The following is a 115,343-nucleotide window of genomic DNA, read 5'->3' as shown; positions in this document are numbered from 1 at the left end:
GAGAGGCTGAGGTGGAAGAATAAACCAGCTGAACAGAAATTTGTAGCGGTAAATATTGTAGATTTTAGTTTGGATGTAATGGATAAGGACAAATCAATATTACATATGAAGGTTTGTGTGGGAGAACCTGGAGATAAGCAAACGCCTCAAATTGGTAGTATGATTCACAGTGTCCAGATCAATCCTGTCTGGAATATTCCACAGAGCATTGCGCGGAATGAGATTTCAAGGTATGCCTCAGATGATAGATACTATCTTTCTAATAATAATATCAAAGTTTTTAAAAAAGGTAAACTGATCAGAGATCCGGAAGCCATTGACTGGTCGGCTATTGATGTTCGGGATTACTCTTTTCAACAACAACCGGGAGCGAAAAATTCGTTAGGTAAAATCAAGTTTCTTTTTAAAAATGGAAGTAGTATTTATCTGCATGATACTCCGGTAAGAAGTGTTTTTAAGCAGGGGATGCGGGCAATCAGCCATGGCTGTGTGCGGGTAGAGAAACCGCTTGATCTGGCTTTCGCCTTATTTGGGAAAGGTGAAAAGTATGATCAGCTTAAAAGAGGGATGGAGAGTGGCTATCCACGTGCAAAGTTTATGGGTTTACCTCAGCCGGTTCCAGTCCGGTTATTTTATTATACAGCCTGGCTCAATGATAAAGGGGGAGTCCGGTTTGGTAAGGATATTTATGATCTTGACAGGTTGGTTTACGAAGAAATGCAGCAAAAACAATTTTGAAAGGGATGAAGAATTATACCGTACAGTGTGGTCATAATTTTGATCCTGAAATAATTGGCCATCCTTTTATTTCTTAGCAGGATGACCAATTTATTTTATGCTTATTTATCCAGAATAAATTGCCATTTGTATAGAAATTCTAATTCGTCTATTTTGACGAAATTATTTTTTTGCAGCAGTATAAAGGATGCCTGGTTAATTTTCGTGGTATGTGCAACTATTGATTTTACCTGGTGCTGTTCAGATGCCCACTGGATCATCCCATTTATTGCTTCTTTCATGTAGCCTTTTTTTCGGAAGGATTCATAGATTCCATAGCCGATTTCAATTTCTCCTTCTTCGTTCGGTTCTCCGATAAAACAAAGATCACCGATCAGATAGTTTGAGTCTGCTGCTATAATTACCCATAAGGTGGAGTAGAGGTATTCGCTTTTACTCTCATCTATTTTAGGAATGATAGTTTGTTCTACTGCTTCCTGAAGTTCAAATGTGATTGTTCTTGTCGTATAATTCATTTGAAGCTCTTCTTCTAAAGATCCGTCAGTTAAGATGTATTTCTGAAGTTGTTGAAGGTTTAGGGGCTTAATAATTAATCTTTCTGTGGTTACCATTTTCTGGTTTGGCTAATTTCGGCAGAGAATCGTTATCAGGATATCTGCCGAACTTGTGATGTTTTGTTTCTTGTCTGTTTTGATTAAATAATGTTGCCTCATTATTGTAAACATATCGTTTAGCTATGCTGCGGGCATGGTTTAATGAATTCAGGAAAGCTTAAGTGACTTTTTTGGCTATGATCTCGCTATTGTATTTCAACAGTAGATAAATTCATTTTTTAAGCTATACAGGAAATCATCTCCCTCTGAATTCAGGGATAGATATATTTGCCGTCGGATAGAGGCTAAGCGATGTACTTGTTACAAAATCATAATTTCAAATATATAAAAACAAAATTAACTTTCTAATTTTTTGAAAGATTTCATCATATATAAGCTGTAACCTAAATTAATTTCATGATAGACTTTGAAGTTGAATTTTTCGTACCAGGGAAGGTTTTTCAGGGTAGAGGTTTCGAGATATATCTGCCTGTTTTGCTGTTGGCTGGCTTGAATAATTTCCGCTAATAACTTACTTCCAATCCCTCTTTGCTGCGCTGAGGGTAATACGCCTAAAAACCATAAGTAATAAAAGGGCTTGTTTGGGTAATGACTTTTAATCTGGCTTTCGCGGCTCATAGCTTTGCCTGCTCTATTGATTCCTATTGCTTTAAAAACTAATGTCAGATCGGCCCAAATAGCTTTTATGCTGAATTTTTTACGGTCAGGATAAAGAATCAACGCGCAGGCAGTTTTATCATTTGATAAATAGACTTCACCAAACATAAAACAAGTATCAAATGAATATTCCATCAAGGCTTTAATTCTTCTTTCGCGCTTGTTATCTTGTTTGATAATGTAATTCACACTTTTATTGTCATCAAAAGAATCCGAAAGAATTTTTATCACTAATGGTTTGTCTTTGATGGTTGCTTTAATCATGGTGTAAATATGTTGTAAATTCTTATTATTGTTAAACTAAAAGTAGAAATATAATATATGCGCATCATAAAAGGTTTATGGATTTTTTATAAAAAGCTTGTTATCCCCTCATTGGCATTATCAGTTCTGCTTGGTTTTTTTGGAACATCTCTGGTCAGGATTACTACCGGAATAGGAATTTCATACATTATTCTTACCCCTATCGTTCACTATTTCATTTATGAGATAAACAATGCCAATGAATATTATTTCTACCATAACCTTGGTTTTAGTAAAGTGTCTTTGTGGATTAACACTATGGTTACGAGTCTGATGGTGGGTTTAGCATTTTTATGTTTATGAGTGGTTTGCATGTTGATAGTGTAAGAAAGCATTTTAGATTCAGACAAGTGCTGAGTGATGTTTTTATTTCTTGTAAGAAAGGGGAGGTTATCGGACTATTAGGAAGAAATGGATCTGGTAAATCAACTTTGTTAAAGATTATTTTTGGGTCATTAAGTGCGGAGAACAGATTTGTAGCTATTGATGATATCCGGACAAATAGTTTGTTCCAAAATAAAGGTTTAATAGGGTATTTGCCCCAGGAGAGTTTCTTGCCAGGACATATTAAGATAAAAAGTATAGTTGCATTATATTGTAACCAGCACCAGGCAGCTACATTGTTTGAACATGATCTGGTTAAGCCATTTCTTGGGAAAAAGAGCCGTGATTTGTCTGGCGGGGAGAGAAGAATGATAGAAGTCTTAATCATGATTCATTCAACAGCCAGTTATTTATTATTTGATGAACCTTTTAATGGAATTGCACCAATTTATATAGAGAAAATTAAGGTTTTGATTCAGGACCATACTGCAAAGAAGGGTTTTATCATTACTGACCATGATTATGTTAATATTCTGTCCATTTCATCCCGCGTTATACTTTTAAATGATGGTGTAGTGAAAAAGATCAAATCCTTAAATGATTTAGTCGATTTAGGTTATTTGCCTGAGAAGTACGATATTGAACTCGAAAAAATTACATTTACATAAGCTATATCATTAACCTTATTTATTGTCAATCTCATTGTATGAAAAGACGTTCGTTCGTAAAAGCCTCCCTGATGACTGGTACTGCTACAATTATATCTCCTGTGCTAAGTAAAGCTGTAATTAAAGACAATCAGCATGAAGCTGCTGAATTTTATGAATTAAGAGTTTATACTTTGAAAAATGATATTCAACAGAAATTGGTGGAAGATTTCTATAGTCAGGCAGCTATACCTGCGTTTAATAGGTTAGGGGTTAAAAACGTTGGTGTTTTTACTGAGTTAAAACCAGAAGGCCAGAGCAGGTTATTCGTGTTAATTCCTTATCATAGCCTTGTCCATTTCAATGAAGTTATTGTAAAACTGGAACAGGATAAAGTATTTCAGCAAAAGGGTTCTCCATATTTGACCGCTCCGGCTACAGCTCCTGCTTATATACGTATTGAAAGTTCCATAATGAAGGCGTTTGCACATGCTCCGAAAATGGTGGTTCCTCCAAATCAGTCCCGTATTTTTGAACTGCGTCAATATCAAAGTGCGAGTGAAGCTGCAGGGAAAAAGAAGATTGAAATGTTTAATGATCAGGGGGAGATTGATATTTTTAAGCGCTTAGGCTTTAAGCCAGTGTTCTGGGGCGAAACAGTCATCGGGCCGTTAAGACCTAATTTGACCTATATGGTAACTTTTGATGATCAGGAAGCTAAAGCGGCACATTGGAAGTCTTTTGTAGATGACCCGCAATGGAAAAAGATAAGTACAGTTGAGGGTTATTCAGATGCTTTGCTGGTGAATAAAATCACTTCGACTTTGTTATTGCCTTCAGTTTATTCACAGATATAAGTATCATTAATTTCTATTTCTTTTTGCCCACTGTTAAAGTCCTGTTTTTTACAAAAGAGATGAATTTTTCACCATAAGATTCTCCTATTTTGATAAATAAATCGCCTTCCATCTTTAAATTAGGACCATTAATTGTTTTAATGTGCCGCATTGAAATGATGAAGCTACGGTGTACCTGGATGAAATTATTATTATCTTCTAGTAAAGTTTTCATATCACTCAGCTTCAAATAAGCTACAATTTCGGCTTTTTCGGTATAGATTTTAATGTAATTATGGAGACTTTCAATAGCGATAACTTCATTGAAGTTTATTTTTGTTGTGTTCAGGTCTTCACTTTTATTTTTCACAAAGAAAAAATCGTGGTCATCTTTTGATTTTTCCTCATTGACGGGTTCTTCATCGGGGAAAAGCTTTTTAATTAATGAGGTGAATTTTAGTATTGTAAAAGGTTTTAACAAAAAGCCATCAGCATGTACTTGAAAAGCTTCATATGCATATTGCATGTGTCCGGTAATGAAAATCAGCTTTTTAGTTTTACCAATTAATTCCCTGGATAATTCCAACCCGGAAATAACTGGCATTTCGATATCCATGATGATCAAATCAATAGGGACTTTAGTCGTAATGTTATTTAAAGCAACTACAGGGTTGGAATAAGACTCTACCAGATTTAAATTGGGAATAGAATCAATATATGTTTTTAATAATTCAATGGTATGAATCTCATCCTCAATTATTATACAATTATACATGGTAGTTGATCTTTTGGGTGGTAGTTAATACGAAAGTAACATTTTATTGAGGAATAAAATGGGGTTAAGCAGTAAAAAGTATAGTTTGAGCAAGCTTAATTGGGGTTACAGATAATATGCTTTAGGTTAATAATACTTAATATTATTTTTGGTTTAATTAATATGTCTGAAGGTTAAGTGACCGGGCTTAAAATTCATTTTATTGATTATTAGTTAAAGTATAATAGAAAAGCAATTTGTTAATCAATGTTAACTTCATTAGATTTTAGCGACATTTGCCTTAAAATATGCTCTCTTTATTTATACTCAGAGGTGTGTTTAATTCTTTTGGGAGCATGTTTTAAGGTTAATGTAATTTACTTAGGAGGTCATCGGAATTGATAGAGATAACAAATACCCACACTTTTGATCAGCGCTTAATTCTTCGGACCCCAATATATTCTTTGCCTGACTTTGATAAAAGCTTTGTAATAGAAAAATTGATCTGTGACCCGGTCTTTTTAGAGGCCATATATATCGCTTCTCCAAGCTTATATAATGCTTGTCTTAAATATAGGAGCGGATTGATTTTAGTAGAGAAAGAAATCTTAAAATTTAAGTATTCGCTTTACAAATACTACTCCAGAATGCACAATCGGTGTACCCCATTTGGTTTATTTTCTTCTTGCAGACTTACCAAGTGGAAGGAGGGGGAATCTGAAGTTATAATTGATAACAATAATTTAAGCCGCCATACCCGTCTGGATATGCATTATCTGTGTGCATTAGCTGCTTATTTATCGTCACTCGCTGGTGTTAGAGATCAATTACTTTATTTCCCAAACAGTAGTTGGTATGTAATAGGTGAGGATATCCGGTATGTAGAATATAAATATGTAGATGGCAAAAGAGAGCATCAAATTAGTGCTGTAAAGAGTTCAATTTATTTAACAGAGCTTATTGAGGCGGCAAGGCCTGGGCTGACCAGGATTAATCTCATCGCTATTTTAGAAAAAGCTGGTATTCAAACTGACGATGCAGTTAAGTTTATTGATAGTTGTTTAGCTTCCCAGCTTTTAATTCATGAACTTGATCCCGCAGTGACGGGTGATGGGCTACTTACGCAGCTTCTTAAAACGCTTGAAAAATATAATACAGAGGATTTGCAAATCAATAGTATCGTTCTGAAACTTAAAAAAATAGAACAACTGTTAAATAAGTTAGATCTGCAATTAGTTAATCAAATAGCTGATTATCAGGAAATACTAAAAGTGATTGAAACGCTGGATGTTCCATACGAGGCGGGAAAGATATTTCAAACAGATGTAACAGGTATAGCGGCCTCAGAAAGTGGTTTGTCAATTGATTTACAAAAAGAAATTTTGACAGCTCTTGGAATTCTCCATCAAATGAGGAGTAAAAAACAGACGCATTTAGTGTCATTCACAAAACGTTTTTATGAACGTTACGGTGAGCAGGAGATGCCTCTTTTGGAAGTTCTGGACACTGAAACAGGGATTGGTTACGTGCCTGGTAAGCATTTAGTCCCTTCACCTATTTTAGAAGGACTTTATTTAGCTGAAACGGATGAAATACAAATGCTTGAATGGGGTAAATGGGAGCAAAACTTGCAAAAAAAATGGTTAAAGGCTTATAAATCAGATCAACGCTGCATTGAGATTTCTGAGGATGATATTGAGGATATTATTCCTGCAAATTCATTGTTCCCTTCTGCTGTTCAATTGATGTTTGAAGTCACATTGTCCGGACAAATCTATGTGAAACATGCTGGTGGAACAAGCCCTGTCAATATGATTGCTCGTTTTGCGCAATCTGATCCGGAACTTACTAAACTGGCCTCTGATCTGATTAAAGCTGAGCAAAACAATACACCAGGAGTGCTTTTTGCAGAAATTGTGCATCTTCCTGAAGGAAGGGTAGGAAATGTTCTACAGCGCCCTGCTTTCAGAAATTACGAAATACCTTATCTGGCTAAATCTTTATTACCAGAAAATCAACAGATACGTGTTCAGGACCTGTTGATATCTTATAAGAACGGAAAAATTGTCTTGTATTCGAAAAATCTGAATAAAATAATTATTCCACGATTAAGTAATGCTCATAATTTTGGCGTAAACGCTTTGCCGGTATATCATTTCCTTTGTGATCTTCAGGATCAGGATCAGCTTACTGATTTAAGATTTAATTGGGGGAGCCTCCGGCAACAATATCGTTTTTTACCACAGGTAATTTTTAAGAACATTATATTACAGCGCGCTAGCTGGATCTTTCAGGAGCAGGACATTCAAAATCTGCTTCAAAAAAGCATAACTCTCTTTCGGGAATTGCTTCTTAATTTTATACAAGAATATAATTTACCTCAAAAAGTTTTTCTTGCAGATGGTGATAATGAGTTGCTTATCAATTTTGAGGCCTGTGAAGAAACCCATCATATTTTTGAACTGCATTTAAAGGGCAGAAGACAATTCATTTTCAAAGAATACTTGCAACCAGCTCACTTAGTGAAAAATTTAGATAAGGAACATTACATGCATGAGTTTCAGGCTTTTATTACAGTGAAACCTGACCTTAATGTGAAATTGCCGACACAGAAAGGGGATTTGTCTACAGATAAGGATGATTTACCTATACATAAAGGTGATTTATCTATAAATAAAGATGATTTATTTATACATGAGGATGATTTACCTATACATGAAAAAATGACTGCAACAGCCTGCGATACTGATACTGAATGGATATATTATAAGCTTTATTGCGGGGTGCGTAATGCTGATGTATTACTTGCAAATCCTATCAAAGCATTGACTGCGCATTGTGAAAAAAAGGGCTGGATTAAAGAGTGGTTTTTTATCCGGTATACTGATAGCGATTTTCATATCAGGCTTCGCTTAAAATTAAGTGACATAAAGTGGCTGCCATATCTTACCAGGGTATTTCATAACACATTTAAGCCTTATAGAAAAACTGGTTTTCTCTGGAAAATAATGACTGATAGTTATCATCCGGAATATGGCCGGTATGGTATCAATACATTAGCGCTCGCTGAAAAGTTCTTTTATTATGATAGTATTGCTTTCCTGGGTTTTCTTGAGCAAAGTTCGGGTGATGAAAGAGAAAATCTTCGCTGGCAATATGCAATTCTTTCTATTGATACCTTGCTTGAAGCTTTTGAATTTACAACAGAACCTAAACTTGAATTTATGAGGAACCTCAAAGAGGCATTTGCTTTAGAATTTAAGTTTGGAACAGAACAAAGGAAACAACTTGCCAAATCTTTCAGGGAAAAGAAAAGTCAAATTTACGCTTCATTAAGTGTACAGCAGCCAGATGATCAATTTTACCAGTTTTATCTGATTTTGAGACGACGAACTGAGCAGATTGATCCAATAATCAGGCAGCTCAGGGAAATGGAAATGAACGGAACATTAAAGGTTTCAATCGTGGATTTGTTAAGTAGTTATATACATATGCTGGTCAACCGTATTATTCCCGAATTTTCAAGACTTCATGAAGCTGTGATCTATGATTTTTTATATCAATATTATAGGAGTGTACGGGGAATGAAAAACAGAGTTCAGGGAGAACTTAGTAAGGGACAAATAATTGTGTAGTTCTGCATTGTAATTGTTGCGTATTAAAAAAAGTAAATTATATATTTAGAAAATCTAACAATCTTATGAAGAAAAAGGAAAAAAATACCGGCAAATCGTTGTCATTTGAAAAAACGGTTATCGTATCACTTGGCAAAAAAGAAATGATGAAGATTAAAGGGGGGATTAAGGGTGCAGATCGTAATGTGAATACTAATGATGGTGACTCAGGCCGTACAACTTGTGAAACAGTTCAGAGTACTGGTTAGGCAGAAAATTTAATTTGCTGATGAACCGATTATATAATATCAACTACACCAAAGTGAAGAGAATACTTATACTGATTTTAGTTTTATTGCCCTTTTTATCTAATGCCCAAACCTGTAATTGTAATGCTCATTTTAAATCTTTGGTTGAGAAAATAAAGAATAATTATGTTGGTTATAAGGATAAAGTAAATGCTTCAAATCAAAAGCAGTTTGGCGTTTTTACGGATAGTTTACAGAAAATTGCTAAATCATCCGATAAAATGAATTGTTTTGATATTTGTGCGGAATGGTTGTCTTTTTTCAAAGATGAGCATATAGGGCTATCTTTTACGCCTGGAAAAGCTACAAAAGAAGAAGTTAATGATTTTTTTTCTACGACAGAAAAGACATCCTGGAATGAAAGTACTTTAGATGCCTATTTTGTTCGTCACAAGGGAAGTTTAGATAGTATAGAAGGATACTGGACTTATGCTCCTGATACTTATAAGATAGGCATCGTAAAAGATAGTATCCAGGGTGGGTTTGTTGGCTTTATTGTTCGAACCAATGTTCCTACCTGGGAGAATCAGCAAGTAAAGCTCAGGATAAAAAAGGTAAAAGATAATTATGAGCTTATTTATTTCAGAGGAATAGACCATGGAAAAAAATTCCCATGGTTAGTTGTGGATAAAGACAGTCTGGAGCTTGGTTATTTTGGCGTATGGTATAAGAGCAAGTTTTTCACGAACAAAGACGAACCCAGAACTTTAGTTAAAAAGTCTTTATTGCCATCGTTTAAAGTACTGGATAAGGAAACTAATCTCTTGGTAATCCCTAGTTTTTCTTTTAAATATAAAAAAGAAGTAGACAGTATTTTGAAGAAAAATAAAGGTTTGCTGGAAACGAGTAAGCATCTGATCATTGATATCCGTAATAATGCGGGGGGACTAACTGGTACCTTTGAGCAATTACTACCTTATGTGTATACCAATCCAATTTATACTGATGGTGGAGTGGTATGGGCAACTCCGGATAATATTAAGAATGGATACGATACTGATATTTCGGGTTTTCCTGAGCAGACTCAAAAGAAATTCAGGGAAGAGACCGAACAATTAAAGGCACATGTTGGTGAATATTATCCGCTTTACCGTGGAGATACTATTGAATTTTCTCAGGTATTAAAGAATCCACAACGTATCTCTGTATTGATGAATAGAGGAAGCGCCAGTGCTGCGGAGCATTTTATTCTAAGAGCTGAGCAAAGTAAAAAAGTTACGTTGTTTGGGCAGAATAGTGCGGGAGCTATTGATTATACTGAAATTGTGAGTGGAAAAATTCCATGTAGTTATTTTACTGTTCAATATCCGGCATTCAGGTCAGATAGGATAGAAAAACGTCCGTTAAATAATATTGGGATAGCTCCTGATATTGTGATCCCGCATCATACTCCGGATTGGGTTGAATTTGTACGAACTTATAAACCTGCCAATTGAAACATTCAATAGATTATAAACTAATATCTTATCATATAATATTCTGGATATTCCAAATTATTTTCAATAGGTATGATTCTATTTTTCATCCTGGTGATAATTATTTGATGGTGTGGGTTGATATTTTATGTGCGCAGGGAACAAATATAGTTTTGGTTTATCTCATTATATTCTTGTGTTCGAGATATACTGTACCTATAAAGATTGTCCCGTTGACTATTGGTATTATAATACTCTATTGTTGGTATTTCCTGATGTGGTATGAAATAAGTTTTGCGCTCAGACCATTCCTGAATAACACGCCGGTACCCAAATTTAATTTCCTGTATCAGGTTGTAATTGTTTTTTGGGTATTTGTTAAGTTCGCTTTTTTTGGCTTTGGGTATGCAATTTGCATGAAGGTAATTAAACGGGAAAAGAATATGGCAATGATAGAAAAGGGGAAAATTGAAGCTGAGTATGCGTTTCTCCGGGCGCAGATCAATCCACATTTTTTGTTTAATACATTGAGTTTATTTTACGCAAAATCATTACCCTTATCTGAAGAACTGTCGGATGGAATTGTAACTTTATCTCAAATTATGCGCTATTCTCTGGAAAAGAATGAACACAGTAAAATGGTCTTGCTTTCTGATGAATTGGAACACGTAAACAATGTGATTAAAATTAATCAGATGAGGTTTAGTAACCAGTTACAAATTGACCTTAAAATTGAAGATACTTTTCCTTCAATTCAGATTGTTCCACTGATCATTATAACTATTGTAGAAAATGTATTAAAGCATGGGGATTGTACACTGGCTAAAGACCCTGCTGTAATTCACCTGTTCAATTCTGAAGATGGATATTTTATTCATTTATATACCTACAACAGAAAGAAAAAAACATTGATAAAAAGCGTGAATGGAATAGGAATGGAAAACATTAAAAAGCGTCTTGATTATCATTATGGTGATAATTATGAACTCATCGTCGATAATAATGACGATTTTTACATGTTGAAACTCAAATTACCGGTTTTCCACCAGGCTGATTTTTACTCTTAATTGCAAGCGGCTTATGCAGATACCTATAAGACACCGTTTAATATTTTATCATTTCATTTTTTGGGTGATTTATTTTTCTTTGTATTCAGCTAATGAATTTGTAAATATTCCTAAAACGTATTTCTTCAGTTTAATAGATATCTTAGTTACACAAGTCCCTAACTTAATTGTTGTTTATCTAAGTATTTACCTGTTTTTAAAGTATACTATTCCAAATAAACCTATTGCATTAACTATTGGTATTTTATTAATTCACACCATTAATTCTATTGATTGGTATATAGTGGAGAATCATATCACGCCATTCATTGAAGTCAATCCGGGACCTGGAATACCACCTCAGGGATTTTATGCTGTACAGTCGTCTGTAGCGTACCTTACAATGAAGTATGTGATGTTTGGTTTTGCCTACGCTTTTGCTGTGAAGATGATCAGACATGAAAGAAAGCGCAACCGGCTGGAAAAGGAAAGACTTGAAGCAGAATATGCATTTCTGCGTGCACAAATTAATCCGCATTTTTTAAACAATACATTGAATTTCTTTTACGCAAAGGCTTTGCCTTTATCAGATGGGCTGTCAGACGCCATTATGACCTTATCCCAAATTATGCGGTATTCGCTGGATAGGAATGAGGGGAACCGAATGGTCATGCTTTCTGACGAACTCGTACACGTACGAAACGTGATTAAGCTAAATCAAATGAGGTTTAGCAACCGTTTACAAATCGACCTTGATTTTGGAATTACATCTTCATCAATTCAAATTGTTCCATTGGTTATTATCACCATTGTAGAAAATATTCTAAAACATGGTAATTGTACATTGCCAGATGATCCGGCAAAAATTCAGCTGTCAATTTCTGAAGATGGATGTTTTATTTTGCTGAATACTTACAATAAAAAGAGTGAGTGGGCACCTGAGCATTCCAGTGGTATAGGTGTCGAAAATATCAGGAAACGTATTGCTCATCATTACAGGAATGATTATCAATTAATTATTGATAACAATGCTGTTTTTTATTCCTTGTCACTTAAGTTACCTGTTTTTCATAAAGTTGAGTTTTATACTTCACAAGATGACCAGCTTAGTACTGAAAAGGTTGAATGGGCCAAATTATTTGCAAAAAAGAAACTTAACCTTTCTTAATCAGCAGGCTTAAAAAAAACAGGGGGCTGTTCGGAAAATTCAGAAACTTATTATTTTCATGATCTTCCGGACAGCCCCCAGGGTATTAATAACTGAACCAGGTGAAATTTGGCGTTGGACCCAATTCAATCTTGTCATTTAAACCTTTTGTAAATATAAATAAATACCGTCAGGAATGCTAATTCCCACAATTTCAAATTAATTCTACTAATATTATAGATTTAATTGTATTTGTGATTTCCATATTATATATTTGTATTAACAGTCTACAAAACAGCATATAACCAATGTTAAATTTAAAATTACATATCGGTTTTAAACGGAATTTTGCTAATGAGAACCTCGTGTTTTTTTATCATGCAGGATCCTATTGTTGTTGCTGCTAAAGAAGTCTAATCTCTATGGACAGCAGGCTAATCTCTTAAACCGGGACTAGTTTATTTAATAAAAGAACAGGAGTTCAATTGGCGTTGGTACTGTTCGATCTTGTCATTTAAAGAAAAATCATCATGCAATCTCTTTTGGGATCCGTTCAGGAATTCTATTGCCTTTTTATATTCCCTTTAACCAGCATATTCATGCTGCAGCCAGGAAGGGAGATGAGCTATTTCACACCTAAAATCACATCATATGACCATTTCAGACTTACAATTAATTGGAAAGAAGGTCGCAGTAGGCATTGTCGTCGCTACAGTCCCGCTCGTCATTCTATTAGGAGGGCTATGGCTCATCCAGAAAGTTTTATCGGACAATCCTTCGTCTCCATCTACCATTACTCAGCTTAAATAATTTAGTATGAAAATTGAAGAATCTGTAAAGCGAAGAATCATTAAGAATGTATTCGTTAGCTTGTTTATCTATGCTCTGCCCATTTTATTGATGTTTTTTACATTTTATTTTACGGGTCAGCGGCCCTGGTTAAAGAAGGCTCATCAAACCAGTCAAATTTCAAAACAACAATAATCAACCAACCTAAACCAATCACAATGATAAAAATTATAGAGCAAGTCCTGGATAACCTGAATGGTTACGGACTAAGTGTACTGGTACTCTTTTTAGGGATACTGGAATTTTCTTTCGGATTATATAAAAAACGTTGGAATAAAAATGAAAAGTTCGTCGATATTGCCTGTTTCGTCCTGCCCAAAATAGTGATCAGGCCAGCTATCGCTTATTTCGGCCTTAAATTTCTGCCTGCTGTAATTCCAGCATTCAGCAATCAATTTGACTGGGTGTCTTTTGGCTGGGGAGTGTTGATTATCGCTATAGCAGATGACCTGACTCAATATTGGTATCACCGTTTACACCATGAGATTCCATGGTTATGGCGTTTTCACCGTACCCATCATTCTGCTCCATATATGGGTATGGCTATGGCAAGCAGACAAAATGCAATTTATACATTGTTCTTTTCTCAGACCTATGTCACTACAATTCTGGTTTACCTGGGTTTAGGCACACCAAGAATTGTAGTTGGCGCTATCAAAAGTACAATTACCACGCTCGCACATTCCAGTATTCCATGGGATAAGCCTTTCTATAAATACAAAGTATTGCATCCGTTGGCCTGGGTTTTAGAACGCTTAATTTCTACACCAGCCACACATCATGCGCATCATGCGGCTACCACAGATGATGGAGTAGGGTACTATAAAGGGAATTTTGGAAATATGTTCTTTTTATGGGATATCATATTTGGAACCGCACATATTTCCAGACAATATCCAGAAGTTTATGGCATCTCACATTATGAAGAAGATCCCTGGTATGCGCAGTTGTTATGGCCAATTTTCAAATCGAATGTTGTGGGAAGTGAATTGGCAGCTGACGGGCCGATGGTAAAACAGGATATCCCTATCCAAAAACACGTGGAGCAGCACCATGAACTTACCCCTTTACCGGAACCAAATGCTGTAGCTGCGCATAGAGAAGAAGAGCAGCAGGTTTTAAAAGAAATAACCTTACAAGCAGGGGCAAATTTTTAATTCACCCGTAAACTCTTAAAGATGAATTGTTTATACTAAAAATCAGCCTTAACCCCAGGGATTAATTTAATAAGTACAGGAAGTCAATTGGCGTTGGACCTGCTTATCTCTAGTCATTTTTAAACCATACTAATATGCAAAATCTTGCTAAAGCCGGGGAGAGTTATGTCCCGGCTTTAATCTATACGGCAATCAATAATATTGCCGGTTTTATTCTTAAAAAACGAGTTCAAACCTATCAATTTATACTATTTATACTTTTTTTACAACTGATCACTCCTTTAATAACTTTGGCACAGGACAATCAGCCATTGATCAATTCAACACTTGTTGGCCGGGTGCTGGACGATAAAACTAAAGAAGCTTTACCCGGTGTTCTGGTACAAATCAAAGGGACTACCCATAAAGTAGCGACCGATGATAAAGGCAGATTCAATTTTAAAACAGGTCAGAAATTCCCATATACGCTGATCATCAGCTTTATCGGCTACGAAAAGTTAGAGTTGAATGTAGATGGCAGTCCTGTTGAAATCTTGCTGAAAGAAGCAACTAACAATTTGAATGATGTAGTGGTAGTTGGTTACGGAACACAGCGGCGAAAAGACATTACCGGATCTGTAGCTTCCATTAAGCTGGAAGAAGTTAAGGGACAACCTGTAAGTTCTCCGGAACGTTTGCTTCAGGGATCGATTCCAGGAGTTCAGGTTACACAATCCACAGGACAACCGGGTGGGGGAGTAAGCGTGCAGGTGAGAGGCACAGCTTCACTAACAGCTGGTTCACAACCCTTATATGTGATAGATGGTTTTCCTTTTTATAACGATGAGAAGCTGGCAGATGCAGGCGTGACCAGCGGACCTAAAATTAACTTGCTTTCTTCCATAAATCCCGGAGACATAGAATCCATTGATGTCTTAAAAGACGCTTCCTCGACAGCGATTTACGGCTCAAGAGGAGCAAACGGAGTGATCATCATCAATACTAAAAAAGGAACCGCTGGAAAGTCATCTATCAACTTTGATAGCTATTATGGTACTCAGGAAGTGGTGAAAACGATTCCGCTGCTCAATGCTTCAGAGTGGGGGCAGCTTAGGAACGATGCCTTGGTTAATGCTGGGAAAGCACCTTTTTATACACAAGCACAGATCGATGCGTTAGGAGTTGGAACAGATTGGCAGGCTGCTGCTTTTCGCAAGGCTGCTATTCAGAGTCACAACCTGTCGATTTTAACAGGTACGGAGAAAACCAAATTTGCAATTTCAGGGAACTATTTTAAACAGGATGGTGTATTGCAGAATACTGGCTTTACGCGTTATTCTGGTCGTTTGAATGTGGAACATCAATACAATGAACGGCTAAAAATTGTGTCTTACATTGCAGGGAGCAGTTCAAAAGCCCAGGTTGCACCACAATCTGTTGTACCAAATCTGCTGTTGATGACTCCCGCAGTTCCGGTTTATAATCCAGATGGCTCCTTCTATTTGAAAAGTCCGTTTGAAGGGACTTATGGAAATCCGATCAATACATTATACAATCAGCTGAATGAAACCCGGACTAATTTGGTGTTGGGAAATGCCTCCGCTGATTATCGGATTATTGATGGGTTGCAAGCCAAAGTTGCTGCTGGTGTATTGATTGTAGACAATAAGCAGAACCGTTACCTTCCTTCAACAGTTTATGAGGGAAGCGGGACCTCTGGTCTTGCCCAGATCGGTACACTATTTACTACCCGCTGGCTTAATGAAAATACCCTGAACTATACCAAACAGTTCAATAATGATCATAATATCAATGTGTTGGTTGGTTATACACAAGAATCTGCAGTGACCAAAGGCTCTATTGCGGGAGCTGCTGGCTTTGCAACCGATGAAACCAGTTACAATGATCTTTCTTCTGGAATTATCTCTCAAACACCTTTTTCTTCTTCTTATGCTACCGCATTAAGATCTTTTCTGGCCAGAGCAAATTATGGGTACAGGAACAAATACCTGCTGACTTTAACTTTGAGGGCCGATGGTTCGTCGCGTTTTGCAGATGGGCATCAATGGGGGACTTTTCCTTCTGCGGCATTAGCCTGGAATGCGACTGAAGAAGATTTTTTGAAAGGTAACCGGGTAATCACTAATTTGAAAGTCCGTTTTAGTGCAGGTGTAACTGGTAACCAGGAAATTCCGCCATACCAGTCTTATTCCAGAGAAACCTTTTATCGTTATAATTTTAACGGGAGTAACGCCTCTGGTTATGCACCGGGTACAAATGCAAATCCTAACCTGACCTGGGAGAAGACTGCGCAGTATAATCTTGGAATTGATCTGGCATTATTTAACAGCAGGATTAACGTGGTTGCAGATGTTTATTATAAGAAAACTACCGACCTGTTATATAATATTACAGTACCTGCAACGAGCGGACTACTTGACTTCACCACACTTCAAAGCCAGATTTATCAGAATATTGGTGCTGTACAGAATAAAGGTTTTGAGCTGGGTATCAATACCAAAAACCTGGTTGGAGACTTTAAATGGTCTACGAACCTGATATTTGCAATTAACAGGAACAAAGTACTGAGCCTGGATAATGTAAACCAGTTGATTCCTGATAGCGCTCTGCCATCTGTTGCGGCAGTAGGTTATCCGATCGGGTCGTTTATTGTTTACAAAACTGATGGACTGATTCCTGCAGGAACCCCTCCCGCACAAGCTTTAACTCCCTCAGGTAATAAAACAGCTGGTGGTCAGCAATATGTCGACAAAAATGGGGATGGTAAAATTACGCAGGCAGGAGATCGCTATATTATTGCTAATCAACCCTTATTTACAGGTGGAATCACGAATAATGTGAGCTACAAAGGTTTCGATCTGTCCGTGTTTTTTCAGACCTCTTACGGAAATAAACTATACAATCAGAACAATGGGACTTTAGAGCTGGGCACAGGTTATACGAATGCTCCGCGCACTTTGCTGAACCGTTATACAGCGACCAATACCAACACTGATGTCCATAATGCCTATACTGATCCGGCGGTTACAATTTCTGACCGCTTTATTGAAGATGCTTCTTACCTGCGCTTGAAAAATGTAACGTTTGGCTATACTATACCCCATAAAATATTGAATAAGGCGGGGATAAAATCGGTGAGGTTTTATGTTTCTGCACAGAATTTATGGACCTGGACCAAGTATACAGGATATGACCCTGAGGCAAATTACAATGGACAATCTGCGATCAATTCGGGCGTAGACAATGGTGTTTATCCAAATAGTAAAACCATCATGGGTGGGGCTACACTTTCCTTTTAAGCTGATATGATGAAGAAAACTATAACCTATTTTATGCTGACTTTAACCCTTGGGGTGATAAGTTCATGCGCTAAACTGAAAGAGAATCCGGATTCTTTTATTCCTGCAAATGACTACTATAAAACCAAGGCAGATGCAATTAATGCAGTGAATGCTGCTTACTTTCTTTTAAACTCTGGCGGCTCTGCTGTGCAAACGCCGTATAATACGCTATTTGCAACAGGTATGGACTTTATGTCTGATGATATTGATCCGGGCCCTGGTGCCACTAATGCAGATGTACGCTCACAAGCTGTGCTCAATCATTCCTCAACAGGGCTCAGGGTGTTGCAATTGTGGCAGCAGCATTACGCTGGAATAAAAAAAGCGAATATTGCGATTGATAAAGTTCCTGGAATATTGGACGCAGCTTTAACAGATGACCTTAAGAAAAGGTTGGTTGGAGAAGCTAAATTACTCCGGGCTTTATATTATTTTAACCTGGTCCGTTTGTTTGGGCCTGTTCCTTTGATTTTACATGATCAGGATGGAGTGACCATCGTAGACTTTGCGATAGAACAAACACCGGTTGCCGGAGTTTACGCACAGATTGAAAAAGATTTGGTAGATGCTGCATCGGCCTTGCCAGCTTCTTATACTGGTGCAGACTTGGGAAGAGCAACCGCGGGGGCTGCAAAATCGATCCTGACAAAGGTTTATTTGACGCAAGGAAAATGGACTGAGACGGTTTTAAAAGCTGAAGAGGTAACTGGTGGATATCCTTATAGTCCGGGTTCAAGTCCTTATAAATACGATCTTTTTGCTGATTATTCGCAGGTATTTCTTCCTGCTTTTAAAAATGGGAAAGAGCATATTTTATCCGCGCAATTTAAATCTAATTCTCTGGGACAAGGGAATAATCAGGCCCCAAGGGGAGCACGTTCGGGAGTTCCGGGTATGGTAGGCTCTTATGCCGATCAAGTGAGGTTTTATACGCAGGGAACGGATAAGAATTTTAGTATTTATAAACTGTATAATGCCAATGACCGCAGAAAGAGAAACGGGACTTTTGTTACCCGGTTTTTAGGTTCCGATGGGAAATGGTACGGAGATTTGGTGGATAAATCTATTCCTGGTGACTCCATTCCTTATCTGAACAAATACTGGGACCCAACGCAAGTGGCTAATCTAAGTGAATCTGCTGCTAATGTGCCTATTATCAGGTTTTCTGAAGTGTTGTTGATTTTAGCAGAAGCCGAAAATGAAGCTAACGGGCCTTCAGCGAAGGCTTATGCAGCCTATAACCGTGTTCGGGAGCGTGCTGGTTTAGCTCCTTTAAGCAATTTGTCTAAAGATCAATTCAGGGATTCACTCTATCTGGACCGCAGGCTTGAACTGGTTTGGGAGAATCAACGCTGGTTTGACCTGATCAGGGAAAAAGATGCAACAGGGAAGATTATTCTGGAAGATGCACTTAAAAAGGTGGGTAAGACTAATGTATCTGTACCCAAACACTTGCTGTTTCCGATCCCTCAACAGGAAATTGATCTGAACGCAAAACTGAGACAAAATGCCGGCTGGTAAATTATAAATAGGAAAGACATGAAAAATCGTACCGTCATCTTGATTTTATTCTGGGGGATAACTGCCTTGCAAGCCGCGGCGCAGCAATCCAGACCAAATATTGTTGTCATTCTGGCCGATGATTTAGGCTTCTCGGATATTGGTGCATTTGGTGCTGAAATTCATACCCCGGTTTTAGATAAACTGGCAAAACAAGGGTTGGTGATGAGTCAATTTTATAATGCGGCAAGATGCTGTCCGTCAAGGGCGGCCTTGCTTACAGGACTTTATCCGCATCAGGCTGGGGTAGGTGATATGGTGCAAAATAAGGGCTCCGAAGCCTATCAGGGGTTCTTGAATTCCAATTGCGTTACTATGGGAGAGTTATTAAAAGCAGGAGGATATCATACTATTGTTTCAGGTAAATGGCATGTCGGATTATTGCCTTCTGCCTGGGCTGTAAACAGGGGCTTTGACAAATCATTCACCTTGCAGAACAATGGAAGCAGTTATTTTAATTCAAAGCCCTTATACAACGATGGCCGGACAGTCACTTTTTTACTGAATGGTCAAGAAGTTCAGCGTCAGGATACGTCTTTATATCTAACTCAGGCAATTACCAATTTTGCTTTGAAATCTCTGGATGAAATCAAAGATCAGCCTGATCCATTTTTATTATACGTGGCTTATAATGCACCGCACTGGCCTATCCAGGCATTGCCGGAAGATATCGCAAAATATAAGGGCAAATACCTGGAAGGTTGGGATGAATTAAGACAGCGCAGGTATAAAAGGCTGTTGGCTCTTGGGATGATCAAAAAGGAGTGGGCTTTATCCCCGCGTTTTGAAAGTGTAAAGGAATGGAATTCATTGTCTGAACAGGAAAAAGAACACTGGGATACCCGCATGGCAATTTATGCAGCTATGATTGACCGGATGGATGCCGGAATTGGTCAGATACTGGATAAGATCAAACAGCTGAAGAGGGATAAAAATACGCTGATCGTTTTTCTTTCAGATAATGGCGGGAGTGCAGATGAAGTTAAAAATTGGGACTATGTAACACAGAAAAATGGAGTTCCCGGTAGTGTAAACTCAATTGACAGCTATGAGGCACCCTGGGGAAATGCAAGCAATACACCATTCCGGTTATTTAAAAAGAATACGCACGAAGGAGGTATATCCAGCCCTTTTATCGCTTACTTCCCGGGTGTGATTGAAGCGGGCTCCAGTAGTGATAAACCGGCACATTTTATCGATCTGTTGCCCACATTACTGGAGATTTCCGGAATTAAATATCCAGATTCTTTTAAAGGTCATGTGCTGAAGAAGCTTGAAGGACAAAGCTTGGTGGATGTATTTAAAGGAAAGAAAGTACGACGAAATGGTGCCCTTTATTGGGAACATGAAGGGAGCAGGGCAATCAGAGACAAAGACTGGAAACTCGTTGCAGAATTAAATGCACCATGGGAATTATATAACCTTAAAACGGATAGAACTGAGGTACATAACCTGGCCTCCAAATATCCTGACCAGGTGAAACAATTGGAGAAAAAATATCAAATATGGGCAGCAAAAGTTGGTGTCAAAGACTGGAACAAAATCAAATAAATATGAAACAGATAAAACATCTTATTTTAATCGTACTCATTTCGGTATCGGGAATGGTTAAGGCGCAGCAAGTTAAAGCTCAGCAGGTTGAAGTACAGCAGGTTGAAGTACAGCAAGTTGAAGTACAGCAGGTTGAAAATCAGCAAGTTAAAGGTCAACAATTTAAAGTACAACAAGTTAAAGCTCAGCAAGTTGAAGTACAGAAAGTTGAAAATCAGCAAGTTAATGCAGTAGCTGCATCCGGTACAAAGGAATCTTTTTTAACACTGGCCGGATTTGCAGTCAAATCTAAAGTGACCAATGCACAAATCGTAGACGCCAGAACTGCTGAAGAGTTCACTCAGAATCATTTAAAGGGAGCAGTTAACATTGATCCCGCATCAACGGCGTATGCAAAAGCAGTGGATGCACTCATTAAGGACAGGCCCGTTTTTGTTTATTCTATAGGGAATGGACGAAGTGTATCGGTAGCAAAAGAACTAAGATCCAAAGGTTTTAAAGAAGTGCATGTGCTACCTGGTGGGATTGCCAACTGGATTGGTTCAGGGTATCCTATCGTCAGTACAACTGAAAAAGGGCTTTCGCTATCATCAGCGCAGTTTAAAACGCTGACTGGATCTTCTGGATTAGTTTTAGTTGACTTTGGTTCTAAATATTGCGGTGCTTGTAAAAAACTGATTCCAGTATTGGATTCTTTAGAAAAGAAACAAGATTTTAAAACTAAAGTAGTTCGCATTGAAGCTTATGATAATGTTTTGTTGCTTAGGGAATTAAAGGTTAGTCAATTGCCGACCCTGGTCTTGTATCAAGGCGGAAAACAAGTTTGGAAAAAAGCAGGATTATCATCGACAGCAGAAATAGAAAAAATCATAAATACCAAAAGACATGAGTAAGAAACGAATTATTGCTTTGGTTACCATCATGACCGGGCTGGGTTATACGGTTGGGTATGCGCAGAATATTACCCAGCAACAAGAGGTTTTTAAAGGGGTAACCGGCAGGACCCTGGCCGAATCGAAAGAGTCGTGGACCAAGCCACAAACTGCCCCAAAGGGTGCGCCAAACGTGTTATGGGTACTCCTGGATGATGTCGGTTTCGGCGCTACCAGTACCTTGGGAGGAATTATCAATACACCTACTTTTGATACTTTGGCTAATGAAGGATTAAGGTATACTAATTTCCACACCACAGCAATTTGTGCCCCCACACGTTCCGCACTGTTAACTGGCCGGAATAGTCATTCAGTTCATGAAGGTGGTTTTTCTCATATCGCAATGTCGGCTGGTTTTCCAGGTTACGATGGCAGGATTCCATCGGATAAAGGAACTGTAGCCGAGATTCTTCGGGAAAGCGGATATAATACATTTGCAGTTGGAAAATATGGGTTGACCCCGGATGAAGATGCATCAGATGCCGGGCCGTTTGACAGATGGCCACTGGGAAAAGGTTTTGATCATTTCTTCGGCTTTCTAGGTTCAGCTACTGATCAGTATAAGCCTGATTTAGTAGAAGATAACGCGCACGTTAAGCCAGATGGAAGACATTTGAATGAACAAATCACAGACAAAGCGATCAGCTTTATTGACAGGCAGCAACGGGCCAGATCTGGTAAACCTTTCTTCTTGTATTACGCACCCGGTGCAACACATTCCCCTCATCAGGTAGCCACACAATGGAGCGATCTGTATAAAGGTAAGTTTGACAAAGGCTGGGATGTATTCAGAGAAGAAGTATTCAACAGACAAAAGAAATTAGGTATTATTCCTGCAAATGCAGTATTGCCGGAGCGTAATCAGAATATCAAAGCATGGAACAAGCTAACTGACCAGGAACGGAAACTATACACCCGTTTTATGGAAGTTTACGCGGGTTATTTAACTTATACAGATCATGAAGTTGGCAGGCTGATCAACCATTTGAAAGAAATAAAACAGCTTGAAAATACAGTGGTCTTTGTAATTATTGGTGACAATGGCGCTAGTAAAGAGGGGACTTTGAACGGAACGATTGACTTGCCGCGCAATGCTTCCGCAAAACTGACTTTACAAGAATCCCTGAAACACAATACAGAGGTCATCAATGAAATCGGAACGCCAGACGCGATCCAGGGAAATTATCCTTTGGGCTGGGCACAGGCCTTAAATACCCCTTTTAAACAATGGAAACAGGATGCTGATTCTGAAGGAGGTACACGTAATCCATTGATCGTTTATTATCCAAAAGGGATTAAAGATAAAGGGAGTATCCGTACGCAATACAGCCATGTGATTGATCTTTTACCAACTACTTTAGAGTATACAGGAATTAAAGCTCCTGAATATATCAGAGGAATTAAGCAAGATTCTATCCAGGGCACTTCTCTGGTTTATTCTTTCAATGATGCAAAAGCGCCGGCAAGACATCTTGTTCAGCATTATTATATTTTTGGCGCAAGGTCAATTTACAATGATGGGTGGAAGGCTGCTTTACCTTATCACCCTGATTTGATTGATGTAGCGAATAATAAAGAGGGAATTCCGAAAAACTATAAAGAGGAGGTTTGGGAATTGTATAACCTCAAAGAGGATTTTAACGAACGGATCAACCTGGCTAAAAAATACCCGGAGAAACTGGAAGAGCTGAAGGCTTTATTTGAGGTCCAAGCTAAGAAATATAACCTCTATCCGTATATTACCTGGGATGATGTTTATAATGGCAGGATCCATAAAAACTATTAATTTGATAAAAACCACAGAAGGGCGTCTTGCTCCTTCTGTGGTAATTTATGTTAATTATAATTGAACTGTTCCCAGATTCCTGCCGAATCCCGATTGCAGTTCATGGCTTGTGTTCCGTTCTCTGTAGAAATAAATTTGCCGTTATTTCCGCGTAATGATACCGTTCCATTACCATTCTTAATCCAGTCAAACTGCTCCCATATGCCTATAGAGTTACGGCTGCAACTAATTGGCGCTGTCCCATTCTCTGAAGACACATATTTATCGCCGTTCTTTAACGCAACCTTGCCATTGCCTGCATTAACGACTGTAAAATGCTCCGTAACGCCAGCTGTACTGTGGTTGCAAAGCATATTCTGGATACTGCCACCGGTAGTTATAAACAGGTTATTAGATCCCTTAAGGCTAATTGTCTGATCAAATGGAATTCCGCCCACCGTACCACCGCCAATAACAGGTTCAGTGGGCCTGACAGCAGTTAGGGGAAGCTGACCTTTCAGCATTCTGCCACCATCATTGGTTAATCTCAGGTAATAATCAGCAGAACAATTTACGCCATCTTCATTGAGCGCGAGGAAATTACCACCTGAAGGAACCATAGCGGCATTCTCTGCAGTTTTAGCAATTTGATTCCCTTCATTATATTCATCAAACATAGAAATATATATCCCCTGGCAACCCGCTTTAATCATGTTATAAAACTGACGCCACATAAAATCACCGTGCGCACGTTGTCTTTCCTGTAGATCTCCCGGTAGTACGCATGGCTGATAATCGATACCATTTGCGTTACAATAAGCCTGGTCAGGTACATTATTATTGTTATAAAAGTTATCAGAATCATTCACATTGCCAATTCTTCCTACCATCCATGGAGAAATCATATTCAGAGCTTTATAAGCCTGAAGGAAGTCAGGACGGGAATCGCTGTTTTCTTCCCTCCAGTGCGCTGGTACTCCGCCAATCACATAACAACCTTTTGCTTTGAACCAATTGATAACCTCTAAACATACAGCTGCAGACCAGGGATGGTTGTTGTCGTCAAATCCAAATCCCCAGATACAAACTACTGGTTTGCCGTTTTGTTTAGCATAGGCCGGTGAAGCTGTATAAGCCGACATTTTTGAAGTCCAGTCTGCTTTGATTTCAGCCTGCATTTCTGTCCAGCCGCTTACATCGTACATGATGTAAAATTTGCGGTTATGCGCTTCGGCTGCGATTTTGACTTTATTCGTAATAGCGTCCCTGATCGGGCCTTCCCAACCATTGGGATTGAATCTTTGTAAAGCTGCGGCATCGATGCCATTTTGTTCCATCCATTTGAAATGGAGATCGATAGTCTGATCGCTGTAAGAAGAGAATAGCCTGGCCTGCTGTCCATTTCCCAGGTTAGAAAAACCCGTTTGATAAGAAGCTGTATACTCCCGCATATCTGGCCAGGATTTGATACCATTGTTGCTATTTGATGGCTGCTGTGAAGCATTTGGCGCCCAATGCCACCAGGCATTAATTGGTGACCCATCCCCGATACAAGCAAACCAACCCTGGTAGCCGACGGTAATTTTACCAACTACGTCACCAATCGGTGAGGACTGTGTCAGTTTTGCATTTTGTGCAGATGAGGAACCCTCAGGTTGAACATTAATTTTTTGTTTGGTACAGCTAAATAGCAGGCATAACGCTGCCATCCAATAAAGGTTATTGATTTTTTTCATAAAGGTATTTATGTAAGATGTTTTAGGTATTCGAATTTGATAAATAGTCTTTTGGACTGATTGATGGCCGAATATATCAAATAATAAGTTTAAGAATAAACCCGCAGCTCACATTCGCTGGCTTTTTTTTAATCCCTTGAAGGCAATTGCCCGCCGATTGAAAAAAAGAATAAATATTTTTTTGTGGTGTAAGCGTATCAGCATTAGGAGAAGAAAGCAACCAAAGTGGTTACAGTGGGATAAAGGCAATAATTATGTTAAGGAATCTATGATTTATAGCGTATCAATTATTTTTTAATTATTTGATATACAGATTATTGTAAAATAATTTTCTTGCTTATGTCAATAAAACTCCTTTAAATTTATAGCAACCAAATTATAAACCAAATATTTATCCAATGAAAAAACAGACTAACAAAAAACAGTTAATGGCCAGTATCGTTTTGCTGGCAGTTTTATTCGGGGCGGCTTGTAAAAAAGACGTCAATACAAACGAATCGGGAAACAAAGATCAGGAGATTCCAACAACAGCAGTGAATGCCGTAAATAGTGATATCAATCTGAACTGGGAAAACAGAACTAACGGTTCAACTTATACCAATTCACAAGCAGCTGCAGATTTTGGAAATATCTCTGGATGGCAAGAATCAAGAGCGTTTGTTACCAATGGAAAAGATGGGTCTAATGGTTTAAGGGTTACTTTATTGCCAAATGCCTTATCAGGAGCTGGAGGGTTGATTGGAAATGTGAATTTAAACCAGGGAACTGCTTACGAAGTAGACTATGATGTGAAATTTCACAGCAATTTCAATTTTAGCAGGGGTGGAAAGATTGGTTTTGGCTTTGCTATCGGTGAAGGAAATACTGGTGGAGATCCAGGATGGGACGGAAATGGCGGAACCCTCCGGTTAATGTGGTATTCACCAAGTGCAGACCGGGTATTCTTTCAGCCTTATGTTTATCATAAAGATCAGCCTACTAAGTTTGGAGATACTTATACTAAACGTTTCCCAGCAAGCGGATCGCTTCAAAAAGGGGTTTGGTACCATGTCCATATGTATGTGAAAAGCAATACTGGCTCAAGCACAAACGGACATGCACAAATTATTATCAATGGACAAACCATTCTGGATAATGATATCCGCTGGACTACAAATGATAGTCAAAGATTAATCAATAAGCTTACATTCCATACTTTCAGAGGTGGAAGTCAGGAAGAATGGAAAGCTAATACTACAGATTATATCTATTACGATAATTTAGTGGTGAATAAAATCAATTAGTGCACTCAACTGGCCCGGCTTTCATTTACCGGGCCAGTTATTTGATTGTTAAATTGTTCATTGCAATTGATTATATTTAGTCATCCTGTGATTAACATCTTTACAATTTTTAATGACTAAACCTGTTTTTATCTTTTTTACAGGCCATTTGGTTAGAATCCTTATGGTCATGTGTTTATTTTTGATGCTGACGATTCAACTGTCTTATGCACAAAAGGTCATCGCTATTCAAGATAAAGTCCCTCATTATATTTTTTCTTACGGAGAAATTGAGTGTTTGGAAGATAGCACTAACGCTTTAACATTGCAGGATGTTTTAAAGCCGGCTATTCAGTCAAAATTCATTACCAATACTAAGTATACACCGAAGAACTATCATCTAACCTCTGCTTATTGGTACAGATTTAAGATTAAGCATTCCAGCGCATCTGCTAAAAATTGGGTACTTGAATTTTTTGATCAGTCAATTAATCATTTTAGCCTGTTCGTGCCCAATAACAATGGTCATTATCAAGCTTATTATTCTGGGACTGCTTATCCATTTCGTCAAAGAGAATATCAGCACAAAAACTTCATTTATGAACTCAATAACAACACAGACGCAACATTAACTTATTACGTAAGGATCAAATCTTCACAATCCGTAAGCGCTATTATAGTCTTAAGGGATATCCGCTGGTTCGTAAAATATGCATTGAATGAATACCTGATCTTCGGACTGTTCTATGGGATGGTTATTGTCTTCAGTTTGTATAATCTGCTCATGTTTTTTGCGGTCAGGCAAATGCAATACCTCTATTATGTATTGTATAACCTGAGTATCGGTTTATACGAAATGAGCATTGATGGTATTGCATTTCAATATCTCTGGCCAAACTGGCCTTTATGGAATGAATATGGTATTGGCCTGGCTTTGTTTTTAAGTAGTGTTTTTGCGTTGATGTTTACACTTAATTTTCTCGGTGTCAAGGCTAAAGCCCCCAGGCTTTATCGGTTAATTATTTGGGTTATCAGCTTGCGCAGCTTGTTTTTTATAATCTGCTTGTTTAATAAGCAGTTATTTAGTTATAAACTGGTAGAACTGATCCCGTTGCTGGTCGCTTACGGAACTGGTATCTATATTTTGAAGAACCATTACCGTCCAGCTATGTTTTTTGTGATTGGTTATTCATTTCTGGTGATTGGCTTTTTTATTAAGATTTTATTGTTACTCAATGTGTCATGGATGCCATATGGACCCTTTACTTATTATAGTCTGAGCTTCTGCTTTATATTTGAGATGATCCTGGTTTCTTTTGCTATCGGGGAAAGTGTGCGCACCTTACGTAAAAATGAAAATGAGGTGCAAAAAAGAATGATCCATCAATTACAAGTAAATGAAAGCCTCAAAGATACCTTGAATAAAGAACTGTCCACGCTGGTTGATGAACGCACACAAGAAGTTAGTTTAAAAGCTTCCATTATTGAGAAACAAAATGAAGAAATCTCCTTAATGAATTCGATGCTGGAAAAGGATAATCAGGAGCTGCATTTGAATATTGAGAAGGTAACCAAAGCAAGAGTCATGTCAGACCATGTTGATTTTGCGGAGTTCAGTAAGATTTATCCAGATAGAGAAACCTGTTTTAAATATCTTTCTGAGCTGAAATGGGCAAATGGATACGCGTGCCGTAAGTGTACAAATACGTTTTTTCTTGCCGGTTTCTTACCCTATAGCAGAAGGTGTACAAAATGTGGCTATGATGAATCCGTAATTGCCTATACCATTTTCCAAAATAGCAAGATTCCGATTAATAAAGCTTTTTATATGCTTTTTCTCGTGTATTCTACCAAAGGGAAGATTTCTTCTCATAAACTTTCTGGATTATTGCTCATCAGACAAAGTACATGCTGGGCCTATAATAGTAAAATGCAGAAGATCCTGGAAGAACGCAAAAAAGAATTAAAGGCCAGTGGGGAAGGGGGATGGAGCAAGTTGGTACTGGATTCAAACCATTCTTAAGTTAGGAAAGCATTTCTTTTAATAACTCAAACCAGGCAGCATTCGAGGATGATAAATAATCCAGATCGATTACCAGATAAATAACCATTGTCTCCTCATCCTGAGTGTAAATTATTCTCAGTGGCTGCCAGAAAGTGCCGAGGCTTTTTACATACATGGCCTTGTAAACCTCATCAAAACCCATATAAATCTGGGTAATATCTTTTAGTGGAATGATCAGTTCACTATCAGCTGATATTAATTTTAGCTGGTCAGGGGTAAGACTGATCGTACCCGCACCAGTGTGTAATGGGTTTACTCCTGAAAATAATATACCCACTTTAGCGAGCATTGAAAAATTAGGGAAATCGTGGTCAAAAACCCACAAAACAGTGCCTGATTGTAATATCATATGTAAATATGATTAATTTACATGTAATTTTAACCGTTTGCCGGTTAAAATATATTGCTTATAATTTCACCTGCCTGATGATATTCTTGATATTCAATTCTACGATATCAGTCATGGTATTACAGCTTAAATAATTCAGGTCTGCAAAATGCTCTGACATTCCTTTTTTCAAAGATGCTATGTTTTCTGGTGTGGTTAATATCTCCGTATTGGATACATCCCGTAAATCTGTTAAACGATGCCGCTCACTGCGAACGCGATGTAGTATCGAAGACTTCTCTTCCTGCTGATATTGCAGAAAGGTCTTATCAGATAATTGCTCCATACACATCTTTACATAAGGTAGGTTCTCTTTAAAGAACTGCGCAAGATATACTTTGATATTTCCCTCATAAAATTGCTGATCAAAGTCAATAGCCCTGATTCTGAACTGTATGTCGTCAAAATCTGGCGTGATCTGTACTACAAAATTATAAGCCCGCATATCACCTAATAACATGACTAAACAGCGTTCGTTGAATTTTACGAATTCCTTTGCGATCCGTGTAGGGTTGTACTCTGGATTATGTAAATACATCTTTGCGAAAACATCTCCTGGTATTCCAGCCACATGTTCTTCAATCAAAGTTTCTCCATCCACAAGATAATTGACCTGATTTGGAGACAGGATTTCTTCCAGTTCCAGCCCATAAATCCGTGATGCATCAGCTTTTTTAACATAAAAGTAGTCATACACATCGTTCAAACGGTTTACAATTTTAATCCGGAAAGGATGTGTATTCCCAAAGGTGCAGTATTCAATTTTCTCAATGTACTTGTGCTGTACGATACGGAGATTACCGGATGCTTTTAGATTGGCGTAAATAACCTTCAAACCATTATGTAGCTGCTCAATCCGGTCTGCGGGATAAATAGGCCCTTCCCAAAGTGAATCCTTTCCATATTTATCCATAATCGGATAAGCTTCGTCAAAGATTAACAAATCATTATAAGTAATCGGAAGTTTTGAATCACGCTGATAAGTTCTCAGGTATTTCTGCAAAGCAGGTGTAACTGGGAAAATAGGTTTCTTACGGGATATTTTTACATCATTAGATTCCATATACAGTTTATTTTCGCTTAATCACTGGTAATATATGCTTTCTTTTCTGCTGCGGCCGCTATATCTTCAGCATCGGGCTCCATCGCTTCTTGCTGAAGGGAAGCTTTTTGCTCATATTGTAGCTCAATATAAATCGGAAAATGATCAGAATCAAAATTTGCCAGGCGTTTGATTTGCTTTAACTTAAAGTCTGTGGAGATAAAAGCATGGTCGAGTGGAAAACGCATGATTGGATAATGTGCATGAAAGGAATTGAAAAACCCTCTTCCTCTTCTTGGATCTAACAAGCCACTCATCTTTAAAAATAGTTCCGTTGTATAACTCCAGGCCACATCGTTCATATCTCCAATAACAATCACGGGATCTTTACTTTTCTGCGCAAGATCTGCAGTGAGCAGCAATTCCTGATCCCTTTCTGTTGACCTTGGGTTTTCGTTAGGTACAGGTGGAGTTGGGTGTAAAGCATACAATTGAATCCGCATTCCATTTTTAAGCATAACACCGGTATGAATAGACGGAATATCTTTTTCTACGAGATAAAGAACTTCTGAATCTGTCAATTCCAATTTGGAATACAGGAGCATGCCATAGGTGTTTTCCAGTGGTACACGAATATGAAACTTATATTTTTTTTCCAGCTCCCTTGTTTCGGTATCCCAGCGGTGGTTAGTTTCCAGCAGGAGTACAAGATCTGGATCATTTTTCTGTATTTCCCGCAGGCATCCATTTGAATTGGTATTGTCCTGATAAACATTAGCAATCATAATACTCAGGCTCTGCGCTGGAATAGGGCTTGTTACACGGATCACCTGCTTTTTCCCCAGAGGAGTGAAGGGGACAATTTGTTTAAAAAGATAGCCAATATTCAGCGTGATTAAGCCAATCAGCAACCAGTAGTATAGCAGTTGTCCATGGTAAAAAAAGATAATCAGGAATAAACAAATGATAGAAAGTACCAGCTTTTGTAACCTTGGATAGTCGAAAATCCGGAAAGTCCAGTAATCGTGTTTAACAATTGATAGTAGAGTAAAAGAAAGCAGAAGAATTGATAATGTGATAATAAACGCGTGCATTCGCCGATTTTAAAAAGAACTATTTAACCATTTTTTTAAACTTACTGATTTATCCCGGCTCACCAAAACAGGTGCCTCATTTGCGGGGATCAGTTCAATTTTCAGTTTACCATTAAAAGACTGATAGATTTTATGAATGGATTTGACGGACACAATATATTGTCTGCTGATCCTGAAGAAGTCCTGTGGATTTAACGCTTGTTCCAGCTCTTCCAATGTTTCTTCAATCATATAATGCTGACCCTGGTGCGTAGTCAGGTAATTCTTTTTATTTTCTGAAGTGAAATAAGCGATCTCTGTTGTGATAACAGGCACAAACATATCGCGGTAGGCGACTAAAAAGCGGGAACGGTAAACATGCGCTTTAATTTCAATTTTCTGCAGGATTTCCTGCATTCCTGAATGGTCTGCTTTGCCGATCATATTTTTAACTTTACGGATACTGTTTTCGAGTTTATATGCTTCCATTGGTTTTAAAAGGTAATCGATTCCATTGACTTCAAAAGCCCGGAGCGCATATTCATCATAAGCAGTTATAAAGATAACTTGTGACTGGATTTGGACCTGGTTGAAAATCTCAAAACTTAGCCCATCCGTTAAACGGATATCCATGCAAATTAAATCAGGATGGTCATTATCATTCAGCCATTGTATACTAGCCCGGATTGTTTGCAGCTGGCCAGCAATTTGGATAGTATCATCTATTTTGATCAGCATTTCTTTTAATCTGACCGCATTGGGAATCTCATCTTCTATAATTAAAACGCTCAGCATGTTTGGTTTGTAATTCTATAATTTAGCTTAAATTCAATAAAAAGACACCATTGCGGCAAAATATTACTGTTTATTAGTTAATAACAAAGGTATTTTGACCTCAAAATAATGTTCTTCCGTATTAATTACTGGTATTCCGTCACCTAATAGCAAGTATCGTTCCCGAATATTCTTCAAACCCAGTTGTGAGCCTGGTTCTTTGGAGACTTTAAGGGATTTGTTGTTTCTCACCACTATCCATTTATTTTCCATAGCATAGATGTCAATTTTTAATGGAGATTCCAGGGAGAAGGAATTATGCTTAATCGCATTTTCAATAAGTAGTTGAAGCGTTAAAGGAGCGATGCCTCTATTACTTAACTCTTCCAGATTAGAAAGATTGACCTGTATCGCTTCACCATATCTGGTCTGGTATAAAAATAAATAAGCGTGGATAAATTCAAGCTCGGCTTTGATAGAAATGATATTTTGTGGCCGGTTAGCCAGCATATATCTGTAAATCGATGATAATTTGATCACATAATCAACTGATAAGGCAGGATTATCTGGAATTAGTGAAGCCAGTGTACTTAAGTTATTGAATAGAAAATGCGGATCTAATTGAAGTTTTAACGCATCCAACTGTGCCTGCGTTGCATTTTGCCGCATGATAGAAGTTTCCAGCTGGGTATCTTTCCACTTATGGAAAAAATGTTCAGCAGCAAATACAGCTGTGGCTAATAAAGAAAAGATAAAGCTGAAAATAATGATCTGGCGGAACAACAACTGATCGGCCGTAAACTTACTGGGAAGCTCAATTTGGAAAATGGGAATAAGGGTAATAGAAACCAGTGAGATATGCAAAAGAAATTGCACTACAAATCTGGTCATGATTTTTCTTTCCCAGGGTAATTTCTTGTTTAATCTTAACGTTAATTGTATACCCGTCTCAAATAGCAAGGCCGCATAAGACATCGTTAACAGCACGTCTACGAAAATAAAATCTAAAAAGGAGAACTGTCTCCAACTATGAATTGAACGCTCGTAGGGATTAATCAAGAAAAATAACAGGATCAGGATTAAACCAAAACTCGGATATCCATATAGCCTGAAAGATTTGTAACTCGTAGTTGACATTTATACAAAAATAGGGTAAGCACCGCTATAAATGTCATTTATAACGGATTAATCTTTATAAAAATATCAATCCACAACTTAGTAATACAACTAAGCCCAATAAGATAACTGGTGCCAGTTTAATCAAATCATATATTTTTCTTATCGATGATGTTGTGCTTGCTTTAAGATTCATGTGCAGGTCTCCTTATATAAATAGTTCAGCTCTCTTTTAATGCTGTAAAGATCAATTTATAGCTGCTTGAATTCTGTCTCAGCCTACCCAGTTCACAAAATCTTCCACTGAAATTACAAGAATCGGGACTCAATTTTTCTTGACTACAAAGAGAGAGATTATCTAAAGTGTATTTAGACTGATTACAGATAATGTATATCTTTGCTGGTGTTATTATTACACTTACATACCCTAATATTTGATGAAATTCTTACTTACTGCACTTTTAATATTTGGTTTTTATACCGCTTTCTCCCAAAAAAGTCAAACAACGCAAAAAACAGGAAATATATCTGGACAGGTTTTGCTCGTAGATGGTCAACCTGCCGGCTCAATTTCAGTTTCTTTAATTGACATTGCTAAACACACACTGACTGATGAGCACGGTGGTTACTCTTTTAATAAGGTAAGTGCTGGAAAACATACGATTAGAATTCAGATGCTGGGCGCCGCTCAAAAAGACCTGATTGTAACAGTTCTCGCCGGACAAACCATAAAAGCCGATTATCAATTAAGTAAAGAAAATGTTCAGGCCCTGCAAGAAGTGATCATCGGTGGCACATCGAATAAGTTTTCCAAGAAAGAAAGCGTTTATTCAGCACGCCTTCCTTTGAAGAACCTGGAAAATCCACAAGTTTATATTTCTATTCCCAAAGAGCTTATTCAAGAACAATTAGCCGTTGATCTGGGCAGTATTTCTAAAAATGTTCCAGGCTCAGGAATCCCAATGCTCGCGAATCAGGGAAGAGTAACCTTCCGCTCCCGCGGTTTTGAAACTGAACCGATGGTGAGAAATGGGGTTGCTGGTTTTGCTTATACTGCGATAGATCCCGCCAACCTGGAGCGTATAGAAGCTATTAAAGGCCCTTCGGCTACACTGTTCGGAAATAACCTGTCCAGTTATGGTGGCTTATTTAATCGGGTAACCAAAAAACCTTACAATGGAGTAGGGGGTGAGGTTTCCATATTTGGCGGTAGCTGGGATTATAAACGAATGGCCTTTGATATCAATACACCATTAAATGCAGAAAAAACTGTATTGTTTCGTTTAAACGGTGCAGGCACTTATGAAAACAACTTTCAGGACGCAGGATATACCAAAAGCTTTAGTGTTGTACCAAGCCTGTCTTATCAGATTACAGACAAACTTTCTATGCTCTTTGATGTGGAATATGGACAGGCTGAAGGAACATCTGTTGTTCGTTTTAACCCTTACACAAAGACAGATCCAGCTTCTAAGGTTGTGAAGGTGCAGAATATCAGAGATATGGGGTTTCCTTACGACAAGTTGTTTGGAAATAATGACCTGGCCTACAGAACGCAGATGGTTAACATATTTGCACAATTTAACTATAAAATGTCTGAAAACTGGACCTCACAAACTGTCATGTCCAGGTCAAGCACTGCAATCAGAGGATATATTTCAGCGCTGAACGGCGTATCGGATACCGAACTGAGTGCTTTGGTGATGAGGGGTTATACTTCATTTATTGCAACAGACATTCAGCAAAACTTTATAGGAGACTTCAAAATCGGATCACACCGCAACCGGTTGGTAGTTGGTCTTGATTTCTATAACAATACCAATACTTTTGATAGAGTTCAGGTAACAGGACCAAAAGTTAACTTTGTTAATCCTGGTAATAACGCTGGAATCAGCAAAAAGATTATTGATGACCTTGCACCAACTAAAGCCGGAAAAATAAGAAATGAAGCGAATGCAGATAACAGCTATGCTGTTTATGCATCGGATGTTTTTAATGTGAGTGAAAGGCTTTTAGCAATGGTAAGTCTTCGTTTAGACCGTTATCAGGCTGATGGGACAACCGTAGTTGCTACAGATGTTAATACCGGAGCTTTCGGTCAAACCGCACTTTCCCCTAAATTAGGATTGGTTTACCAGGTAGTTAAAGATCGTGTTTCTCTATTCGGTAGTTACATGAACTCCTTTACCAATAAAAACGGGACTAAGATTAACGGAGATATGGTTAAACCAGAACAAGCAAATCAGATAGAGATGGGAGTTAAGGGAGATATTTTTGATCATAAATTAGTAGGTACAATCAGCTATTATGATATCAAAGTAAAAGATATTGTTCGTCCTGATTTAACGAATAATACTTATAGTATTCAGGATGGGGATCAAAAAAGCAGGGGGGTAGAATTTGAACTGACCGCAAATCCATTTCCGGGATTCAATATTATTGCTGGTTATGCTTATAATGATAGTAAAGCAGTTGGAGGAAGTCCGGACACCGAAGGTTTAAGACCAGCTTTGTCAGGCCCTGATAAAATGATCAATTTCTGGATGAGCTACAAATTCCCTCAAGGCGCCTTAAAAGGTTTTGGAGCTGGTTTTGGGGGTAACTCGGGAAGTTCATCTTATCAAACTAATACCAAAACTTCTAAAGTGATTATCCCTGGATATACTATGTTTGATGCCACTGTCTTTTATGATCAGCGCCGTTTCAGAATCGGGGTTAAAGTTGATAACCTGACCAGCGAAAAAGCCTGGTCTGTCCGTTTAACACCGCAGAGTCCAGCGCGTTATCTTGCCAATCTGACTTTGAAATTCTAAGCAGACTATTTCCCGTTGCAATTACAGTTTGTTAATTGACCAGTTAGTCAACTAACAAACTGTAATTGCAACGGCATCTGATCATGCTATAGGCTATTCCCTGATAACTACCCGGCTTCGCTAAATTATAATCTTGCCTGATAATATACAAACCCTTCATTACGGGCATAAAAGCAGTCTCACCATGCGCGTCGGTTTCGATTGACTTCTCCCAGTTTTGAGGATTAAATACGCGTAATTTCGTACCATCGGCGGCTGGATTTCCATTATTGAATACTTTGACGATAATCATTTTGTCTTTTGTAGCTGTCAGGATATCTAAAAACTGAACAGGCTTTTTTACATATCCTGTATCTTCAACAGCATAAGCTGCACATAAATAATCGACAGGGCGTACATTCTTTCCGCCAGTTGCTGAACGGTCTACTACCGGCAGAGTCTCGTTGAGCGCTAAAATCTGGTAAATCCCTTTTTCCTGAGGAATAAAAGTTCCTTCCCAGCAATCTGCTTTAGGAGAGATCCTGAGCACAGTTTGTTTACCTTTTTCATCTACTACAGTGACTTTAAAACCGCCAAGCTGAACAAGTTCGGGGCCTGTTTCGCGGTGACGGATATTATATTGATCAATTTCACCAAAACAGATTTGAATCTGTACAGGCTGATTCACTTTTCCTGAACCCTGAATAGCAAACCAATAACCATGCGCCTGGCTGATAGTTGGTAAACAGATAAAAAGGAATAGCAAGCTGTAAATAATTCTTTTCATACGCGCAAAGGTAAATATTTCGGGGCTCAGATAGGGGTATAGCAACCAAATCGCGTTTACAAAATTATAAAAGCCGTTTTAGCAGCTTTCTAAACTTTAAAAAATAATTATATGAAATTAAAAATCCTGTTATCATTGATCGTAACAACGCTCTTATTCAGTTGTAATCCTTTCAAAAATAATGAGATTAACAAAGTGATTAATGCCTTCTATAATCACCACAAAGGACCGTTTGAGGAAGTGAACAAAAGCCTGCTCTCAGCGGGTTTATCCGCTTTAGTAGACAAAGCGATTGCAGAAGAAGTTAAATCTGTCGAAGAACTCAGCGCTTTAAAATCAACAGATAAGCCAAATAAGATTGAAGGCGACATTTTTACCAGCTTATCAGAAAGCTTCACCTCTTATGAGATTGGTAAAACTAGTATCTATGACGATAAAGCCACAGTTCAGCTCGAATTTACCAATAACAAGGCTGGTACCGAGACCTGGAAAGACGATATTGAATTAATTAAAGAGAATGGGGCCTGGAAAATTGATAATGTGCGTTTTAGAGGGGAACGGTCTTTTGGGAAGAGCACTAAAGACGTGTTATCGCAATTTTTGACCCCGATCACCGCAGTAAAATCAGATGCCGATGATCAGCGGTGCAGACTTTCTGCAGGCAATCAATATCAATGGAGTAATCTTAAAAAAGGATGTATCCGTGTTCTTGAACTGCCGATTAAGTTAAGAAGTATGGATAGAACATCAATAGCAAGCGTAATTTTCTCCGATGATCAGAAAAAGGCAGAAGTATTTACACAAAATACAAGCTGGGTATTGAACAAGAAATCATTAACGGCTTATGAGTCAGAAGCCTCTGATAGGGGTGTGTTTCTGGAAAAAAGAAATAATGTCTGGAGACTCGGAGCGTTGAAAGATGGCAAGACTATCTATTCAGGAAACGTAGAATAACATCGCCACCCATTAAAATACCTGTCAAAACAAATTTTTACTGATGAAAACCAAAATCTTATTATCAATTATTACCGCTGTAATTTTATTCGGTTGTACTAATTCTAAAAGCAATAGCGCAGCTAAAGCTGTAGACGCATTTTATAAAAATTACGAAGGCCCGTTTGAAGAAGTCAACAAAACCTTATTGTCAAGAGAGCTAGCCACCTTGATAGACAAAGCTGTTAAACTGGAAGAGCTGTCGGCTGCTGAATTAAAAGCTGCAAAATCAACAGATAAGCCGGCCATGATAGAAGGAGATATTTTTACTAGTCTGTACGAAAGTTATACTTCTTTTAAAATAGTCCGTGTGAAAACTGATGGGGGATCTGGCTATAGTCCGCGTGGAGTTTACCAATCACCGGGAAGGAGATATTGTCTGGACAGATGAAGTGCAACTGATCCGTCAAAACGGAAATTGGAAAATAGATGATGTACGTTACGGATTGAAAAACGCGGCCCGTCCTAACCTGAAAAAAGGGCTGTCAGATTTCCTGGCTCCTGAGCCCATTGTCAACGAAAGTTAACAAGCTCTGGAAGGTATAAGAGACAGCAAAACGATTGAATTGATAAACAAAGTTATTGTGTTATCTTTCAAATACTTATGGGTTAATTTTGGTGATATTATTTATTGTCCTGTCTGAATAATTGCTTATATTAGATAGTGCTATTTTTAGCTAAAAACCAAATATTAAGCTTATGAAAACCAAAATTCTATTTTTTCCTCTTATTGTTATGATGCTCTTAATTAGCTGTAACAATACTAAAAGTAATGGGATCACTAAGGTGGTTAACACATTTTATAAATATTATAAAGGCAAATATGTCGGCGCCGATAAAGGGATGCTATCAGCCTCATTAGCTGGATTAATTGATAAAGCGCTTGAAAAAGAAGCTGCATCAGCAGAAAAGATTAAAGCTTCAAAATCAACAGATAAGCCAGATATAATCGAAGGTGATATCTTTACCAGTTTGAATGAGGGCTATACCGGGTTCAAAATTGGAGATACTAAAATTGAAAGTGATAAAGCCGTGGTCACTGTAGAGTTTACCAACAAGAATTATAACCATACGACATGGAAAGACGATGTGGTACTGATTAAAGAAAACGGTGCCTGGAAGATTGATAACGTCAACTATAAGCAAGATGCAGGTGCAGGTAAAAATATCAAGGCTGTTTTGACTCAATTCTCATCTGCTGCAGTTTCTATACCTGGGGCTATGGTAGGCGGAGATTCTGATGCACACGGCTGTAAAGCTTCTGCAGGTTATACCTGGAGTGCACTTAAGAAAACCTGTATCCGTGCATTTGAATTGCCTTTAAAACTCTCAAATCCTTCTGGAACTTTGATAGCCGGGGTTGCCTTTTCTGATGATAAAAAACAAGCTGAAGTATTTGCTAAAGAAGGTAATTTTATCTTAACCAAAAAAGCTGAAGACTTTTACTTAAGTACTGCTTCTAATGGTGGCATGTTCCTGGAAAAAATGAACGGAATATGGGGGTTTGGTGCGTCAAAAGACGGAAAAGCCTTGTATATTGAAAGCAAGAAATAGCGTTTTTACTTTTATACGGCACCCTTTATTTGATAATATATACTTTTCAAAATAGCTTGTTCATTCTATGGGCAGGCTATTTTTGTTTAGATGATACATAACTTTCATAAAGTTATTTTATTGATTAATAATAGGCTAATGTTGCTGTGAATGATAAGGTTCTTGATAAAAATGCTTAATTTTTCACAAAAAAAGCAGCCATGGGAGAACAGATCATATCAAAAGTAATCGGAACTTTAACTGAAGATGATAGTCTTTCGGACTGGTGGATAGGAGAAGAAATTGAGATTCCTTTTTTTGATCATGAGAAAGTGGGCGTCAGTTTTACCGATTACAACCAGGAGCATGATGAAACATTTTTAGCGGAGGCTGATGATGCTTTACAACATTTTTTAGCATTGACTGCTGCAGACAGGAAAGCGGTAACTCATCTTGTGTATAAATACTGTTTAGATTTTTTGGAATTGGCAGAGCCAGATGAAGCAGACGATGATTTAAGAGCGATTACCGACGAAAATGAAATTTGGAAATTTGTGCAGCCTACAGAAATTTACGTCACAAGAAGGTTGTATGAACAAGAAGACCTCTATGTTCAGGTGGCTTGTGCCTGTGATTGGGATCAGGAACATGGTTTACAGTTAGTTTTCAGGCAAGGTAAAAAACTGACCAGGGTAAGTGGTCAGGATGGCCATTTAACTGAGGCTGACGCGTATGGCAAACCAGATAGTGAAGACTTCTTATTGTCCCGGTTTTAGGTTGAATGCGTAAATGAACAGCATCAGCAGAAAGCAGAATCTATTGATTCTACTCCTGGTCTGTCTTCTTTATATATCCTTTCAATACACTATCATCAATTAATGTTTCAGTAAAATCCCAGATCGTTTTAGATCCATGTTGAATTTTGCTGGTTTTGTCCATCACAGTATCATAAGGTACATTGTGTTCTGTCCAGGTACCGCCCTGATTAGATACATTCTGTAAGATTGGTTCAAACCTGTCCATGGAACGCGCAAACCTGGCTTCAGCAGTATCTCCTGTTTCAAACTCTTCCCAGATGGCAACAAATTCTTCTGCTTGTTTTGCGGGCAGCAAACCAAATATTCTTTCTGCCGCTTTACGCTCAGCTTCTGTATTGTCGTGGTTTACAATGGTGTCATAAAGAAAAACATCACCCGAATCAATCTCTACCAGATCATGGATCAGCAACATTTTCAAGACTTTTAAAATGTCTATGGGTTCATTGGAATGTTCTGCTAATGTAAGTGCCATCATTGCAAGATGCCAGCTGTGTTCAGCATCATTTTCTCTGCGGTCACTATTGAAAAGGCGGGTTTTTCTCTGGATGTATTTAAGCTTGTCAATTTCGTGAATAAAAGCGACCTGCTGCAGTAATATATCTAAATTCATAAGGATAAAAATCGTTCTCAAATATAGAAAGGGAAAATGGTTAATAAGAGAATCGGGTAAGAATTTTCTAACTTAAAGCTCAAAATAACCATTTAGCTTAACCTCCATATAAAATGAATAAAACTATACACCGGGACCATCAAACCACTAATAAAATATTTGATAACAGAAGCTTAGAGAAAGATTACGCGACACTAATTCCGATCCTTAAAAATGGTTTGCGTGTACTGGACGTTGGTTGCGGAACAGGAGCGATATCAAAAGATATTGCCGGGAGGGTAGGCCCCGAAGGTTTTGTCACGGGAATTGATAATACAGAGAAATTTATTATTAGTGGTAAGGAAAGCTATCAGACAACCTTAAATCTGGAACTTATTCACCATGACTTATTCAGCTATGTGTCTGAAGAGAAATTCGACCTGATTGTTTCTGCGCGTACTTTACAATGGTTAAGCAATCCAAAAGAAGCACTATTAAAATTCAAATCATTATTAAAACCAGGAGGTCAACTCTCTATTCTGGATTATAACCATGAGCAATTAAGCTGGCAGCCCCAACCACCCGAAAGTATGTTATATTTTTATCAGACCTTTTTAAAATGGCGTGCTGATGCAGGAATGAACAATCATATCGCCGAAGACCTGCCTGGCTATTTTGCAGAAACCGGTTTTCTGGAAATTGAGGTCTTTAATGCGGAAGAAGTTTATCAGCGGCAGGATGACAACTTTTTACAACGGATTGGTATCTGGTCAAAAGTTGCAGGTTCCACACAGATGGTAGAAGAGGGTTATCTGGAAGATTCACTTAGATTAAAGGCAATTGAAGAATATGACCAGTGGATAAGCGCTGATGCAGAACAAATGATCATGAAGTTAAAAGAAGTAAGAGGGAAAATAGCGCTGTAATTCTACATCTTAAAGTAGAATTTGCAAATTGTTGCATCTATTTTTGCAATATATAGCGGCATAGAATTTTTTTAAATTAAATTTGCGCCATAAAAACATACCATGATTTATTTCTTCTCCAACGAGCTTAATACTGTTTTTGCTTTACAATCAGAGCAAACTCTCTCATCGTCAGATATTTCAAAGTTAACTTGGCTGTTTGGCGGGGCCCAGTTCAAACAAGAAACCGTTTTGACGGAGTTCTTTATTGGCCCGCGCGCTGCAATGGTAACTCCATGGAGCACGAATGCTGTTGAAATTACCCAGAATATGGATATTCACGGGATCATCAGAATTGAAGAGTTCAAAAACACAACAGCAGATTTTACTGACTTTGACCCGATGCTGTTTCAAAAGTACAGTGAACTCAATCAGGAGATTTATACGATCAGCATTCAACCAGAGTCAATTCTGCCAATTGAAGATATCGCAGCGTATAATCAGCAAGAAGGTCTTTCCTTAAGCGAAGAAGAAGTAGATTATTTAAATAAACTTGCAGAGAAACTAGGGCGTAAGCTAACAGACTCAGAAGTATTCGGGTTTTCTCAGGTTAACTCAGAACACTGCCGTCACAAGATTTTCAATGGTACGTTTGTAATTGATGGAGAAGAACAACCATCATCTCTGTTCAAATTGATCCGTAAAACATCTGAAGCTAATCCTAACGGAATTGTTTCAGCTTATAAAGATAACGTAGCCTTCGTTAAAGGCCCGAGAGTTCAGCAATTTGCGCCAAAAAGAGCTGATGTACCGGAATATTATGAAATTAAAGACTTTGACTCAGTCATTTCACTCAAAGCAGAAACACATAACTTCCCGACAACTGTAGAACCCTTCAATGGTGCCGCTACAGGTTCAGGAGGAGAAATCAGAGACAGGTTAGCCGGTGGTCAGGGTTCATTGCCATTAGCGGGTACTGCTGTTTATATGACTTCGTTCTCTCGTCTGGAAGAAAATCGTCCATGGGAAAAAGCAGTAAACGAAAGAGACTGGTTATACCAAACTCCAATGGACATCCTGATCAAAGCTTCAAACGGAGCTTCTGATTTCGGTAACAAATTCGGTCAGCCATTAATTACAGGTTCGATTCTTACTTTCGAACATGAAGAAGACGCCAGAAAACTAGGTTACGATAAAGTAATCATGCAAGCAGGCGGGGTAGGTTATGGAAAAGCTGACCAGGCTAAAAAAGAAAAACCTGCGCTGAATGACAAAATCGTTGTTTTAGGTGGAGAAAATTATAGAATAGGAATGGGTGGTGCTGCGGTATCTTCAGCAGATACAGGAGCTTTAGGCTCAGGTATCGAATTGAATGCCATTCAGCGTTCTAATCCTGAAATGCAGAAAAGAGTTGCCAATGCCGTTCGTGGTATGGTCGAAAGCGATCACAATACGATAGTATCTATCCATGATCACGGAGCAGGCGGTCACCTGAACTGTCTTTCTGAACTGGTTGAAGAGACTGGTGGAAAGATTGATTTAGATAAACTGCCGGTTGGTGATCCGACCCTTTCTGCCAAAGAAATTATCGGTAACGAATCTCAGGAACGTATGGGATTGGTGATCAGTCAGAAAAACATCGATACCCTGCAGAAAATTGCTGACCGTGAAAGGGCTCCAATGTATACAGTAGGTGAGGTGACAGGTGATCATCGCTTTACTTTTGAATCTGCAACCAACGGTTCTAAACCAATGGATTTGAAAATGGAAGACATGTTCGGCAGTTCTCCAAAAGTAATCATGCAGGATAAAACGATTGATAGAAAATATCAGCCTGTAACTTACAATACTGCAGAACTGAACACTTACCTCGAACAAGTATTACAATTAGAAGCTGTAGCCAGTAAAGACTGGTTAACAAATAAAGTTGACCGTTGTGTAGGTGGCCGTGTAGCTAAGCAACAATGTGCAGGCCCTTTACAATTACCATTAAATAACTGTGGTGTAATGGCACTGGACTTTCAAGGTAAAGACGGTATTGCAACTTCCATTGGGCATGCGCCGCTTTCAGCGCTGATTGACCCTGCCGCAGGAAGTAGAAATGCAATTGCAGAATCACTTTCGAATATCGTTTGGGCTCCTTTAAAAGATGGTTTGGAAAGTATTTCACTATCGGCCAACTGGATGTGGGCTTGTAAAAACGAAGGAGAAGATGCCCGCTTATATAAAGCTGTAAAAGCATGTTCAGAGTTTGCCATCAGTTTAGGAATTAATATCCCTACTGGTAAAGACTCTTTATCGATGAAACAGAAATATAAAGACGGGGAAGTTATTGCGCCAGGTACAGTAATTATTTCTGCTGCTGGTCATTGTGATGACATTACTGCAGTAGTAGAACCTGTTTTACGTAAAAGCGGTGGTGCTATCTATTATATCAATCTTTCAGGAGACCGTTATAAATTGGGTGGTTCGTCATTTGCACAGATCTTAAACAAAGTTGGTACAGAAACGCCTGATATTTTAAATGCAGGACAGTTTAAAACTACTTTTAATACCCTGCAAGAATTAATTAAAGCTGGAAAAGTACAGGCAGGACACGATATTGGCAGTGGTGGTTTAATTACTACGCTTTTAGAGTTATGTTTTGCAGACCGTAACCTGGGTGCCTCTCTTGATCTTTCTGCTTTAGGAGACCAGGATATTATAGAAACACTTTTTGCGGAGAACATTGGTATCGTATTCCAGGCTGATGCAAGTGCTGAAGCTATGCTGAATGCGAATGGTATTGTTTATCATCAAATAGGTACCGTGAATGAAACAGCTCAGTTAACGGTTAAAAACGCTGCTGGTAACTGGAGCTTTGACATTGATCATTTACGTGATGTATGGTTTAAAACTTCTTACCTGCTTGATGAAAAACAAAGTGGGCCGGTTAAAGCTAAAGAACGTTTTGACAACTATAAAAACCATGTATTAAATTATAGTTTCCCTTTAAACTTTGATGGAAAAAAACCAGTTATAGATGCTGCTAAACCAAGACCTAAAGCTGCAGTTCTTCGTGAAAAAGGAAGTAACTCAGAAAGAGAATTAGCAAATGCGATGTATCTGGCTGGTTTTGATGTGAAAGATGTACACATGACTGATTTAATTTCAGGCAGAGAAACATTGGAAGACATTCAGTTTATAGGTGCAGTTGGTGGATTCTCTAACTCAGATGTTTTAGGATCAGCTAAAGGCTGGGCAGGGGCATTTTTATACAATGAGAAGGCAAAACAAGCGCTTACAAACTTCTTTAAACGTGAAGATACTTTATCAGTTGGTGTATGTAACGGTTGCCAGTTGTTCGTAGAGCTTGGTCTGATCAATGAAGACCATGAAGAAAAACCTAAAATGTTACACAATGATAGTGCTAAACATGAGAGTATCTTTACCTCACTGACTATACAGGAAAACAATTCAGTAATGCTTTCTACTTTAGCGGGCAGTACTTTAGGGGTATGGGTTTCGCATGGTGAGGGTAAATTCCAATTGCCATATGCAGAAGATCAATACAATATTGTATCAAAATACGCTTATGAAACTTATCCGGCTAACCCTAATGGATCTGATTACAACACTGCAATGATCAGTGATAAAACTGGAAGACACCTGGTGATGATGCCGCATATTGAACGTTCATTGTTCCAATGGCATTGGGCTAACTATCCTGAAGGTCGTAAAGATGAAGTGTCTCCATGGATGGAAGCTTTTGTGAATGCAAGAGAATGGATTGAAAAATTAGCAAAATAGACTATTTAAAATAGCTGGAACTGCAAATAAGCAAGTTCTTTATGATGGCCTGATGTACTATCTTTGTATAGTAATCAGGCCATATTTATATCAGGAGGTTTTATGAAAAAGGGTTTATTAATATTGCTGCTATTATTTACTTACCGTGTGTATGCACAGGATGTAGTCTACGAAGTTAAAATCGGTACAGCAAGTAAGTATAAAAAAGATCCTACACCCAGATTAGCGATGTATCTCGCTTTTGATCTGCTTTTTCCTGACCGTTACCTGCCACTGCAACTTTTTAAGCTTAACGGCGTTAAAAAGATGAAGATTGAAAATCCTGCTGATCCATCTAAAGACTTTGTACTCGTATTTAACAGAAGAGGGCAGTGGAAAGCAATGCAAAATGTAAATGACACCTTATCCTTAACTTACAAAGATGGCGCACCGGATGAGTTGATAAACCATTCCGGTAGCTTCAATCAATTTCAGTATTCTGGTGATACGGTAATTTCAGTGCATAATCATAAGATAGACCGCTATATCCGCAAAGGCAGAATTTTTCATAAAGTGAATAAACATGCTGATAAATTATCACAACCGATAACTATTTATTCTAATACGAACTGGGATTTGCCTCTGACCATCCATTATAAACAGCATCCGGATGATGATGAAATGAATATCATGACAGAAAACTTCTTTGACGATGGCAAGGGAAACCTAATTCTGGATAAGACAATTCACATGAACCGATCGCATCTGGTGTTTAAAATGGAGAACGGATTACCTGTCACTTTGAGCACCACTAAACAGCTCTTATCCGGGCCTGAAAAATCAGTAAAAGAGTCGGATGCGGAGCCAGAATTGCTTAATTTCAGCTACGAATATTTTGAAAAAGAAAAAAAAACAAAATAAAATATTGTCCTTTTGAGCGGTAAAATTCAACCGCTATATCCAGGAGTCAGATTTGCGGTACCAATTGTCCGAAATCACGCCTTCAAATTCCGAAAAATAAACAAGTCAAAAGTTGCTGAATATTGGTGAAAATCAAGCCTTATGTTTAATGACGCACCTTTTTTTATTGTTCAATAATCCCCTAAAATCGTCGGTTAGTGCAATGAAAACAGGAAGAAATTCCGCGTCTTTTTTGCGGTGTAAAATCAGCTGAATTACCCCCTTTTTTTTCTTGTTTTTACCCCGCCAAATCCAGCCGATTCTAGCTCCATATCCGCCACAGGGGCTAAAAACCGAGAAATTATCCTTACCTTTGCCTCGGTTTTAGTTTAAACGTCCGCTGTTAAAGACGCCATCTGAGCGTTAAATTCTAGAAAGAAACAGCACAATTTCTGTTTAAATATTCAGGGAATTTACTCCCTGAGCATTTGTTAATTAATGTTTTATTTAAAGCATTTTATGATACGTGGCAATTAAGCCAGCGTATATAAACTTTATTTATGAAAATAAAATTACAGCACTTATTAAGCTGTATAGTATTTACCGTTATTTTACCTTTAACACTAATAGCGCAAGACTCTACATCAATAAAAAAGGATACTACAGCAATAAAAGGGGATAATACAGCAATAACAAGGGATACCACAGCAATAACAAGGGACACCACAGCAACTCCTTTAAAAAAGGATACCACAATCACTCCTTCGCGTCCGGATAAACCAGTTCTGAAAATTGGGGGCGCATTAAGATTCAACTATAATCTATCCTCCTGGAAAAAAGAACAAGTTAAAAGAGGAGGTGATTTTGGCCTTGACATGTTTCGTATCAACGCAGATGTTGCTTATAAGAAACTGGATTTTCACGCAGAATATCGCTTTTACTCTAAAGATTTCGGAGGAAGCTTCCTGAAAGAAGGTTATGTGAGCTATCTTTTCAATGATAGTACCCATATGGATATCGGACTGGTTCAGAATCCATTTGGAAATACAACCTATAACTCTCATAACTGGTTCTTTAACCTTCCATATTATGTAGGTTTTGAAGATAAGTTCTCGATGGGTGTTAACTTCCATCAGCGCAGAAACCGGTGGATCTATGATATTGCCTTCTTTAAAAATGCAATGGAGCTGAACTTCGGAGATAAATCAGGAACAGACCCATCCCGTTATTCTTATGACGTTGCCGGCAGAAACAAAGAAGTTAACCAGGGGAATATCAAAACAGAGTATTTGATAGCAGAAGATAAGAAGATTGGTATTTCCGGCATGATTGGTGGAGTATACAACATCCCTACCGGAAGAATGGGGGCCAGATGGGCTGCTGCATTACACACAGACCTGACCTTTGGTAAGCTTAATGTTAAGCTGCAATCTATGTATTATCAATATAATCTATCTGATTCATCTCAGTATAAAAATATAGTACAACTAGCTGCCTATGGTTCATCCTACGATGTCGCCCGCAAAGCTTACCTGCATACCGCATCTTTCGCTTATACACAGCCTGTAAAACTGGGCCCGGTTAAGTCAATTGTTTTTTATGAGAACTACTCTTATATGAACAAACCACAAGCTGGATTTAAAGATACACAGATGAATGTACTTGGCTGTATGATCAATGCAGGAAACCTGGTGACCTATGTGGATTGGGCAGCAGGAAAAAATCAGCCCTGGTTAGGGCCGGATTGGCAAAACGGATTATCTACAGGTAATCCGGATTCAAAATGGACTAGCCGGTTCAACATTAATATTGGCTATTATTTTTAACGTAAAACATCTATACTATGTCTAAACTTAAGATAGAAGACCTTACACTCATATTCGGTAAAGAAAAAGAGGAGGCACTCACACTATTAAAACAAGGGAAAACCAAAGCAGAAATCCTGAAAGAAACAGGATGTACAGTTGCGGTAAAGAATGCCAGTTTTAATATAGAAAAAGGCGAATTCTTTGTAATTATGGGGTTATCGGGTAGCGGTAAGTCTAGTTTGCTCAGATGTCTGAACAGGTTAATTGAACCTACTTCGGGCAGTGTCATTTTGAATGATGTAAATATCACCAGCCTTGGTGACAAGGAATTACAGAATGTCCGTAAAAAAGAAATGGCTATGGTTTTCCAAAACTTTGGATTGTTACCTCACCGTACAGTGCTGGAAAATGTAGCATTCGGTCTGGAATTACAGGACATCCCTAAAGAACAACGTGAAGCAAAAGCTCAGGAAGTTATTGAGATGGTGAGTCTGAAAGGATATGAAAATCAAAATACTTCAGAACTTTCCGGAGGTATGCAGCAACGTGTTGGTTTGGCCCGCGCTTTAGCGAATGATCCTGAGATCCTGTTAATGGATGAAGCATTCTCTGCATTGGATCCGCTGATCCGTACACAGATGCAGGATGAGCTGATCGATTTGCAGGAAAAAATGCATAAAACGATTGTATTTATTACGCATGATCTTGACGAAGCTATCCGTCTTGGAGACCGTATTGCCATTATGAAAGATGGTGAAGTGATCCAGATTGGTACACCGGAAGATATTTTAACCAATCCGGCAGATGATTATGTGTCTTCTTTCGTGGAAAAAGTGGACCGGAAATCAATCATTACTGCGGCCAGTTTATTATTTGAAAAACCTACAGTGGCTATTTTTAGAAAAGATGGGGTGGAAGGTAGCTTAAGAAAGATGCGTTCTTCAGGATTAACATCGCTGCCAGCAGTTTCTGTAGACAAACATTTCCTTGGTTTCGTTTATCTGAAGGATATTCTGGAACTCAAAGCCAAAGGACAACAAACCATAGAAATGGCTATTGTCAAAGACGTACCTGTTGCTTATCCGGAAACTACAGTGGAACAAATGCTTCCATTTATTGCAGAAAACGGAAGAGCAGTACCGATTATCGACAGAGAAACTAATAAACTGCTTGGAATCGTTGCACAGACTTCTCTGCTGATAGAGACTACAGGAACTTCCTGGGAAAATGTGACCGGAAACTCAATTGATAACTTACAAAACGAAGTAATATAATATGATACATATAGGACCTTATATAGAAGAATTTATAAACTGGCTTACCAGCAATTTTGGAGCCTTATTTAATATCATAAAGATTATAGTGATCTCAGTAGTGGATTCCGTTGAATGGATACTGATGTTCCCTCCATTTTATGTAATCATTTTACTGATTGCTTTCCTGGCCTGGAAACGTACAGGTTTAGGCGTGACCATATTTACCATTTTAGGCTTAACGCTGATCTGGGCAATGGGCTACTGGGGGCAAACAATGGCTACACTGGCGCTGATTCTGTCTGCTGCATTTATTGCATTGCTAATGGGGGTGCCGATGGGAATCTGGGCTGCTAAAAATCCTTTGGCAGGAAAAATTATGAGACCCATACTCGACTTGATGCAAACTATGCCAGCGTTCGTTTACCTGATTCCGGCAGTATTGTTTTTTGGTTTGGGAAAAGTACCCGGAGCATTTGCGACCATCATCTTTGCGATGCCTCCTGCAGTTCGTTTAACTACGCTTGGAATTAGCCAGGTGCCTAAAGAAATTGTAGAAGCAACCCGTTCATTTGGTGCTACACCGAGACAGTTGCTCTTTAAAGTAGAGCTGCCTTTAGCCTTGCCTACCATTTTGGCCGGGGTGAACCAAACCATTATGATGGCACTTTCCATGGTTGTTATTTCAGCAATGATTGCAGCCGGAGGATTAGGTGAAGTGGTATTGAAAGGAATTACACAACTTAAAATAGGATTAGGATTTGAAGGTGGTATCGCTGTGGTGATCCTGGCCATTATCCTGGATCGTATTACGCAATCCTTTGGGAATACTAAAAAGAAAAGTATAGCCTAAGCGTAGGTTTAGGTGTAAAACGCAACAAAAAGTATTAATGATATTGAATCAAAAAATTAAATCTATTCAAATGAAGAAAGTAATTAGCGGATTATTAATAGCACTGACAGCAACCACACTTTATTCTTGTGGAGGCGCTGCGAACAATAAAAAGGTAACAATAGGTTATGTAAACTGGGCAGAAGGCGTAGCCATGACGCAGTTATCAAAAGTATTACTGGAGAAAGAAGGTTATACTGTAGAATTGAAAAATGCAGACGTTGCGCCAATTTTTGCAGCAGTAGCAGGCGGGGATGCGGATGTCTTTATGGATGCCTGGATGCCAGTCACTCATAAAGAATACATGGATAAGTTTGGCGCAAAACTAGAAGTTTTAGGTACTAATTATGCAAATGCACGTATCGGTTTAGTCGTTCCTGATTATGTAAAAGTAAACAGTATCGAGGAATTGAACGCAAATGCTGCACTTTTTGAAGGCAAAATTACTGGAATTGATGCAGGTGCCGGAATTATGAATAAAGCAGAAGTAGCTATTAAGGACTATAGATTAAAGTTTGAACTGCAATCGGCAAGTGAAGCAGCAATGCTGGCTATTTTGAAGAAAAGTATTGATGCAAAGAAACCAGTAGTCATTACAGGCTGGTCTCCACATTATATTTTCAGTACTTATAAGCTGAAATTTTTGGCTGACCCTAAAGGTGTTTTTGGAAAAGTTGAAACTTTACAAACTGTTGCGAATAAAGACTTTGTGAAATCGAACCCTCAGGTCACTTCTTTTTTCAGAAACTTCCAGTTAGATGATACGCAGTTGGGTTCATTAATGGCTGCGTTAACAGGAACTGATGATGATAAAGCTGCCATTGAGAAATGGTTAGCAGCTAACACCGGATTTGCAGTCAGAATGAGCTCTTTTTTAAAGACTGAATCTGTAAAATAGTAAACAGTGCCAGGGTACTATACTAATAAGTGCCATGAATCTCAAAAGGCTATATGTCCCTTTATCAAGGAGCATATGGCCTTTTCTGTTTTAAGCGTCTTTTCAGTATTATGTTTTTAAGCGTCTTTCAACGCCTTCATATCAAGCTTATCCATTTTCATCATTGCACTCATTACTCTGGCAGCCTTTTCAGGGTCATTATGATTTAATAACCTGCTTAAATCAGCAGGCACGATCTGCCATGATAACCCAAATTTATCTTTAAGCCAGCCACATCTTGATTTTTCTCCTCCTTCAGCTAACTTTTCCCAGAACTCATCTATTTCTTCCTGTGAATGGCAATTCACAAACATAGAAATTGCCGGGGTAAAAGAAAACATCGGGCCTCCGTTCATTCCCAGGAAATCCTGCCCATCCAGGTGAAAAGAGGCGGACATCACAGAACCCTTTGGCATCGGGCCGCCTTCTCCATAATAGGAAATGTTTTGGATCACTGAATTTTTAAAGATGGAAGTGTAAAAATGAATCGCCTCCTCCAGATTGTTATCAAACCATAAAAATGGGGTTATCTTTTTCATACGTAATATATTTGGTGGTTAATTAATTTTAATTTATTTACCCATACATTAGGGATAATAGTACCCAAGCCCGTTTAATGTTTAAATATACCTTAGTAATTTCATTTAATGAAGGGGGAAAAGAGACATTTAATGGGGTGAATTGTACTTTATATAGCCTAAACTAATAACCAAAACCATGAAACGTATTTTGATCCTTCTCGCTTGTTCAGCATTCGGAACTTGCCTTTTTGCGCAGAAAAAACCAGTTAAAACCTCAGGTAATCCGATTTTCCAAGGCTGGTATGCAGACCCTGAAGCCATCGTTTTTGATAACAAATTCTGGGTATATCCAACTTATTCCGCTAAATATGAAGAGCAAGTATTTATGGATGCTTTTTCATCTTCAGATCTTGTTACCTGGAAAAAACATGACCATGTGCTGGATACTGCCGATTTTAAATGGGCAAAAAAAGCAGTATGGGCGCCCTCCATCACTAAAAAAGACAATAAGTACTACCTCTTTTTTGGCGCAAATGATATACAAAGTGATCAGGAAACAGGAGGAATCGGGATCGGAGTGTCCGATAAGCCCGAAGGCCCTTTTAAAGATTATCTCGGAAAACCATTAATTGATAAATTTTATAATGGCGCGCAGCCTATAGATCAGTTTATATTTAAAGATAAAGATGGTCAGTATTATTTGATATACGGTGGTTGGGGACATTGTAATATCGGGAAAATGAAACCCGACTTTACTGGCTTTGTTCCATTCGAAGATGGCAAGTTATTCAAAGAAATTACTCCTAAAGGTTATGTGGAAGGCCCATATATATTTATCAGGAACGGAAAATATTACTTTATGTGGTCGGAAGGAGGATGGACAGGTCCTGATTACTCCGTAGCCTATGCTATAGCCGATTCACCAATGGGCCCCTTCAAAAGAGTGGATAAAATACTTAAACAAGATCCGAAAATTGCCACTGGTGCAGGCCATCACTCTATCATCAAGCATCCTCAAACTGGTGACTATTATATTGTTTACCATAGAAGACCATTAGGTGAAACCAATGGAAACCACCGGGTAACCTGTATCGATAAAATGGAATTTGATGCCAGCGGATTGATTAAACCAGTACAGATCACATTTGAAGGGGTAAAAAGTAATCCGATCAAATGATAAACAGCAATCCAACCAGATAAACTATAATTTTTCTTTGAACCGTTACAATTAAAGCCAGATAAAGGCGTTTTGTTCGTGTTTTAAACCTTGTTTTTTAATTTGTTTTATTCATTTTTGCAGCCCTTCTTTAAGCAATTAAATCAGCAGACTTCAGCAAAAAAACTTTAGTAAAGAAGAAGGTGAACAATAACGAAGCACAATAAAGACGAACAATGACGAAGAACAATAAAGACGACGTGGAGTAGAAGACGACAGTAGAAAAAGAAGTCTGTTGAAACACGAGAAGAGCAGTGCGCCTGATCGGCAGAGCAGGCGCACTGCTCTGCCGATCAGGCGGAACCAGAGAAAATGATAAGAGAAGAAAAGGAATGGTACTGTATAAAGGATAAACTGAACAATTTAACAATAACGCTTTAGGACTGGTTTTTGTAAACTATAAAAACAACCAATAATGCCCTGATTGATTTAAATCCTATTTAATAGCAATAGGATTATGGGAATAACAGAAAAAACAACTAAGTTGTACATCCCATATAGATAGGGATTACAGACTGATTTTTGCTAAGAATTTTAAATACGCTGCTATACAAATGAATGAATTAACCGGGCCTTCTAAACAAACTTTAAACTTATTAAGTGCTGTTACAGGAGCTGTTTATGTGCTGTTGAATAAATATCAGGCCTATCTGAACGATGTAGTAAAGATTGAACTGAGCATTCAGGAAAACGGGCAAAACGGTAAAATAGAAAGTGCAATGGAGTTTCAATATCCGTTAGATGGATCATTGACTTTCAATGCCTTAAGCGATCGTATTTCCAGCAGTATTGATATCCTGGATAGCAAGTTCAATGACGACTTCTTTTTGCTGATTATCTGGAAAAGCGACGATCAGGCCCATGAATATAAATGTATCATTCGTATAGAAGACGGTGATGTGGCCGGCACAGTATTCAGCTGTAAAGACACCGCATTTTATGCTGCAGTTTTTAAACAAGCGCACAGCCATTTTCTGAATATATTACAACAAGTAGCAGAAAATCCGGTGATACAAATCTCCAAACTCTCCTTTATGGACGAAGAGGAGTTGGAACAACTTGCCATTTTTAACACCGGTCTGATCGATAACGCAGTTGGAACGCCCGAATTATTACACTCTATATTTGAGCGCACTGCATTAACTTTTCCTCAAAATGGGGCAGTTCATTCAGCAAGCAGGCAAGTCAGCTATCAGGAATTAAACCTGGCTGCAAACCAGCTGGCAGCACGCCTGATTGCAAAAGGGATAAAGCAAGGTGATTTTGTTGGGATTCTGCTCAAACGCTCCCCGGAAGTTTATCTTTCCATGCTTGCCATTCTTAAAGCAGGGGCAGCCTATGTTCCGCTGGATATTGGTTATCCCGAAGATAGAGTTAGTTTTATCCTGGAAGATTGCGGCGCTAAATTTTTGTTAAGTGATGAAGCGTGCTCTGCCAGCTTCAAACTTTCCTGCGAAGTGATTGTGGTTGATGGCAGCTCATTTGACATTCGTCAAAACGATACTGAAGCTCCGGAAATAGCAATTACAGTAGCCGATCCGGCCTATATGATCTACACCTCCGGGTCAACAGGACGTCCTAAAGGCGTAATTATCTCTCATGCAGCGATCAGTAACCTGGTTAAAGGAGAAGACCGTTTATTTGAATTAAACCCACAGGATAAAGTTGCACAAGTTTTTTCTGTAGCCTTTGATGCTTCTTTAGAGGAAATCTGGCTGGCTTTCAGATCAGGTGCTACCTTATTTCCTGTTTCGGAAGCCGTAATGCATTCCGGATCAGATTTGAGTGACTATATTGCAACGCATCAGCTCACTGTGCTCTCTACAGTGCCGACTATGCTCTCGATGATGCAATATCCCTTGCCATCACTCCGCCTGCTGATTCTTGGTGGAGAAAACTGTCCGCACGAACTATTACTACCCTGGCATAGCAGTGGCCTGAGAATTGTAAATACTTACGGACCAACAGAAGCAACAGTCATTGCTACCTATGCCGATTTTGATCCCTTGCATAAAATAACAATCGGGAAACCCGCCGTTAATTATACTACCTATATCCTGGATGAACAACATTTACCAGTACCCATAGGCGTACCTGGTGAACTTTGTATCGGCGGGCCAGGACTGGCTATCGGTTATTTGCATCAGCCAGAACTTACCGCGGAAAAATTCATCCAACCAGCTTTTCCACTTTCAGATACCGCACCATCCTGCTTATACCGCAGTGGTGACCTTGCCCGTTTTAACGAACAAGGGAATATTGAATTTTTAGGACGGATAGATCTTCAGGTCAAACTCAGAGGTTACAGAATTGAGCTTTCAGAAATAGAATCGCAATTACTGCAAATTGAAAGTATTAAAAATGCAGTCGTCACCGTTAAAGAAGATGAACAGAAAGTACAAAGACTGGTTGCTTACCTGATCCTGAAAGGAGAAGCAGATACTTTTAACGAAGAGGGCTGTAAAACACAACTTAAAGCCAGATTAGCGCCTTATATGGTGCCTGCAGTATTTGTAATTATGGAAGCTTTTCCACTGCTGGCCAGCGGTAAAGTAGACCGGAAACTCTTACCTCAGCCGGTTAAAAAATATAAAACAGAAGGACGCAAGCTTGTAGCCGCCCGTACGCCAACAGAAACTATGCTGCTGGAGGTTTGGAAAAAATACTTTGAACCACAAGAAGTTTCCGTGATCGATGATTTCTTTGACCTGGGCGGACATTCACTGGTCGCATCGATGATGGTTTCAGAATTACGGAAAACAGGCGCTGCTGCACAAATTTCCGTGCAGGATATTTATACCTGTCGTACCTTGGAAAAACTTGCGGCGAAAATCAGTGCGATTGCGGATGACAATGAACAATTGCCAAAAGAAAAAGCCGAACCCACAGTCAGGTTAAAGGTATCAGCGGGCATGAAGGCCTTAACCTCATTCTTGCAATTAATCAGTGTATTTGTCTTTTTTATGATTGGCTCAGCGGGGTTGATGGCACCCTTTGTGATCCGGCATTTCGGCTCCTCAACCAAGGTATACGACCTGTTAGTTTATGGTGTTACCGGTTTCTCGGCTTTATTCTTCTCTATCATTATTCTGTCCATCGTTGCGAAATGGGTACTGATCGGTAAATTCAAAGCAGGAAAATATCCACTTTGGGGCTGGTATTATCTGCGTTTCTGGATTGTAAAGAAACTGATTGACCTGAGTCCGATTGGTATTTTGAGTGGAACGCCATTCTTGAAATGGTATTTCAGCCTGATGGGTGCAAAAATAGGAAAGCGCGTATTCCTTGGCTCAGACAGGATCAGGGTTTTTGATTTATTGACAATTGGTGATGGTTCCAGCATTTCCAAAGAATCACATTTATTAGGTTATAAAATTGAAGACGGTGCACTGGTTATAGGCAGCTTAACCATTGGGGAAAACTGTTTTGTAGGTACACGTTCAGTGATTTCACCCGGTGCAGTGATGGAAGACGGATCTGGAATAGGAGAGCTGTCACAACTTCAGCCCAATACCACAATTCCTGCCGGAGCCTACTGGAAAGGAACACCAGCTGTACCTATCGGCCCGAACAAAGCAGCTCCAACTATCAAATTCACCGGACAGAACAAACCGATGAATTTCGCATTATATGTAGCTGTGCTAGCTTTAACATTAGGTTTTGTATTTGTCTTTCCTTTTGGATTAAGTATACCGTTTATTGTGGTCTATTACGAAGTGATCTTGTCTTTTGGACTAGGCTGGGCAATGCTCTTGTCCATCCCGATTTCGGCCATGTATATTATCATTTACTGCGCGTCAGTAGCGCTGTTTAAATGGCTGATCATTGGTAAACTCAAAGAAGAAGCCTTTAGCATGTACAGCTTCAAGTATATCCGGAAATGGGCAGTAGATTCCCTCATGAACATGAGTTTAACCTATTTCAGGTCGGTTTATGCCACTATATACCTGTCTTCCTGGTTAAGACTGATGGGCACGCGGATCGGTAAAGCCACAGAAATATCAACCGTCAATCAAATCACAACTGACCTGGTAAAAATAGGTGCAGGAAGCTTCCTGGCCGACTCTGTAAGTTTAGGCTCTCCAGAAGTACACCAGGGCACGATGTACCTGCGTCAGATTACCATCGGGAACAAAACTTTTATTGGAAACAGTGCTGTGATTTCGGCAGGCGACACCATTGGCAGCAATTGCCTGATCGGTGTATTGTCTACCCCGCCATCAAATATTGAACGAAAATATATCAATGACTCTTCATGGCTTGGTGCACCACCGATGTATTTACCTAAAAGACAGGAGAGTGTGAAATTTGCGGATGACCTGACCTTCAGACCAACTAATAAGTTATATTTTCAGCGTGGTGTCATTGAACTTTTTAAAATCACACTGCCTTATGCCATTACCTCGGTGATCCTGTTGTTATTCTATCATTTAATTGATAACTATTATGATCATTCTGGCAGACATATCGTTTATACATTGAGCCTTGCTCCATTCTTACTGCTGGCACTGATTGGTATTTCTGCTTTAATCACTGTCCTTTTTAAAAAGGTACTGATCGGAACTTATAAGCCATCCAACCAACCTTTATGGAGTATGTTTGTTTGGAAAAATGAACTCGTTAACTCGCTTTGTGAAAATATGGTTTATCCTTTATTAGTCAATACACTACTGGGAACACCATTTGCACCAATATTTTTCAGGATGATGGGTTGTGATATTGGAAAAGACGTTTATATGGATACCAGTGAGATCACAGAGTTTGATCTGGTGCATATAGGAGACCATGTAGCTATTAACCACATGTGTACTATACAAACCCACTTATTTGAAGACCGTGTCATGAAAATGGCGCATTTGCACATTGGTGATAACTGTAATATAGGGGCTATGAGTGTAGTACTCTACGATTCTACGATCGAAGAAGGTGCTACTTTGCAAGCCCTGTCCTTAGTGATGAAAGGCGAAACGATCCCAAAACAAACACAATGGGCTGGTTCGCCAGCCAAATTTGTAAAGTAATTTAAAGAATAGAAAAATAACAAGGTGAAATAAAACTGATTATATAGGGTTTAGTTGTTGCAACTCTGGTGTTATCTACTAAATTTGTAGACTTTAACCAAGACCCCGATGATCACAAACCTAAAACACAGTATTACCTTATTTTTTCTATTCTTTGTTACCAACCTGGCCACAGCCCAAAACAAGATTCTTGTTTTTCAATCAGACTTCGGCTTAAAAGACGGTGCAGTATCCGCCATGAAAGGAGTGGCTATTGGCGTTTCACCAGAACTTAAAATATTCGACCTGACCCATGAAATCCCTGCCTATAATATCTGGGAAGCCGCTTACCGTTTAGTCCAGACCGTACCTTATTATCCAGCAGGAACTGTATTCGTTTCTGTGGTAGACCCTGGTGTAGGAACTGCCCGTAAATCGGTGGTGCTTAAAACCAAAACAGGACAATTTATCGTGACCCCAGACAATGGTACACTGACCTTAGTCGCACAATCCCTGGGTATCGAAGAAGTCCGTGAAATCAATGAAGTCAAAAACAGACGCAAAGATTCCGGGAAATCCTATACTTTTCACGGCCGTGACGTTTACGCTTTTACAGGTGCAAGATTAGCTTCAGGTGCAATCACCTATGACCAGGTTGGAAATGAACTTCCAAAACAAGTTGTAGAAATCCCTTATCAGAAAGCGACCCTGGAAAACGGAAAACTTAAGGGAAGCATTTCTATCCTTGATGTACAATACGGCAATATCTGGACAGACATTACAGCGGAACTTGTGAAACAACTTAATCCACAATACGGAGAACTGCTTCATTTGCAGATCTTTCACAAAGAAAAGAAAGTTTATGAAGGAGATATGCCTTATAGTCAAACTTTTGGCGCTGTTGCCGAAGGTAAGCCTTTAAGTTATCTGAATAGTCTGCTACAATTATCTTTTGCTTTAAACCAAGCTAACTTTGCCGCAGTTCATCACATTGCCAGTGGCAATGAATGGAGTGTAGAAGTGACCTTAAAGAAGGGTAAATAGGATGAGGATATTAATTTACGCTTTTCTTTTTTTACTGATTTCAACTGCTGCCTTCTCTCAAACCAGGACGATAACCGGCCGGGTCATGGATCAGCACAACAACCCATTGCCAGGTGCAACAGTTGTCATATCGCCCGATGGTAAACAAACCAACAGTGATCAGACAGGAGTTTTTAAAATAACCGTGACTGCTCAGGCACAAGTCATTGGAGTCAACTTTGTAGGCTATAAAATTTTTAAACAAAAGCTGACCACTGCAAACTACTATGCTATTAGCCTGCAAGCAGACGAAGCTGTCCTGGATGAAGTTGTTTTAGTTGGTACACGCAGTACAGGCAGAACAAGGTTGAATACGGCAGTTCCTGTCGATGTATTCAATATTCCAAAATTACAAATGATGGCTCCGCAGAATGATTTAAATCAGCTGTTGCAATATGCCTCTCCCTCTTTCAATTCTAACCGCCAATCTTCTTCTGATGGCAGTGAACACATCGATCCTGCCAGTATCCGTGGCTTAGGGCCGGATCAGTTACTCGTGCTTATTAATGGAAAACGCAGGCATACTACTTCTTTGGTCAATAACCAGGGAACGATGGGTAATGGCTCTGTAGGTACAGATATGAACTCCATTCCAGCCTCGGCAATTGAAAGGATTGAAGTTTTGAGGGATGGTGCCTCTGCACAATATGGCTCAGATGCAATTGCAGGAGTCGTTAATATTGTTTTGAAACAGAATACTGATAAATTAATGGTGGCAGCTACCGGAGGGATTACTTCCAGAGGTGACGGCCAGGTTGGGCAGCTCAATCTGAATTATGGAACTGCTTTAGGCAAAAATGGTGGTTATTTAAATCTGACTGCTGAAGGTGCTTACCGGGGTAAAACCACACGTGATCAGAACAATGAACTGATTATTTTTGATCAGTCCGCTAATCCAACTCGTGCTTATGATGACGCACAACTAAAAGCAAGGGGCCTGACCAGAGATGATTTTAATTTCCAGATCGGAGATGCTAAAATTCAGAACTTATCTGCCTTTTTTAATCTTGGAATGCCATTCAACAGTGGGAAAACTGAATTCTATGCCTTTGGAGGTTATAATTACAGAACAGGAGAGGGCTTTGGCTTTCGCAGGCTACCGAGTGATCCTTCGGCTAATGTGTATAGTATTTTCCCTGACGGTTACCAGCCCAATACCACCTCAAAGATCAACGACAGATCTTTAGCATTTGGATTTAAACAGAAATTGGGGAACTGGAATGCTGACCTGAGCAATACTTTAGGTGACAACAGATTTGACTATGAAGTGAACAATACCGTGAATGCTTCGTTACAAGATAAATCTCCAACTAGTTTTAAAGCGGGAGGCCATGAATTCCTGCAAAACACGACCAACCTCGATTTTAGCCGTAAACTTGATGTCGCTTCAGGCTTGAACCTTGCCTTTGGAGCAGAATTCAGAGTGGACGATTATCAGATCCGGGCTGGCGAGGAGGCTTCCTGGAAAAACTATGCTTTGATTACAAACCCTGACGGTACAGTTTCTAATCCTTCGGGATTGGCAGGGGGGGCACAATCATTCAATGGTTTTTCTCCTGATAATGTAGTGCATAAAAACAGGAGCAATACCGGCTTGTATGCAGATGCAGAACTGGATATAACTTCAAAATGGCTGATTAGTGGTGCTGCAAGGTTTGAACATTACAGCGATTTTGGCGCTACAGTGAGTGGTAAATTCGCAACCCGTTATAAAATTACCTCTAAATTTAACATCCGGGGAGCAATCAGTAATGGATTCAGAGCACCATCCTTGCATCAGCAATATTTCAGTGCGGTAAGCACCGACATTTTACCAGATAATACCCTTGGACAATCCGGCTTCTTTATCAATAGCAGCCCTGTAGCAAAAGCGCTGGGGATTCCTAAGTTAAAACAGGAAACCTCCATGAATTATAGTCTTGGTTTTACAGCCCAGCCATTTGCTAATTTCAACATTTCGGTAGATGGTTACCTCACCGATATTAAAAACAGGATTGTATTGACTGGAAGTTTTGGATATGATGCATTTGGGGACCCCGTCCCGGAAGTTCAAAGTATCCTGAATTCTTATGGTGTATCTTCTGCACGCTTCTTCAGCAATGCAATTGATACCCGGACTCTCGGTATAGATGTGGTTGCAGATTATAATATCAAATCAGCAAACCATACCTATGGCGCTTCTTTAGGATTTAACTTCAACAGGAATAAAATTATTGGCGACCTGCATATTCCCGGCCAGCTAAAAGGGCAGGAGGATATCTTTTTCTCACCTAATGACAGAACTTTAATTACAGAGGGAACACCAAGGATAAAAACTAACCTGGCCCTGAATTATGGGTATAAGAATTTCAGTTTACTGCTGCGCAACGTTTACTTCGGAAAAGTAGCCAGAAATAGCTTCCCTTATGGAGAAGAACAAATTCACAGCGGAAAAGTAGTAACGGATCTATCTTTAAGTTATGCTGTAAAACCAATAACCTTTACTATAGGCGCTAATAACCTTTTTGATATCTTTCCTGATCAGCAGATCTATGCCAATAGTTATTTTGGCGTATTTAAATATGCTTCAGTACAAATGGGAACTCTTGGAAGTTATTATTTCCTGCGGGCGACACTGGACTTGCCCAATAAAAAAAGATAAGCAACGGGCTTAAGGTGGATAACCTTAAGCCCGTTTTTGTTTGAATTGTGTAATATTTGTAAGCTGGATAACGGGCGTGCTTGCTGTTTTAAGCTATGTGGGTGGTGTTATCACCACTTATTTAATATGGCATCATTGAATTGTGTAATCATTTATTTGATTATTGTAATTGCAGGAGTTGCTAAAGTGGTAATTTTGTAGCATTATGATAACGATTACCTCCAAATCGAAAGCTATTAAAGATCAACACCAGGGAATAGCCACCCTGTTAGCTTTTGCACTACTACCTCTATCTGGCTTTGCAACTGATATTTATATTCCGTCTTTGCCAACTATGGCGGGGGAGATGAATGTAAGCAGTATTCAGGTGCAACTTACTTTAAGTATCTTTCTGATCAGTTATGGTGTGTCCCAACTCTTTATCGGGAGTGTCCTGGATAGCTTTGGACGTTACAAAATCTCCCTGATTTCGCTGGTGATTTTTGCACTCGCAAGTTTTACGATTGCAACTACACACAATATTTACCTGATTTATCTGATGCGGATCATCCACGGATTAACCGTCGGCGCTATTATCGTGGCCAAACGTGCATATTTTGTCGATGTATTTTCGGGAGATAAGCTTAAACACTATTTAAGTCTTTTCTCTATCATCTGGTCTACAGGCCCGATTGTAGCCCCTTTTATAGGTGGTTATTTACAGGCAGCTTTCGGTTGGGAATCTAACTTTTACTTTTTAGGAGGTTTTGCACTGGTGCTGCTGGTGCTGGAATTGGTTTACAGCGGCGAAAGCCTGGTCCATTTTACCGAATTCCGTTTCCGTAATATTTTAAATATCTATACGACGATGGTAAAGACCGCAAGCTTTTCACTGGGTATTGTGATGCTTGGTCTGGCTTACTGTATGGTGATGATTTACAATATGACCGGGCCGTTTATCATCGAACATCATTTACAACTATCTCCTATTATTGCGGGTTATAGTTCCCTGTTTTTAGGCTTTGCATGGATGGTTGGCGGCTTTATTGGTAAAGCAACGATTAACAAGCCTTTTTTCAGAAGACTTGCTGTTAATGTAGGACTGCAGGTTGCCTTTGTAACTATAATGATTATCAGCCTGAACTTTGTCAGTAACTTGTACTCGATGCTCTTCTTCGCCTTCATCATTCACGTAGGTGCAGGATATACTTTTAATAATTATTTCACCTTCTGTTTAGGCAAGTTTCCAAAAAACGCAGGTATTGCAGGTGGTTTGACCGGCGGGATTACTTATGTAATCGTTTCGTTTTTAAGTTATGGAATTGTGAATGTCGTACCAGCAAAAGATGAAACAAATCTGAGCTACAGCTACTTGATCCTGATTGCATTATCAGTAGTGATTATGCTGATTATTTCCAATATCAACAAAAAAGCTGCAAATCAACTCGTAGCGCAGACTGCATAGCATAAAGATAATGACTGGCGAAAAGCTTTAGCCATTAAAAAAAACAGAACGGGATCTTCTTCTTAAACGTGGATGATCCCGCTTTTTACGGCATAAATTACCAATCCGGAGATCTTCCTGAAGCCTGTTTTTTCAAACAATTTAGTGCGGTAACCCTCTACAGTCCGTGTATATAGTTCAATTGGCTAAATTGAGAGCGCGTTTGGTTATGGTGGTCAAGTATGGGAGCCAGGCAGGGGATAAAACGCGCTTTTTTATTTTCCTGGTCATGCTTGAAAAACTGTAGTTTTGGGCATGATTAATTTGTTGACTTTATTGAACGCAATAATTTTTATCGCTTTAGCATTGCTCCATGTTTATTGGGCGTTTGGCGGAATTTGGGGAAAAGATGTGGTCGTGCCTACAGGTGCATCAGGTCAGAAATTATTCTTTCCCAGCGTTCTTTCCACACTTATTGTGGCTATAGGATTGCTGATTTTTGCGTTAGTTAATCTCAGTATTAAGTATTTACTTGTTTTGCCGCTAAACCCATTATTCCTCCAATATGGGATCCTTGTGACCGGGCTCATCTTCCTGATCCGTGCAATTGGTGATTTTAATTATGTTGGATTGCTGAAGAAACATAAAACATCAGATTTTGCGCGGCAGGACCGTTTATTTTACACGCCTTTGTGTTTAACACTTTTCATCACTCATCTGCTGATCTTTATAGGATTTTAAACGGATAAAATCTCGTTCTGCTGAAAAGGAAACCAGATTTGTCTACCTTTACGGCATTCTTAAATCGTATTGGGGATGAAATATTAATTTGCTGCTATGCGCCAAAAAGTAATTTTATCGGGGTTAATTCTGATCGGTCTGATCACCTGTTTCATGACGGGCTGTAAAGAAGAAAAATCCACAGCTAATGCTGCTTTTTATTACTGGAAAACTACCTTTTTATTGGATAAATCTCAGGCTTCACTTTTGAAGGATGGAGCTGGTAATCAATTGTATCTTCGTTTATTCGATGTGATTTGGGATGAACAGAAAAATGATGTCCGGCCTAATGCGGTGATCAATATTAACCAGGATGTGAGTCAATTCCATATTGTCCCGGTTATTTATATCACCAACAAGACCTTTGAAAAACTGACTCCCGGTCAAATTGAACCATTGGCTGAAAAGGTCAATAAGTTAATCAATGAGATCATGACACAGAATAAAGTGTCGTACCAGTGTGTGCAGATCGATTGCGATTGGACCACAGGGACTAAAAACCGCTATTTTACTTTTCTTAAAGCTTTTAAAGCGGTCAATAAGAAACAACTGGAAGCAACAATCCGTCTGCATCAGATCAAATATGCTGACCGTACCGGTGTGCCGCCTGTTGATAAAGGCTTATTGATGTTTTACAATATGGGAAAAATATCAGCCCAGCTGAAACAACGCAATTCAATTTACAATGCTACAGATGCCTCAAAGTATATCAGCTATCTGCCAACTTATCAATTGCCTTTGGATATTGCGCTGCCTTTGTTCTCCTGGGCCATACAAATCAGAGAAGGAAAAGTTATTCAGCTTTATGGAAAGATAGGTCAGAAAGAACTGTCAGACCGGAATAATTTTCAGCAAATGGCTCAATCAAATGTTTATAAAGCAAACAAAAGTTTTTATCTGTCAGGTCTTTATATTAAAGAAAATGATTTGTTTAAACTGGAGGAGGTAAATCCGAAGCTCTTGAACCTGGCAGCGAAACAACTCTCCAAACACCTTGCACATCTTGAAAATAGAAATATAATATACTATGAATTATCAACCGTCGCTGCTTCAGCGCTTGAAGCAAAAGATATCAAAGAAGTTTCTGCTCATTTTTAGTGTTTGTTCCATTGCGGTAGCAGGTGTTGTAGTTGCCTGTGGTGATGGTGGCTATTACGATGATTTTGAGAGTTCCAGCTTTGCACCTGAAGCCTTTGTAAGCAGTACTTATTCTCCTTTTTTCTTTACCAGTGAAATCACTTATTACAATGGATATAATCTGGATAATAGCAATACCCGTTATAATCAATTGGTTGTGAGTGAATGGAATTCCTGGTTTGAGAATAAGGTAGATACTGCTGCACTGAAAACACTGCTGATTAAAGCTAGTTCGGGAAATGTTGATTCTGTTGCCCGTTATTATAAAGGAAAATTGGCCGTATTGCCAGCAGGGATGCCTGAGCTGAAAAACGCAAAAGCGAATAAAAAGAAAGTCAATTCTTTTCTTGACTATTTGATTCTGGCTAAAGAATGTGAGGTTTATGCAGTAGGAGACGGCGATTACTGGTCTTATGAGAAAACCCCTGTAAAAGAGGTGCCTGTAGTGCTGGAGAACACTTTACTGAAAGCTGTGGATGATGCAAAAGATCCATTTATCAAACAGCGTCTATGGTTCCAGATGGTACGTTATTACTATTTTAAGCAAAAACAGCATGCAGCTGATGTGCCAAAAGCTGATGTACCTTTGCCAGCATATTTTGCTAAACAAGAAGCCGCTTTTCCAAAGAATATGATGTATTACCGTACATTGGGGTATCTGGCTGGCTATTATTATCAAAAGGGGGACTTTGCGCAAGCAAACTATTTGTATAGCTTATGTTATAATTACTCTTTTGAAATGAAAATTCCAAGCAGATGGAGTTTTCATCCCCAGAATGAGCCGGACTGGAAACAGACTTTGAACCTGGCTAAAAATGGGGACGAGAAAATCACGTTGTGGCAGATGTTGGGAAGCAGCAGGGATGAAGCACGTGCAATTAAAGAAATTTATGCCATTGATCCTAAATCTGAAAAACTTGATCTTTTACTGAGCAGACTGGTTAATATCAGGGAATCACAAGGACAGTCATGGAAAGATACAAGTAAAATTGATCCGGTAACACGTGTGGCAATAACGGCAGAGCAGGCTTTGGTCGGCAATATTGCTAATGAAGAGAAAACATCAAAACCTTATTACTGGAACCTGGCTGCAGGTTATCTGAATTCGCTTTCAGGGAATTATGCGCTGGCCAAAACATTTTATACGAAGGGAAGAAAACAGTTACCGGTAAATGATACCCTGGTGATGGCACAATATAAAGTGCTGAACTGGTTGCTTTATTTGAAAACGCTGAAAGATATCGATACAAATGCTGAAGCTGAGATGGTTGAACCTCTTAACTGGTTGAATAGTTTAAGTAAGAATAAGAAGTCAATTGCTAACCTTCGTTACAATAGTGCGATTGCTCAAAGTATGACCTTGTTATCTGCACAATATAAAAAGCAGGGAAATGTATTAAAAGCATACTTTTTTGCCCCTGAAATGACGTTCTATAACAGCAATGAAAGGATAGAAGCTGCAAAAGCATTGCTGAATAAAAAAGATAAAACTCCTTTTGAACTGGCCATGCTGAACTATTATTCGATTAATGTTGGACAGCTGAGCTATTTACAAGCTATGTTATTGGTTTATCAGGAGAAATTGGACGAAGCTATTGTGCTGATGAAGCAGGCAGATACAGTCAACAGAACTGAACTGATGGCTAATCCTTTCAATATCAAGATTCAGGATTGTCATGATTGTGATCATGAGGCCGATAAGGATAAAAAACATTTTACAGTATTAGGCTTTATTGAGGCTTTAAAGACAATTAAAGCAGACCTGGCTGCTGGTAAAGAGGTATCCAGAAATGCAGCACTGCTGGGTAATGCTTATTATAACATTACGCATTATGGGAATGCCCGTGTATTTTACTATTCGGCTTCAGTAACAGAAAGCTATGGAGATTCTCCTTATAGTATTCCGGTACCTTATAGAAAGATAGTGACTGATAGTAAAGTCGCGGAGAAGTATTATCTGCTGGCGCGCGCCAATGCTAAAACCAAAGAGTTAAAAGCAAAGTATACTTATATGGCCGCTAAATGCGAGCGGAATGAGATTTACAATATGCAATACAATAGTCCAGGCAATGACCGGAAGTATTATGGAGGCTTTGATTTTAGTAAAATACCTACTGGTAAATATTTTGCGGAGTTGAAAGCACAATACAGCCAGACCAAATATTATCAGGAAGTATTAAATGAGTGTGGTTATTTTAAAGCTTACATCAATAAAAAGCATCAATAAATAGCATTAATAAGAAGTATTAACAAGAGGCACTGACAAGAACCAGTAATCTTGTCGTTATTTTCAGAAAGGAGCGGATATTTGTATCCGCTCCTTTTTTATGAAATGATATCCATTCTATTTAGAATGATATTTGGTGTTGCGCTCATCGCTGATTTGTCCTTTCCAGTTCAATCCGTAACCGAAATCATAAACATGCCCTTGCGCGTCTTTGTGGCACGTCATATCGAAAGGCACGTCTTCATATTGCTGTTCTACTGTTAGCATGTTAGCGGGCATCTGAACGGGCAATAAGCCAGAAGGTTCTGTAACTCCAGAGATAATATCCAGTACAGCTTGCCCGGAAACACCAAAATGCAATACAATTCCTTCCACTTGCTGTTCAAACTCATTAAATACCATAGGTTTTGAGGCATTGACCACTACAATAACTGGTTTTTCTTTCATTGCTGCTTTTGTATCCAGGATGGTCCTCAAATCCATCGTATTGTAAGCAGTAACGGTCTTATTGGCATAAGAACGGTTGCTGACCGCAGGGTCTATGACCGGATCTCCGGCAGCCATACTCTGTGTTCTGGCTGTAGAAGCGGTATAAGCGCCATATTGTAAAGTGATTGGGACGTAACCATTGCCTCCGGCTTTTCTGTCTGTCAAATCGTAGCCGCCTTCTGCGCTGTACGGACTGGATATAAAGACAATAGAAAAATCGGCCTGGGCAGGGTCTTCCGTTATATTATAATATCTTTTGATCAGATTGATATCTACTGGATAATCAAATTTTGGAGCAGCTAAGTTTCCCCACCAGTCTTTGGACGCTGGGTAATATATTTTTGGCACAAACACAGTTTTGTTTTTTGCAACAGGCAGGATGGAAGACTTATTTTTAAGTAAAACTACCGACTTCAATTGTGCCTGGTAGCCTGCTTTCATAAATTCAGTATTCCCTACGATTTGTTTACTTTCCTGAGGATCCAGATAAGAGTTCTCAAAAAGCCCTACACTGAAAATGTTTTTCAATAACCGGATTGCAGAGGTTTCAAAACGGGCACGCATAAATTTTGCTCCGTATTCTTTGATACCCATTTGATATGCTGCCATGATCGGTTTAATTTCATTGTTACCGCCAAACTGATCTACGCCGGCCATGATCACTTTATAATGCCTTTCGTTGATTGTTAAAGCTTCCGCACCCCATGGTTTGCCTGCAAAAACATCAGGTGTGGCACCTTCATTACCAGTAATCAACCAGTCGGTACATACTACACCATCATAACCGTATTTCTCTCTCAACAGGTCCGTAATCATGTATTTGCTATAGCCATTGGCTACATTCTGACCAGAAGGATCTTGTCCATAAGTAATTGTATAATAGGGCATCACTGCTGCTGCTTTTTTGGTTTTACCATCCAGCTTAAAAGCCCCGTTAATGAACGGAATCAGATGCTGTTCCAGGTTCTTTCCAGGATAAACAGCAAATTTACCATAAGCCCAGTGTCCGTCACGGCCGCCTTCTTCAGCACCTCCGCTGGGCCAGTGCTTAACCATAGCATTGACACTTTTATAACCCCAGCCATCCTTAATTTCATCTTTTCCGAAGGAAGTCTGAAAACCGTCAATATAAGCGCGGGCCATATCTGCAGACATTAACGGGTTTTCGCCAAAGGTCATGGCAATGCGGTACCAGCGTGGTTCTGTACCTAAATCTATTTGTGGGGAAAGTGCCGTAGAGATTCCTAAAGCCCGGTATTCCTGGGCAGCGATATGTCCAAATTCTTTGACGATAGCCGGGTCAAATGTTGCAGCCATTGCTAATCCGTCTGGCCACATGGAAATAGTACCTCCGGCGCCTGCATTAAATTCACTGTTGATCGTTGCGGTATGGCGGGGATCGGAACTGGTATTTCCAGGTATCCCCAAACCTATGCCCTCTACAAAGGCTTGCATGTTGTTATTCCATGCGGCAGCAACTTCAGGGCTTTGTACCTTGGTAAGGAGGATGTGCCGCAGGTTATCTTCTTTTAAGAATTTCTTTTGATTATCGCTCAGGTCTTCTGCTTTGGCTTTACTCTTACTAAAAACCTTTCCATTATAAGTGGCTGAACCGAAACCGGAATCAGAGCCTGGAAGCATCTGATGGCCAATGTAAAGCATCAATCCGGAAATTTGTGCTATAGTCATCTGTTTGGCCAGATCCTGGGCTCTTTGATCGGCGGGTAATCTCCAGTCTTCATATTTATCCAGCTTCCCGTTTTTGTTCAGGTCTTTGAATTTAAGCCCGTCAACTGTCAATATTTTAACGCCCGATGCCGGGTTGTAACCCAATACAATTCCATTTGGATTAGTGATTAATTTATAATTTTTTACTTCCTGTGCTGTCGCGGCGCTGAGGCAGGAGAAGGCCAGAAGTGTTAGTATTTCTTTTTTCATACAGTTTTGGTTGGTGTGGTCTGGTCACTATTTGATTGTTTGTCTGGAGCGTGTTTCGTTATTTTTCTGGTGAATTTTGATAGTTTATCTGCTTTGTCTTCAGGGATATAATGGTTAATCTTTGTGGCTTACACTTTGTTGCTTCAGTATGAAGCAATGGTAAACTTAATTTTCTGTTTTTCCAAATTCATATTTAATCCGTCAATTATATTTTGCAGAAAACCGTTTACAGTAAAGTGGTTCAAATGCAATTATTTGATAATAATTTGTATTTATGTAGGTGACTACGTACTTTTACACTTATATATTATAGAGATGGAAACACAATTTGAAATCACCACATCAACAGTTGCAGAAACAGAACAAATCATTGATTTAATACTTACTATTCAACAACAAGAGTTTAATATTCCGATTACTGCTGCAGATCAGCCTGACCTGAATGAGATAGATCAGTTTTACAAAGCACCAGGGGGAGAATTCTGGATTGCAAAAGATCAGGATCAGGTTATAGGCTCTATTGCCTTAATTAATATAGGAGACGGGATTGGTGTGATCCGTAAAATGTTCGTTCACAAAGATTACAGGGGTAAAGAGAAAGGGATTGCACAAAAACTATTGGATACGCTGATCGCTTATGCGGGCGCAAAAGGAATTAATGCGATTTATTTGGGAACTGTTGAGAAATTACAGGCAGCAATTCGTTTTTATGAACGTAATGGCTTTATTCCTATTGAAAAAGCGAATTTACCAGCGAGTATGCCTTTAATGAAACTGGATACTCATTTTTTTGTTTTACACCAGAATGATGACAAATAAAGAGACTGTTAACCTCATAGATGAATCTGGTATATTAGCGATTTCAACGCGTTTACAACGCCTAAGCGAACAGTTTCGTAAGGATGGGTTACTGTTGTATAAAGCTTTTGGAATAGAATTCGAACCGAAGTGGTTTCCTGTAATCTATACGCTGCAGTTCAAATCTCCTTTAAGTATTCTGGAACTTGCTGCTGAAATTGGCTATGCGCATCCTTCGACAATTAGCTTGCTCAAAGAGCTGGAACAGCAAAAGCTGATCAGCTCTTTGCGCGATAAAACTGATGAAAGGAAGCGGCTGATTGTTTTAACAGGTAAGGCATGGGAACTGATTGAGCAAATGAAACCGGTGTGGGATGTTATGGTCAAAGTGCTGTCAGAGATCACTGAGAACGAAAATAACTTGTTAAAGGCTTTAAACGAATCTGAAGAACAACTTCGGAAAATGGGCTTCTTGGAACGTGCAATGGTTCTGGTAGAGCAGATCAAAGCGGGTAAGGTTGAAACTCGTGCGGAGCCTCTTGAAATGGAGGTTCAGTTAGTAGAAACTGCAGCGGGATTGAAAACTTCCGGAGCTATATTAAAGTCAGTTTTAAGGGAAACGGCTGGAGATAAGTTATTTGCTGTTTCTGCGGATGTGCAGTCTTCTCATTTTCTAGCTACTGTGCAAGACCTGCCAGCAGGAACCTGCAGTTACCACAAAACTAAAACAGGGAACAAAATCGAAGGGCTGGCTATATTAGAGCAGTACCGGGGAATGGGAGTAGGGAAAGCGCTGATCAAAGCAATTACTGCTGCACAGGCGGAGGTCTTTTATGTAAATTCTCCCCTTGCTTTAGTGAGCTGGTTTGAAAAAACAGGTTTTTCTAAAAAGGGTAAAGAGCTGGAGAAATCCGGTGGCCTTTATTATAAAATGGTTTTTAATCATTAACAGGGCCACTAATCTTTGTAATTGCTTATTTCTATCAAATTCAGATCAGGATCATTAATGTAAACGGATACAATCGTTCCGTTAGCTCCTGATTTTTCGACCGGGCCTTCAATAATCCGGATATTTTTATCCTGTAAGTGAGCTATGACTTTTGCAGTCGGCCAGCTACTGATCAGACAAATATCTGCTGACCCTATACCTGCTTTATTTCTGGTTTCCTGTCCTAATAGCTGAAGGTTTATCTTTTGATTACCAAATTTCATTGCTCTTCTGCCGTTTGCAAAAGTTATTGGTGTCATCAGGAGAATGGATTCATAAAAGATGACTGAACGCTCGATATCAGTCACCGTAATTACGATATGATCAAAATGGGTTATCATTGCTCTCTGTTTTTATTAGGTAAGTAAAGGGGCTAATTTATCATTTTGAAAGTTGCAAAAAGTAGTTTTTACTCATTTATACTAACTATTTTGGAAATATTTATAATTTCATTACCCCTGTTTGTTTTATTAAGTGTCAATAGGTTAGATGTTTATATAAATAACTAAACCTACCAAAAACCAAAAACGTATGAAAAACATGTATTTGATCGCATTTATTGCGATGCTCGCCATCTCTTGTAAAAAAGATCAGGCTATTGCTGACAATACCGGGCAGCAAACAGACAAAAAATCGGTTGCCGCAGTAAGTACCATCGTCTTTAGTGGACTGACCTGGAATGTGAAGGATTTGGGAAATACTACTGTAGGCCCAGGTCCTAATTACTGGTCTGGAAGTAGTGTCTGGGTGGATGCTCAGGGATTTCTCCACTTAAAATTGAGAAAAGATCCGGCAACTGGCAGATGGAACTGTGCGGAGATTTATTCGCAGCAGAAATTTGGCTATGGCTCTTATGTCTGGCAGATAGAAGGCCGCCCGGATCAGTTAGATCCAAACCTGGTATTTGGCTTGTTCAATTACAAAGATGGTGACGACGGTCATCATGAAGTGGATATTGAATTCGCAAGATGGGGCAATAGCCAATGGCCTAATTTCAATTATACGGTCTATCCTGCCTATGGAAATCCAGACACGAGAGATTCTAAAACTTATGAACTAGCTTTAAATGGTACTTATAGTACTTATAAATTTACCCGTACCAATCAGCAGGTGGCTTATAAAAGTTATCATGGACATACACAAAACGAAGCCAATGCTTTTTATGCCTACAATACTCCTGCAGGTTTCCCGGTTAGTACAGAAGCGCTGCCAGTACATATGAATTTATGGTTGTTTAGTGGCCATGCTCCTGTAAATGGACAGGAAGTAGAAATGATTATTCACTCTTTCAAATTTACGCCTCAGTAATCAATTGATAAGAAAGCTGGTGAAATGAATATTCATCAGCTTTCTTTATCTGCTTTTAAACATAAGCAGAGCAACAGGAACTCTAATTAATTCCATTATGGATGGACGTTAACATCGAATAGCTTGATCTGCGCTTAGCTTGAGGTTCAGCTTTTCCTTCTCTGTATAATTGCAGCACATGAGAACGTAGAGATGTTAACAAATAAGGCAGTAGTTTCTGTGCCTTTTTATTCTCCCTTTCTTCCCAAAGGCTCACAAAGACATTTTCTGTAATTGATTCCGCAAGCGTTGGATTTTGTATTCTTTTATAAGAATCGTTATAGACTTTCTTCCAGTACCGTTCAAAAATTTCTGTAAATGCGAGCCGGTCACTTTTCTTTAAATGTTTGAGTAACATCGTGTCGCTAAAATAACTGTAGACGGTTTTTTCTGATTCCATAGTAATCCCTTTAGGTCAATATAATTAGGTTTTTATTTACCAAGTATAAAAAAATAACCGCTAATTTTTATCATAATAAATGGTTGTAATTCAGTTTTTTACAGCTAAAAGCATTTAAATTGTAAATATTAACGGTTATTCCCTGTAGCTTTTTTAAGGCCGCTTCAAAAATTCCTGAGTGGAGCGGATTTCTGCATAATAGAAGTTCAGGGCGGCTAGTAAAGCTTTCTGTACTTCTCCTGCTTTTACTTGCTGACCATTTATTTCCAGGTCTCTCGTCGCTGTTGCATCCGCGATCACCTCACAGTTAAAACCAAGATCTTTAGCTGCTTTGACGGTAGCATCGATGCAAACATGGGTCATCATACCTGCAAATACAAGATTTTTAATGTTTTTACTTTTAAGGTATTCTAGTAAATCCGTTTCGCGAAAACTATTAGGATAGTGTTTCACAATTAGTTTCTCGTTTTTTGCTGGCATTACACCCGGATAAATCGCTGCGCCCTGAGTGCCGGGTAAAAAAAAGGTGGCGCCTTCTTGCGTCGCTATATGCTGGATATGAATAACCGGCATATTAATTTTTCTGCTTTTTTCAATTAACAGTCTTGTATTTTCAGCTGCCTCATTTGCACCGGATAGCGTCATTTTTCCACCTGGGAAATAATCATTCTGAACATCAATAATAAGCAGTGCACTGTTGGTGTGGTCTTGCTTTTGCGCAGATACGGCAGGGATACTACAGATGGTAACCAGGCAGGTTACGCCAAGATTTAAGATTGCTTTCTTCATTTTCGTTTTTTTTATTCCACAAAAGTAAAGCACCTGTTTTTGCGAAAAATTGAACTAGTTCAATGCGAAAGCTTTTTTCTGATCTTATTGAGAAACTCATGTGTGATGCCCAGATAGGCTGCAATTTGCAGTTGTGTTAACCGTTCTTCCAGCTGCGGATATTTTTCTATAAATTCCAGATAACGATTTTCAGCTGTTTTACCGATGGAGGAAATTACTCTGCGCTGAAAAGCAACCAATGTCCTCTGGTTCATGATCCGGAATAGCTTTTCAACCTGAGCTAATTCCTGATACAAAAGATCCTTATCAGGTTTATTGATACATAACACCTCGCAATCTTCTAAAGCCTCAATATTCAGAAGGGCAGGAACCTGGTTGGTGAAACTATCAATGTCTGTGGCCCACCAATCTTCCACAGCAAAGTAAATGATTTGTTCTGAGCCGTTTTCGTCGAGGTAATAGACTTTAAAGCATCCTTTAATTACAAAAGCCTCATACCTGCATATTTCTCCGGCACGTAACAGAAATTCTTTTTTTCTGAACTTACGAAGGTGAAAGTTAGCGCAAAACTGTTCCAGCTCTTCTGCTGTCAGCTGAATGTGTTTCGCGATGTTTTTATGGAGCAGCTCAAACATGGCTTTTAATTTTTGATAATGATTTTTTGGATATAAGCGGCTCCCCAAATCCCAAAAGCATCTGATATGTTTCCCTTAATAGGGACATCCAGCACGCCAACAAGACCTTTGGCTGCTTGCAGATCAATACTGTATAAATAATCAAAATAGGCAGCGGAGGTAGATTTTACAATTAAGGTATATTGCGTGTTTTCAGTTTTCAATGTGCTCTCATCATAGTCGATTTCTAATTTGGTCTGTGTTCCATTAAAGGTTTTATCAGTTAAAAAAATCCTTCCTGAATGGTCTTTTAACACATTGAATCTTACATTCTCAGTTCTGGGATCGTCGGTCGTGATGGTTAATCTATTAAATTTAGCATCAAAAGTAGTGTCCCGTTGAAGCACTAAGGCAGGATTGGTTTTCAACAACGCTGTAAATTCAGCTTCTGAATTAACTTTTACCTTTTGCCCGCTGGACAGGTAGTATCTGTTTATAGTATAAGGTCTTGCTCTCAGTTCAAAGGTGTAGAAATTAGGTTCTGTATTGAAGTCAGTAATCCCGACCTCCATATAGCTTGAATCCCGTTCAATCAGGTTCAGTTGAAAAGCAGGTGGAATCGTCGTAGCTGCCTGGTATGTTTTCCCCTGGTAGGCAACAGACAATTTGTAATTTTGGCCTGCAACAGCCTTTTTCCCGGTGTAATTTCCTTTTCCCTGGTAAAGATACTTTTCGATCAGGTTATTGTTCTGATCAAGGAGACTGACCTGAGCATCTTCAACATTTGGAAATCCGCCTGCTGCAGTCGAAAAAATAGAAGTACTTAGATTGATTAATGCATCATCTTGCTGGTTAAATTCTCCCAATACAACCAGTTGAGGAGTTTTTCCTGAGATGTCTACAGTGGTTTCTTTTTCGCAGCCACTCAGAACTATTAAAAAAAACAGAGCCAGAAGATTTATTTTCCTGTCAACAGACATAGCTAAAATTTATAGGTGAAGGTAAAATAGGGAATTAGTTTTATCTTTTCTTGTTCCAGTATACTTACTTTATTCGGCTGATTATTAGCCGATACATATAAAAAAGCCGATGGTGAATTCGCAATCGCATTGTACATCCCTAATGTCCAGATTCTCTGGTGTCCGTTGCTAAATTTCCGGGTAAGGTGTAAACCAAGGTCAAGTTTATAATTATTGCCCAGTGTGTAATTGTTTAATCCTGAAATTACATAAGTATCTGGCGGGGTCGTATTGCCCAGCACTTCATCGATGCTTTTATGGATGGTCTGAGGTACGGTAACATGACGGCCTGTGATGTAGGTCCACAGGGCAGATATTTCCAGCCTTTTTCCTAAAGAGGCATTGACCGCAAAATTAAAGTTATGTCTTAAGTCCTGGTCTAAAGGAAAGCGTTGTCCAAGGTTCAATGCCTTAAATTGGCCGGTGGTTTTAGACAGGGTATAGGCCATTTGAAATCTCAGCCAGTTCAATTGTTGTACATAACTAAATTCTATGCCCTTGCTGATTCCTTTTCCTGATGCCAGCCGGTCTTCAATTTTTCTGGCAAAATAGCCATTGGCAATGTCCTGGCCTGAGCCCAGTGCCAGCAAGTTATCCATGTTTTTATAATAAGCTTCGAAGGTAAAGCTGCTCGTTTTTCCAGCTTGCAGACGGTAAGAAAGGTTGAAGATTTCTGAAGACTCGGGTTTAATGCTTTTACCGCTGGGAATCCTGAACTCCGTTGGAACAGAAAGGCCATTTGTTGTAAACTGATGGATAAATTGGGACATTTTTGAATAAGAAGCCGTAATTACCTGGTTATCACTTAAACGATAAGAGAACCTGATCCTTGGTTGTAATGTGTTGTAGACTGTATTGCCAGATTTAAACCCAGTATAGTGCAAACCTGCTGTTAATTCAGAACGTGACCCGATTTTAACTTCATCTTCAATATAAGCATCCAGATTTAAGGTATTGATGGTAATGCTCTCCTCAGTACTTAAACCAACCGGAAAGATAAATGAATTCATACTCACGCCACCTCCAAAATTTAGTTTAAGATCTGGTCTTAAATAATAGTTGAAATCACTTTTTAATCCGTAATCTTTTACCGTGGTATAAACGCGTTTTGGTAAACCAACCAGCGCAGAAAAAAGGTTTAAATCCAGACTATTTCTGTACTGGCTAAATGTCGCTGTCGTATTTTTAAACAGACGAGGACTTAAAATACTGTTCCACCTGAATGCGACCAGCCTGTTTCCCCATTTTAAAGTCGATCTGAAAGCCTCCTGACTTTCTTCTGGAAAGTCTAATTTCTGCCGGTAGGAATCATTGCCTAAATAGGTGCTGATATAGAACCTGTTATTGGGATTTGCTATGTAATTGAGTTTTAGGTTAAAATCTAAAAAGTAGTAGTACAGGCCTGCATCTTCTAATGCTTTCGCACCCAGTAAATCCAGCCAGCTTCTTCTGGTATTCAAAGAAAAAGAAGCCTTGTTTTTAACGATCGGGCCTTCAAGACCTGTAGATGCATACAATAAGCCAATGGTTGTATGCCCATGATACTCTTCCATGTTACCATCTTTAGAACGGACATTCAGTACTGAAGAAAGACGACCGCCATATTTTGAAGGGAAATCACTACGGTAAAAATCTACACTTTTGAGTACATCGGGATTGAAAATGGAAAACATCCCATTAAAGTGATTGATATTATAAATGGAGATATCATCCAGGGTAACCAGGTTCTGATCTGCATTTCCACCTCTTACAAACATACTTACCGAGCCGCCGGTATTACCCGAAACACCGGGGTATAACTGTACAGCCCTGATCACGTCCTTTTCTCCCAGAAAGGAGGGGAGTTTATTTGCTGCTTCCAGATCAACATGGTCTCCGCTTAAATTCAGATTATTCCGGGATTCGTTGCTTTTGGTAACAATAAGTTCTGGGAGGTCTACTCCGGATTTCAGGAAGATATCCTGCCGGATGTTTTCGTTTTCTAAATCAACCTTGATATGGACTGGTGAATAGCCGGTATGGGTAACTGTCAATTCATAACTGCCTTTTTCAAGACTAATACTATAGAACCCAAAACCATTGGTAACAGCAATACTATTGTTTTCACGCGCTGTAATATTGGCACCAATAATAACCTCTGCACTCCCTTGTTCTTTGACAAATCCGCTTAAGGTAATGAGCCTTGAATTGCTGATCAGCAGTATCTTGCCCTCGTATTCTTTAATTTGAATAGATTCTGCACGTAAAATTTCTTCCAGTAATTCTCCGACGGTCCTGATCCGGTTGGATAAGGTTATCTTTCGGTTCATCCTGATATTATCGGGGTTATAAGTTAATAAGATACCGGTTTGCTCAACCTGGGTCAGAAAGGAAGAGATTAGTCCTTTCCGGTGCGTGATTTTTATAGGCGTGTTTAATAGCCCGGCCCGGTTCTGTGCATTTAAAAGAACAGGGACCAGAATTAATAATAGGAAAATATAGATTTTATTCCCTGTTGTCATTCTCACAGGCTAAATTATGGATTAATATATAATCTTTTTTAACCTCGTAATTAAACTTAAGAATGAGTTTTAATTCTTCTAATACACTTTCTAAAGTCTGGTTTTTAAAAGTTGCAGTCACCGCGCAGGATGCTGCATTATTATCCAATATAATTTTTCTGTGATAGGTGTTTTCAAGTACTTTGACCAGGCTGGATAACCGCTCTTTTCTAAAAACTAAAATGCCTGTTTTCCATGCATATTCATTTCCGGACAAAAGAGTGTCTTTTTGAAGCTGATCGTTATGTAATGTTCCTCTGTTACCTGGTAAAAGTGTAACAGCAAGGCCACGTTTATCGGTGCTGCTCAGTTGTACTTTCCCGGTTCTCACCGTAACTTCCACCTGAGCCTGGTTGGTGTTGACGTTAAATGAAGTTCCCAGTACTTTGACCTGACCTTTTCCTGCTTCAATCACGAATGGTCTTGCCGGATTTTTGGTAACTTCAAAGAAAGCTTCTCCTTCCAGTCTTACTTCTCTTTTATCGCCCGAGAGTAGTTTGAAATATTTTAAAGTACTGTTTGCATTTAAAGTAACCAAAGAGCCGTCTGCCAGGGTAACCTGCTTGTTCGCAAAATTGCCTGAGCTGACCGTAATCAAAGGATTATAATAAGAGCTATAGTAGATAAGTGCAAAGCTGGTAATCAGGAAAAGGGATGCGGCAATGGACATCCACCAGGTACGCTGCCCTGTTTTTTTAACTAATTTGACGGTTTGGGGCTGTTTTGCTCTGATTTGGGCATCTACCTGCTGCCAGGCATCTTCTAAGTCGCAATCCGGGTTATAAACAGTCTGCTCAGCTTTTTCTATTAATGATTTCAAACGGCCATATTCTGCGGGATTGGATTTGATCCATTCTTCCACAGCAATGTTTTGCTCAGGAAGAAGCTCACCGTTGAAGTGTTTGGCCAGAAGAGAATTAATATCTTGATTTTGCATGATAGCTGTTAAACAAAGATTAAACGTAAAAATTTAAAATACCCCTATGTTCCAGAAAATAAATTAATGAAAGCAAAATAGAAAGGGGAATATAGTGGGTACGGGCAAACTCGCGCATAATACTGATCGCTTTTCCCATTTGGTTTTCAACTGTTTTAATGGAAATCCCTAATTCAGTAGCAATCTGCTGATAAGTAAGCTTGTCAAGCCGGCTCATTCTAAAAATTGCACCGCATTTTGGCGGAAGCAACGCGAGTGCTTCATCAACGAGTGTCTGTATATCTGTATTTTCTTTAATTTCTTCTTCTAAAGGAGTATCAGTTATTTTATTAAAAACAGTTTCATCCTCCATGGAAATGGTATGAACTTTTTTTCTCAGTCTTGAAATACAGTTATTGCGTACTGCAGTGATCAGATAATATAGCGCATTTTTATCATTTACCATTTCCTGCTTTATTTCCCAGAACTTTACAAATACTTCTTGCACGGCATCCTGACTTTCGTCAGCGTCGGCCAGGTATTTATAAGCATGCATACACAATGTCTTGTAATGCAAACGGAACAACTTCTGAAAATCTGAATATAAAGGCTCTTGTATGTGCATATATTAATACCCGGTCCGGGCTGCAATGTGCAAAGATAAATTAATTTAAATATAACGTGGGGGTATTTATGATTCTTACCGTCTAGGAGGAAAGGAAAAATATTATACCCAATGTTTAGAAGAAAACTTGCTGCAATTGTTACACTAATTGTTTTATCCGGGTTATTCAGTGAGGTTAATGCTCAGGGCCGCCAGTCAGGGCGATTAAATAGTTTACGCCTGTCTGAAAGCTTCGTAAGAGGGAATTCGAATCTCTCGGTATTGACTGTTTTAGGCTACCGTTACCAGTTCAGTGAGGAAATAAAATTTGGCGCTGATCTGGGTTATCATCAGGGTACTTACAATGACAGTAAGGTAAAAGAGTTCAATAGTGCGGCTAGTATTGATTTTACCTATTCACATGGCAGAACAGTAGAATTCTATGGCTCAGCCGGCGCCGGGTATGGCTTATTTACCAACATTCTTGCCAATAAGTTTATTTATCAGTTCAATCCTCTGGCTATGCGGATCGGCAATGGCAGTATAGCGGGTTTTGCTGAGCTGGGCTGGGGATACAGAGGTCTTTTAACAGCAGGTCTTGCCTATAAATTTTAACTCCTGATCAGTACAATTTTACATTATAAATTATATGGAACCAATTATCGGAATTATAGAAAATAACTCAGCAAAAGTGGCGCAGATGCTGAATGTGATTTTAGCAGATGAATTTTTGCTTTATACCAAAACAAAGAATGCCCACCAGAACTTGGATGACAATGATTTTTATCGTAAATTAATGCTTTTTAAGGGACAATACGAGCAGTTGGAAAGCACCATGGATAGTATTGCAGAACACATACATTCCACGGGTTATAATATCCCGGTTACACTCGAAATATTTTTAGAACTGGAACATCTGGCTGAACAATCTCCGGTCAGGACTGATGGGCTGGCGTTTATTCATGAATTGCTGGAAGCTCATGAAAGTTTAATCATCCGCCTGAAAAAAAAAGCTGCTTACTTCGGGAATGAGCTTCAGGAATCTGGTGTTGGCCGCTATATTATTCAACTCATGGAGATACATGAAAATATGATGCTGGAGCTGAAAATATATTTGTAAGACAAACAACCCCTGTGTGATACGGTAACCACAGAGGTTTTTACCTCGTATCTTAAATATAAGGGATGGCTAAAAAAATAATGGTATTTTTGTAGTTCTATTGAATGAAATATTTACGATTTGAAACCGACATACACTAAATTTCTATCGAGAAAAATTATTCTTGCCTTCTTAGCCGGGGTTATTGTACTGGCTATAGCTGCCTTATTTGTACGCTATTCTATCACCCATAAATTAGAGAACCTTTCGAAATTCGCTTATGATATAGAACGTGATCAATCGAAACCACAACGGGCTTTATTATTACTCCACCAGGCTGAGGACGATTTTCAGGAATCACTTTTAAGTACTGACAGCACTAAAAGTAATGCCTACAAAGTAAAATTGTCACAAGCTTTCGATGAGATAGATTCATTGCTTAAAGAAAATACCGATACCGCAGGTTTGTCTGCTGTACAGCGCAACAAAGTTAGGTATTGGTATCATCAGAAGCTAAAACTGTCTGGCAATTTATATACGCTCAAACATAATTTTGATTCCCTGCTTACTGCTTATACTGACTTTAACCTGAGTAATCAGAATTTACCAGGTATCCAGACTGTTGTGCATGCGAATAAAAAGATAACTAAAAATCAAACTGATACAATCCGTAAAGATGTAGAGGTTAAAAAGAAAGGACTTTTCAGCAGGCTGAAGGATGCTATTTCTAATAATAACACCCCTAAAACAGGCGTAATCGAGATTAATCATAACCGTACCAGTGGTTCTATTGATTCTGTGACCATGAAAATTGCAGGAAATGACAAAAGGGCATATGCAAGAGGGATCAAACAACTGCAGGAGCGGAATGAAAAGTTATTAAATGCGCAAAAGGAATTAATTACCCTGAATATCCGGATCAATAATGAGATGGAACGGATTGTCAATGGCGTGAAGGAGATTAATTATAGTATTGTTGCTGAATTTAAGGAGATGGCTTTCAAAAGCTATCAGGAAACTACTGCTTTATTGAACAAGTTTTATCTTGCGGCACTTTTTCTGGTGCTGGTATTTGCTATATTACTGATTATATTTATCATTAAGCTGGATAAATCAGAAGTGGATCTGCGCCGGGAAAATGATCGTGCTGTAGCTATTGCACAGCAAAAGATGGATTTACTGCTGCATATGAGCCATGAGATCCGCAATCCATTAACAGCGATCAAGGGCTTCCTTTACATATTCAGCCGTACTAGTCTTTCTCCACGTCAGACAGAAATGCTGGGTTCTATTACCCTATCTTCTGATATGCTGCTGCTCACGCTGAATGATACACTGGACGCAGCCAAAATGGAAAACAATGAATTCAAGATTAATTCTGAACCTTTTAATGCTGATTATGCCTTGAAAGAAGTGATCGAAAGTATGGAGTTCAGCGCAACTAAAAAGAAGCTGACTATCCAGTATAATTTTGAAGGGGATAAGGAGGTTGTGTTGTTGGGTGACAGTTTCAGGTTGAAACAGATCATGGTCAACTTGCTAAGTAATGCGATTAAGTATACCAATACTGGCGGCATTACTGTGAACGCAAAGCTGAGTAGGGTGAAGCAGCAAAGCAGGCTGGAGGTTAGTATTATAGATACTGGAATGGGAATCAGCCAGGAGCAGCAAACCAATTTGTTCTCTAAATACTACCAGACTAATTCTGCTAAAGGAAAAACCGGAACGGGCCTTGGCTTATATATTTGCAAGCAAATGGTCGAGTTGCAAAAGGGAGAAATCAGCGTGAAAAGCCAGGCCGGAACAGGCAGTACTTTCCAGTTTTATATTCCTTATCAGGAAGGTATAGCTGCAGAGAGCGGACTAGTCAAAACTGCAACTGATGACCCGCTGGTGCTATTGAATGGGATCAGTATTCTGGCTGTCGATGACAATGAGCTGAATTTAATGTTCCTGAAAATGATGACCAGCAAGTGGAACGTCAAATTCTACCAGGCATCAAACGGGGCTGATGCTTTGGATATCTTACATAAAAATCCTGTGAGTATAGTGCTTACTGATATTCAGATGCCTGAAATGGATGGTTATGAGCTGCTGACTGCCATCCGGAATGCTGAGGGAGTTATCAGTAAGCTGCCTGTGATTGTAATTGGAGGAAATGAAATTGAGCTGGATAAAGTGAAAATTTCAGCGGATGGATTTTCTGGATTGGTCAGAAAGCCTTTTGTCGAGGCAGAACTGGTCAGGAAAATCGCAGCTGCACTTCAGCATCCACCAGCAGGCCTGTAAAATATTTTTATTCTTTTTTGTAATTTTAATCTTCTCCCGGAGTCCTAGGAGAGGGATAGCTGAATTATTTTTAAAATCTTCTACCCCCAGAGCGCGGCTAGCCTGTTTTACTTATAAGCAGGGGAAATAATTTTGATGAAGGCAGCTTGAATAAATCGTATCATTATACAAATTATCGATAAATATAAAATATGAAACAAAAATTACTAATCACAATGGCCATTTCGGGCTTGTTCCTGAGTGCTTCGGCGCAAAAGGTAAAGTTTACCGAGTATGATATGGATAATGGCTTACACGTCATCTTACACCAGGATAAAACGGCGCCGGTAGTTGCTGTCTCTGTGATGTATCATGTAGGCGCAAAAGATGAAGATCCACAAAGAACTGGTTTTGCGCATTTCTTCGAACATTTGTTGTTTGAAGGCAGTGACAATATGAAACGTGGAGAGTTCATGAAAACGGTAAGCAGCAATGGCGGTCAAAACAATGCGAATACAACACAAGACAGAACTTTTTACTACGAGGTATTTCCTTCAAATCAGTTAGAATTAGGGTTATGGTTAGAAAGTGAGCGTATGCTTCACCCTAAAATAGACGAGATAGGAGTTAAGACACAAAATGAAGTTGTTAAAGAAGAGAAAAGATTACGTATTGATAACGCGCCATATGGAAAGTTCACGGAAAAAATATTCAGCAGTTTATTCCAGGAACATCCATACCGCTGGCAGACCATAGGCTCAATGGAGCATCTGGATGCCGCAAAATTAAGTGAGTTTATCGCTTTCTTTAAAAAGTATTATGTTCCGAATAATGCTGTATTAACTATTGCTGGTGATATCGATGTTGCCCAGACGAAAGCTTTAGTACAGAAGTATTTTGAGGAAGTTCCAAAAGGTGCTCCGGTTGTGAAAACAGTTTATGAAGTTAAGCCTGTGGAAAAAGAAATCATTGATACTGCTTATGATGCCAACATTCAGATCCCTGCAATATTTGCGGCTTACCGCGTTCCGGGTATGAAAAGTCATGATAGCAAAGTTTTAGGATTGATCAGTACGCTGCTTTCTGGTGGTGGTAGTTCAAGATTAAGTACTAAAATGGTAGATGAGAAGAAAACGGCATTGCAGGTTGCAGCTTTCAATTATACTTTGGAAGATTATGGAGCTTATATCACATTGGCGCTGCCGAATAACAATACCCCGCTAAATGATCTTTTGAAAGATATTGATGCTGAGGTTGTCCGTTTACAGACTGAGCTGATCAGCGAATCTGAACTGACTAAATTACAAAACCAGTTCGAGAATGGCTATGTGAGTAAAAACAGTAAAATGATTGGTCTTGCTGAGAATCTTGCGAATGGCTATACTTTCCACAATAAAGACACGAATGATGTGAATGAGGAATTAGATAAAGTGAGGTCTATCACACGGGAAGAAATCAGGGAAGTTGCCCGCAAATATTTAAATAAGAACCAACGTGTTGTTCTTTATTACTTACCTAAGAAATAGTTCGCTTTCTAATCAAGATTAAAATTACAAAATGAAGAAAATATTCATACTTGCCTTTGCCACACTGTTCGTACAGTCTGTAGTAGCGCAAAAATTAGATAGAAGTCAGAAACCAAAACCAGGGCCGGCACCTGTACTTACTTTTGCTGATCCGGTTATTTATAAACTCCCGAATGGAATTACGGTTCTGGTTGTTGAAAATCATAAGTTACCGAAGGTAACTGCTACTTTCACCATCGATGCCGGTCCGGTTACTGAAGGTGCTAAAGCCGGGTCAATCTCTTTATTGGGTGGATTAATGAACGAGGGAACGACCACGAAAACTAAAGCTCAATTTGATGAAGCTGTGGATCAGCTTGGTGCAGATGTAAGTGTTTCTGCAACTGGTGGCCGTACCTCTGCGCTGACCCGTTATTTCGATAGTGCATTCCTTTTAATGGCTGATGCTTTGCGTCACCCTGCTTTCCCGGAAGCTTCTTTTGAAAAATTAAGATCTCAGTCATTAACAGGCCTGAAATCCAGCGAACGTAGTGCTAAAGCTATTTCAGGTCGTGTGGTAGATGCGCTTGCTTATGGTGTGAACCATCCGCTGGGTGAGTTTGAAACAGAACAAAGCCTTAAAGGAATTAGTTTAAATGATATTAAAGCCGCTTATAGTAAATATGTAACGCCTTCAAGAGGATATCTTACTTTTGTAGGTGATATTAAACCTGAAGCAGCAAAAGCTATCGCGATTAAAGCATTAGGGGATTGGAAAGGTACAACGTTAGCACTTCCTGTATTGGCAGAGGTGAAAAATCCTTCAAAACCTGAGGTAGATGTAATTGATGTACCAAGTGCGGTACAATCAGAAATTACGGTTACTAACCTGATTGATCTTCCGATCAGCAGTCCTGATTATCATGCGGTTTTACTGGCGAATGAAATTCTTGGTGGTGGTGCAGATGCGAAGTTATTCAGAAATCTGAGAGAGAAACACGGTTTTACTTATGGTGCTTATGCTTCCACGGGTTCAGGTCGTTTTCAATCAGCATTCCGTGCAAATGCAGCGGTGAGAAATGAAAAAGTAGATAGCGCGGTTGTTGAGTTTTTAAAAGAGATCCAGGTAATGCGTACTGAAAAAGTAAGTGCTGATGATCTTCAGAATGCAAAAAATCTTTACAATGGGTCTTTTGCTTTAGGATTGGAGAATCCGGCACGTACAGCTGGTTTTGCAAGCAATATCCTGATCAATAATCTTCCGAAAGATTTCTACCGTACTTATCTTCAAAAGATCAATGCAGTTACTGCTGATGATATTCTGCGCGTAAGTAAAAAGTATTTTGGTTATGATGATGCAAGGATCATCATTGTAGGTAACCAGGAAAAATTTGTTCCGGGTTTAAAGAAAATGGGATTTGTAGTGAAAGCATATGATAAGTATGCGGCTCCGGTAACTGCGGTTCCCGAAGCAGCAAAAAAAGCAGATGAATAAGAAGATTTCTTAATAGCTTAAAACCCCTGATATGTAGTTGAATCTTAATTTTAGCTATATGCCAGGGGTTTTTGTATTATTCTGTCAGAATTTATCATCTTTGAATGCTATAATTTTATGGGGAAACTGTCAAAACATAAACGAACTTCCATACCTGTTCATAAGTTGCAGGAACGAACCTCGCTGGGTATACAAATTCGTTATTTTGTCAATTTCAACAGACATGATATGCGAAAGTTGGGCGCGCACAGGGATGATCATTATATTTTGATTCTCCAGGAATATGGATGCAGCCATGTAAATATTGATTTTAAAACTATAGCGATCAGTGGTTGTGCTGTCTGTTTTATTTTACCCGGGCAGGTGCATTATGTGCCTGAGTCTGACGAGGCAGCAGGTTGGTTTATGGCCATAGATTCATCGTTGGTAGACAAGAGTTATCAGCAGATTTTTGAAGAACTTGCACTGCATCAGCAAATATTGGTGATTAGTCCCGAAAAAGTAGCTCAGTTAGTGAAGTGTGCGGCGCTTCTATCTGAGATGTTCGATGACGATGAACAGGCGCTAATGCCTGGTACTGTGATCCATTCGCTGGCTTCTGCTTATGTAGGGCTTTTCGCAGAGCTTTATAAAGCAAGCAGTCCTGAAAGGGATAAACAACAGCTCAGACCTGAAATTATTACCAGTGAGTTTCGGAAATTGGTAAGCAGTCAATTCAAAACCCTTAAAAATCCAAGTCAGTATGCGGATACGCTTTCGCTCTCCCTTTCTTATCTGAATGAGGTGGTTAAAGCTGTAACCGGCTTCCCTGTAAGCTATTGGATTCATCAGGAAATCATCCTTGAAGCTAAGAGGATGTTGTATTATAGTGATTTAAGTGTGAAACAGATTGCATTTTCACTAGGCTATGATGATCATGCTTATTTCTCCAGGCTTTTTACTAAGGTATCTGGTATTTCGGCAGTCAAATTTCGGAAGGACTACCGCGAATAGTCCAAGTTAAACCTTGGATAGTCTCTTGAATGGGCTGTTGTTTTATCGTTTTTTTGTATAAAACTAAAGCTCATGAATATTATCAAAAAGAAAGTCTTATCAATTTTTGAAAGCCGCGTTTTAAAACAAGGATGTGTATTAGAAGTGAGGGCTTGGAATCCCGCCACTTTTTTTGAAGTTGATTTACACCTGCCAGGGGTAGATATGGAAAAATGGAACTCGGTCCAGCATATGAAAGTTAAAGTTTCTGAATATACTTACCGTGATTATACACCAGCATTATGGGATGCAGAAACTGAAACCTGTACCCTGTGTATCAGCTCAGACCACCAGGGACCGGGTAGTGACTGGGTGAGCTCTTTGAAAAAAGGAGATACAATTTCTTATGTTGGGATAGGGGGGACTTTTCACAAGCCGGTAGCTGATAGCAGGTTATTATGTTTAGGAGATAGCACCAGTATCGGCCATTTTCTGGCTTTAAAGCAGCTGGCGTTAGGTGTTGGGGAAATCTATGGAGCAATTAGTTTCAATATAGAATCTCATGCACGGGAATTTTCAGAATATTTCGATACTTATCTGCAACCTGTAAAGGAAAATAAAAAAGATATTTCGTTGATTTCCTGGTTGAATGAACAGGAATTGAGTAACGAAACTATTTATATCGCTGGTCATAGTCCAACTGCTATGCAAATCCGCAGGCATTTAAAACAACGCAGTGATTTCAATGGAAATATCAAATTACAAGGATTCTGGCAATAATGAAACGGATTAACGAAATAAGATCGGATACTTTACTGGATCTGTGGTTTTTAATAGTAGGGCTTAATTGCTTGTTAAATTTGATTTGTATGCTGTAAATTAGACAAATTATTTATATCAATTTGCCTTATGACAATCAATAACTATCTTGAAAGTGTATTCAAACAGTTTGAATATTATAAAATGCTTGGGGAAAAGACTTTTGCGCAATTGACCGACGAACAGCTCTTTTATCAATATAACCTGGAAAGTAATAGTATTGCGACTATTGTTAAGCATATATCCGGAAATATGTTATCTCGCTGGACTGATTTTCTGACCACTGATGGGGAAAAGGATTGGCGTAACCGGGAAGCCGAATTTGATAATGATGTCCAGAACAGAGCCGAATTGATGTTGTTATGGAATGAAGGTTGGACGTGCTTATTTACCGCCCTGAAATCTATCAATTCGGATAATTTTGAGCAAATTATTTACATCAGGAATCAGGGGCACTCTATTACCGAAGCTATTAACAGACAGCTGGCACATTACCCATATCATATTGGTCAAATTGTATTTTCAGGTAAAATGCTGAAGGAGAAAGAATGGGATTCTTTGTCTATACCACGTGGAGATTCTCAGAAAGTTAACGAAGAAAAATTCGCTCAGCCAAAAAAGAAAACTCATTTTACAGATGAGTTCCTGAATAACAAGAAGTAGTGCTCTTTATGTAGTTGATTGTGAAATAGGTAAGGTCTTTTTATTGTCGGTTTAGTGGTTAAATTATCTGCTGAAGGGCTTTTTTTATTGTAGATATTAATCAACAATCAAACATTTTAATTTTGGTTATAAGCAAAGATTTTTAGTAAAAATTTACTCTATTGCTTTGGTGGGGGAATTATTTATGGGTATTTTTAAAGTGTAATTAGCGCTCAAAAAAACCCAATCAGGAAACCTTAATTTGTTTAAGGCGACCAACGCACTACCATGCAAAAACAATAAATGAGAGCTCAACTATTAAAAATCCCAACCCAGCCTGTTAATTCTTTCAGCATCCGGCGTGATCTGCTGCCAGACATTAACAACAGTTTACATTATCACCGCGAAATAGAGCTGATCTATTTCAAGAGCGGTTCAGGAACCCAATTTATCGGGAACAGTGTCCAACCCTTTAGTTCAGGAAACGTAGTCCTTATTGGAAGTCGTTTGCCGCATTACTGGAAGTTTGATGAGGCCTATTTTTCGCCTCCGGATGGACTGCAGACAGACGTGATCGTTATTCATTTTTGTGAGGACTTTTTAGGAGAGAATTTTTTAAATCTCCCTGAAAATAAGATGATCCGTAAGCTCCTTCAGGAATCGAAAAAAGGCATCCAGATACAGGATAATATCAGTCGGCAAATAGGCGTACTGATGGAGCAAATTTTTTTAAGCGTAGGTGCTAAAAGGTTATTGCTACTTCTGGAGATTCTGTGTGTCCTGGGTAATAATCATAAAGGTGGTACTTTACTAGCAGGTGATGTTTTATGCCAGGCGGCTATAAAAGACAATAGTCCGATTAGTAATATTTACAATTATATCCTGTCTAATTTTAATAAAAAGATAGAGATCGGACAACTGGCTGATTTTGCCAACATCAGTGTACCTTCTTTTAGCAGGTATTTTAAAACCCATATTGGGATGACCTATAAGCAGTTTCTATTAGATGTAAGAGTTGGACAGGCTTGTAAATTACTTATTGAAGGGCATATGAATGTAAAGCAGATCAGGTATGAGTGTGGCTTTCAAAACGTAGTCAGCTTTCATAAGCAGTTTAAAGAGGTGACGGGAAAAAGTCCGCTGGAATATCAGAAGTTTCATTTGCAGCACAGCGCTGAGGTTTAATGTAATAAAAAGAGGTTATCTCGAAAAAGATAACCTCTTTTGTTTTTCTGCTTGAAGAAACAGTTTAGCCTGTTTGAAAGGACAGTTCCTCCTGTTTGAAGAAATGGTATTCTTTTATTCAGATAAATGCTATTTCTCTGCCTGAAGATATACTGACAAAGGGATATATCCTTGTTTATCTTTGAAAACTGCATCAGGAACTTCTATTTTAAAAGTATGATCTCCTGCAGTTAAATCTCCAAGCGTGATTACCCGGATTGGAATTGCATCTCCAGGACACCAGTTGCTAAACGAAGCCCATTGCGCGTCAGTTTGCGGCTTTGAACCATAAATTCCATTGCCCTGTGTATTGACAGCGCGATAGGGTTCACATGATTTACCACCTGGTTTATAAGTTAATTTCTGGATGTTATCAAAATAAATAAAATGATTACGTCTGTTGTATTCTTCTCCTCCTGAATTGGCTCCATGGTTAGAAGTAATCAGATATAGTTTTGCTGATTTAACTGCTGCTGCTAAATTAACGGTAATTGATTTGACAGTTTTGCCGGCTACATCTGTATTATCATAGTTATTAATGTTCTGATTGAATGATAATGGTTCAAGAATAACGGCTGGATTTGTAGCTGTCGTACCACTGGTATTGCTGATCAGATCAACTGTGCCAAAAAAAGTATCGTTTCTTCCGGCGCATCCGGCTATCTCCTTATTAGCTGCATATGGAACGCCAAAAATGCTGAATTCCAAGTAAATATCAAAGTTTGCATTGAGTGTTGGATCTTTTAAAATGGCAGCCACATTGTCAATACTGAATAAATAAGGAACCTGATCTGGCTGTTTGTTTTTATTCATAAATGGTGTGATAAAACGACCGATTTCTATATGTTTGGCAGTTGCATCAGTATAGGCCGTGTTTTTTTTGACCATGGCGATCGCTACATAAGCGATTCTGTCATAATTATCACAAGCCGCCTTAATAGTTACCTTCATTTGCAGGACATTTCCCAGGCCCGCTAGCTGTGCTGGACTAAGTTTTTTAACATATTTAGAATTACTGACCCTGGTCACACCTTCTGGTACAGGGTCAGAGACTGTTGCAGCATAACCATCATAGAACAGGATCTGGTCAAAAACTCTGATGGTTCCGTCGATTGCAGTAATTGCATTATTTTGGTAAGCAGATTTTCCGCCAGCAGGAGTAATATCGGTCTGCTTACAGGCGCCTAGCAGTGCGGATACACTTAAAAGTGCGAGTACTAATTTTTTCATAGGGTATGTTTTTGATAGGGGTTAGCTAAAGACGGGAGTCATCAGGCAGATTCCATCTGGATTTTAATAATTTAGGAAACTGCCCGGTTAAAGGCAGCCTCCAGGTGAGTCAACCAAAAAATGTTTAATAAATAAGTTTAGTTATTTTGCAGGATACAAATACTTGATCGCTACAATATCACTTGGTGTAAATGGGCGGTTTGTGCCATCAGAACAAGCCAGCATCCATGATCCCGGTTCGCCGCCTACAGGGGTACCAGGAATATAGAGCGCCCCTGCATCTTTACCTTCCTGACTATCGTTTTCATTCGCAGCGCGGAAATAGTCTGCAAATGATTGGTAGCCACAGCTGTAACGTCTATCTGCATAGTCAGTGTGTCTGAATCCGATCGCATGGCCTATTTCGTGGGCTACAACCGTAGCAAGCAGGTTATTGTCTTTGTAATTTTTATCATAAACTGTGTTGCTCAGTTTAATTGGTGTAGCTGGTTTTCCGTCTGCTGATGGAAATCCTGCCGATTGTCCCAATATTCTCGGGTCATCAAACTTCTGACCAATAATCAGGATATTCTCTTTAACCAGGGAATTAGAATCCAGCAGTGTAAAGACAACTTTAAGGCCAAGATCGTTGTACCGTTTGACAGCTTCTTTAGTCGCATTTGTGAATACAGTCTGCGCATCACCTGCATTAACTTTTAATTTGATCGTATCAAGAGCGACCTTGTAATTCGTTTGATATTGTTCGGTTTTAGGGCCTTTTGCAGCTAACGCAGCTAAGTAAACTTTCTGGTTTTGCAGCTCATTGAGTGTAAGGAAAATATCCCCTTCAACCATATAACCACCTGCTGTTTTAAAAGCATTGGTAGGAGAGAATCCTGCACTGGCGATCGCATTTTGCTCTGCTTTAGTTAACGCTGAGCTTTGTCCGGCTGGTGGAATAGCTATATTGTTTTTTTTACAGCTGGCAATTACAGCTGCGATCATTAATAGAGCAATGGAGATTTTTTTGGTGTTTAATAAGATGTAGTTTTTCATAGGTTTAATAGGTTGAGGTTAATAAGGTAGTTTGGTAGACTGAAACAATAATAATTAATCCTGATGATGAAAAACTGCAAATGATGTATTGTGTATAAAAGATGTATTCTTTTGTAATGAAAGTGTACAATGGGAGATTTACGCAAACGTTTGCGTTATTTTCTTCAGAATTTCATCTGGTTTTCTATCTGATTATTTGGTTGTAATTTTTCTATGGTTTCAAGAAAATTTTGACTAAACAATAAGAAGCCCTTTTCATTTGTGAAAAGGGCTTCTTATTGTTTAGTCAACCGTTTTTGTTTATGATGGTGGTGTGTATAGCAATTGCGGCTATTATTTTACTGGATAAAGTGTTTTTAAAGCAAGAATATCACTTGTTGTAAACGGGCGGTTTGTGCCATCAGAACAAGCCAGCATAAATGAGCCTGGTTCGCCACCTTTTGGGGTACCTGGAATGTAGATTGCGCCCACACCTCCATCTCCTTCATTTGGGTCTTTATCAAAGCCACAGCTGTATGTTCTATCTGCGTAATCAGTGTGTCTGAAACCAATTGCATGTCCAATTTCGTGTGCAATAACGGTAGCCAGTACATTGTTGTTTTTATAATCTTTATTGTATACTACTGAACTCAGTTTAATGGGGGTTGCCGGATTTCCTCCTGTAGGGAAACCAGCGGATCTCCCTAAAATTGTTCCTCCGGAAGGAGATTTTCCTAAGTCCGCACCGTTGATCACGATGTCTGCTTTTTCAGTAGAGGTTGAGCTTAATAGCTTCATGCTTAGTTTAAGTCCCTGATCATTGTAACGTTTGATAGCTTCAGTTGTCGCATTTGTGAAAACTGTTTGAGAAGTACCAGCGTCAACTTTGATCTTAATAACTCTTGGCAAGCCTGTTACTAAATTGGTTGTACGATACTGCTCAGTTTTCGGGCCATTGCCAGTTAATCCAGCTACAAAATCCTGTTGAAGCTGGAGATCGGCAGGAGTCAAAAAGATATCGCCCTCTACTAAATAACCGCCATCAGTCTTAACCACCAGGTTAGTGGAAAATCCTGCTTTTGCGATTGCTGTTTTCTCTTCTTTTGTCAATGCTGAACTTGAATTTTGTTCAATAGCGGGAGTGCTATTGTTGTTTTTTTTGCAGCTCACCACTACGGCTACTGTCATCAATAGTGCGAGAGAGATTGTTTTTGGGTTGAATAGGTTGTTAGTTTTCATGTTTTTCATTAGTTAGTTTGGTCGACTAAAACAAGTATAATTAATCCTGATGATGAAAAACAGAAAAGCTTGGATTGCGTATAAAAGGTGTATCCTTTTGTAGGAAAAGTTTAAAAATATTAAACAATAATTCTCGTGTATCCGATTTTGTTTATAGTTTTTATCATAAACTCTAATCATTATGTTCTTCTTTATAAGAACAATAACTTAAATTTAGGTCAGTAAAAATATCTAATCAATTGACAGTTGAAAGCTTCTCTGCATAGTTTTATCAAAGCTAATTACAGAACCATTTTTACGGTGGGATTGCTGGTGTTGGTATTCCAGATAAGTATGAAGCAAAATTTCCTGTTATTTCATACGATTGTAGAGCTTTCAGCAATAGTGATTGCCTTTGCCGTTTTCATTGTAACCTGGAATACGAGGAAAATAATTGATAATAATTATTTGTATTTCGTAGGCATCGCCTATATTTTTATTGGCACTTTAGATCTGCTGCATACGATTACTTATCCGGGCCTGAACGTCATTCCAGGAACCATCTTTTACACAAATCAGTTTTGGATAGCGACCAGGTTCCTGGAAGCTTTAACTTTTATCATAGGCTTCTGGTTTCTGAAAAGAAAAAAAGTACTCAACGGAGATATCACCATTCTGACTTATTGTTTAGTAACGATACTTATTGCTTTTTCCATTTTATACTGGAAAATATTTCCGGTTTGTTATATTGAGGGAAGAGGGCAGACCGCGTTTAAAATTACTGCCGAATATGTGATCATTGCTATGCTGTTTTTTGCCGGATGCCTTTTGTACAGTTCCCGGAATAGTTTCAGTGCTTCAGTGTTCCGGTTTTTAATGCTATCTCTGTTTTTTGCTATCCTCAGTGAGTTCTGTTTTACCTTATATGTTTCAATTTTTAGTCTTCCAGCAGAAATAGGGCATTATGCAAAGCTAATTTCGTTCTTTTTAATTTATAAGGCTAATGTTGAGACAGGGTTTACCAAGCCTGCCGAGCTCATCTTTAAAGACTTGAAGGATAATGAAGAGAAGTACAGGACGCTGACAGAAAATCTTCCTGAACTGATTTTTCGTTTTGACCGGAGCTTCAGGTGTTTATATGCAAATTATGCACTGGAACAATTTCTTTCCATGAAGCATGGTTCTTATACTGGCATGAAGTTAAGCAACCTTGGATTCCCTGCTTCTTTTGAGCACTTGCTTATCAAAATGTTAATCGCCGTGAAGCAAACCAAGCTTAAGCAAGAGACTAATTTTGATCTGAATGAGGGCAATTACGCAAACTCTTTTTCTATACAGGTAATCCCTGAATATGGGCTGGAAGATCATGAAGGTACTTATTTAGTAATTTGCTATGACATTACAGAATTGCGGATTACCGAGCGAAGGTTAATGGAGTTGAATAATACCAAGGATAAGTTCTTTTCAATTATTGCACATGACCTGAGAAATCCATTTTCCTCGCTGATCTCTTTTAGTGAGTTGATTTATAAGAATGTTGCCCGGCTAAGCCCTGAGAAAATTGAAAGTTTAGCCATGAGAATGAATGATTCTGCTAAACAGGCGCATATTTTATTAGAAAATCTATTGCACTGGTCAAGGATGCAGACTGGTGTAATAAAGCCCGATTTACAGGAACTGGATGTTGTTGAATTGTTAAACGAAATTAAACGCATCTCTTCTTCTACTGCTGTTGCGAAAGGTATAGAGATTAAAGTTGAAGAACTGACTTCGGCTAAAATAGTTGCTGATAAACAAATGATGAATACTATATTAAGGAATATCATTGCGAATGCAATCAAGTTCAGCTATGCCAATGGCAGTATTGTACTTAAGGCTGCTGATCGTCAGCATGAGGTGTTGTTTTCTGTAATGGATTCTGGGGTTGGCATTGAAAAGAAGGATATTGAATTGCTGTTCAAAACAGACAGCAGTTTTTCTACCCCTGGAACTCAAAATGAAATGGGTACTGGTCTGGGGCTAAGGTTATGCCGGGAATTTGTAGAAATAAGTGGAGGAAGTATCTGGCTGGAAAGTGAACCGGGCCTGGGCACTACTATATACTTTACGATACCTGCGGCAGCAGGTTCCGATTTGAAGGTCTTGTAAGGTTCTTGAAAGGGGTTTAATTTGGAGGTTCCTGTAAGGTTCGTGTTTGAAAGGGGATTTCCGTTTGAACGGTTGTTAAATGATAAAAGCCCCTGAGGAGCTTTTATCATTTAACAGTTTTTTAATTAGCGATCAGCTGCTTTGTATATTCCTGAATGGCATTTTTAATATTTTGAACGATCTCCTGTCTTCCGCTTAAAGAGTTAATGTATTCTTCTTCGTCCGGATTACTGATAAATCCAATTTCAGTTAATACGGCTGGCATACCTGCTCTTGCCAATACTGCCAGACTTTGTTCTTTTACTCCACGGTTGACGCGGCCCACTTTGATATATTGCTGCTGAATTAAAGTTGCCAGTTTAATACTTTGACGACGGTAGGCATTTTTCATCAGCGAGAGGATGATAAAACTTTCCGGATCGTTAGGGTTATAGCCGTCATAGTTTTCCTTATAATCCTTCTCTAGTAAGATTACCGCATTCTCTCTGACAGCCACATCCTGTTCACCTAATCTTCCTGAACCAGAAACGAAAGTTTCCACTCCCGAAGTTTCCGTTCTGCCTCTCATATTTCCTGGCATGGAGTTACAGTGAATAGAGATAAATAAGTCAGCGTGAGCTTTGTTCGCAATGTCTATACGTTCGTATAATGGAATAAAAACATCCTCGGTACGTGTATATATTACCTTTGTATTCTCAATTTCTTTCTCAATCGTTTGTCCCAGCAGCATGGCAACATCAAGTGCTACATCCTTTTCTTTGGAAAACAACCCCCTTGTTGAACCGTCTTTTCCACCATGACCTGCATCGATAACGATAATCATTGGCTTAAGAACAGGAGCAGGTTTGATCTGCTGTACTACAGGTGCTATTTGTGTCTGTGGTACCGTTTGTGCTTGCTGAGGTGTTTGTGCGTATATATAGGAAGAACTAAGCAGAAAAAGAACAGTAAAAGCAGTTCTAAAGGCTGTTTGGTTTTTAATGTTTTCAGGCATTATTTTTTGCAGGTTTATTTAGTGTGTTCGTAAATCCTCTTGAGGGTTAATTTACAAATTTACAAAGATAACGCTGAAATACTAAACTTAGTTCGATTTCATTGTCATGAAAATTAATTGGAAACCCTTCCTTGTTTTTCTGCTTTCGCATACTTGCTGAAGAAACTGATCGGAACAAATTTTTAAAAAAGATAAAACTTTATATGTTTTTTTTGATTTAAGATAGAGACTGTATAATATTAATTGTTCATAAACAGCTATTTAACCTTAATAGAATATGATGAATTCAAAATTTTTAGTAGTCGTAGCTTTAACCGGAATGGTTTTTACGGCATGTCATTCAGACAAAAAAAGTAGCAGTGATACCACAAGCACCAGCATAACAGATACAACTATACTGGATACGGCCAAACATGATACGGCTAAATCTGACACAGCTGGTGTAGGGGTAAGTGGTTCTGGCCCTGGTACCGAAGGCTCAGGATCGGGTGCAACAGGGACTAATGGGCAGGGTACACCGCCTCCCGGCACAACAACTACTCCAGGTACGACAGGCGATCAAAATCCGCATCCGGTAAAACCTTAGTCAAATGCTGATAGTTTTATAGGTTCTGTTGAATTTCTAAAGCTATCAGCTAATTTCTGTTCCTCAACAGGTTTTTATGCGCGTAAGGTTTTTTTGGAGCAAGCTATGGAAATGATCCATAAGCTGCATCATCTATTTAATAAACCTAACCTCATTCGCCCCAAGGCGATTAAAAACTAAAGATTATGGCTGAATTAAACGATTCTTCCCGGAACAGAAAAAGCATCCCTAAAGTTGATCTGACTGCAATGGTAGATCTGGCTTTTTTACTCATTACTTTTTTTATGCTGACCACTTCTCTTGCTAAGCCAGTGGCCATGGATATTGTTAAACCAGATAACAGTGATCCTGAAGCCAGCCTGGATTTTGCAGCTTCAAGAACCATGACTATTTTACTGGGTAAGCATAATAAAATTGCCTGGTATATGGGAGAAGCTGGAAAGACCAGCCCAAAAATTGAAGGGTTCAGAGAAATCAGGCACTCAATTTTGAACAACAAAACGAATGTAGCTTTTGCTAATGCTGATCATCCTAAAAAGACATTGTCAGTAATTATTAAGCCCACATCTGGTGCTAACTATAAAAACTTTGTGGATATCATGGATGAATTAGCGGTTACAAAGATCAAGACTGCCCCTGCAATTGATGATGATCATATTACTGATATTGAAAAGGAATTCATGAGGCTGAATGACATCTTATAATTAGCCAGGTAAACCTGGCAGGCCCGATCTTTAAGCGTGCCTGCCAGGTTTACCTGACTATTTATCAGCACACAGGAGTGCTGCGGAAGCGATGACTTTATCTTTTCTGTATTTGGCCAGGTTAATCAAAAGTACACTTCCAAGAATTACGAACAATCCGAGAATTTGAATCAGGCTGACTGTTTCATTGGTAAAACATACACTCAAGAGAATGGCTACAACAGGATTAACATAGGCATAAGTGCTTACCTGTGTTGCAGGACGAACTGTTAGTAGCCATACATAAGCACTAAAAGCGGCTATAGAGCCAAATATAATCAGGTAAATGATAGCTAGCCAAGCGCTTAGCGATACATTGGTCCAGTGGAAATGCTGATATTCAGAACTCAGTGCGCTTCCCACTATAAAGGCTGTACCTGCGGCTAACATTTGCCACGCCGTATTCACTGAAACGGAACTTCCCGGAGCTGAATGGTATTTAGAATACAAAGATCCGCCTGCCCAGGCCACAGGGCCCAGAACTAATAATATCATGCCTAATAGCTGATTCGAACTTTGAGTTGTATTTACTGCTTGAAGAACTTGTTCTGAAAATAATAAGATCACGCCTATAAAACCGATGATCAAACCCGCGATTGTCGATTTGCTGCTTAAGTTTTCTTTCCATTTAGGTTTATCCAGGATCACAAACCAGATAGCAGCAGAGGCCACCATAATGGCCACCAGCCCACTAGGGATAAATTGTTCTACCCAAATTACTGTACCATTGGCAACCCCCAGCATCAACAGGCCACTGACTACCGCATATTTTATGTTTTTCCAGTCGAATATTTTTTCTCCCCTGAATTTACACCAGGTCATGAGCAGGGTGCCCGCAATGATAAAACGGAAAGTGCCAAGAAAGAAAGGTGGAAAGCCAGCGAGGGCTCTTTGAATGAAAAAATAGGTAGATCCCCATACGATATATACAGTCGCAAATGCGAGATATACCAGGAGCGGAGAGGCGGGTTTATTGGTCATGATATTTTTTTGTTTTCAGGAATGACTAGTTGTTGTTGTTCTTTCACAGTTTCCAATACGATAGTGGTACGGATAGATACGATGGTGGTAATTTTGCTGAAAGAGTTTCGCATCAATTCCATTAAGGACGCTGAGTCTGCGGTTCTGACTTTGACCAGGTAACAGTCTTCACCTGCAATCACATGTACTTCCTGGACTTCTTCAATTTTAGCCAGTTCAAGCGCTGTAGTAGTACAGCCCAGGCTGTGGGATGCTTTCATTGAAATAAAGGCCAGTAGTCCCAGACCTACCGCTGCAGGATTAATTCTGGTTGTATATTGAACAATTACTTTCTTTTGCTCCAGTTTCTTTACTCTTTCCAAAACAGCAGAGGGCGCCATCTCAAGTTCTTTTGCCAGGTGAACATTAGAAATTCTTGAATTATCCTGCATTAACCTTAATATCGAAAGGTCGATATGATCTAAATTGATGTCTTTTTCGATTATCATTCTATAAATATATGATAAATCAGAATTATATTCATTTATATTGTTAAATAGATATAATAAGTTCTGTTTGATGTTGTGGCTGATGTGCGAAAAACGAAGAAATCTTCAGTATCTATAAGTCATCGGGGTTGAGAAGGGGTTGATAAGGCCAATAGCCTTACCAACCCCTTCTCAACCCCGATGACAATACGACCCGGGGTAGCCCGGGTCAAATAGCTGGACTTATGGATTGAAAAGCAAGGACTTGATTTTGTCAAATGACAAATCCTTATAGTCGTCTATGTACAAATTGCATTTTGGTAATTCTTCTATAGTATGAGATGTGAGTACACCAACTACCCGCATTCCCGCATTTAATGCAGCTGAAATGCCTGAATAGGAATCTTCAAAAACAAGACACTGTTCGGGGGTAACGCCCAGGTTCTGAGCAGATGTCTGGTATACTTCAGGATCTGGTTTATGCTTTTTCACATCTTCACTAGCCAGGATAGAGCCTAGTTTTTCACGGATAGGGACTTCGCTTAAAATCAGGTCCAGGTTGGCGGACGGTGCAGACGTAGCTACTCCAAGTTTAACTCCATGGTGCTGTAAATCAGTAATAAACTTCAGGATGCCATCAATAGGCTGGATATGCGGTGCATAGATTTTCCGGAAAAGACTTTCCTTCTCCTCTTCCAGCAGCAATAATTCTTCGCCAATAATAGGCCGGCCTAAAAAATGAGATAAGATGTAGCTATTGCTTTTTCCAAACATGTGGCCAGCAAAGTCTTCATCTGTGGGATTAAGGTTACGTGCCGAGAAAAACTCACGAAAAGCCAGAGAGTGATAGGGATTGGTATGGCATATTACCCCATCCATATCAAAGATTACTGCAGTTTCTTTATTCATGCTGCAAAGTTAAGCTGATTTTAATTCTTATTTATTTGACATGTTGTCTTTCCATAAGAATTCTTGAGCAAGAAACTTGTACAGGAGATTATTTGCAATAGTGAAGGGCTTTGGTGGTAAAGCTTTAATGCAGGCAATGGAATTCCTGAAAGGGGGTAGAAGAATATAAAATGGAAAAGGCTGATTAACCTTTTCCGTTTTAAAGGCTTAGAATGTACAGCCAATTTTTGCATATACATAACGGCCACTGTATCCAAACTGACTGATTGCTCTTGGGTATAAGAATCTTCCGTTTGACGTATTATCCAGGTTTCCTGTGTAATTTTCGGTAGGAACGCCGCTTAAATTATTGGCATTATTTCTTGGATTAATATATAACTTATCAGGATATACGTCAAAAATGTTATTCGCACCAATGGTTAGTGTTAAAATTTTATTTGCCGCATAACTTACAGAAAAATCTGTAACCCATTTTGGTGTAAATGTCTGGTCCAGTTGTACTGGGAGATTATTTGATGGAATGTTTGGGTCAATTGCATTCAAATAGGTGACTTCTCCGAAACGAACAGTTCTTGCTACAAAACTTAGTTTGTCAATAGTCAGGTTGGCTGTAATGTTCAGTTTGTTTTTAGGAACTGAGCTTTCATAACGCGAACGCTCTAAACGGTCAAATAATTTAGCCTTCAATGTTGGATCACTTTCTATTTTATCTCCTCCATTAATGCTTCTTACGACAGTTTTATTTAAGTTCCCTGCAATACTGACCAATAAATTGCTTTTACTGCCTAAATAAAATTTATTGGTCAGTACTACATCCAGTCCAGCTGTATTTGTGGTAATGGCATTGGTGAAAAACTGTACGCTATTCACTTGTGCATTCGGATCAACTGTATTTAAAATCTGGTTGACTACACCTGTTGGGATCAATACGCCTGCACTGGTTCTTTCGCGTGCATATTGACTAGAGAAAACAATACGATCTTTAATGTCAATGTTATAAGCATCGATAGTGAAAGTGAATGTTTTAGCTATTTTCCCTGCCAAACCCAGACTTCCTGATCTGGAAATTTCTGGTTTTAAAGAGCCAACACCAAACTGAGAAACAATCGGATTGTCATTATTAACTGTTAAAACCTGTGTTGGATTTCCCGCAACAAATTGTGTGCTCTCGTTATTGAAATAGCGCTGATGTAAAGAAGGGGCTCTGAAGCCCGTGGCGTATGCACCGCGTAAAGAGATGTCACCAAATAATTTTACTTTACCTGTGAATTTATAAGAAAAGTTGGAACCGAAATCACTATAGTTCTCATAACGTCCTGCGGCTTCTAATAAGACCCTCGGACCAAATTCGGCTTCAAAATCAGCATAAGCACTAACGTTATTTCTTGATTTATCAATCGCGTTAGTGGGCTTGAAACCAGGAAATACCTGTGCACCTGCGGCTGTAAAAGAAGTGCCTACTAATCTTCCCGGAATACCTGCTGATGGCTGTCCGAAAGAATAAGAGAGTTCTTCGCCCGGTTTGATCTGATAATTATCTACTCTGAACTCGCCACCAAAAGCTGTGTTTAAGGAGGTGATAAATCCGCCATCAAACTCATGTTTTTTACTCAGGTCCAGGTTGCTTGTATTTTGTCTGAACAATAATTCTCCTGCGTAAAATGAAGTTGGACTTGTGCCCAGCGCGAGGGAAGCATTGACCGTATTGTTAATGTTAAATTTGATATTGTTCTCCCCGCTGGTATTGCTGATATCATAATCCCAGGTTCCGATTTTACCTTTTGAACCGATCGAGAAAGAAAGATCATTGATTTTTGTGTCTATAAAAGGAAGAAATCCATTCGGAAACAGAGTCAGGTCAATCTGTGTAGTCTGGGTTGGTAAACGGAAAAATCCAGCAGCGCTTCCTGTTTTGTGGGTATATCCGGCTGCAAAGTAAAGATTGGAACTTTTAGTGAAATTATATTGTCCGTTTAAGAAGAAGCCCCCGTTTTTCGAATCTGAGTTTCCTACGCGCATATTATTTCTATCGAGTCCATTAGCAGCTGCTCTTGTATCATCTGCGGCTTTCAGACCTGCATATCTGGCTTCAAACGCGGCTTCAGTTTCCAGTGTACCCTTTGTTGGTGCTGCTGAGTATAAAAGCGGACGGGTATCTAAACCACCCCGGTTTGTGTAATCGCGTTTGATATACTGGCCTGCAAAATTGATAAAACCCTTGTCATTGTTAAATGCCCAGCCTTTGCTGAAGTCGGCTTGAAAAGTACGCCCGTCGCTAAAATCACGTCCTAATGCCTTAGAGTCAGATTGACCGAAAGATGTAGAGAAGCTATAAGGCGTTATCTTTTTCAGCACAATATTGATTACGCCTGCAATAGCATCAGAACCGTATTGAGCTGCTGCACCATCGCGCAAAACTTCGATCCTTTCAATAGCCGCAACTGGGATTGAGTTTAAGTCAGTACCTACAGAACCACGGCCAAATGTACCGTTGATATTAACAAGGGCTGTAGTATGCCTGCGTTTTCCATTCACTAAAACCAGTACCTGGTCAGGGCCTAGTCCGCGTAGTGAAGCCGGGTCAATATGGTCTGTTCCATCGGCAACAGTTTGTCTGTTAGAGCTAAATGAAGGAGCTACGTAGTTTAAAATCTGAGTCAGATCTACCTGTGCAAATGTTTTCACATCCTTGGTGGTGATTAAGTCTACGGGTACTACACTTTCGATGTTTGTTCTGGGTACTGAGGATCTGGAGCCGATCACAACCACATTTTGCAATAAGGTTTTAGTATCCATTAAAACAAAGTCTGTGGTTTTTGAACTGCTGTCTATTTGAATTGCCGCTTCTGTGTTTTGATATCCTGTAAAAGATATACGGAGTTTGTAAAGGCCATTTTTCGGAAACTTAATAGCGTATTTTCCATTAGAGTCTGTAGAAGTTCCCAGTTTAAGACCGATTACCTGTAGGGTTGCACCTGGAATTGCGAGTCCGGCAGAATCCGTGACTTTACCCTTTAGTACCTGGGCGAATAGTTGGTTCGAAATCATCAGAAAAAAGACGACGAAAACGATTTTTTGTAAGGTTTTTATCATAGTTTAGGTTTGTTTAGACTGTAATCTAACTAAAATATTACGATAAATTTATTGTTACAATTCTATTTATTGTTTTTTTTATTTTATGTGTTGATTTTAATTATCAATTTTTGAGCTGATCCGAAAGTTTTTTGGAAATATTGTGGGTTATTAAGGTATCGTTTATAATTTTTCTGAGTTTAGCTCTTGTTTATTAGATTTAATCATTGTAAATTGATTCTTCGGGGTTTTACAGTCGTATGATCAGAGTTTGTTTTTTGTGTTTCTATGTTGAGCTGTTTTTAAATTGTATTGTAATCTAATTCTATAGTATATGAATGATTTTGTGTGGTTTTATTTCAGCTTTCTGTTTGTATTTGATTGTTTTTTCTGTGAGATGAGAATTTTCCGTTTCTTTTTTAGAACTATGAAACGGTTAGGGCCCGAAAAATCGATTTAATTCATTGGAATAGATAATCGGCTCTTTGATCTCAAAAATATGGCATAAAAAAATACGGTCCGTTTCCAGACCGTATACTTAAATATTCTTTTTTATTTAAGAACTATTGGCTATTCATTAACTCCTGGAACTTTGAAACAAAGTTCCCTACATGGTAACCGTCCATTAAAGCATGATTTACGTGGATGGAGACATTCATGGACTTTTTCGTTTTTGTTGTGGTTAGTTTGCTGAATGATATCTTAGGTGCACTATCTTCCATTGAAAAAGATCTGGCATGAGACAAAGCAGAAAAATCTATCCAGGGAAGTGCAGAGTAATGAATGACATTCTCACTGAATATCTCGGGGAAAAGACCCGTCCCTTTTGAAACCCGATCTGCTTCTTGTCGTGCAAGTTTATAAAAATCCTCAAAATTTTCCTTAAACTCCATATAAGAGAATCCAAATGTTTCATCTGCACGGCCAATCGTTGCAGAAGCATTGACCTGCCCATAAATGATTACTTTTTCGCCCTTAATTCTATATCTAAATTCTTCAATCGTGTTTGCAGCCTTTAGAGATTGATACAAATAATACAGGAAGAATGATTTTCCTGATTGTTTCGCATGCGCGTAAGCTTTGGTACAATCTATTTTTACAGTTACTCCAAAGAAAGGTTCTTCAAATTTTTTGAAAAACTGGAAATGTTCTTTTCTTTTCCAGTTTGCGATATCCAGTTCTTTTTCCATTAATTTTTTAAGATTTTAATAATTTCAGTCATCGTGTTTAAAGGCAGAAAATTAGGATGTGCTATAGAATCTGTAATTTGTTCATGAGCCCAGGTGGTATGATAGGGGATGTGCGCAGCATAACCGCCCAATTCTAAAACAGGAAGTATGTCTGATTTGATAGAATTGCCAAGCATTAAAAAGTTTTCCGGGTTACAATCCAAATGCTTCAGTAACTTTTGATAATCACCTGTCTGTTTATCACTCATAATCTCAATATGATGGAAATAATTCTGCAACCCTGATTTTCTAAGCTTCCTTTCCTGATCTAAAAGGTCTCCTTTTGTGGCCACGACTAATCTGAAATCACTTTTCAGCTGTCTTAAAACTTCTTCTGCACCATCCAGTAAATTGACAGGTTGTTGTAAAAGTGCCTGGCCAAGTTCGATGACTTTATTGACTAATAGTATACTTGCGCTATCATTTGATACCCTGCTTAATGTTTCTATCATACAAAGCATAAAGCCTTTTACGCCATATCCATAAAGTGTTAGGTTTTTCATCTCCGTTTTAAATAATTCCTGAGAAACTTCCTGAACAGGTAAATACGCTTCTAATAACTGGCAAAATGCAAGTTCAGTTTGCTGAAAATAAGGTTCATTGACCCAGAGCGTGTCATCTGCGTCAAAAGCGATTACCTGAATTTGATTTTTGATCATTACTTTTGTTTTGAATAGCTGCAAAATTAAAACACTTTATTTCTCTAAAAAGGACAATTGTCCCGGGCCATCTATATGTTAAGAACCAATACCGATTTATTAGCTTTCATCGAGCGTCTTTATGCAAGTCAGGAGAGAAAAGAAGACATTATTCTGAGGTCTTTCAATAAAGGGGAAAGATTACTTGAGCAGGATGTTAAGATTGGTAAAGTATTTATTCTTAGCGAAGGGGTTGCAAAATGCTATCTGACTGAAGAAAATGACAAAGACTATTTGTTTGAATTTTTGGGAAAAGGACAAATTATCGGTGAAATAGAAGCACTTAAAAACAGGGCATGTCTTTGTACTGTAGAAGCAATAAGTCCAGTGACTGCTTATTGTTTATCCACTTCTTTTTTTCTGTCCTTAACAGCTAAAAATCTTGAAATCAATAGCATACTGCTGCAAGAATTAACCGACCGTATCCTTCATACCAGCAGCAGAGCTTCTTTTCAGCAATTATATTCTTTAGAACATGGGCTTTCCAAGTTAATCACCTTCAAGGGAGAGGAACAAATTGAGCTTAGCAGGGATGATATGGCTGCTTATCTTGGGATCACGGTCAGAAGTTTAAACAGGGCATTAAAACAACTGAAGAAAACATAAGTCTTATTCAGGATAATACCCTGTGGTGAGGTGATGACAAATTTTTGATAAGCTATGGTAAATTAACTTTCACCAATTCAATATTGTCTTTAAATAGTGGAATCTGATTATTGAATTCGAAAGCTTTATTGAATGATAAAATCACTTTTTCTGCTTTAGTTTTAAATGGTTTTTTAAGATGGATTAAAACCCGGTCACCTTTTTCTAAAGTATACAAATCCTGTTTTGATCCTGAGATCTTTTCTACGGTGATCGCCTCGTTTAAATGAACTGAAGAAGATTCCCCCCTATAGCTGATATCCAGGTTGTCTTTGTTTATTTTCAAAGGAAAACCTGAATGGTTTACAATAAATATTTCTGCATTTAAGGTGTCACGTTCCTGATAACTCCTCAACTTGAAATTTACACCTGAGATGGCAATTTCCTGAGCACTGACATAAACGAACGGTGGCTGTTTAACTTGTTTAATACCAGTTAAATAAGCCTTTTGCTTTTTAGTGAAATCAGAAGATGTGTTAAATGAATAACTAGTTGCAGTAATTTGATACTTTTTAAGGTAGGCTTTATAGTCAGCTGGGGCTAAAGTTGTCGTCATGCTGGGTACTGTAGGTGCGTTGCCAAATGGCTGAAATCCGCCGCCGCTATTTTTAACTGCTGCTGATTCACTGTCTTTCGTACTATAATTGATGACCAGATTGTACAGGGATTTAAAATATCCATTTCTGCCCGTAAGCTGATTGGTTTTAAGATCGTTTAGAGGTTGGAATTTTAGAGAAAGAGATTTGTTTTCTCCAGGTTTCAGGACAATTGTACCAGTACTTCCGGTTTTGGGTAAAGATCGGAGTCCTGCTGCGGTGGCTATTTCAATTTGACTAATAGTTAGCATTTCGTTGCCTGGATTACTGAGGTCAATGTCAGCCCGTAGTTCTTGTGTTTTGAGGTCAGCAGTCAGGTAGAGTCCGGCCGTGATTTGCTCAGACTCCATGGTAACGGGGGTATAATTCAGATCACCTTTGATTCTTTTAGTGTCGGAATGATTTTTACAGGAAAAAAGTAACGTGAACAAGAGTAAAGGAACGAGTCTTTTCATAGGGAATGGATGTGTATCGGAGATTTAATGCGTATTTGATAAATATCATTAATCGGGAGTTGAAGAGGTTTTGATAGCTGAAGCGGCTTCAACTCCTGATTATGAATGATGATTTGAGTTAGAGCCCGGTAACAGACCAGATTGAATAGGCATGTGGAGGAACTTGTATCAATACCCTTCCATCGGCTGCTACAGTTGGCTCCCAGTTAGATGCACCTGTATATTCTTTTATCTTTTTACCACCCCAGTTAGAAGTTACCCACTGTTGTTGCCAGTTATCAGAACCATTAAAGTAGACAATTAAGCCAGGTAGCGTACCGTATCCATTTCTTCTGTCAATATACTGATCAGCGGCTGAGTATAGATTGGTCGTTGTTCCTCCAGCCAGATTTTTATGGATCCAGATCAGGTTATTCATCCTGTTTTTGTCCAGCAGATTTTCGTAATCTTTATAGAAAACACAAGGATAGCCTTCATGGGTCATGATATAAGCATAAGCAGAATACTTATTTGTGGTAATATCAGTATCATGGTTACTTACAAAAGTAACTGCCTTGGCTGCATTTCTTTTCAATAACATATCATCATTCAAACGTGTCAGATCATTCATATCAAAAGCACTGTGCATGGCATAAAAACAAGCAAAATCAAAAGCAGAAGAGGTTTGTTCAGTTGCATCTACCCAATTCTGCAAATTTGCCGCATTTCCATCCCATTCCTCACCAACAGCAAAAACTGCAGCAGGCCCACCCACGCTGTTCACGAAGTTTTTGACTACCCAGGCTCCATAACCTTTCACATAATCAAAACGAAATCCATCAAAGTGAAGACTGTTTTTATAGAATTTAGACATACTATAAGATGCATTATAAATCCAGTTAGAAACATTTGCTTTTTTATGGCAAAGATCCGGGAACCCGGCAAAAGCACCTTCATCAGCAGCTTCTATATCGTTTGGATGGAAATCATTGTAGGTACGCTGGAATTTACCTGATAACGGAGTGAATTTAGTATAAGTACTGGTACTGGTATAGGGGTTCGCTTCTAAGGTTCCTCCGCTGCAATGATTGAGCACAATATCGGCGTATACTTTTATACTATTATTGTGCGCAGTAGTTATCAATTTGCCAAGGCTGGTTGAGTCTCCAAATCGTGTGGGTTTTGTTCCCATTTGGTTGTAGCTGCCAAAATCAAAGTAATCATATGGATCATAACCCATACTTGTTGCACCACCTTGAGCCTTAGTAGCGGGTGGAAGCCATATTGCGCCAATTCCTGCCGCTTTCCATGCCGGAATTTTGTCATTCAGTGTATTCCACCAGCCGCCCTGAGGCACGTCCCAGTAAAATGCTTGCATCATGACATCGCTTCCCGAACCGGTAGCTGCGTCTATTGGAGTCTGTTTAAATTTGTTTGCTGGGGCAGGGTCAGTGATTATTGACTTTTTGCAGGCAGCAAAGGAGAGAAAAAAGGCCATAATAAGGGCAGTCTTCCCTGGTAGGTAAGATGATTTTTTGTTCATACGATTTGGTTATTTATTTGGTTTAATGTTTGGCTCGTGTACTGTTTCCCAACAGTTTATTCAATTTCGGGAACGTTCCCGAACCGGAATAAAAATACAACTATTTATTTAATCCAAACAAGATTGTTGATTTAAGTTCGTCAACTTTTGGTTAGGAAATCGATTCAGCTATCTTAGCTGTTATTGATAATTCGTTTCTGTAGCCTATCACAATGAAAGAAATAGCCGATCTCAAAACAAAATTTGAGCACTTTAGTAAAGCAGCTTTTGAACAATTGAAAACCGAAACCGAAAGCCAGGTTACGGCATGGTTCTGGGCAACCAGTGATTTATATCATCCGGAACCTTTTTATTATGAAAGTAATAACTGGTCAATAGGGCGTAAACTCAAAGGGGAACCTGGAAAAAAAGCGGAGCATTATCATTACGGTTTAAACATTCAGGGCGAAATCATCGTTGAAAGACAATACACCAGTTTTGAGCAATATTATTATGAGACATTTTATATCAGAACTCAAGGGGTGATAACCCGTTATAGCTTTTCTTATGAGGAGCAGGAGATAGAAGGTATTTCCGTGTTTTATGAGGAGCGGGGTCAGCTCACCAAACATATCACTGTTACTGACACGCAATGCAAGTGTGATTACGCAACTTATCATTATGACCAAAATCAAAAGCTGGCCGAAAAGAAGTGGCACCTTGAATTTGATGATTTTGAAACAGACAGGAACCATGAATACAAATATGATCAGTTTGGTTTGCTGGAAACTATTACAGAAAACCAGGAGCAGGTCATTTACCAAAAGCCAGATAAATCAATAAGTTTTACCCAACTTACTGCTATAGCTGAAGAAAGATTATTCGCAGTAATCCGGCAAAACATCCATGAGCATCCTATACAAGAAGAACTATACTGTATATATATCAATTACGGGAATAGTGATTTTTTTCCACCAGCTATTGCTTATGGCACCAAAGCTGAAAAGGATCATTGGCAAGCTACTCAAGGAGCTAAAGCTAAATGGATCGTCTGGAACCCTGCAGATTACCAATATAACAGGGACGTAAGGATGGATCAGGAAACAACAGATTTTTTTGACTTCTATAATCAGGAAACCGAAATGCGGCAAAAATATACGGTAGCAAAAAAGGCAATTTTAAACGTGGTGGTGAAATTGAAGGCAGTTCTGAATGAATTAAAGCTGAATAAAACAGGTGATTTTGTAATCTTGGCCGCCGATGTTGAACAAGTTGATTTAAAAAAGAACTTTAAAATATTGAATCCTGAGCTTTTTGAAAAATTCAAAAAAGATCTTCCGTAGAATTCAAAAACATTTTATATCAGCTGATGTTTAAACCTTTCACCCACAAAAGGGCAGCAATCAGCATATGGAACCATTTAACATTAAAATCAAAAACGCTAAAAAAGAAATTACTTTAACCATCCTGCCCGACGATAAGGGCTATTTCAAAGTAATTTATTTTGGAGGAATATTGGGTGCCGTCTATTTTGACGGACATAACTGGGAACAGGTTCCTCCTGCAGACGTTATTGCCGGAGATTTGCCGATGTATGAGCAAGATCCAGCAAGTGATGATCATGAGGATATCTCCCTTTCTGAATATCTGGTTGAGGGTGTGGGGCGTGAAATTGACCTATACCATGAGGAACATATCTGATGGACATAATCACAAGCTATAATGGAATTAATGATCAGGATATTCGGTGAGGGCAAGGACCTCAACGCATTAAACATGGGATGCCGGGCACTGGTATTGTATGCAATCACATTAATTTTTATCAGGATTTCCGGTACGCGTACTTTCGGTAAAAAGACTGCTTTTGATAATATCATTGTCATTACAATTGGCGCATTATTAAGTAGGGTGGTTGTCGGGGCATCTGCTTTTCTGCCTACAGTTACTGCTGGCTTTGTGCTGGTGATGACACACCGTGCTTTGGCCTGGGCGACTTTGCATCATAAATGGGTTGACCGGCTGATTAAAGGATCAGAAAGAATGTTATATAAACAGGGTGAAATTGACAGGAAAAATCTGGAAAAAAGCCTGATGTCTAAAGGTGATCTAATGGAAAGCGTTAGAATAAACAGTAATCTTAGTGACCTTGAAGAGGTAGTTGAAGCACGTTTAGAAAGAACCGGGGAGATCAGCATCATCAAAAAAGAATAATTTTTTTGCCTGAGGAAAATATGAGCCCAATATTATAGTTAATAAATAAATTTTAAACATTACTAATACTTATTAAATAAAATTAAAAGTGTTAGTAATGTTTAAAATTTAATTATTAAGTTTGGTAAAGACAACTAAACCAGACTATTGCAGCTATGAATAATAGGGAACTATTAAGAGTTGATATTATCAAGCAACTTTATTATAAAAATCCACTTTCGCTGACCGAACTAAGCAGGCTGACTGCTAAAAGTTTACCACTGGTTACGAAAGTCGTTAATGACCTTGTTTTAGAAGGGTATGTGCAGGAGCAGGGCCTTGGGCCATCAACAGGAGGTAGAAGAGCCTCTTTATTTTTACTCAACATAGAAAAACAACGCTACGTTATTTCTGTAGCTACAGATCAGTTCACGGCCCGGTTAATTATTTATGATCTGGCCAATACGATCATTCTTCCGGTAAAAAAACTTGAATTAGATATTCTGGATGATGAAGAAGCAGTAGATAAACTTGTTTCATTTATTGCTGAAAATATTAAAGAATCTGGTATAGACCAAAAGAACTTTTTAGGGATTGGAATTGGTATGCCCGGTTTTATCAGTGCAGAAGAAGGTGTAAACTATACTCATTTAAAAACAAAAGACGGATCACATTTAGGCAAGTATTTAACTGCCATGCTCAAACTCCCTGTGTTTTTAGATAACGATTCACGTTTGATCGCTAATGCGGAGCTATTCTTTGGCGCGGCAGTAGGGATGAAAGATGTAATGGTTGTAAACATTGGCTGGGGAACTGGTTTGGGGATGATTATAAATGGGCAGTTATATCGCGGAAATAGTGGTTATGCAGGTGAATTCAGCCATATCCCATTGTCTACTACCAATATGTTATGCTCTTGTGGTAAACGTGGCTGCCTTGAGGTTGAAACCTCTTTGCTGGTTATGACACAAAAAGCTAAGCTAGCCATGGAAGCTGGTGAAGCCACCAGTATGACAGAGCTTTTTAAAGACGAAAGCAGAAATACAGGAGAATTGTTTTTAGAAGCAGCTCGTAACCATGATCCTTTAGCGGTTTCTATTCTTTCTGAAGCAGCCTTTCACATTGGAAAGGGTGTTGCGACATTAATTCATATTATGAATCCTGAATGTATTGTGTTGAGCGGGCGTGGTGCTGCAGCGGGTAAAATATTGCTGCCACCTATTCAACAAGCGATCAATGAATTCTGTATTCCAAGGATAGCAGCTCAAACCTCAGTAGTGCTCTCTGAATTAGCCGCAGACGCAGAGTTACTGGCGGGAGCGAGTTTAGTCATTGAGCATTGTGAATTTGACTGATTTAACTTTTAATTCACATTAATAACTTTTATAAAATAAAACTAAATCGAATTACTAACCTAAACCACACCAAACATGAGAAAAATTTACTTAAAGTATTTAAGTGTTTTTCTGTTAACTCTGTTGACAGTCAGCGCTTTTGCACAAAAAACCTTTACTGGGATAGTAAGGGATGCTTCGGGCCCCGTGCCTGGGGTTAGTGTTTCATTAAAAGGCACATCCAAAGTTACCCAGACAGACGGTGCTGGAAAATTCTCAATTACCGCCAGTACAAATGATGTCTTATCTTTTTCTGCGGTAGGTTATGCAAAACAGGAAGTCACTATTGGCAACCAAAGCTTGCTTAATGTTACTTTGGCCGAGAGCGAAAACAGTCTGAATGAAGTTGTAGTGACTACTGCATTAGGTATTAAAAGACAAGAAAAGTCATTAGGCTATGCAGTAAGTACAGTAACTGCTAAACAACTCACTGAAGCTGGTAATACAAACTTTGCATCCGCTTTATATGGTAAAGCTGCAGGTGTGAAAATTACCACAGCACCCGGTGGTGCAAGTAGTGCGGTAAACGTACAGATCCGTGGAATCAATTCAATCAGTTATAACCAACAACCTTTATATGTTGTAGATGGTGTAATGATTAGAAATGACGGTCAAAATGGAGCTAAGGGTGCTAATAATAATGATTATTGGGGAGATCAGCGTATCAGAGGAAATGGTATTTTAGATATTAACCCTGCAGATATTGAAAGTTTGACCATTTTAAAAGGAGCGAGTGCATCTGCATTATATGGTTCAGATGCTGGAAGTGGTGTAGTGGTGATCACAACTAAAAAAGGATCAAAAGGCAGAGGCCTGGGGGTTGATTTTAATTACCAGGGCTCGATTGATCAGGTAGCTTTCTTACCTAATTTCCAGAATGTATATGGACCAGGTTACGACAGAGCGACTAACTTAGCGAATGCCGGCCGTGAAGATGGCTGGATTGCAGATGCAAGTTCACCAACAGGATTAAGACCTTATTTCAGAGCTTATGCAAACTTCGGCCCTAAAATGGAAGGTCAGCAGGTGAAATGGTGGGATGGTTCAATCCGTTCGTACTCTCCACAGCCTGACAACTACAAAGATGTCTATCAAACAGGCTACACCTCAAATGCAAACGTGGCTATCTCAAACCAAAGCGAAGCAATCAATTACCGCTTCTCAGCTTCACGTCTGGATTACAAAGGTACTCAGCCAGGGAACACGGGTTCAAAAAACTCTTTCAATTTGAACTCTACGATTAAACTTGCACCAAGACTTTCTGCAGATGTAATTGTGAGTTATGTAAATACCATTACGAAAAACAGGCCTTATCAGCTGGGACAGGTTTTGGGCTCATTTGGTGGTTTCTTCAGCCGTGCTGAAGATATGAACTTGATGAAAGAAAAATTCCAGACGAGTGACGGCTATAAATATGCGCAGTTTAATCAATTGGATCGTCCTGAGCCATTTGTTTATAATATCAGAGCAACCAACTTACTCGATTTCTACTGGCAGCAATTGAAAAACGAGTACGTTGAAAATGAAAACAGGTTATTGTCAAGTTTCACTTTAAACTATGATGTTGCTAAAAACCTGAAATTCAGAGGTCGTATTGGTAATGACTATACTGGTGCAAGAACAGAAAACCGCCAGTTTACTGAAGTTCCAATCGCATTAAATGGAAATACCAGTACTGGTGGCTATACCACTACACAAGGGCAGTATGCAATTTTATATGGGGATGCTTTATTAACTTACTCCAACAAAATTGGTAAAGACCTGAATTTGTCAGTAAGTGGAGGTTATCAGGGTAGAAATGAAACTTATAAAGATCAGCAATCGAATACGAAAGATGGGCTGGTTTCAAGAGATTGGTTTGCGATCAGCAATTCATTCAGTGTACCTGAAACTTCTGATATCAGAAAACAACAATCGAAATATGCTTACCTGGGAATCTTAAATTTAGGCTATAAAGACTTCTTGTTTTTAGAAGGGACTGCGCGTCAGGAATATGCATCTACATTGCCACCACAGAATAACAAATATTCTTACTATTCATTGAATGGTGGTTTTGTTTTCAGTGATGTTGTTAAACTGCCAAGCTTCTGGAACTATGGTAAATTAAGAGCTTCTTATGGCGTAGTTGGTAATGCGCCACCGTTATATGAATCAAACATCGTTTATACACAAACTTCTCTTCAAACCATAAATGGTTCAGTACCATCCTTAGTAACTGCTAATGCTTATGGTAATAATACTTTAATGCCAGAAAAGAAACATGAGTCAGAATTTGGTCTGGAAACCCGCTTTTTGGATGGCAGGCTTGGCTTAGATGTAAGTTACTATAATAACCGTGTTAAAAACCAGATTGTACCCTTACAAGTGAGTTCAACTGCTGGGGCAACCAGTCAGATTGTGAATGTGGGTGAAATTGGAAGTAAAGGATTTGAAGTCGCTTTAAATGCAACTCCTGTAAAAGGTGGTAAATTCCGCTGGGATACACGTCTGAACTTCTCTTCTAACAAGTCACGCGTGATCTCATTGATGGAAGGAATGTCTGAGTTGAACTTCTATTCTTCTGATCAGTCAACTGCTAAAATTGTTGCTAAAGCCGGAGAAGAATTAGGTAATATTTATGTACGCCCAAGAGCTACAGACCCGAAAGGTAATTATATTATCAATGATGATGGTTTATATGTGATGGATAACAGCACCTATGTTAAAGCAGGTAACATTATGCCAAAAGTTGTAGGTGGTTTTTCTAACACATTCAGCTATGGTAACTTCTCTTTAGACTTTACGATTGATGGTCGTTTTGGTGGAAAGATGCTTGCACCAAACCTTAAGTTTATGCGTGGAGCAGGTATGTTGGAAAACTCTATGGAATTCAGAGATGCTGAACATGGTGGCTTAACTTATACTAGCAACGGCAAAACGTATAATGATGGTGTATTGTTGCAAGGTGTGAACCAAACAACAGGTTTACCAAATACCAAAGTTGTTTCTGCTGCTGATTATTATATCAACACTTATAACTGGGGAGAAGGTTCTTTGACAGACGGAGAAATTTTTGACAACAGCTATATTAAAATGAGAGAAGTGGTATTAAGCTACAAATTGCCAGCTTCATTTACGAGTAAGCTTAAAATTACCAACCTGAGAGTCTCATTGATTGGCCGTAATTTATTCTATATCTGGCGTACGCTGAAAGATTTGGATCCTGAGGCACCACTAGGAAATAAATGGTGGTCACAGGGAGTAGATGTGGGTTCAACAGCTGCATCAAGAAATTATGGTTTTTCTATAAGCGCGAATTTCTAATCGAATTAATCAAGTGATAAGATGAAACCATCATTTGCAGCAAGACAGAAACCTAAATGAACTGGATTGGGTAGCAGATGAGCTTCATCACCGATAAAAATAAATTCATACAGATGAAAAAATTAATTATAAATATAAGCTTTGTTTTAGTTGCGGCTACGTCATTGGTGAGTTGCAAAAAAGCAATTGAAGAAAAATTCTATAACCCGGAGAAAGCACGTGATGCAAGTTTGTCCGGACTTTTTACAGCCATGTTAAATAACGACAGGGTAGCTGCGAAGTATTGGAATGTACGTACTTTTTTATGCCAGATGCCTGGCGTGTATGCGCAGACTTCTTATTTCCCGAATGCGAATTCAGTTTATCAGCAAAGTGATGGCTATTCGCAAAATTACTGGGATGATTTTTATGCTACAGGTGGTAATGGAAGTGGTAGTATGGCACAATACCGTTCTATGGAAACCAAGTTTAAAACACTTTCAGATGC

At 38.8% G+C, this 115,343-nt stretch carries 93 protein-coding genes (2 of these 93 only partly in view); 60 read left to right on the top strand and 33 right to left on the bottom strand.

Annotation, left to right across the window (positions count from 1 at the left end):
- Positions 1-738, top strand: partial view of a L,D-transpeptidase family protein gene (locus ABIB30_RS03755; RefSeq protein WP_354299417.1) — the 3' portion only. It extends 750 nt beyond the left edge of the window; the window shows 738 of its 1,488 coding nt (coding positions 751-1,488); the start codon falls outside the window, past its left edge; it ends in the stop codon at positions 736-738.
- A gap of 101 nt (positions 739-839) precedes the next feature.
- Here ABIB30_RS03755 and ABIB30_RS03750 read toward each other — a convergent pair whose 3' ends face one another.
- On the bottom strand, positions 840-1,349 hold the full coding sequence (locus ABIB30_RS03750; protein WP_354299416.1) for a GNAT family N-acetyltransferase: 510 nt from the start codon (positions 1,347-1,349) through the stop codon (positions 840-842).
- Positions 1,350-1,688: 339 nt separating this feature from the next.
- Positions 1,689-2,273, bottom strand: coding sequence for a GNAT family N-acetyltransferase (locus ABIB30_RS03745; RefSeq protein WP_354299415.1), 585 nt, complete (start codon positions 2,271-2,273; stop codon positions 1,689-1,691).
- 338 nt (positions 2,274-2,611) lie between these two features.
- Here ABIB30_RS03745 and ABIB30_RS03740 point away from each other — a divergent pair, with 338 nt between their 5' ends.
- A complete protein-coding gene (locus ABIB30_RS03740) occupies positions 2,612-3,304 on the top strand; it encodes an ATP-binding cassette domain-containing protein (protein ID WP_354299414.1) in 693 nt (230 codons plus the stop codon).
- A 38-nt stretch (positions 3,305-3,342) separates the two neighbouring features.
- Positions 3,343-4,140: an NIPSNAP family protein gene (locus ABIB30_RS03735; RefSeq protein WP_354299413.1), complete on the top strand. Its 798-nt coding sequence runs from the start codon at positions 3,343-3,345 to the stop codon at positions 4,138-4,140.
- Positions 4,141-4,153: 13 nt separating this feature from the next.
- On the opposite strand, the gene ABIB30_RS03730 is transcribed toward ABIB30_RS03735, so the two are convergent.
- A complete protein-coding gene (locus tag ABIB30_RS03730) occupies positions 4,154-4,894 on the bottom strand; it encodes a LytR/AlgR family response regulator transcription factor (RefSeq protein ID WP_354299412.1) in 741 nt (246 codons plus the stop codon).
- 377 nt (positions 4,895-5,271) lie between these two features.
- Between ABIB30_RS03730 and ABIB30_RS03725 the strand changes: the two genes are divergently transcribed.
- The 12 genes from ABIB30_RS03725 to ABIB30_RS03670 all read left to right on the top strand — a co-directional run bounded on the left by ABIB30_RS03725 (position 5,272) and on the right by ABIB30_RS03670 (position 23,579).
- Positions 5,272-8,508 carry a lantibiotic dehydratase gene (locus ABIB30_RS03725; protein ID WP_354299411.1) on the top strand — a complete coding sequence of 1,079 codons (3,237 nt, stop codon included), beginning with the start codon at positions 5,272-5,274 and terminating at the stop codon, positions 8,506-8,508.
- A 65-nt stretch (positions 8,509-8,573) separates the two neighbouring features.
- Positions 8,574-8,756: a class I lanthipeptide gene (locus ABIB30_RS03720; protein WP_354299410.1), complete on the top strand. Its 183-nt coding sequence runs from the start codon at positions 8,574-8,576 to the stop codon at positions 8,754-8,756.
- A gap of 140 nt (positions 8,757-8,896) precedes the next feature.
- Entirely contained in the window at positions 8,897-10,231 is a 1,335-nt protein-coding gene (locus ABIB30_RS03715; RefSeq protein WP_354299409.1) for a S41 family peptidase, read from the top strand.
- 395 nt (positions 10,232-10,626) lie between these two features.
- Positions 10,627-11,277: a sensor histidine kinase gene (locus ABIB30_RS03710; protein WP_354299408.1), complete on the top strand. Its 651-nt coding sequence runs from the start codon at positions 10,627-10,629 to the stop codon at positions 11,275-11,277.
- A gap of 13 nt (positions 11,278-11,290) precedes the next feature.
- On the top strand, positions 11,291-12,424 hold the full coding sequence (locus tag ABIB30_RS03705) for a sensor histidine kinase (RefSeq protein WP_354299407.1): 1,134 nt from the start codon (positions 11,291-11,293) through the stop codon (positions 12,422-12,424).
- 630 nt (positions 12,425-13,054) lie between these two features.
- Complete coding sequence (locus ABIB30_RS03700; RefSeq protein WP_354299406.1) at positions 13,055-13,213, top strand: hypothetical protein; 159 nt, start codon at positions 13,055-13,057, stop codon at positions 13,211-13,213.
- 197 nt (positions 13,214-13,410) lie between these two features.
- Positions 13,411-14,409: a sterol desaturase family protein gene (locus tag ABIB30_RS03695; RefSeq protein ID WP_354299405.1), complete on the top strand. Its 999-nt coding sequence runs from the start codon at positions 13,411-13,413 to the stop codon at positions 14,407-14,409.
- 134 nt (positions 14,410-14,543) lie between these two features.
- Entirely contained in the window at positions 14,544-17,708 is a 3,165-nt protein-coding gene (locus ABIB30_RS03690) for a SusC/RagA family TonB-linked outer membrane protein (protein WP_354299404.1), read from the top strand.
- Between the two features lie 6 nt (positions 17,709-17,714).
- Positions 17,715-19,271 carry a RagB/SusD family nutrient uptake outer membrane protein gene (locus ABIB30_RS03685; RefSeq protein ID WP_354299403.1) on the top strand — a complete coding sequence of 519 codons (1,557 nt, stop codon included), beginning with the start codon at positions 17,715-17,717 and terminating at the stop codon, positions 19,269-19,271.
- Positions 19,272-19,289: 18 nt separating this feature from the next.
- Entirely contained in the window at positions 19,290-20,861 is a 1,572-nt protein-coding gene (locus tag ABIB30_RS03680; RefSeq protein ID WP_354299402.1) for an arylsulfatase, read from the top strand.
- Positions 20,862-20,863: 2 nt separating this feature from the next.
- The gene (locus tag ABIB30_RS03675) at positions 20,864-21,754 is read left to right on the top strand and encodes a rhodanese-like domain-containing protein (protein WP_354299401.1); all 891 of its coding nucleotides are present in this window, start codon (positions 20,864-20,866) and stop codon (positions 21,752-21,754) included.
- Positions 21,747-23,579: an arylsulfatase gene (locus ABIB30_RS03670; RefSeq protein ID WP_354299400.1), complete on the top strand. Its 1,833-nt coding sequence runs from the start codon at positions 21,747-21,749 to the stop codon at positions 23,577-23,579. Before ABIB30_RS03675 ends, ABIB30_RS03670 begins: the two co-directional genes overlap by 8 nt.
- A gap of 50 nt (positions 23,580-23,629) precedes the next feature.
- Here the strand turns inward: ABIB30_RS03670 and ABIB30_RS03665 are convergent, their stop codons facing one another.
- Positions 23,630-25,294: a hypothetical protein gene (locus ABIB30_RS03665; protein WP_354299399.1), complete on the bottom strand. Its 1,665-nt coding sequence runs from the start codon at positions 25,292-25,294 to the stop codon at positions 23,630-23,632.
- 398 nt (positions 25,295-25,692) lie between these two features.
- Between ABIB30_RS03665 and ABIB30_RS03660 the strand changes: the two genes are divergently transcribed.
- The gene (locus tag ABIB30_RS03660) at positions 25,693-26,577 is read left to right on the top strand and encodes a polysaccharide lyase (protein ID WP_354299398.1); all 885 of its coding nucleotides are present in this window, start codon (positions 25,693-25,695) and stop codon (positions 26,575-26,577) included.
- 112 nt (positions 26,578-26,689) lie between these two features.
- On the top strand, positions 26,690-28,579 hold the full coding sequence (locus ABIB30_RS03655) for a 7TMR-DISM family protein (protein WP_354299397.1): 1,890 nt from the start codon (positions 26,690-26,692) through the stop codon (positions 28,577-28,579).
- Between the two features lies 1 nt (position 28,580).
- On the opposite strand, the gene ABIB30_RS03650 is transcribed toward ABIB30_RS03655, so the two are convergent.
- The 5 genes from ABIB30_RS03650 to ABIB30_RS03630 all read right to left on the bottom strand — a co-directional run bounded on the left by ABIB30_RS03650 (position 28,581) and on the right by ABIB30_RS03630 (position 33,035).
- Positions 28,581-28,970: a hypothetical protein gene (locus ABIB30_RS03650; protein ID WP_354299396.1), complete on the bottom strand. Its 390-nt coding sequence runs from the start codon at positions 28,968-28,970 to the stop codon at positions 28,581-28,583.
- 58 nt (positions 28,971-29,028) lie between these two features.
- A complete protein-coding gene (locus ABIB30_RS03645) occupies positions 29,029-30,072 on the bottom strand; it encodes a hypothetical protein (RefSeq protein ID WP_354299395.1) in 1,044 nt (347 codons plus the stop codon).
- A gap of 17 nt (positions 30,073-30,089) precedes the next feature.
- On the bottom strand, positions 30,090-31,145 hold the full coding sequence (locus ABIB30_RS03640; RefSeq protein ID WP_354299394.1) for an endonuclease/exonuclease/phosphatase family protein: 1,056 nt from the start codon (positions 31,143-31,145) through the stop codon (positions 30,090-30,092).
- A 9-nt stretch (positions 31,146-31,154) separates the two neighbouring features.
- Positions 31,155-31,919, bottom strand: a complete 765-nt coding sequence (locus ABIB30_RS03635) for a LytR/AlgR family response regulator transcription factor (protein ID WP_354299393.1) — start codon at positions 31,917-31,919, stop codon at positions 31,155-31,157.
- Positions 31,920-31,982: 63 nt separating this feature from the next.
- The gene (locus tag ABIB30_RS03630) at positions 31,983-33,035 is read right to left on the bottom strand and encodes a sensor histidine kinase (protein ID WP_354299392.1); all 1,053 of its coding nucleotides are present in this window, start codon (positions 33,033-33,035) and stop codon (positions 31,983-31,985) included.
- 416 nt (positions 33,036-33,451) lie between these two features.
- Between ABIB30_RS03630 and ABIB30_RS03625 the strand changes: the two genes are divergently transcribed.
- The gene (locus ABIB30_RS03625; protein WP_354299391.1) at positions 33,452-35,827 is read left to right on the top strand and encodes a TonB-dependent receptor domain-containing protein; all 2,376 of its coding nucleotides are present in this window, start codon (positions 33,452-33,454) and stop codon (positions 35,825-35,827) included.
- Between the two features lie 43 nt (positions 35,828-35,870).
- Here the strand turns inward: ABIB30_RS03625 and ABIB30_RS03620 are convergent, their stop codons facing one another.
- Positions 35,871-36,593: a hypothetical protein gene (locus ABIB30_RS03620; protein WP_354299390.1), complete on the bottom strand. Its 723-nt coding sequence runs from the start codon at positions 36,591-36,593 to the stop codon at positions 35,871-35,873.
- Positions 36,594-36,704: 111 nt separating this feature from the next.
- On the opposite strand from ABIB30_RS03620, the gene ABIB30_RS03615 reads away from it, so the two are divergent.
- From ABIB30_RS03615 to ABIB30_RS03595, 5 genes are all read left to right on the top strand, one after another.
- Positions 36,705-37,547: a DUF3828 domain-containing protein gene (locus ABIB30_RS03615; protein ID WP_354299389.1), complete on the top strand. Its 843-nt coding sequence runs from the start codon at positions 36,705-36,707 to the stop codon at positions 37,545-37,547.
- A gap of 43 nt (positions 37,548-37,590) precedes the next feature.
- Positions 37,591-37,977 (top strand): hypothetical protein, encoded by a 387-nt coding sequence (locus ABIB30_RS03610; RefSeq protein ID WP_354299388.1) that lies wholly within the window; start codon positions 37,591-37,593, stop codon positions 37,975-37,977.
- Complete coding sequence (locus ABIB30_RS03605) at positions 37,931-38,113, top strand: hypothetical protein (protein ID WP_354299387.1); 183 nt, start codon at positions 37,931-37,933, stop codon at positions 38,111-38,113. Before ABIB30_RS03610 ends, ABIB30_RS03605 begins: the two co-directional genes overlap by 47 nt.
- A 172-nt stretch (positions 38,114-38,285) precedes the next feature.
- Positions 38,286-39,140 carry a DUF3828 domain-containing protein gene (locus ABIB30_RS03600; RefSeq protein WP_354299386.1) on the top strand — a complete coding sequence of 285 codons (855 nt, stop codon included), beginning with the start codon at positions 38,286-38,288 and terminating at the stop codon, positions 39,138-39,140.
- 200 nt (positions 39,141-39,340) lie between these two features.
- A complete protein-coding gene (locus ABIB30_RS03595) occupies positions 39,341-39,895 on the top strand; it encodes a DUF6985 domain-containing protein (protein ID WP_354299385.1) in 555 nt (184 codons plus the stop codon).
- Between the two features lie 49 nt (positions 39,896-39,944).
- Here ABIB30_RS03595 and ABIB30_RS03590 read toward each other — a convergent pair whose 3' ends face one another.
- The gene (locus ABIB30_RS03590) at positions 39,945-40,547 is read right to left on the bottom strand and encodes an HD domain-containing protein (protein ID WP_354299384.1); all 603 of its coding nucleotides are present in this window, start codon (positions 40,545-40,547) and stop codon (positions 39,945-39,947) included.
- A 113-nt stretch (positions 40,548-40,660) separates the two neighbouring features.
- Between ABIB30_RS03590 and ABIB30_RS03585 the strand changes: the two genes are divergently transcribed.
- From ABIB30_RS03585 to ABIB30_RS03555, 7 genes are all read left to right on the top strand, one after another.
- Positions 40,661-41,452 (top strand): methyltransferase domain-containing protein, encoded by a 792-nt coding sequence (locus tag ABIB30_RS03585; RefSeq protein ID WP_354299383.1) that lies wholly within the window; start codon positions 40,661-40,663, stop codon positions 41,450-41,452.
- 102 nt (positions 41,453-41,554) lie between these two features.
- Positions 41,555-45,220: a phosphoribosylformylglycinamidine synthase gene (gene purL, locus ABIB30_RS03580; protein ID WP_354299382.1), complete on the top strand. Its 3,666-nt coding sequence runs from the start codon at positions 41,555-41,557 to the stop codon at positions 45,218-45,220.
- 102 nt (positions 45,221-45,322) lie between these two features.
- Positions 45,323-46,120 (top strand): hypothetical protein, encoded by a 798-nt coding sequence (locus tag ABIB30_RS03575; protein ID WP_354299381.1) that lies wholly within the window; start codon positions 45,323-45,325, stop codon positions 46,118-46,120.
- A gap of 539 nt (positions 46,121-46,659) precedes the next feature.
- A complete protein-coding gene (locus ABIB30_RS03570) occupies positions 46,660-47,925 on the top strand; it encodes a hypothetical protein (protein ID WP_354299380.1) in 1,266 nt (421 codons plus the stop codon).
- Positions 47,926-47,942: 17 nt separating this feature from the next.
- Entirely contained in the window at positions 47,943-49,181 is a 1,239-nt protein-coding gene (locus ABIB30_RS03565; RefSeq protein WP_354299379.1) for a quaternary amine ABC transporter ATP-binding protein, read from the top strand.
- Position 49,182: 1 nt separating this feature from the next.
- Positions 49,183-50,013 (top strand): ABC transporter permease, encoded by an 831-nt coding sequence (locus ABIB30_RS03560; protein ID WP_354299378.1) that lies wholly within the window; start codon positions 49,183-49,185, stop codon positions 50,011-50,013.
- Positions 50,014-50,083: 70 nt separating this feature from the next.
- Positions 50,084-50,950 (top strand): glycine betaine ABC transporter substrate-binding protein, encoded by an 867-nt coding sequence (locus ABIB30_RS03555; RefSeq protein WP_354299377.1) that lies wholly within the window; start codon positions 50,084-50,086, stop codon positions 50,948-50,950.
- 116 nt (positions 50,951-51,066) lie between these two features.
- Here the strand turns inward: ABIB30_RS03555 and ABIB30_RS03550 are convergent, their stop codons facing one another.
- The gene (locus ABIB30_RS03550; protein ID WP_354299376.1) at positions 51,067-51,528 is read right to left on the bottom strand and encodes a VOC family protein; all 462 of its coding nucleotides are present in this window, start codon (positions 51,526-51,528) and stop codon (positions 51,067-51,069) included.
- A gap of 178 nt (positions 51,529-51,706) precedes the next feature.
- On the opposite strand from ABIB30_RS03550, the gene ABIB30_RS03545 reads away from it, so the two are divergent.
- From ABIB30_RS03545 to ABIB30_RS03510, 8 genes are all read left to right on the top strand, one after another.
- A complete protein-coding gene (locus ABIB30_RS03545; RefSeq protein WP_354299375.1) occupies positions 51,707-52,687 on the top strand; it encodes a glycoside hydrolase family 43 protein in 981 nt (326 codons plus the stop codon).
- Positions 52,688-53,280: 593 nt separating this feature from the next.
- Positions 53,281-57,747: a Pls/PosA family non-ribosomal peptide synthetase gene (locus ABIB30_RS03540; RefSeq protein WP_354299374.1), complete on the top strand. Its 4,467-nt coding sequence runs from the start codon at positions 53,281-53,283 to the stop codon at positions 57,745-57,747.
- A gap of 108 nt (positions 57,748-57,855) precedes the next feature.
- Positions 57,856-58,770: an SAM hydrolase/SAM-dependent halogenase family protein gene (locus tag ABIB30_RS03535; protein ID WP_354299373.1), complete on the top strand. Its 915-nt coding sequence runs from the start codon at positions 57,856-57,858 to the stop codon at positions 58,768-58,770.
- Position 58,771: 1 nt separating this feature from the next.
- Positions 58,772-61,450: a TonB-dependent receptor gene (locus ABIB30_RS03530; RefSeq protein WP_354299372.1), complete on the top strand. Its 2,679-nt coding sequence runs from the start codon at positions 58,772-58,774 to the stop codon at positions 61,448-61,450.
- Positions 61,451-61,655: 205 nt separating this feature from the next.
- On the top strand, positions 61,656-62,894 hold the full coding sequence (locus tag ABIB30_RS03525) for an MFS transporter (protein ID WP_354299371.1): 1,239 nt from the start codon (positions 61,656-61,658) through the stop codon (positions 62,892-62,894).
- 315 nt (positions 62,895-63,209) lie between these two features.
- Positions 63,210-63,614 (top strand): DUF3995 domain-containing protein, encoded by a 405-nt coding sequence (locus tag ABIB30_RS03520; protein ID WP_354299370.1) that lies wholly within the window; start codon positions 63,210-63,212, stop codon positions 63,612-63,614.
- Positions 63,615-63,710: 96 nt separating this feature from the next.
- Complete coding sequence (locus ABIB30_RS03515; RefSeq protein WP_354299369.1) at positions 63,711-64,751, top strand: hypothetical protein; 1,041 nt, start codon at positions 63,711-63,713, stop codon at positions 64,749-64,751.
- The gene (locus tag ABIB30_RS03510) at positions 64,681-67,017 is read left to right on the top strand and encodes a hypothetical protein (RefSeq protein WP_354299368.1); all 2,337 of its coding nucleotides are present in this window, start codon (positions 64,681-64,683) and stop codon (positions 67,015-67,017) included. Before ABIB30_RS03515 ends, ABIB30_RS03510 begins: the two co-directional genes overlap by 71 nt.
- Positions 67,018-67,134: 117 nt before the next feature.
- Here the strand turns inward: ABIB30_RS03510 and ABIB30_RS03505 are convergent, their stop codons facing one another.
- Complete coding sequence (locus ABIB30_RS03505) at positions 67,135-69,444, bottom strand: glycoside hydrolase family 3 protein (protein WP_354299367.1); 2,310 nt, start codon at positions 69,442-69,444, stop codon at positions 67,135-67,137.
- Positions 69,445-69,759: 315 nt separating this feature from the next.
- Here ABIB30_RS03505 and ABIB30_RS03500 point away from each other — a divergent pair, with 315 nt between their 5' ends.
- The gene (locus tag ABIB30_RS03500) at positions 69,760-70,263 is read left to right on the top strand and encodes a GNAT family N-acetyltransferase (protein WP_354299366.1); all 504 of its coding nucleotides are present in this window, start codon (positions 69,760-69,762) and stop codon (positions 70,261-70,263) included.
- Positions 70,250-71,191: a GNAT family N-acetyltransferase gene (locus ABIB30_RS03495; RefSeq protein ID WP_354299365.1), complete on the top strand. Its 942-nt coding sequence runs from the start codon at positions 70,250-70,252 to the stop codon at positions 71,189-71,191. Before ABIB30_RS03500 ends, ABIB30_RS03495 begins: the two co-directional genes overlap by 14 nt.
- Positions 71,192-71,199: 8 nt before the next feature.
- Here ABIB30_RS03495 and ABIB30_RS03490 read toward each other — a convergent pair whose 3' ends face one another.
- Positions 71,200-71,571: a VOC family protein gene (locus ABIB30_RS03490; protein WP_354299364.1), complete on the bottom strand. Its 372-nt coding sequence runs from the start codon at positions 71,569-71,571 to the stop codon at positions 71,200-71,202.
- Positions 71,572-71,761: 190 nt separating this feature from the next.
- On the opposite strand from ABIB30_RS03490, the gene ABIB30_RS03485 reads away from it, so the two are divergent.
- The gene (locus ABIB30_RS03485) at positions 71,762-72,538 is read left to right on the top strand and encodes a glycoside hydrolase family 16 protein (RefSeq protein WP_354299363.1); all 777 of its coding nucleotides are present in this window, start codon (positions 71,762-71,764) and stop codon (positions 72,536-72,538) included.
- A gap of 82 nt (positions 72,539-72,620) precedes the next feature.
- Here the strand turns inward: ABIB30_RS03485 and ABIB30_RS03480 are convergent, their stop codons facing one another.
- From ABIB30_RS03480 to ABIB30_RS03450, 7 genes are all read right to left on the bottom strand, one after another.
- Positions 72,621-72,977, bottom strand: a complete 357-nt coding sequence (locus tag ABIB30_RS03480) for an RNA polymerase sigma factor (protein WP_354299362.1) — start codon at positions 72,975-72,977, stop codon at positions 72,621-72,623.
- A 153-nt stretch (positions 72,978-73,130) separates the two neighbouring features.
- Positions 73,131-73,766 carry a cysteine hydrolase family protein gene (locus ABIB30_RS03475; protein WP_354299361.1) on the bottom strand — a complete coding sequence of 212 codons (636 nt, stop codon included), beginning with the start codon at positions 73,764-73,766 and terminating at the stop codon, positions 73,131-73,133.
- A 59-nt stretch (positions 73,767-73,825) separates the two neighbouring features.
- The gene (locus tag ABIB30_RS03470; RefSeq protein WP_354299360.1) at positions 73,826-74,401 is read right to left on the bottom strand and encodes a Crp/Fnr family transcriptional regulator; all 576 of its coding nucleotides are present in this window, start codon (positions 74,399-74,401) and stop codon (positions 73,826-73,828) included.
- 5 nt (positions 74,402-74,406) lie between these two features.
- Positions 74,407-75,360 carry a DUF4249 domain-containing protein gene (locus ABIB30_RS03465; protein WP_354299359.1) on the bottom strand — a complete coding sequence of 318 codons (954 nt, stop codon included), beginning with the start codon at positions 75,358-75,360 and terminating at the stop codon, positions 74,407-74,409.
- A gap of 2 nt (positions 75,361-75,362) precedes the next feature.
- On the bottom strand, positions 75,363-77,900 hold the full coding sequence (locus tag ABIB30_RS03460; protein WP_354299358.1) for a TonB-dependent receptor: 2,538 nt from the start codon (positions 77,898-77,900) through the stop codon (positions 75,363-75,365).
- Positions 77,884-78,876 (bottom strand): FecR family protein, encoded by a 993-nt coding sequence (locus ABIB30_RS03455; protein WP_354299357.1) that lies wholly within the window; start codon positions 78,874-78,876, stop codon positions 77,884-77,886. The genes ABIB30_RS03460 and ABIB30_RS03455 overlap by 17 nt, the downstream gene beginning before the upstream one ends.
- Positions 78,877-78,895: 19 nt before the next feature.
- Positions 78,896-79,480, bottom strand: a complete 585-nt coding sequence (locus ABIB30_RS03450) for an RNA polymerase sigma-70 factor (protein WP_354299356.1) — start codon at positions 79,478-79,480, stop codon at positions 78,896-78,898.
- A gap of 111 nt (positions 79,481-79,591) precedes the next feature.
- Between ABIB30_RS03450 and ABIB30_RS03445 the strand changes: the two genes are divergently transcribed.
- From ABIB30_RS03445 to ABIB30_RS03405, 9 genes are all read left to right on the top strand, one after another.
- Positions 79,592-80,074, top strand: a complete 483-nt coding sequence (locus tag ABIB30_RS03445; protein ID WP_354299355.1) for a hypothetical protein — start codon at positions 79,592-79,594, stop codon at positions 80,072-80,074.
- Between the two features lie 34 nt (positions 80,075-80,108).
- On the top strand, positions 80,109-80,579 hold the full coding sequence (locus ABIB30_RS03440; protein WP_354299354.1) for a Dps family protein: 471 nt from the start codon (positions 80,109-80,111) through the stop codon (positions 80,577-80,579).
- A gap of 120 nt (positions 80,580-80,699) precedes the next feature.
- Positions 80,700-82,847 (top strand): hybrid sensor histidine kinase/response regulator, encoded by a 2,148-nt coding sequence (locus tag ABIB30_RS03435; RefSeq protein ID WP_354299353.1) that lies wholly within the window; start codon positions 80,700-80,702, stop codon positions 82,845-82,847.
- A 191-nt stretch (positions 82,848-83,038) separates the two neighbouring features.
- Positions 83,039-84,352, top strand: a complete 1,314-nt coding sequence (locus ABIB30_RS03430) for a M16 family metallopeptidase (RefSeq protein WP_354299352.1) — start codon at positions 83,039-83,041, stop codon at positions 84,350-84,352.
- A gap of 31 nt (positions 84,353-84,383) precedes the next feature.
- Positions 84,384-85,826: a M16 family metallopeptidase gene (locus tag ABIB30_RS03425; protein WP_354299351.1), complete on the top strand. Its 1,443-nt coding sequence runs from the start codon at positions 84,384-84,386 to the stop codon at positions 85,824-85,826.
- A 117-nt stretch (positions 85,827-85,943) separates the two neighbouring features.
- Complete coding sequence (locus tag ABIB30_RS03420) at positions 85,944-86,819, top strand: helix-turn-helix domain-containing protein (RefSeq protein WP_354299350.1); 876 nt, start codon at positions 85,944-85,946, stop codon at positions 86,817-86,819.
- Positions 86,820-86,891: 72 nt separating this feature from the next.
- Positions 86,892-87,578, top strand: coding sequence for an SIP domain-containing protein (locus ABIB30_RS03415; RefSeq protein ID WP_354299349.1), 687 nt, complete (start codon positions 86,892-86,894; stop codon positions 87,576-87,578).
- Between the two features lie 129 nt (positions 87,579-87,707).
- Positions 87,708-88,280 carry a DUF1572 family protein gene (locus tag ABIB30_RS03410; protein WP_354299348.1) on the top strand — a complete coding sequence of 191 codons (573 nt, stop codon included), beginning with the start codon at positions 87,708-87,710 and terminating at the stop codon, positions 88,278-88,280.
- A 282-nt stretch (positions 88,281-88,562) separates the two neighbouring features.
- Positions 88,563-89,444, top strand: a complete 882-nt coding sequence (locus ABIB30_RS03405; RefSeq protein WP_354299347.1) for an AraC family transcriptional regulator — start codon at positions 88,563-88,565, stop codon at positions 89,442-89,444.
- 129 nt (positions 89,445-89,573) lie between these two features.
- Here ABIB30_RS03405 and ABIB30_RS03400 read toward each other — a convergent pair whose 3' ends face one another.
- The 3 genes from ABIB30_RS03400 to ABIB30_RS03390 form a co-directional block, all read right to left on the bottom strand.
- Positions 89,574-90,713 (bottom strand): peptide-N-glycosidase F-related protein, encoded by a 1,140-nt coding sequence (locus ABIB30_RS03400; RefSeq protein ID WP_354299346.1) that lies wholly within the window; start codon positions 90,711-90,713, stop codon positions 89,574-89,576.
- Positions 90,714-90,854: 141 nt separating this feature from the next.
- Positions 90,855-91,748, bottom strand: coding sequence for a M57 family metalloprotease (locus tag ABIB30_RS03395; protein WP_354299345.1), 894 nt, complete (start codon positions 91,746-91,748; stop codon positions 90,855-90,857).
- A 333-nt stretch (positions 91,749-92,081) separates the two neighbouring features.
- Positions 92,082-92,966, bottom strand: coding sequence for a M57 family metalloprotease (locus ABIB30_RS03390; RefSeq protein ID WP_354299344.1), 885 nt, complete (start codon positions 92,964-92,966; stop codon positions 92,082-92,084).
- 333 nt (positions 92,967-93,299) lie between these two features.
- Here ABIB30_RS03390 and ABIB30_RS03385 point away from each other — a divergent pair, with 333 nt between their 5' ends.
- Entirely contained in the window at positions 93,300-95,093 is a 1,794-nt protein-coding gene (locus ABIB30_RS03385; protein WP_354299343.1) for a sensor histidine kinase, read from the top strand.
- A gap of 121 nt (positions 95,094-95,214) precedes the next feature.
- On the opposite strand, the gene ABIB30_RS03380 is transcribed toward ABIB30_RS03385, so the two are convergent.
- Positions 95,215-96,087, bottom strand: a complete 873-nt coding sequence (locus ABIB30_RS03380) for an N-acetylmuramoyl-L-alanine amidase family protein (RefSeq protein WP_354299342.1) — start codon at positions 96,085-96,087, stop codon at positions 95,215-95,217.
- Positions 96,088-96,364: 277 nt separating this feature from the next.
- Here ABIB30_RS03380 and ABIB30_RS03375 point away from each other — a divergent pair, with 277 nt between their 5' ends.
- Positions 96,365-96,673 (top strand): hypothetical protein, encoded by a 309-nt coding sequence (locus ABIB30_RS03375; RefSeq protein WP_354299341.1) that lies wholly within the window; start codon positions 96,365-96,367, stop codon positions 96,671-96,673.
- 185 nt (positions 96,674-96,858) lie between these two features.
- Positions 96,859-97,377 (top strand): ExbD/TolR family protein, encoded by a 519-nt coding sequence (locus ABIB30_RS03370; RefSeq protein ID WP_354299340.1) that lies wholly within the window; start codon positions 96,859-96,861, stop codon positions 97,375-97,377.
- A 57-nt stretch (positions 97,378-97,434) separates the two neighbouring features.
- On the opposite strand, the gene ABIB30_RS03365 is transcribed toward ABIB30_RS03370, so the two are convergent.
- The 6 genes from ABIB30_RS03365 to ABIB30_RS03340 form a co-directional block, all read right to left on the bottom strand.
- The gene (locus ABIB30_RS03365; protein WP_354299339.1) at positions 97,435-98,397 is read right to left on the bottom strand and encodes an EamA family transporter; all 963 of its coding nucleotides are present in this window, start codon (positions 98,395-98,397) and stop codon (positions 97,435-97,437) included.
- On the bottom strand, positions 98,394-98,885 hold the full coding sequence (locus ABIB30_RS03360; RefSeq protein WP_354299338.1) for an Lrp/AsnC family transcriptional regulator: 492 nt from the start codon (positions 98,883-98,885) through the stop codon (positions 98,394-98,396). The genes ABIB30_RS03365 and ABIB30_RS03360 overlap by 4 nt, the downstream gene beginning before the upstream one ends.
- A 222-nt stretch (positions 98,886-99,107) precedes the next feature.
- Complete coding sequence (locus ABIB30_RS03355; protein WP_354299337.1) at positions 99,108-99,773, bottom strand: HAD family hydrolase; 666 nt, start codon at positions 99,771-99,773, stop codon at positions 99,108-99,110.
- 207 nt (positions 99,774-99,980) lie between these two features.
- Positions 99,981-102,866, bottom strand: coding sequence for a TonB-dependent receptor (locus ABIB30_RS03350; protein WP_354299336.1), 2,886 nt, complete (start codon positions 102,864-102,866; stop codon positions 99,981-99,983).
- Positions 102,867-103,408: 542 nt separating this feature from the next.
- Positions 103,409-104,035 (bottom strand): CatA-like O-acetyltransferase, encoded by a 627-nt coding sequence (locus tag ABIB30_RS03345; protein WP_354299335.1) that lies wholly within the window; start codon positions 104,033-104,035, stop codon positions 103,409-103,411.
- The gene (locus ABIB30_RS03340; protein WP_354299334.1) at positions 104,035-104,733 is read right to left on the bottom strand and encodes an HAD family hydrolase; all 699 of its coding nucleotides are present in this window, start codon (positions 104,731-104,733) and stop codon (positions 104,035-104,037) included. The genes ABIB30_RS03345 and ABIB30_RS03340 overlap by 1 nt, the downstream gene beginning before the upstream one ends.
- A gap of 75 nt (positions 104,734-104,808) precedes the next feature.
- Here ABIB30_RS03340 and ABIB30_RS03335 point away from each other — a divergent pair, with 75 nt between their 5' ends.
- Entirely contained in the window at positions 104,809-105,378 is a 570-nt protein-coding gene (locus ABIB30_RS03335) for a Crp/Fnr family transcriptional regulator (RefSeq protein WP_354299333.1), read from the top strand.
- 52 nt (positions 105,379-105,430) lie between these two features.
- Here the strand turns inward: ABIB30_RS03335 and ABIB30_RS03330 are convergent, their stop codons facing one another.
- Positions 105,431-106,468, bottom strand: a complete 1,038-nt coding sequence (locus tag ABIB30_RS03330; protein WP_354299332.1) for a hypothetical protein — start codon at positions 106,466-106,468, stop codon at positions 105,431-105,433.
- Between the two features lie 118 nt (positions 106,469-106,586).
- Positions 106,587-107,990 (bottom strand): alpha-amylase, encoded by a 1,404-nt coding sequence (locus ABIB30_RS03325; RefSeq protein ID WP_354299331.1) that lies wholly within the window; start codon positions 107,988-107,990, stop codon positions 106,587-106,589.
- 212 nt (positions 107,991-108,202) lie between these two features.
- Between ABIB30_RS03325 and ABIB30_RS03320 the strand changes: the two genes are divergently transcribed.
- From ABIB30_RS03320 to ABIB30_RS03295, 6 genes are all read left to right on the top strand, one after another.
- Positions 108,203-109,312 (top strand): hypothetical protein, encoded by a 1,110-nt coding sequence (locus tag ABIB30_RS03320; protein WP_354299330.1) that lies wholly within the window; start codon positions 108,203-108,205, stop codon positions 109,310-109,312.
- 67 nt (positions 109,313-109,379) lie between these two features.
- Positions 109,380-109,670 (top strand): hypothetical protein, encoded by a 291-nt coding sequence (locus ABIB30_RS03315; protein WP_354299329.1) that lies wholly within the window; start codon positions 109,380-109,382, stop codon positions 109,668-109,670.
- A gap of 21 nt (positions 109,671-109,691) precedes the next feature.
- Positions 109,692-110,180: a DUF421 domain-containing protein gene (locus ABIB30_RS03310; RefSeq protein ID WP_354299328.1), complete on the top strand. Its 489-nt coding sequence runs from the start codon at positions 109,692-109,694 to the stop codon at positions 110,178-110,180.
- Between the two features lie 155 nt (positions 110,181-110,335).
- A complete protein-coding gene (locus ABIB30_RS03305) occupies positions 110,336-111,514 on the top strand; it encodes an ROK family protein (protein ID WP_354299327.1) in 1,179 nt (392 codons plus the stop codon).
- A gap of 75 nt (positions 111,515-111,589) precedes the next feature.
- Positions 111,590-114,856 (top strand): SusC/RagA family TonB-linked outer membrane protein, encoded by a 3,267-nt coding sequence (locus tag ABIB30_RS03300; protein ID WP_354299326.1) that lies wholly within the window; start codon positions 111,590-111,592, stop codon positions 114,854-114,856.
- Positions 114,857-114,969: 113 nt separating this feature from the next.
- Positions 114,970-115,343, top strand: the beginning of a protein-coding gene (locus tag ABIB30_RS03295; protein ID WP_354299325.1) for a SusD/RagB family nutrient-binding outer membrane lipoprotein. It continues 1,222 nt past the right edge of the window; the window shows 374 of its 1,596 coding nt (coding positions 1-374); it begins with the start codon at positions 114,970-114,972; its stop codon lies beyond the right edge, outside the window.

Source organism: Pedobacter sp. UYP1 (genome assembly GCF_040547305.1).
In the GTDB taxonomy this organism is placed as follows: domain Bacteria; phylum Bacteroidota; class Bacteroidia; order Sphingobacteriales; family Sphingobacteriaceae; genus Pedobacter.
Note: the sequence above shows the minus strand (reverse complement) of the source record. Positions and strands in the feature narration are given on the sequence as shown.

Excerpts from the sequence above, each read along its gene's own strand:
- ABIB30_RS03645 (WP_354299395.1), bottom strand. The coding sequence starts at position 30,072 with ATGGAATCTAATGATGTAAAAATATCCCGTAAGAAACCTATTTTCCCA.
- ABIB30_RS03550 (WP_354299376.1), bottom strand. The coding sequence starts at position 51,528 with ATGAAAAAGATAACCCCATTTTTATGGTTTGATAACAATCTGGAGGAG.
- ABIB30_RS03505 (WP_354299367.1), bottom strand. The coding sequence starts at position 69,444 with ATGAAAAAAGAAATACTAACACTTCTGGCCTTCTCCTGCCTCAGCGCC.
- ABIB30_RS03740 (WP_354299414.1), top strand. The coding sequence starts at position 2,612 with ATGAGTGGTTTGCATGTTGATAGTGTAAGAAAGCATTTTAGATTCAGA.
- ABIB30_RS03530 (WP_354299372.1), top strand. The coding sequence starts at position 58,772 with ATGAGGATATTAATTTACGCTTTTCTTTTTTTACTGATTTCAACTGCT.
- ABIB30_RS03625 (WP_354299391.1), top strand. The coding sequence starts at position 33,452 with ATGAAATTCTTACTTACTGCACTTTTAATATTTGGTTTTTATACCGCT.
- ABIB30_RS03655 (WP_354299397.1), top strand. The coding sequence starts at position 26,690 with ATGACTAAACCTGTTTTTATCTTTTTTACAGGCCATTTGGTTAGAATC.
- ABIB30_RS03635 (WP_354299393.1), bottom strand. The coding sequence starts at position 31,919 with ATGCTGAGCGTTTTAATTATAGAAGATGAGATTCCCAATGCGGTCAGA.
- ABIB30_RS03315 (WP_354299329.1), top strand. The coding sequence starts at position 109,380 with ATGGAACCATTTAACATTAAAATCAAAAACGCTAAAAAAGAAATTACT.
- ABIB30_RS03350 (WP_354299336.1), bottom strand. The coding sequence starts at position 102,866 with ATGATAAAAACCTTACAAAAAATCGTTTTCGTCGTCTTTTTTCTGATG.
- ABIB30_RS03575 (WP_354299381.1), top strand. The coding sequence starts at position 45,323 with ATGAAAAAGGGTTTATTAATATTGCTGCTATTATTTACTTACCGTGTG.
- ABIB30_RS03535 (WP_354299373.1), top strand. The coding sequence starts at position 57,856 with ATGATCACAAACCTAAAACACAGTATTACCTTATTTTTTCTATTCTTT.
- ABIB30_RS03405 (WP_354299347.1), top strand. The coding sequence starts at position 88,563 with ATGAGAGCTCAACTATTAAAAATCCCAACCCAGCCTGTTAATTCTTTC.
- ABIB30_RS03400 (WP_354299346.1), bottom strand. The coding sequence starts at position 90,713 with ATGAAAAAATTAGTACTCGCACTTTTAAGTGTATCCGCACTGCTAGGC.
- ABIB30_RS03540 (WP_354299374.1), top strand. The coding sequence starts at position 53,281 with ATGAATGAATTAACCGGGCCTTCTAAACAAACTTTAAACTTATTAAGT.
- ABIB30_RS03395 (WP_354299345.1), bottom strand. The coding sequence starts at position 91,748 with ATGAAAAACTACATCTTATTAAACACCAAAAAAATCTCCATTGCTCTA.
- ABIB30_RS03500 (WP_354299366.1), top strand. The coding sequence starts at position 69,760 with ATGGAAACACAATTTGAAATCACCACATCAACAGTTGCAGAAACAGAA.
- ABIB30_RS03710 (WP_354299408.1), top strand. The coding sequence starts at position 10,627 with ATGAAGGTAATTAAACGGGAAAAGAATATGGCAATGATAGAAAAGGGG.
- ABIB30_RS03480 (WP_354299362.1), bottom strand. The coding sequence starts at position 72,977 with ATGGAATCAGAAAAAACCGTCTACAGTTATTTTAGCGACACGATGTTA.
- ABIB30_RS03330 (WP_354299332.1), bottom strand. The coding sequence starts at position 106,468 with ATGAAAAGACTCGTTCCTTTACTCTTGTTCACGTTACTTTTTTCCTGT.
- ABIB30_RS03570 (WP_354299380.1), top strand. The coding sequence starts at position 46,660 with ATGAAAATAAAATTACAGCACTTATTAAGCTGTATAGTATTTACCGTT.
- ABIB30_RS03595 (WP_354299385.1), top strand. The coding sequence starts at position 39,341 with ATGGGAGAACAGATCATATCAAAAGTAATCGGAACTTTAACTGAAGAT.
- ABIB30_RS03630 (WP_354299392.1), bottom strand. The coding sequence starts at position 33,035 with ATGTCAACTACGAGTTACAAATCTTTCAGGCTATATGGATATCCGAGT.
- ABIB30_RS03420 (WP_354299350.1), top strand. The coding sequence starts at position 85,944 with ATGGGGAAACTGTCAAAACATAAACGAACTTCCATACCTGTTCATAAG.
- ABIB30_RS03620 (WP_354299390.1), bottom strand. The coding sequence starts at position 36,593 with ATGAAAAGAATTATTTACAGCTTGCTATTCCTTTTTATCTGTTTACCA.
- ABIB30_RS03720 (WP_354299410.1), top strand. The coding sequence starts at position 8,574 with ATGAAGAAAAAGGAAAAAAATACCGGCAAATCGTTGTCATTTGAAAAA.
- ABIB30_RS03585 (WP_354299383.1), top strand. The coding sequence starts at position 40,661 with ATGAATAAAACTATACACCGGGACCATCAAACCACTAATAAAATATTT.
- ABIB30_RS03615 (WP_354299389.1), top strand. The coding sequence starts at position 36,705 with ATGAAATTAAAAATCCTGTTATCATTGATCGTAACAACGCTCTTATTC.
- ABIB30_RS03345 (WP_354299335.1), bottom strand. The coding sequence starts at position 104,035 with ATGGAAAAAGAACTGGATATCGCAAACTGGAAAAGAAAAGAACATTTC.
- ABIB30_RS03375 (WP_354299341.1), top strand. The coding sequence starts at position 96,365 with ATGATGAATTCAAAATTTTTAGTAGTCGTAGCTTTAACCGGAATGGTT.
- ABIB30_RS03390 (WP_354299344.1), bottom strand. The coding sequence starts at position 92,966 with ATGAAAACTAACAACCTATTCAACCCAAAAACAATCTCTCTCGCACTA.
- ABIB30_RS03415 (WP_354299349.1), top strand. The coding sequence starts at position 86,892 with ATGAATATTATCAAAAAGAAAGTCTTATCAATTTTTGAAAGCCGCGTT.
- ABIB30_RS03495 (WP_354299365.1), top strand. The coding sequence starts at position 70,250 with ATGATGACAAATAAAGAGACTGTTAACCTCATAGATGAATCTGGTATA.
- ABIB30_RS03465 (WP_354299359.1), bottom strand. The coding sequence starts at position 75,360 with ATGTCTGTTGACAGGAAAATAAATCTTCTGGCTCTGTTTTTTTTAATA.
- ABIB30_RS03745 (WP_354299415.1), bottom strand. The coding sequence starts at position 2,273 with ATGATTAAAGCAACCATCAAAGACAAACCATTAGTGATAAAAATTCTT.
- ABIB30_RS03455 (WP_354299357.1), bottom strand. The coding sequence starts at position 78,876 with ATGCAAAATCAAGATATTAATTCTCTTCTGGCCAAACACTTCAACGGT.
- ABIB30_RS03590 (WP_354299384.1), bottom strand. The coding sequence starts at position 40,547 with ATGAATTTAGATATATTACTGCAGCAGGTCGCTTTTATTCACGAAATT.
- ABIB30_RS03380 (WP_354299342.1), bottom strand. The coding sequence starts at position 96,087 with ATGCCTGAAAACATTAAAAACCAAACAGCCTTTAGAACTGCTTTTACT.
- ABIB30_RS03410 (WP_354299348.1), top strand. The coding sequence starts at position 87,708 with ATGACAATCAATAACTATCTTGAAAGTGTATTCAAACAGTTTGAATAT.
- ABIB30_RS03385 (WP_354299343.1), top strand. The coding sequence starts at position 93,300 with ATGAAGCAAAATTTCCTGTTATTTCATACGATTGTAGAGCTTTCAGCA.
- ABIB30_RS03440 (WP_354299354.1), top strand. The coding sequence starts at position 80,109 with ATGGAACCAATTATCGGAATTATAGAAAATAACTCAGCAAAAGTGGCG.
- ABIB30_RS03665 (WP_354299399.1), bottom strand. The coding sequence starts at position 25,294 with ATGAAAAAAATCAATAACCTTTATTGGATGGCAGCGTTATGCCTGCTA.
- ABIB30_RS03470 (WP_354299360.1), bottom strand. The coding sequence starts at position 74,401 with ATGTTTGAGCTGCTCCATAAAAACATCGCGAAACACATTCAGCTGACA.
- ABIB30_RS03365 (WP_354299339.1), bottom strand. The coding sequence starts at position 98,397 with ATGACCAATAAACCCGCCTCTCCGCTCCTGGTATATCTCGCATTTGCG.
- ABIB30_RS03510 (WP_354299368.1), top strand. The coding sequence starts at position 64,681 with ATGAATTATCAACCGTCGCTGCTTCAGCGCTTGAAGCAAAAGATATCA.
- ABIB30_RS03525 (WP_354299371.1), top strand. The coding sequence starts at position 61,656 with ATGATAACGATTACCTCCAAATCGAAAGCTATTAAAGATCAACACCAG.
- ABIB30_RS03680 (WP_354299402.1), top strand. The coding sequence starts at position 19,290 with ATGAAAAATCGTACCGTCATCTTGATTTTATTCTGGGGGATAACTGCC.
- ABIB30_RS03300 (WP_354299326.1), top strand. The coding sequence starts at position 111,590 with ATGAGAAAAATTTACTTAAAGTATTTAAGTGTTTTTCTGTTAACTCTG.
- ABIB30_RS03320 (WP_354299330.1), top strand. The coding sequence starts at position 108,203 with ATGAAAGAAATAGCCGATCTCAAAACAAAATTTGAGCACTTTAGTAAA.
- ABIB30_RS03545 (WP_354299375.1), top strand. The coding sequence starts at position 51,707 with ATGAAACGTATTTTGATCCTTCTCGCTTGTTCAGCATTCGGAACTTGC.
- ABIB30_RS03735 (WP_354299413.1), top strand. The coding sequence starts at position 3,343 with ATGAAAAGACGTTCGTTCGTAAAAGCCTCCCTGATGACTGGTACTGCT.
- ABIB30_RS03425 (WP_354299351.1), top strand. The coding sequence starts at position 84,384 with ATGAAGAAAATATTCATACTTGCCTTTGCCACACTGTTCGTACAGTCT.
- ABIB30_RS03485 (WP_354299363.1), top strand. The coding sequence starts at position 71,762 with ATGAAAAACATGTATTTGATCGCATTTATTGCGATGCTCGCCATCTCT.
- ABIB30_RS03565 (WP_354299379.1), top strand. The coding sequence starts at position 47,943 with ATGTCTAAACTTAAGATAGAAGACCTTACACTCATATTCGGTAAAGAA.
- ABIB30_RS03430 (WP_354299352.1), top strand. The coding sequence starts at position 83,039 with ATGAAACAAAAATTACTAATCACAATGGCCATTTCGGGCTTGTTCCTG.
- ABIB30_RS03670 (WP_354299400.1), top strand. The coding sequence starts at position 21,747 with ATGAGTAAGAAACGAATTATTGCTTTGGTTACCATCATGACCGGGCTG.
- ABIB30_RS03600 (WP_354299386.1), top strand. The coding sequence starts at position 38,286 with ATGAAAACCAAAATTCTATTTTTTCCTCTTATTGTTATGATGCTCTTA.
- ABIB30_RS03460 (WP_354299358.1), bottom strand. The coding sequence starts at position 77,900 with ATGACAACAGGGAATAAAATCTATATTTTCCTATTATTAATTCTGGTC.
- ABIB30_RS03305 (WP_354299327.1), top strand. The coding sequence starts at position 110,336 with ATGAATAATAGGGAACTATTAAGAGTTGATATTATCAAGCAACTTTAT.
- ABIB30_RS03685 (WP_354299403.1), top strand. The coding sequence starts at position 17,715 with ATGATGAAGAAAACTATAACCTATTTTATGCTGACTTTAACCCTTGGG.
- ABIB30_RS03340 (WP_354299334.1), bottom strand. The coding sequence starts at position 104,733 with ATGATCAAAAATCAAATTCAGGTAATCGCTTTTGACGCAGATGACACG.
- ABIB30_RS03560 (WP_354299378.1), top strand. The coding sequence starts at position 49,183 with ATGATACATATAGGACCTTATATAGAAGAATTTATAAACTGGCTTACC.
- ABIB30_RS03695 (WP_354299405.1), top strand. The coding sequence starts at position 13,411 with ATGATAAAAATTATAGAGCAAGTCCTGGATAACCTGAATGGTTACGGA.
- ABIB30_RS03700 (WP_354299406.1), top strand. The coding sequence starts at position 13,055 with ATGACCATTTCAGACTTACAATTAATTGGAAAGAAGGTCGCAGTAGGC.
- ABIB30_RS03445 (WP_354299355.1), top strand. The coding sequence starts at position 79,592 with ATGTTTAGAAGAAAACTTGCTGCAATTGTTACACTAATTGTTTTATCC.
- ABIB30_RS03335 (WP_354299333.1), top strand. The coding sequence starts at position 104,809 with ATGTTAAGAACCAATACCGATTTATTAGCTTTCATCGAGCGTCTTTAT.
- ABIB30_RS03490 (WP_354299364.1), bottom strand. The coding sequence starts at position 71,571 with ATGATAACCCATTTTGATCATATCGTAATTACGGTGACTGATATCGAG.
- ABIB30_RS03370 (WP_354299340.1), top strand. The coding sequence starts at position 96,859 with ATGGCTGAATTAAACGATTCTTCCCGGAACAGAAAAAGCATCCCTAAA.
- ABIB30_RS03475 (WP_354299361.1), bottom strand. The coding sequence starts at position 73,766 with ATGAAGAAAGCAATCTTAAATCTTGGCGTAACCTGCCTGGTTACCATC.
- ABIB30_RS03750 (WP_354299416.1), bottom strand. The coding sequence starts at position 1,349 with ATGGTAACCACAGAAAGATTAATTATTAAGCCCCTAAACCTTCAACAA.
- ABIB30_RS03650 (WP_354299396.1), bottom strand. The coding sequence starts at position 28,970 with ATGATATTACAATCAGGCACTGTTTTGTGGGTTTTTGACCACGATTTC.
- ABIB30_RS03640 (WP_354299394.1), bottom strand. The coding sequence starts at position 31,145 with ATGCACGCGTTTATTATCACATTATCAATTCTTCTGCTTTCTTTTACT.
- ABIB30_RS03515 (WP_354299369.1), top strand. The coding sequence starts at position 63,711 with ATGCGCCAAAAAGTAATTTTATCGGGGTTAATTCTGATCGGTCTGATC.
- ABIB30_RS03325 (WP_354299331.1), bottom strand. The coding sequence starts at position 107,990 with ATGAACAAAAAATCATCTTACCTACCAGGGAAGACTGCCCTTATTATG.
- ABIB30_RS03730 (WP_354299412.1), bottom strand. The coding sequence starts at position 4,894 with ATGTATAATTGTATAATAATTGAGGATGAGATTCATACCATTGAATTA.
- ABIB30_RS03355 (WP_354299337.1), bottom strand. The coding sequence starts at position 99,773 with ATGAATAAAGAAACTGCAGTAATCTTTGATATGGATGGGGTAATATGC.
- ABIB30_RS03690 (WP_354299404.1), top strand. The coding sequence starts at position 14,544 with ATGCAAAATCTTGCTAAAGCCGGGGAGAGTTATGTCCCGGCTTTAATC.
- ABIB30_RS03555 (WP_354299377.1), top strand. The coding sequence starts at position 50,084 with ATGAAGAAAGTAATTAGCGGATTATTAATAGCACTGACAGCAACCACA.
- purL (WP_354299382.1), top strand. The coding sequence starts at position 41,555 with ATGATTTATTTCTTCTCCAACGAGCTTAATACTGTTTTTGCTTTACAA.
- ABIB30_RS03310 (WP_354299328.1), top strand. The coding sequence starts at position 109,692 with ATGGAATTAATGATCAGGATATTCGGTGAGGGCAAGGACCTCAACGCA.
- ABIB30_RS03610 (WP_354299388.1), top strand. The coding sequence starts at position 37,591 with ATGAAAACCAAAATCTTATTATCAATTATTACCGCTGTAATTTTATTC.
- ABIB30_RS03705 (WP_354299407.1), top strand. The coding sequence starts at position 11,291 with ATGCAGATACCTATAAGACACCGTTTAATATTTTATCATTTCATTTTT.
- ABIB30_RS03660 (WP_354299398.1), top strand. The coding sequence starts at position 25,693 with ATGAAAAAACAGACTAACAAAAAACAGTTAATGGCCAGTATCGTTTTG.
- ABIB30_RS03675 (WP_354299401.1), top strand. The coding sequence starts at position 20,864 with ATGAAACAGATAAAACATCTTATTTTAATCGTACTCATTTCGGTATCG.
- ABIB30_RS03360 (WP_354299338.1), bottom strand. The coding sequence starts at position 98,885 with ATGATAATCGAAAAAGACATCAATTTAGATCATATCGACCTTTCGATA.
- ABIB30_RS03450 (WP_354299356.1), bottom strand. The coding sequence starts at position 79,480 with ATGCACATACAAGAGCCTTTATATTCAGATTTTCAGAAGTTGTTCCGT.